General features: G+C 42.5%; 103 protein-coding genes, 1 other RNA gene and 1 pseudogene (1 of these 105 running past the window's edge). 48 read left to right on the top strand and 57 right to left on the bottom strand.

The features are described from left to right. Positions 1-115, top strand: the 3' end of a protein-coding gene (locus V7L29_RS20280; protein WP_334689653.1) for a right-handed parallel beta-helix repeat-containing protein. It extends 1,301 nt beyond the left edge of the window; the window shows 115 of its 1,416 coding nt (coding positions 1,302-1,416); its start codon lies off the left edge, out of view; it ends in the stop codon at positions 113-115. Positions 116-321: 206 nt separating this feature from the next. Here the strand turns inward: V7L29_RS20280 and V7L29_RS20275 are convergent, their stop codons facing one another. Together V7L29_RS20275 and dapB are read right to left on the bottom strand one after the other, a co-directional pair. Beyond that, positions 322-1,005 carry a phosphate ABC transporter permease gene (locus V7L29_RS20275; RefSeq protein ID WP_334736616.1) on the bottom strand — a complete coding sequence of 228 codons (684 nt, stop codon included), beginning with the start codon at positions 1,003-1,005 and terminating at the stop codon, positions 322-324. A 32-nt stretch (positions 1,006-1,037) separates the two neighbouring features. Further along, positions 1,038-1,874 carry a 4-hydroxy-tetrahydrodipicolinate reductase gene (gene dapB / locus V7L29_RS20270; RefSeq protein ID WP_334736615.1) on the bottom strand — a complete coding sequence of 279 codons (837 nt, stop codon included), beginning with the start codon at positions 1,872-1,874 and terminating at the stop codon, positions 1,038-1,040. Between the two features lie 1,331 nt (positions 1,875-3,205). Between dapB and V7L29_RS20265 the strand changes: the two genes are divergently transcribed. The 7 genes from V7L29_RS20265 to V7L29_RS20235 all read left to right on the top strand — a co-directional run bounded on the left by V7L29_RS20265 (position 3,206) and on the right by V7L29_RS20235 (position 10,755). Beyond that, the gene (locus V7L29_RS20265; RefSeq protein WP_334689656.1) at positions 3,206-3,526 is read left to right on the top strand and encodes an antibiotic biosynthesis monooxygenase family protein; all 321 of its coding nucleotides are present in this window, start codon (positions 3,206-3,208) and stop codon (positions 3,524-3,526) included. A 399-nt stretch (positions 3,527-3,925) separates the two neighbouring features. Beyond that, positions 3,926-4,471, top strand: coding sequence for a photosystem II reaction center PsbP (gene psbP, locus V7L29_RS20260; RefSeq protein WP_334689657.1), 546 nt, complete (start codon positions 3,926-3,928; stop codon positions 4,469-4,471). An 88-nt stretch (positions 4,472-4,559) separates the two neighbouring features. Next, positions 4,560-5,153: a Maf family protein gene (locus V7L29_RS20255; protein ID WP_334689658.1), complete on the top strand. Its 594-nt coding sequence runs from the start codon at positions 4,560-4,562 to the stop codon at positions 5,151-5,153. 201 nt (positions 5,154-5,354) lie between these two features. Beyond that, complete coding sequence (locus V7L29_RS20250; RefSeq protein ID WP_334689659.1) at positions 5,355-6,092, top strand: phycocyanobilin:ferredoxin oxidoreductase; 738 nt, start codon at positions 5,355-5,357, stop codon at positions 6,090-6,092. A gap of 952 nt (positions 6,093-7,044) precedes the next feature. Further along, complete coding sequence (locus tag V7L29_RS20245) at positions 7,045-8,469, top strand: HlyD family efflux transporter periplasmic adaptor subunit (protein ID WP_334736614.1); 1,425 nt, start codon at positions 7,045-7,047, stop codon at positions 8,467-8,469. A 297-nt stretch (positions 8,470-8,766) separates the two neighbouring features. Continuing rightward, positions 8,767-9,921 carry an ABC transporter permease DevC gene (gene devC, locus V7L29_RS20240; RefSeq protein WP_334691225.1) on the top strand — a complete coding sequence of 385 codons (1,155 nt, stop codon included), beginning with the start codon at positions 8,767-8,769 and terminating at the stop codon, positions 9,919-9,921. Positions 9,922-10,047: 126 nt separating this feature from the next. Further along, positions 10,048-10,755, top strand: a complete 708-nt coding sequence (locus V7L29_RS20235; RefSeq protein WP_334736613.1) for a DevA family ABC transporter ATP-binding protein — start codon at positions 10,048-10,050, stop codon at positions 10,753-10,755. Between the two features lie 88 nt (positions 10,756-10,843). On the opposite strand, the gene V7L29_RS20230 is transcribed toward V7L29_RS20235, so the two are convergent. Together V7L29_RS20230 and V7L29_RS20225 are read right to left on the bottom strand one after the other, a co-directional pair. Next, complete coding sequence (locus V7L29_RS20230; protein WP_334736612.1) at positions 10,844-11,149, bottom strand: hypothetical protein; 306 nt, start codon at positions 11,147-11,149, stop codon at positions 10,844-10,846. 449 nt (positions 11,150-11,598) lie between these two features. Next, a complete protein-coding gene (locus V7L29_RS20225) occupies positions 11,599-12,420 on the bottom strand; it encodes a hypothetical protein (RefSeq protein WP_334736641.1) in 822 nt (273 codons plus the stop codon). Between the two features lie 104 nt (positions 12,421-12,524). Between V7L29_RS20225 and V7L29_RS20220 the strand changes: the two genes are divergently transcribed. The 7 genes from V7L29_RS20220 (at position 12,525) to V7L29_RS20190 (ending at position 20,594) form a co-directional block, all read left to right on the top strand. Continuing rightward, positions 12,525-13,322 carry an HAD family hydrolase gene (locus V7L29_RS20220; RefSeq protein ID WP_334736611.1) on the top strand — a complete coding sequence of 266 codons (798 nt, stop codon included), beginning with the start codon at positions 12,525-12,527 and terminating at the stop codon, positions 13,320-13,322. Between the two features lie 50 nt (positions 13,323-13,372). After that, a complete protein-coding gene (locus V7L29_RS20215) occupies positions 13,373-14,113 on the top strand; it encodes a Uma2 family endonuclease (protein WP_334736610.1) in 741 nt (246 codons plus the stop codon). A gap of 266 nt (positions 14,114-14,379) precedes the next feature. Continuing rightward, positions 14,380-15,174, top strand: a complete 795-nt coding sequence (gene rpsB / locus V7L29_RS20210) for a 30S ribosomal protein S2 (RefSeq protein ID WP_334691230.1) — start codon at positions 14,380-14,382, stop codon at positions 15,172-15,174. Positions 15,175-15,398: 224 nt separating this feature from the next. Beyond that, positions 15,399-16,343 carry a translation elongation factor Ts gene (tsf, locus tag V7L29_RS20205; RefSeq protein WP_334691217.1) on the top strand — a complete coding sequence of 315 codons (945 nt, stop codon included), beginning with the start codon at positions 15,399-15,401 and terminating at the stop codon, positions 16,341-16,343. Between the two features lie 186 nt (positions 16,344-16,529). Next, complete coding sequence (locus tag V7L29_RS20200) at positions 16,530-17,393, top strand: hypothetical protein (RefSeq protein WP_334691216.1); 864 nt, start codon at positions 16,530-16,532, stop codon at positions 17,391-17,393. A gap of 112 nt (positions 17,394-17,505) precedes the next feature. Then, positions 17,506-19,980, top strand: coding sequence for an ATP-dependent DNA helicase RecG (gene recG / locus V7L29_RS20195; RefSeq protein WP_334736609.1), 2,475 nt, complete (start codon positions 17,506-17,508; stop codon positions 19,978-19,980). A 266-nt stretch (positions 19,981-20,246) separates the two neighbouring features. Beyond that, positions 20,247-20,594, top strand: a complete 348-nt coding sequence (locus V7L29_RS20190) for a hypothetical protein (protein ID WP_323202785.1) — start codon at positions 20,247-20,249, stop codon at positions 20,592-20,594. Between the two features lie 154 nt (positions 20,595-20,748). Here V7L29_RS20190 and V7L29_RS20185 read toward each other — a convergent pair whose 3' ends face one another. Next, positions 20,749-21,690 (bottom strand): glycosyltransferase family 2 protein, encoded by a 942-nt coding sequence (locus V7L29_RS20185; RefSeq protein ID WP_334736640.1) that lies wholly within the window; start codon positions 21,688-21,690, stop codon positions 20,749-20,751. Positions 21,691-22,207: 517 nt separating this feature from the next. Between V7L29_RS20185 and V7L29_RS20180 the strand changes: the two genes are divergently transcribed. From V7L29_RS20180 to V7L29_RS20170, 3 genes are all read left to right on the top strand, one after another. Continuing rightward, positions 22,208-24,526 (top strand): PhoX family protein, encoded by a 2,319-nt coding sequence (locus V7L29_RS20180; protein ID WP_334736608.1) that lies wholly within the window; start codon positions 22,208-22,210, stop codon positions 24,524-24,526. 550 nt (positions 24,527-25,076) lie between these two features. After that, positions 25,077-26,543, top strand: a complete 1,467-nt coding sequence (locus V7L29_RS20175; protein WP_334691212.1) for an APC family permease — start codon at positions 25,077-25,079, stop codon at positions 26,541-26,543. A 474-nt stretch (positions 26,544-27,017) separates the two neighbouring features. Then, positions 27,018-28,220 (top strand): argininosuccinate synthase, encoded by a 1,203-nt coding sequence (locus tag V7L29_RS20170; protein WP_334736607.1) that lies wholly within the window; start codon positions 27,018-27,020, stop codon positions 28,218-28,220. 100 nt (positions 28,221-28,320) lie between these two features. Here the strand turns inward: V7L29_RS20170 and V7L29_RS20165 are convergent, their stop codons facing one another. Then, on the bottom strand, positions 28,321-28,953 hold the full coding sequence (locus V7L29_RS20165; RefSeq protein ID WP_334691210.1) for a DedA family protein: 633 nt from the start codon (positions 28,951-28,953) through the stop codon (positions 28,321-28,323). Between the two features lie 744 nt (positions 28,954-29,697). On the opposite strand from V7L29_RS20165, the gene V7L29_RS20160 reads away from it, so the two are divergent. Continuing rightward, complete coding sequence (locus V7L29_RS20160; RefSeq protein WP_334691209.1) at positions 29,698-30,051, top strand: STAS domain-containing protein; 354 nt, start codon at positions 29,698-29,700, stop codon at positions 30,049-30,051. Positions 30,052-30,657: 606 nt separating this feature from the next. Here the strand turns inward: V7L29_RS20160 and V7L29_RS20155 are convergent. Both V7L29_RS20155 and V7L29_RS20150 read right to left on the bottom strand, forming a co-directional pair. Beyond that, a complete protein-coding gene (locus V7L29_RS20155; RefSeq protein WP_334691229.1) occupies positions 30,658-32,370 on the bottom strand; it encodes a diflavin flavoprotein in 1,713 nt (570 codons plus the stop codon). 308 nt (positions 32,371-32,678) lie between these two features. Beyond that, positions 32,679-34,418 carry a diflavin flavoprotein gene (locus V7L29_RS20150; RefSeq protein WP_334691207.1) on the bottom strand — a complete coding sequence of 580 codons (1,740 nt, stop codon included), beginning with the start codon at positions 34,416-34,418 and terminating at the stop codon, positions 32,679-32,681. Positions 34,419-35,598: 1,180 nt separating this feature from the next. On the opposite strand from V7L29_RS20150, the gene V7L29_RS20145 reads away from it, so the two are divergent. Then, entirely contained in the window at positions 35,599-36,054 is a 456-nt protein-coding gene (locus V7L29_RS20145; RefSeq protein WP_334691206.1) for a helix-turn-helix domain-containing protein, read from the top strand. Positions 36,055-36,647: 593 nt separating this feature from the next. Here V7L29_RS20145 and ssrA read toward each other — a convergent pair. From ssrA to V7L29_RS20085, 12 genes are all read right to left on the bottom strand, one after another. Further along, positions 36,648-37,037, bottom strand: a transfer-messenger RNA (tmRNA) gene (gene ssrA / locus V7L29_RS20140). A 170-nt stretch (positions 37,038-37,207) separates the two neighbouring features. After that, positions 37,208-38,155, bottom strand: a complete 948-nt coding sequence (locus V7L29_RS20135; RefSeq protein ID WP_334691205.1) for a F0F1 ATP synthase subunit gamma — start codon at positions 38,153-38,155, stop codon at positions 37,208-37,210. Between the two features lie 96 nt (positions 38,156-38,251). After that, the gene (gene atpA, locus V7L29_RS20130; RefSeq protein ID WP_334691204.1) at positions 38,252-39,772 is read right to left on the bottom strand and encodes a F0F1 ATP synthase subunit alpha; all 1,521 of its coding nucleotides are present in this window, start codon (positions 39,770-39,772) and stop codon (positions 38,252-38,254) included. A gap of 141 nt (positions 39,773-39,913) precedes the next feature. Continuing rightward, positions 39,914-40,468: an ATP synthase F1 subunit delta gene (atpH, locus tag V7L29_RS20125; protein WP_334691203.1), complete on the bottom strand. Its 555-nt coding sequence runs from the start codon at positions 40,466-40,468 to the stop codon at positions 39,914-39,916. Further along, positions 40,465-41,037, bottom strand: coding sequence for a F0F1 ATP synthase subunit B (locus V7L29_RS20120; RefSeq protein ID WP_334736606.1), 573 nt, complete (start codon positions 41,035-41,037; stop codon positions 40,465-40,467). The genes atpH and V7L29_RS20120 overlap by 4 nt, the downstream gene beginning before the upstream one ends. 160 nt (positions 41,038-41,197) lie before the next feature. Continuing rightward, positions 41,198-41,629: a F0F1 ATP synthase subunit B' gene (locus tag V7L29_RS20115; protein ID WP_334691201.1), complete on the bottom strand. Its 432-nt coding sequence runs from the start codon at positions 41,627-41,629 to the stop codon at positions 41,198-41,200. A gap of 180 nt (positions 41,630-41,809) precedes the next feature. Continuing rightward, complete coding sequence (gene atpE / locus V7L29_RS20110; protein ID WP_073640718.1) at positions 41,810-42,058, bottom strand: ATP synthase F0 subunit C; 249 nt, start codon at positions 42,056-42,058, stop codon at positions 41,810-41,812. Between the two features lie 148 nt (positions 42,059-42,206). Then, the gene (gene atpB, locus V7L29_RS20105) at positions 42,207-42,968 is read right to left on the bottom strand and encodes a F0F1 ATP synthase subunit A (protein WP_012411161.1); all 762 of its coding nucleotides are present in this window, start codon (positions 42,966-42,968) and stop codon (positions 42,207-42,209) included. A 60-nt stretch (positions 42,969-43,028) separates the two neighbouring features. Beyond that, the gene (locus V7L29_RS20100; RefSeq protein WP_334691228.1) at positions 43,029-43,469 is read right to left on the bottom strand and encodes an ATP synthase subunit I; all 441 of its coding nucleotides are present in this window, start codon (positions 43,467-43,469) and stop codon (positions 43,029-43,031) included. A 550-nt stretch (positions 43,470-44,019) separates the two neighbouring features. After that, on the bottom strand, positions 44,020-45,201 hold the full coding sequence (locus tag V7L29_RS20095) for a class I SAM-dependent methyltransferase (RefSeq protein WP_334736605.1): 1,182 nt from the start codon (positions 45,199-45,201) through the stop codon (positions 44,020-44,022). 82 nt (positions 45,202-45,283) lie between these two features. Beyond that, positions 45,284-45,526 (bottom strand): XisI protein, encoded by a 243-nt coding sequence (locus V7L29_RS20090; RefSeq protein WP_334736604.1) that lies wholly within the window; start codon positions 45,524-45,526, stop codon positions 45,284-45,286. A gap of 62 nt (positions 45,527-45,588) precedes the next feature. Next, complete coding sequence (locus V7L29_RS20085) at positions 45,589-45,825, bottom strand: element excision factor XisH family protein (RefSeq protein WP_334736603.1); 237 nt, start codon at positions 45,823-45,825, stop codon at positions 45,589-45,591. A 647-nt stretch (positions 45,826-46,472) separates the two neighbouring features. Here V7L29_RS20085 and V7L29_RS20080 point away from each other — a divergent pair. After that, complete coding sequence (locus V7L29_RS20080; RefSeq protein ID WP_334736602.1) at positions 46,473-47,237, top strand: 2-phosphosulfolactate phosphatase; 765 nt, start codon at positions 46,473-46,475, stop codon at positions 47,235-47,237. 60 nt (positions 47,238-47,297) lie between these two features. Here the strand turns inward: V7L29_RS20080 and V7L29_RS20075 are convergent, their stop codons facing one another. Further along, a complete protein-coding gene (locus V7L29_RS20075; RefSeq protein ID WP_334691197.1) occupies positions 47,298-47,828 on the bottom strand; it encodes a hypothetical protein in 531 nt (176 codons plus the stop codon). A gap of 538 nt (positions 47,829-48,366) precedes the next feature. On the opposite strand from V7L29_RS20075, the pseudogene V7L29_RS20070 reads away from it, so the two are divergent. The 4 genes and pseudogenes from V7L29_RS20070 to V7L29_RS20055 all read left to right on the top strand — a co-directional run. Next, positions 48,367-51,675 (top strand): annotated as a pseudogene (locus tag V7L29_RS20070) (phycobilisome rod-core linker polypeptide); the annotation flags it as partial. 366 nt (positions 51,676-52,041) lie between these two features. Continuing rightward, on the top strand, positions 52,042-52,527 hold the full coding sequence (apcA, locus tag V7L29_RS20065) for an allophycocyanin subunit alpha (RefSeq protein ID WP_334691196.1): 486 nt from the start codon (positions 52,042-52,044) through the stop codon (positions 52,525-52,527). 65 nt (positions 52,528-52,592) lie between these two features. Next, the gene (gene apcB, locus V7L29_RS20060; protein ID WP_334691195.1) at positions 52,593-53,081 is read left to right on the top strand and encodes an allophycocyanin subunit beta; all 489 of its coding nucleotides are present in this window, start codon (positions 52,593-52,595) and stop codon (positions 53,079-53,081) included. Between the two features lie 223 nt (positions 53,082-53,304). Then, entirely contained in the window at positions 53,305-53,511 is a 207-nt protein-coding gene (locus tag V7L29_RS20055) for a phycobilisome linker polypeptide (RefSeq protein WP_334691194.1), read from the top strand. Positions 53,512-53,709: 198 nt separating this feature from the next. On the opposite strand, the gene V7L29_RS20050 is transcribed toward V7L29_RS20055, so the two are convergent. After that, positions 53,710-56,097, bottom strand: coding sequence for an EAL domain-containing protein (locus tag V7L29_RS20050; RefSeq protein ID WP_334736601.1), 2,388 nt, complete (start codon positions 56,095-56,097; stop codon positions 53,710-53,712). Between the two features lie 307 nt (positions 56,098-56,404). Next, the gene (locus V7L29_RS20045) at positions 56,405-57,115 is read right to left on the bottom strand and encodes a hypothetical protein (RefSeq protein ID WP_334691192.1); all 711 of its coding nucleotides are present in this window, start codon (positions 57,113-57,115) and stop codon (positions 56,405-56,407) included. 414 nt (positions 57,116-57,529) lie between these two features. Here V7L29_RS20045 and V7L29_RS20040 point away from each other — a divergent pair, with 414 nt between their 5' ends. After that, positions 57,530-58,732 (top strand): FtsW/RodA/SpoVE family cell cycle protein, encoded by a 1,203-nt coding sequence (locus tag V7L29_RS20040; protein ID WP_334691191.1) that lies wholly within the window; start codon positions 57,530-57,532, stop codon positions 58,730-58,732. A 134-nt stretch (positions 58,733-58,866) separates the two neighbouring features. Here V7L29_RS20040 and V7L29_RS20035 read toward each other — a convergent pair whose 3' ends face one another. The 3 genes from V7L29_RS20035 to V7L29_RS20025 form a co-directional block, all read right to left on the bottom strand. Continuing rightward, positions 58,867-59,466: a DUF1003 domain-containing protein gene (locus tag V7L29_RS20035; protein WP_334691190.1), complete on the bottom strand. Its 600-nt coding sequence runs from the start codon at positions 59,464-59,466 to the stop codon at positions 58,867-58,869. Between the two features lie 600 nt (positions 59,467-60,066). Beyond that, the gene (gene rpiA, locus V7L29_RS20030; RefSeq protein WP_334691227.1) at positions 60,067-60,777 is read right to left on the bottom strand and encodes a ribose-5-phosphate isomerase RpiA; all 711 of its coding nucleotides are present in this window, start codon (positions 60,775-60,777) and stop codon (positions 60,067-60,069) included. 328 nt (positions 60,778-61,105) lie between these two features. After that, on the bottom strand, positions 61,106-61,465 hold the full coding sequence (locus tag V7L29_RS20025) for a hypothetical protein (RefSeq protein ID WP_334736600.1): 360 nt from the start codon (positions 61,463-61,465) through the stop codon (positions 61,106-61,108). Between the two features lie 256 nt (positions 61,466-61,721). On the opposite strand from V7L29_RS20025, the gene V7L29_RS20020 reads away from it, so the two are divergent. The 3 genes from V7L29_RS20020 (at position 61,722) to V7L29_RS20010 (ending at position 64,738) form a co-directional block, all read left to right on the top strand. After that, the gene (locus V7L29_RS20020) at positions 61,722-62,303 is read left to right on the top strand and encodes a restriction endonuclease subunit S (protein ID WP_334736599.1); all 582 of its coding nucleotides are present in this window, start codon (positions 61,722-61,724) and stop codon (positions 62,301-62,303) included. Beyond that, entirely contained in the window at positions 62,300-63,766 is a 1,467-nt protein-coding gene (locus V7L29_RS20015; RefSeq protein WP_334736598.1) for an N-6 DNA methylase, read from the top strand. The genes V7L29_RS20020 and V7L29_RS20015 overlap by 4 nt, the downstream gene beginning before the upstream one ends. A gap of 288 nt (positions 63,767-64,054) precedes the next feature. Further along, on the top strand, positions 64,055-64,738 hold the full coding sequence (locus V7L29_RS20010; RefSeq protein ID WP_334736597.1) for an S-layer homology domain-containing protein: 684 nt from the start codon (positions 64,055-64,057) through the stop codon (positions 64,736-64,738). A 34-nt stretch (positions 64,739-64,772) separates the two neighbouring features. On the opposite strand, the gene V7L29_RS20005 is transcribed toward V7L29_RS20010, so the two are convergent. Continuing rightward, positions 64,773-66,065 (bottom strand): hypothetical protein, encoded by a 1,293-nt coding sequence (locus tag V7L29_RS20005; RefSeq protein WP_334736596.1) that lies wholly within the window; start codon positions 66,063-66,065, stop codon positions 64,773-64,775. A 426-nt stretch (positions 66,066-66,491) separates the two neighbouring features. Between V7L29_RS20005 and V7L29_RS20000 the strand changes: the two genes are divergently transcribed. Beyond that, positions 66,492-67,112, top strand: coding sequence for a CP12 domain-containing protein (locus V7L29_RS20000; RefSeq protein WP_334691226.1), 621 nt, complete (start codon positions 66,492-66,494; stop codon positions 67,110-67,112). A 269-nt stretch (positions 67,113-67,381) separates the two neighbouring features. Here the strand turns inward: V7L29_RS20000 and V7L29_RS19995 are convergent, their stop codons facing one another. From V7L29_RS19995 to V7L29_RS19970, 6 genes are all read right to left on the bottom strand, one after another. Continuing rightward, the gene (locus V7L29_RS19995; protein WP_442944225.1) at positions 67,382-68,497 is read right to left on the bottom strand and encodes an LptF/LptG family permease; all 1,116 of its coding nucleotides are present in this window, start codon (positions 68,495-68,497) and stop codon (positions 67,382-67,384) included. Positions 68,498-69,073: 576 nt separating this feature from the next. Next, positions 69,074-69,802 carry an LPS export ABC transporter ATP-binding protein gene (lptB, locus tag V7L29_RS19990; RefSeq protein WP_334691183.1) on the bottom strand — a complete coding sequence of 243 codons (729 nt, stop codon included), beginning with the start codon at positions 69,800-69,802 and terminating at the stop codon, positions 69,074-69,076. A gap of 28 nt (positions 69,803-69,830) precedes the next feature. Next, entirely contained in the window at positions 69,831-70,328 is a 498-nt protein-coding gene (locus tag V7L29_RS19985; RefSeq protein WP_334691182.1) for an LptA/OstA family protein, read from the bottom strand. A 494-nt stretch (positions 70,329-70,822) separates the two neighbouring features. Beyond that, positions 70,823-71,035, bottom strand: a complete 213-nt coding sequence (locus tag V7L29_RS19980) for a hypothetical protein (RefSeq protein WP_334736595.1) — start codon at positions 71,033-71,035, stop codon at positions 70,823-70,825. A gap of 34 nt (positions 71,036-71,069) precedes the next feature. Next, positions 71,070-71,462 carry a DUF309 domain-containing protein gene (locus V7L29_RS19975; RefSeq protein ID WP_334691181.1) on the bottom strand — a complete coding sequence of 131 codons (393 nt, stop codon included), beginning with the start codon at positions 71,460-71,462 and terminating at the stop codon, positions 71,070-71,072. Continuing rightward, positions 71,459-71,824 carry a ferredoxin thioredoxin reductase catalytic beta subunit gene (locus tag V7L29_RS19970; RefSeq protein WP_334691180.1) on the bottom strand — a complete coding sequence of 122 codons (366 nt, stop codon included), beginning with the start codon at positions 71,822-71,824 and terminating at the stop codon, positions 71,459-71,461. The genes V7L29_RS19975 and V7L29_RS19970 overlap by 4 nt, the downstream gene beginning before the upstream one ends. Before the next feature lie 474 nt (positions 71,825-72,298). Here V7L29_RS19970 and V7L29_RS19965 point away from each other — a divergent pair, with 474 nt between their 5' ends. Further along, positions 72,299-72,454 carry a hypothetical protein gene (locus V7L29_RS19965; RefSeq protein WP_334736594.1) on the top strand — a complete coding sequence of 52 codons (156 nt, stop codon included), beginning with the start codon at positions 72,299-72,301 and terminating at the stop codon, positions 72,452-72,454. Between the two features lie 65 nt (positions 72,455-72,519). Here the strand turns inward: V7L29_RS19965 and V7L29_RS19960 are convergent, their stop codons facing one another. The 14 genes from V7L29_RS19960 to V7L29_RS19895 all read right to left on the bottom strand — a co-directional run bounded on the left by V7L29_RS19960 (position 72,520) and on the right by V7L29_RS19895 (position 86,149). Then, on the bottom strand, positions 72,520-73,683 hold the full coding sequence (locus V7L29_RS19960) for a DUF58 domain-containing protein (protein ID WP_334736593.1): 1,164 nt from the start codon (positions 73,681-73,683) through the stop codon (positions 72,520-72,522). Positions 73,684-73,747: 64 nt separating this feature from the next. Continuing rightward, positions 73,748-74,047, bottom strand: a complete 300-nt coding sequence (locus tag V7L29_RS19955; RefSeq protein ID WP_334691178.1) for a type II toxin-antitoxin system RelE/ParE family toxin — start codon at positions 74,045-74,047, stop codon at positions 73,748-73,750. Then, on the bottom strand, positions 74,044-74,310 hold the full coding sequence (locus V7L29_RS19950) for a ribbon-helix-helix domain-containing protein (RefSeq protein ID WP_334736592.1): 267 nt from the start codon (positions 74,308-74,310) through the stop codon (positions 74,044-74,046). The genes V7L29_RS19955 and V7L29_RS19950 overlap by 4 nt, the downstream gene beginning before the upstream one ends. Positions 74,311-74,792: 482 nt before the next feature. After that, a complete protein-coding gene (locus V7L29_RS19945; protein ID WP_334736591.1) occupies positions 74,793-75,125 on the bottom strand; it encodes a hypothetical protein in 333 nt (110 codons plus the stop codon). Between the two features lie 27 nt (positions 75,126-75,152). Beyond that, complete coding sequence (locus V7L29_RS19940) at positions 75,153-75,620, bottom strand: hypothetical protein (RefSeq protein WP_334736590.1); 468 nt, start codon at positions 75,618-75,620, stop codon at positions 75,153-75,155. Positions 75,621-75,783: 163 nt separating this feature from the next. Further along, on the bottom strand, positions 75,784-77,574 hold the full coding sequence (gene typA / locus V7L29_RS19935; RefSeq protein WP_334736589.1) for a translational GTPase TypA: 1,791 nt from the start codon (positions 77,572-77,574) through the stop codon (positions 75,784-75,786). An 831-nt stretch (positions 77,575-78,405) separates the two neighbouring features. Next, complete coding sequence (locus V7L29_RS19930; protein ID WP_334736588.1) at positions 78,406-79,590, bottom strand: M20 family metallopeptidase; 1,185 nt, start codon at positions 79,588-79,590, stop codon at positions 78,406-78,408. A 153-nt stretch (positions 79,591-79,743) separates the two neighbouring features. Continuing rightward, positions 79,744-80,307, bottom strand: a complete 564-nt coding sequence (locus V7L29_RS19925; RefSeq protein ID WP_334692943.1) for a pentapeptide repeat-containing protein — start codon at positions 80,305-80,307, stop codon at positions 79,744-79,746. Positions 80,308-80,637: 330 nt separating this feature from the next. After that, the gene (locus tag V7L29_RS19920) at positions 80,638-82,386 is read right to left on the bottom strand and encodes a serine/threonine protein kinase (RefSeq protein WP_334692944.1); all 1,749 of its coding nucleotides are present in this window, start codon (positions 82,384-82,386) and stop codon (positions 80,638-80,640) included. 141 nt (positions 82,387-82,527) lie between these two features. After that, positions 82,528-82,716 (bottom strand): 30S ribosomal protein S21, encoded by a 189-nt coding sequence (gene rpsU / locus V7L29_RS19915; RefSeq protein WP_012407716.1) that lies wholly within the window; start codon positions 82,714-82,716, stop codon positions 82,528-82,530. Between the two features lie 115 nt (positions 82,717-82,831). Then, the gene (locus V7L29_RS19910; RefSeq protein ID WP_334692945.1) at positions 82,832-83,149 is read right to left on the bottom strand and encodes an RNA recognition motif domain-containing protein; all 318 of its coding nucleotides are present in this window, start codon (positions 83,147-83,149) and stop codon (positions 82,832-82,834) included. A 164-nt stretch (positions 83,150-83,313) separates the two neighbouring features. Then, positions 83,314-83,439 carry a hypothetical protein gene (locus V7L29_RS19905; protein WP_334736587.1) on the bottom strand — a complete coding sequence of 42 codons (126 nt, stop codon included), beginning with the start codon at positions 83,437-83,439 and terminating at the stop codon, positions 83,314-83,316. A 355-nt stretch (positions 83,440-83,794) separates the two neighbouring features. Continuing rightward, positions 83,795-85,423, bottom strand: a complete 1,629-nt coding sequence (locus V7L29_RS19900) for a tetratricopeptide repeat protein (RefSeq protein ID WP_334736586.1) — start codon at positions 85,421-85,423, stop codon at positions 83,795-83,797. A 102-nt stretch (positions 85,424-85,525) separates the two neighbouring features. After that, positions 85,526-86,149, bottom strand: a complete 624-nt coding sequence (locus V7L29_RS19895) for an SMI1/KNR4 family protein (protein WP_334736585.1) — start codon at positions 86,147-86,149, stop codon at positions 85,526-85,528. 652 nt (positions 86,150-86,801) lie between these two features. Here V7L29_RS19895 and V7L29_RS19890 point away from each other — a divergent pair. Then, positions 86,802-87,329 carry a DUF4198 domain-containing protein gene (locus V7L29_RS19890; RefSeq protein ID WP_334692949.1) on the top strand — a complete coding sequence of 176 codons (528 nt, stop codon included), beginning with the start codon at positions 86,802-86,804 and terminating at the stop codon, positions 87,327-87,329. Between the two features lie 89 nt (positions 87,330-87,418). On the opposite strand, the gene V7L29_RS19885 is transcribed toward V7L29_RS19890, so the two are convergent. Next, positions 87,419-88,513: a hybrid sensor histidine kinase/response regulator gene (locus V7L29_RS19885; protein WP_334692950.1), complete on the bottom strand. Its 1,095-nt coding sequence runs from the start codon at positions 88,511-88,513 to the stop codon at positions 87,419-87,421. A gap of 734 nt (positions 88,514-89,247) precedes the next feature. On the opposite strand from V7L29_RS19885, the gene V7L29_RS19880 reads away from it, so the two are divergent. Next, positions 89,248-89,967 (top strand): response regulator transcription factor, encoded by a 720-nt coding sequence (locus tag V7L29_RS19880; RefSeq protein ID WP_334692951.1) that lies wholly within the window; start codon positions 89,248-89,250, stop codon positions 89,965-89,967. 249 nt (positions 89,968-90,216) lie between these two features. Here the strand turns inward: V7L29_RS19880 and V7L29_RS19875 are convergent, their stop codons facing one another. Beyond that, entirely contained in the window at positions 90,217-90,432 is a 216-nt protein-coding gene (locus tag V7L29_RS19875) for a hypothetical protein (protein WP_334736642.1), read from the bottom strand. On the opposite strand from V7L29_RS19875, the gene thrB reads away from it, so the two are divergent. Together thrB and V7L29_RS19865 are read left to right on the top strand one after the other, a co-directional pair. Next, positions 90,432-91,343, top strand: coding sequence for a homoserine kinase (thrB, locus tag V7L29_RS19870; protein WP_334736584.1), 912 nt, complete (start codon positions 90,432-90,434; stop codon positions 91,341-91,343). The two genes, V7L29_RS19875 and thrB, sit on opposite strands and share 1 nt — an antisense overlap. Before the next feature lie 42 nt (positions 91,344-91,385). Further along, the gene (locus tag V7L29_RS19865; protein ID WP_334692953.1) at positions 91,386-91,895 is read left to right on the top strand and encodes a hypothetical protein; all 510 of its coding nucleotides are present in this window, start codon (positions 91,386-91,388) and stop codon (positions 91,893-91,895) included. A 131-nt stretch (positions 91,896-92,026) separates the two neighbouring features. Here the strand turns inward: V7L29_RS19865 and V7L29_RS19860 are convergent, their stop codons facing one another. The 5 genes from V7L29_RS19860 to V7L29_RS19840 form a co-directional block, all read right to left on the bottom strand. After that, a complete protein-coding gene (locus V7L29_RS19860) occupies positions 92,027-92,161 on the bottom strand; it encodes a hypothetical protein (protein WP_334691805.1) in 135 nt (44 codons plus the stop codon). 249 nt (positions 92,162-92,410) lie between these two features. Next, positions 92,411-92,761: a DUF1257 domain-containing protein gene (locus V7L29_RS19855; RefSeq protein WP_017655886.1), complete on the bottom strand. Its 351-nt coding sequence runs from the start codon at positions 92,759-92,761 to the stop codon at positions 92,411-92,413. A 142-nt stretch (positions 92,762-92,903) separates the two neighbouring features. Continuing rightward, positions 92,904-94,415 carry a stress-responsive protein Ycf46 gene (gene ycf46, locus V7L29_RS19850; RefSeq protein WP_334691804.1) on the bottom strand — a complete coding sequence of 504 codons (1,512 nt, stop codon included), beginning with the start codon at positions 94,413-94,415 and terminating at the stop codon, positions 92,904-92,906. Between the two features lie 96 nt (positions 94,416-94,511). Further along, complete coding sequence (locus V7L29_RS19845; RefSeq protein ID WP_334691803.1) at positions 94,512-94,865, bottom strand: hypothetical protein; 354 nt, start codon at positions 94,863-94,865, stop codon at positions 94,512-94,514. Positions 94,866-95,064: 199 nt separating this feature from the next. After that, the gene (locus V7L29_RS19840) at positions 95,065-95,856 is read right to left on the bottom strand and encodes an FHA domain-containing protein (protein ID WP_334736583.1); all 792 of its coding nucleotides are present in this window, start codon (positions 95,854-95,856) and stop codon (positions 95,065-95,067) included. Between the two features lie 220 nt (positions 95,857-96,076). Between V7L29_RS19840 and V7L29_RS19835 the strand changes: the two genes are divergently transcribed. From V7L29_RS19835 to V7L29_RS19810, 6 genes are all read left to right on the top strand, one after another. Then, positions 96,077-96,607, top strand: a complete 531-nt coding sequence (locus tag V7L29_RS19835) for a hypothetical protein (RefSeq protein WP_334736582.1) — start codon at positions 96,077-96,079, stop codon at positions 96,605-96,607. 185 nt (positions 96,608-96,792) lie between these two features. After that, positions 96,793-97,947 carry an NAD-dependent epimerase/dehydratase family protein gene (locus tag V7L29_RS19830; protein WP_334693997.1) on the top strand — a complete coding sequence of 385 codons (1,155 nt, stop codon included), beginning with the start codon at positions 96,793-96,795 and terminating at the stop codon, positions 97,945-97,947. 12 nt (positions 97,948-97,959) lie between these two features. Beyond that, a complete protein-coding gene (locus V7L29_RS19825) occupies positions 97,960-98,604 on the top strand; it encodes a DUF4291 domain-containing protein (protein WP_334736581.1) in 645 nt (214 codons plus the stop codon). A gap of 6 nt (positions 98,605-98,610) precedes the next feature. After that, a complete protein-coding gene (locus V7L29_RS19820) occupies positions 98,611-99,741 on the top strand; it encodes a glycosyltransferase family 4 protein (protein ID WP_334693999.1) in 1,131 nt (376 codons plus the stop codon). Between the two features lie 192 nt (positions 99,742-99,933). Continuing rightward, positions 99,934-100,086 carry a hypothetical protein gene (locus V7L29_RS19815; protein ID WP_334736580.1) on the top strand — a complete coding sequence of 51 codons (153 nt, stop codon included), beginning with the start codon at positions 99,934-99,936 and terminating at the stop codon, positions 100,084-100,086. Positions 100,087-100,194: 108 nt separating this feature from the next. Further along, positions 100,195-102,375, top strand: a complete 2,181-nt coding sequence (locus V7L29_RS19810) for a GAF domain-containing protein (RefSeq protein WP_334736579.1) — start codon at positions 100,195-100,197, stop codon at positions 102,373-102,375. Positions 102,376-102,550: 175 nt separating this feature from the next. On the opposite strand, the gene V7L29_RS19805 is transcribed toward V7L29_RS19810, so the two are convergent. Continuing rightward, a complete protein-coding gene (locus tag V7L29_RS19805; protein WP_334694058.1) occupies positions 102,551-102,814 on the bottom strand; it encodes a DUF7219 family protein in 264 nt (87 codons plus the stop codon). A gap of 681 nt (positions 102,815-103,495) precedes the next feature. Between V7L29_RS19805 and purC the strand changes: the two genes are divergently transcribed. The 7 genes from purC to V7L29_RS19770 all read left to right on the top strand — a co-directional run bounded on the left by purC (position 103,496) and on the right by V7L29_RS19770 (position 112,875). Continuing rightward, the gene (gene purC, locus V7L29_RS19800; RefSeq protein WP_334694001.1) at positions 103,496-104,233 is read left to right on the top strand and encodes a phosphoribosylaminoimidazolesuccinocarboxamide synthase; all 738 of its coding nucleotides are present in this window, start codon (positions 103,496-103,498) and stop codon (positions 104,231-104,233) included. Between the two features lie 176 nt (positions 104,234-104,409). Continuing rightward, complete coding sequence (locus V7L29_RS19795) at positions 104,410-107,070, top strand: BamA/TamA family outer membrane protein (protein ID WP_334736578.1); 2,661 nt, start codon at positions 104,410-104,412, stop codon at positions 107,068-107,070. Positions 107,071-107,273: 203 nt separating this feature from the next. Continuing rightward, positions 107,274-108,149: a UDP-3-O-acyl-N-acetylglucosamine deacetylase gene (gene lpxC / locus V7L29_RS19790; RefSeq protein ID WP_334736577.1), complete on the top strand. Its 876-nt coding sequence runs from the start codon at positions 107,274-107,276 to the stop codon at positions 108,147-108,149. Positions 108,150-108,547: 398 nt separating this feature from the next. Next, a complete protein-coding gene (gene fabZ, locus V7L29_RS19785) occupies positions 108,548-109,078 on the top strand; it encodes a 3-hydroxyacyl-ACP dehydratase FabZ (RefSeq protein WP_334736576.1) in 531 nt (176 codons plus the stop codon). A 312-nt stretch (positions 109,079-109,390) separates the two neighbouring features. After that, entirely contained in the window at positions 109,391-110,209 is an 819-nt protein-coding gene (gene lpxA, locus V7L29_RS19780; RefSeq protein WP_334736575.1) for an acyl-ACP--UDP-N-acetylglucosamine O-acyltransferase, read from the top strand. A gap of 114 nt (positions 110,210-110,323) precedes the next feature. Beyond that, positions 110,324-111,490 (top strand): lipid-A-disaccharide synthase, encoded by a 1,167-nt coding sequence (gene lpxB / locus V7L29_RS19775; RefSeq protein WP_334736574.1) that lies wholly within the window; start codon positions 110,324-110,326, stop codon positions 111,488-111,490. 116 nt (positions 111,491-111,606) lie between these two features. Continuing rightward, positions 111,607-112,875, top strand: coding sequence for a DNA cytosine methyltransferase (locus V7L29_RS19770; protein WP_334736573.1), 1,269 nt, complete (start codon positions 111,607-111,609; stop codon positions 112,873-112,875). 31 nt (positions 112,876-112,906) lie between these two features. On the opposite strand, the gene V7L29_RS19765 is transcribed toward V7L29_RS19770, so the two are convergent. Both V7L29_RS19765 and V7L29_RS19760 read right to left on the bottom strand, forming a co-directional pair. Then, positions 112,907-113,872 carry an aldo/keto reductase gene (locus V7L29_RS19765; protein WP_334736572.1) on the bottom strand — a complete coding sequence of 322 codons (966 nt, stop codon included), beginning with the start codon at positions 113,870-113,872 and terminating at the stop codon, positions 112,907-112,909. Positions 113,873-114,593: 721 nt separating this feature from the next. Continuing rightward, on the bottom strand, positions 114,594-115,343 hold a 750-nt coding region (locus tag V7L29_RS19760; RefSeq protein ID WP_334736571.1), incomplete at its 5' end, for a TonB family protein.

Below are 115,343 nucleotides of genomic sequence, written 5' to 3'. Positions count from 1 at the left end.
TAAACAAAATCCGCCAACACGGACTTATGTAGAGTCTAAGTCGGCAGGTTTTGTTTGTGGACAAGTGACCTATCGTTTGAAAGGGAAACTTATCAAAGTGGGATGCTCCCGTTAGCAAGAAGGCCGAAGCTACAGGGCAGAAAAATTTATCTCGAATTCAAATGCCCGAACCTCTTGAGCGACCATTGGGAAGCTTTACGGTTGAGAGCAAACTACCAAAATCTCTGCAATAGGTGGCCGGTAATTAGTGTAGGTCTATCCCTTGCACGTCTTTGAAAAAGATGCCTATACTGATTACATCCTCCTGTCTGCTTTAGTTCTTCAATCCTCTACTCTACGCCGCCGACGCGGCTTTTGTTGTTGGTCTTCACGCAAGCGGCGACCGACTTCGTTAAAGAAATCCCGCCGCAGATAAGGATAATCGCTAACCCACAGGTCACGATTGGGAAAGTATATATCGCTGAATTCTTCAATACTGCTCAAATCTGAACGATTTGACATCACTACCATTTCTACAATTTGACCGCGAGTAATAACTTTGTGGGCAGGACGCAATGGTGCTACAAACTCAATGCTAAATCCTGTATCATCACCTATGTCTAAATTTATCTGTTTTTCTCGATTTTCTACAATCACCAATTCGCCTTTGTTGTTGACTGTTTCGGTTTTACCGATCAATTCGTCTGTAATCCACCAATCTAGGACTCGGCCACGGAAAAAGCCGCCGTACTTGTAACGGCGGCATTGAATATTCCGCATACTTGCTTGAAACACTGGATACCACAACCAAAAAAAAGCGCCAATTACCCCGAACACAAATACTATTGAAGCAAACTCAAGCTTGAAAATAACTGTTACAAGCAAAATAACAACTACCGCAACTACAGAAATTAACAGCCGTTGCAAAAAATTTGAGAACTTCCCCCAGTAGTACTTGTACTGCAAACCAGTGGCAATTAGGGGGACAACTTGTTCAAATTTCTGGCGAGTCAGTGGTACTAACATGAGTCCTAAGTAATGAATGCCCAATAGTGTGTTTAAAGTATCTTTTCTAATCCATATACTAACGACTTTAGCGTTAAGACTTTGCGAATCGCTAGTAGCACTCCTGGCATATAACAAGCGCGATCGCTCGTATCATGTCGTAAAGTATAAATCTGTCCTGCTGCGCCAAAAATAACTTCCTGATGGGCAATCAATCCCGGCAAGCGGACGCTATGAATTCTAATCCCTTCATCTGCGATACTGCCCCTCGCTCCTGGTAATTTCTCCGTTTCTTCTACAAGAGCAGGGTTAAAAGTTTTACCCAATTCTCCTAATAACTGCGCCGTTTGAATGGCAGTACCACTGGGAGCATCAGCTTTTTGGTTGTGATGCAGTTCGATAATTTCCACATGCTCAAAATATTTGGAAGCTGCGATCGCGGCTTGTTGCAACAGTATCATCCCAATGGAAAAATTAGGAATAATTAGACAACCAGTGCTAGCTTTGTCGGCAAAATCTGCTAAGTCTTGAATTTGTTCTGGACTTAACCCAGTGGTGCCGACTACAGGACGAATACCGTAGGCGATCGCACTACGAATATTGTCATAAACTGAATCGGGATGGGTAAAGTCTACAATCACCCCTGGCGGCCCTTGTCTCTCGCCAGCCACATACCCCAACATCGGTTCTAATTGATTGGTAATCGGCACTTCCAGGGGTTCGCTTAAACCCGCCAATTCTCCAGCGTCTTTATCTTGATGTTCCAAACTGTGGTCAATTGCACCCACTAGGTTTAAGTCAGGCGCTTGCGCCACCGCCTTAATCACCTCACGTCCCATTTTACCAGCAGCACCGTTGACAATAACCGGGATAGGAGCTTGATTCGTCATAGGTCGAGAAATACTTTTTGAGTCAACAAGGGAATTGTAAAGACTTTGGTGATCTAGTAGCTAGCTTCTCAAATCTCTGGCTTAATTGCGACTCCCCTGATTTGTGCAGCTAATCGCTGAGTTTTTCTATTCCCCAAAGCGGATGGGTTCTCACTTTCATCCCACTATCTTAGCCAGTAACCCGTTTTATTTTCCCTACTTCATTTACCACACCTCCAAAAACAATCCTATACTGTCCCTGATAAGTAGCTTTTATAAAATTCATCAGTCTTCTTTTATCAAGTCCAATTGACTATTTGTAATATATTTGTTAAATTTATTTACATAACTTAGCAAAGCTCAAACTTAACTACCTAATAACTGGTGTTAGCTAAGAAAAGCAGATTTTGGTATCGCTATATCTCATCGACATTTGGACTTCTCCCATCGACCTCGGCTATCAAGTCGGGGTTTTTTATGTTCTCGATTAACTTTTCTTTAGTAGTTACTATTGATTTAGTCATCTTTGAGATGACTTTCGCTATTAACCGTAGGTTTCTAAGCGATGGCGGGTGATGCTTTACTGTTATCGCCAAATGTTGGACTCACCAACAAACTTTGGTCATTAATGTTATAAGGTTGACTCTTAAAGTTATAATATTGAGCCTTGAAGTTATAACATTAACCCTTAAAGCTAGAACCTTAAGCCTTAAGGTTACAACACTAAGCCTTAAAGTTACAACATTAAGCCTTAAAGTTAAAGCGATCGCTCATAGCAGTTCTCAATTGCATGGAATACAGACCATTTATAGGGGCACAGCATTTAACATTGGTGTCAATTTAAGACCAAACCCCTTTTAAACCTCGTTAAGAGCCAGAGGCTGGAAATGCTCTTTCATAGCGGCTCTGCCGCTAGTCTTGAGGCGGAGCCTCTTACTAGGCATTCCCAGTCAGAGACTGGGAACGAGACATCAAGTCGGGGTTTTTTATGTTCTCGATTAACTTTTCTTTAGTAGTTACTATTGATTTAGTCATCTTTGAGAAGACTTTCGCTATTAGCCGTAGATTTCTAACCTATGGTGGGTAATGGTTCAGGCGCGAGATTGGAAATTACGTATTTGGGAACACCGTGCCAATTTAGGAATTTTATACGCTCAGACCAAAAGCTTTTTCAGATAAGGTTTGTAGAAGATACATTGAGTAGCTATACGTACACTTACACTAGTAACAAATATTCTCTCATTAGGTCAGGAGCTTGACCTGTTTTTGATTGTCTATTACCGATGCAGTTAAGATTTTCAATCTGTTTTGATAGATGTAATCAGCAGTCCACGATTGAATAATTCAGCAAGATGATTACATTTATTGATGTTTTTACGATTCTCCCTGACAAACAACAAGATTTACTTCAAGCCATCCAGGATATATATCGAACTGTTGTGAAATATCAACCTGGATATATTTCTGCTCGGTTATTAAAAAGTGATGATGGTGCTAAAGTCACTGCTATTTCGCTTTGGGAAACTCAAGAACAGTTTATTGGCATTAAGGAAATTAAAGGTGTTCAGGATTTGTACAATTCCGAATTGTTTGCAGCAGTTATTTCCAATGATTCTCATGCATATAGCGCTTTTGTCGAAGTTCCAGGCACTTCACACAAACATAGAAAGTAATGAATTAGTGGCTGTCGCTCTTTTGTCACCCAAATAAGATGATAGTAAAGTCCCTACAGAGCCATGTACCTGCTGTTTTTGATGGAATTTACTGTGTCTTATTCCCGCAATAGTTAAAAATCTTCCAGTCAGCTTGAGCTACTAGCCTTGGAATTCATTCCGAGGCGGATAAGGCTTAAACTGGTAAAATTTGAGGTAAGCGATGTCTACGACGAGCTACTCTGACGCATTTCACACCGCTTCATCAGTAAGACGAGACACCAGCGAGTATTTGCTGACATTTGGGCATTGATTCCTCCCTATCTAATGTGTCATCCGAAGCGTCCCGGTTGGTGGGAGAATAAAAACGAGAAATGATCCAAGTCTGGTGTTGTCTCCAGCCCAAAGGAATCTGTAGAAATGTGGAAACGAATTGTATTAATTTTGCTATTGTTGTTGAGCTTCAGCCTGAGTAATTCTGGTGTAGCGGTTGCGGCTGGACTCAAAAGCTTTGTAGACACTAGTGATGGCTATCAGTTTTTATATCCTAACGGCTGGCTGCAAGTTAAAGTTGCCAACGGGCCAGATGTGGTTTTCCACGATTTGATTGAGGTGTCTGAAAATGTTTCAGTTGTGATTAGCCCAGTTCCAGAAGGCAAAACTTTGTCAGAATTGGGAACCCCAACAGAAGTAGGATATAAATTAGGAAAAGCTGCTCTGGCGCCTCCTGACTCTGGTCGTTCAGCTGAATTAGTCAATGCGGCACAGCGAGAAGTAGACGGTAAAACATACTACCTTTTAGAGTATGAGGTTAAACTCCCCAATCAACAGGAACGGCACAACGTCGCCAGCGTCGCTGTTAGCCGTGGTAAACTTTTTACCCTCAACGCCTCAATTCCTGAAAAACGCTGGCAAAGAGTTAAACGAATGATTGATGAGATTGTCAATTCTTTTTCTGTCTATTAATTGGGAATCGAGAATAGGGGATAGGGCATAGAGAAGAAACTTAATCACCAATGCCCAATGCCCAATTACTAATTTAGTCAGAAATATCATGAAAATTCCACCTTTTGTACTTGCCTCAGCTTCTCCAGCCCGACGCCGCTTGCTGCAAACTGTTGGTATTGAACCGATAGTTCAACCTAGTGACTTTGATGAGTCGCAAATTGAACTAAGTGAACCAGCACAATTGGTCAAAACTCTTGCTCAGTACAAGGCGGAAACTGTAGCCCCGCAGTATGAATCTGCTTTGATTATGGGTTGTGATTCAGTTTTGTCCATCAATGGTGAAATTTACGGCAAACCAGCAGACTTCTCTGAAGCGATCGCTCGTTGGCAGATAATGCAAGGTAACTTTGGCGACTTGTATACAGGTCATGCCTTAATTGACCTTGACCAAAACCGCACTTTAGTAAAGTCTCAAGTCACAAGAGTTTACTTTGCTCAAATGAGCGAGCGCGCAATTAAAGCCTATGTTGCCACAGGTGAACCCCTCAAATGTGCTGGTGCCTTTGCCATTGAAGGTTTTGGTAGTTTCTTCGTGGAAAAAATCGCAGGCTGTCACAGCAATGTAATTGGACTGAGTTTACCCCTGCTGCGGCACATGCTAGAGGAACTAGGATACGATGTCACTGATTTCTGGCAATAGTCTTTTGGCTTTTGTTCAAAGTGAATAACCAATGCCCAATGACGCCAGTTGCTTCTCCTGTCGGAGACGCTCCTACGTCGCTAACGCTTTGCTATCGAGCGTCGGGAACCTCCGCAACGCACTGGCTCCCTAATGCCCTGTTTGGCCAATGCGCTACCACAGGTTGTAGACTGGCCACTAGATTGCATTCCCAACTAGAATATGTCATTTACTTCTATACCCTCGCTGCGTGAGCAACAACATCCCCTAATTCGTCAGCTAGCTGATTGTATTGAGGCAGCTTGGCATCAGCACCTGGATCTATCGCCTTACCATTTGCCTGATGAGTTGGGGTATGTGGAAGGTAGACTAGAAGGCGAAAAACTGACGATTGAAAATCGCTGCTATCAAACGCCCCAGTTTCGGAAAATGCACTTGGAACTGGCAAAAATTGGAAATATGCTGGATATTTTGCACTGCGTCATGTTTCCCCGTCCAGAATACAACCTGCCGATGTTTGGTTGCGATTTAGTTGGGGGTAGAGGTCAAATTAGTGCAGCGATCGCCGACCTTTCTCCTATCCAATTAGAGCGCACCTTACCAGAATCTTATACTTCTGCACTGACACAGCTAACAGTGCTTAACTTTTCCCAACCCCGTGAATTACCTGAATGGGGAAATATTTTTTCAGATTTTTGTATCTTTGTGCGCCCCAGTTCCCCAGAAGAAGAAACAATGTTTCTCTCACGTGTGCGAGAATTTTTAGACATTCATTGCACCCAAGCGATCGCCTCTAGCCCAGTTTCAGTTGAACAAGTCACACAAAATATCGCTGGACAACACAACTACTGCACCAAACAGCAGCAAAACGATAAAACCCGCCGCGTACTAGAAAAAGCCTTTGGCCCAGCTTGGGCAGAACATTACATGACCACAGTTCTATTCGACCTCCCAAATTAATTATCCCGGCGTTGCTCCCGTTGCGGAATGATTTAACAACTTCCTTTTATTCTACCCCTGCATCATATGCTTTCCCTACCCAACAACAGCTTGCCCCAATTCATCCTACTGTTATGCAACACCATTATCCCTTCATCTTTTCCATCCCCTGTCTCCCTCCAGACTTACAGTTTCCTATCTGTAAGCTCTGTTACGTTTTCACGTAACGGATAAATGTAGAATTCATTCAACAAGAGTTTAATGGAGTTCCAAAATAGCAGCAGGGAAAGTAGTAAGGTTTTTAAAGCGAATATCACAAGATGGTTTGTTGTTTTGGTAGGTGCAAGCAACTAGCCCTGCTAACTCATTTATTAGAAAGTTAAGGAAACTCTGATGTTAAGAATGCTCAAGTTGACAAATATTTTTTAGTTAATTAATCGTTGATTGACTTAAGGAAGACTCACTTTTGTAGCAAGATTGTATCCCGCAAAGGCAACAGTCTATTTTTGATGTTTCTTTTCAATTTTGTAGCTAACTGTAGTTGATACTTTTTCGCTAACTTTTATTAGTATTCTTGCCATTGTTAATTAACCACCTCTGATCAAGCTGTGGCAATGGATGCTAATAACTTTATCTTTGTGATAGCGAATGTAGCAATATAGTACCGCATCATATCAATTTTGGATGTTTAGAGAAGTGATATATTGCGTCTCTACATCTGAATTCATACTGCTTGTGAATTCAGCTAACTCCCATCGCACTCATGTCTCAATAATACTCAGAGTTATTGAATAGCCAGCTACTAGAAAACACCATTTTGCAAAGCCATAGTGTTGAGTGTTGATCACACAATGGATTTTAAGCTATACCCAGCTTTAAACCACTGTTGTTTGTCCTAAGCGGCTGGCTGTTGATTAAAAACCCTTTTATTTTTACTTCCATCAGCACAATTCAGGTAAACGGGCAACATACTATGTCAAGGGTGACTGAAAAGCCAAAGCCAAGTGAGCAGGCACTTAATCGTGAACAAGCTAAGATTTGGTGGGGTATCGCTGTAGCAGTGCCAATAGTAATCGCCGCTGGGATACTAGGTACAGCCAAAATCGAGCAGCTCAGGAGACTAACTACATCCGCACCCATAATGCCATCTACCAATAGCATTAGTGCTGTAGGACGTTTGGAACCGCGAGGCGAAGTTGTTAAATTGTCCGCCCCATCCTCAGGATTAGCACCATCGTCACGAATTCAGCAACTTTTAGTCAGAGAAGGTGAACAGGTAAAGCAAGGTCAAATTCTGGCAATTTTGGACAACCGCGATACCCAAATAGCCGGACTACAAGAGGCAAAAGCCAAAGTGCAAGAAGCCCGTGCGAATTTAGCACAAGTTAGAGCCGGATCTCCAAGAGATATTCAAGCCCAAAGAGCAGTTGTTGCTCGCCTACAAGCGCAGTTTGTTGGGGAAAGGGATGCTCAACAAGCAACTATCGCCCGGATTGCAGCTCAGTTAAGTGGGGGTAAACTCGTCCAACAAGCAACCGTGAATCGCCTAGAAGCTGAACTTAGTGGGCAAAGAGATGTCCTAAGAGCGACAATCAGACGTGTCCAAGCCGAACAGCGCAATGCCCAAGTTGATGCCGGACGCTATGATTTTTTATACCGAGAAGGTGCGATTTCTCAGCAAGAGCGGGACAGAAGACGCTTGAGTGCAGTAACTTCTAATCAACAGGTGACCGAAAGCCAAGCTACCTTGAAGCAGACATTAGCAACCCTACGACAGCAACTTGCCGAAGCTAGAGCTAACCAAATCCAAAATTTAGCAACTTTGCAACAGCAGCTAATCGAAGCCAAAGTTAACCGTGACAAAACTTTAGCAACTTTGCAAAGACAAATCGATGAAGAAAAGGCCAAACTGAGCAGGATTTTAGATGTTAGTCCTACCGATGTTGAAGTAGCGCAAGCCCAAGTTAGTAATGCGATCGCAAATGTCAGAAAAGCCGAAGCAGAACTAAGATTGAGCTACGTTCAAGCACCAATCGCGGGAGAGATTTTAAAGGTTTACACCAAGTCAGGCGAAGCCATCGGTGCAAATGGCATTGCTGAAATTGGCCAAACCAGTCAAATGTTTGTGATTGCTGAAGTCCCCGAAGACAGTATTGGTAAAGTGCGTATTGGTCAAAACGCCACTATCACCAGCGATAATGGAGCATTTAGCGACGAATTAAAAGGAACTGTCACTGAAATTGGCAGAAAAATTGGTAAAAAAGATGTGCTGAATACAGATCCAGCAGCAGATGTGGATGCCAGAGTCGTAGAAGTGAAAATTGCTCTGCCTCCAGCAGATAGTCATAAAGTTTCTGGTTTAACTTACGCTAAAGTTATTGTCGAAATTAATAACTAATCAAGTCATAAATGAGCATTAATAAAATTTATTATTTTATATTTTTGATTGATAATCTTCTTAATTAAGCTGCCTCATAAATTTTCAAATTTGTGTAAATCATGTCTAATAAAATACAGCATTTTGCAATTAATTAAGGTACAAAATACAGATATAAAGCCAGACTGTTTTACTCCTAACTGCTGTACAGACGCGATTAATCGCATCTCTACTCCTAACTCCTGTACAGACGCGATTAATCGCGTCTCTACTCCTGACTTCTGCCGTAACTGCTAACTGTGCGTGGATGCCTAGAAAATGAATCAAAAAATACCTCTGTCGTGGCTACAACTGACAAGGGAAAAAACTCGCCTAGCTGTGGCTTTGGCAGGAATTGCTTTCGCTGATATCTTAATGTTTATGCAACTCGGCTTCCGAGATGCTCTGTATTATAGTAACGTTCGATTCCATAACAGCTTGCAGGGCGATATTGTTTTAATCAATAGTCAATCTAGCGCTGTTCTGGCAATGAGGAGCTTTTCTCAACGGCGATTATATAAAGCTTTAGATTTACCCGCAGTACAATCAGTACATCCGATATATTTGGACTATACAATCTGGAAAAATCCTGTAACAGGTCGTCCTCGTAGTATCCTTGTTTTTGGAATGAACCCAGAAAATAATCTGTTTAACTTGCCCGGAGTTCAGGAGAATTTAGATAAACTTAAACTACCTGATATAGTTTTATTTGACCGTTCTTCTCGGCTGGAATATGGCCCAATTGCTGCTGATTATGAACAAGGAAAGACTGTAACAGCAGAAGTGCGAAGGCGGCGAGTTAAAGTAGGGGGACTATTTACATTAGGTGCATCATTTGGCGCCGATGGTAATTTAATTACGAGTGATATTAACTTTATGCGGATATTTCCTAATCGTCAGCAAGGATTAATTGATATTGGGCTGATTAGATTAAAACCGGGAGCAGATGCTAAAGTTGTTGTCCAAGAATTACGAAAGTATTTACCTAAAGAGGTAAATGTTTTAACTAAGCAAGAATTTATTGATTTTGAGCGAAATTATTGGGCAAATAGTACAGCTATTGGGTTTATTTTCACATTAGGAACTATCATGGGTTTCATTGTAGGAATTGTGATTGTTTATCAAATTCTTTATACAGAAGTTGCAGATCACTTAGCTGAGTATGCTACCCTCAAGGCAATAGGATATACACAAAAATATTTATTGACCGTCATTCTTCAAGAAGCTTTGCTGTTAGCATTTTTAGGATATTTACCTGGAATTGTTTTTGCTTTATTTATGTATAAAACCGCTAGAGAAGTAACTCTTTTACCAGTTTTTATGAGTTTTGCTCGTGCCGTGATGGTGTTGCTTTTAACTATGATTATGTGCATTATCTCTGGTGCGATCGCAGTCCGAAAATTACGTTCTGCCGATCCAGCAGATATATTTTAATTAATTTACTATTAATTAAAAGAGATTGTTGAGCCACTTAGACTATAATTAATAATTAAGAAATATTAATTTCTGACAGGCACTACATCTACGTCTTGTAACTGCTAATTGATAGCTAAGAAAACTATGATGAAAGAACCTGTAATTGCCATTAAAAGTCTCAATCACTACTATGGCAAAGGCGCATTGAGAAAACAGATATTATTTGATATTAACCTAGAAATTTATTCTGGTGAAATTGTAATTATGACCGGACCATCAGGTTCGGGTAAAACAACATTACTGAGCTTGATTGGTGGTTTGCGGTCTATACAAGAGGGAAGTTTAAAATTTTTAGGTGAAGAACTATTTGGCGTCAATCAAAACAAACTGGTGCAGATGCGACGCAACATTGGTTATATTTTCCAAGCTCACAATTTGCTAGGGTTCTTGACAGCGAAGCAAAATGTGCAAATGGCGGTAGAATTGAATGATAATATTTCTCAAACAGAAGCAGTGGCTAAATCAAAAGCCATCCTGGGGTCTGTTGGTCTAGAAGAAAGAATTGATTATTACCCAGACAATCTTTCTGGTGGACAAAAACAAAGAATTGCGATCGCCCGCGCCTTAGTGAATCGTCCCCCACTAGTGCTAGCAGACGAACCAACAGCTGCATTAGACAAGCAATCTGGACGCGATGTTGTAGAAATAATGCAGAGCCTGGCCAAAAATCAGGGAACTACTATCTTGTTAGTGACACACGACAACCGCATTTTAGACATAGCTGATCGCATCATAGAAATGGAAGATGGTCTTTTAACCCGTAATTTCCCTAATACAGTTATTGGGTCATGATTGGAAAGTGAGAAATCACAACTCATAACTAAGCTCAGACAATAAACATAGGAGTAAAGATGACGTAGGCACAATTCATAAATTGTGCCTACCGGGGACTGTTGAGACTTGGGGACAAGGCGATCGAAGTCTCAACAGTCCCCTTGGGGCAAAAACGCTCAAGGGTTTCAAGCCCCCACCAAGTAGCGCGACTCAATCCCACTTCGCCCAATTTGCTATCGCTGGTGTAAATGCCGTCATCGAGGATTTCAAAGCCGTACTTTTCACATTCGTTGAAAATCTGCACCATGATTTCATTACTAGTAGTGGCAGGTATTTCTGTTTGGGCAGGTGCGGTGGGTTCGTTGAGTGTTCCGTCTTGGTGATGCCAACTGATGTAGTGATTGCATCTCATCCATCTGTTTGCGCGGAATTTCTCTGTGCCGTTCACCATCACTAGCCCAGTTGGGTTGAATCATCGTCGTGAGTGATGGTGACTATCAGTTCTTTACCCGCGTAGATTTCATGATCGTAAAACGAGATTTCTACTGTTGTCAGTGGTTCACGCGAACTAGATGAATGATTAATCTTGTTTATAGTTTTCCATTCGTGAAAGATTAAGGTTATATCTCATTTGTCAAGCTTCAGACAAAGGTTTGATATTGAACATATGCCAAAACGGTTCAGACGCTATGTACAATACTGATGATTTCATCTTTTGTCAGCCAGAAAGCAAAATATAATTTTTATTTATGAATACACGACTTTTAGTACTTGTGTTCGCCTTCGGAACAGTTGGCGATCGCACTTCTGGAAAAAACTTTGTGATCTACTGAATATAGATAGATCTGCACTCTGAAGCTATTATTGTCTAGCCGAGCCTGATTTTTTCATTCCAGTTGACTTTGGCTGAGTTGGGGCATTTGGTTGGCGACTAGTGCGAAAAGTCACATTTACGCCTTCATTCGATTGCTCCAGCACCAGTAGAGGCGTAGGTTTAGCCTTTTGATCCCAATGCATGGTAGCAATCCGACCTTGAATTATTGGTTGCCAGCTATCCTCGTCTTCTATGGGGCTTAGGTAAGTTTCTATACAGTCAATAATTTGACTAATAGTAGCAGAACTTGCTTGCGTCGGTAACTTCATTAACCGGATTTGAATGCGAAACAGCACTCGCTTGGCAGAGTTCCCTGGACTACCAGTCTCATACTCTACATCAAAAATTTCATCTACTTGCCGTCCTGTGCTATTAGCAATTCCGACTGAACCAAGTTGTGCTTGATTTGGACGCAGGGCTTGAGAAACTTTATCTTTAATCTGAATCTTCACTTGATTAAGGATTGCAAAATGAAACACCTCCTCTGACATCCGCATTCGCAGATAATCCAGGTTAAAGTCCCGTGAGTTCACCAAATCAGGATTAGTTTCCATTTTGCGAATTGTTTCCAGCGCCAGCTTAAATTTTTTCTCTAGTTCTCGTGCCCGGAATTGTTCAAACTTAAGTTTTTTCTCCAGCTTATTCATCTGGAGCTTACTATACACAATTAAAGCAATCATCGCTAAAGCCAGTCCTCCAGAAGTTACCACCAACAAAGGTAGTATTTGAGGATTACTTGCTGGCACTTCCTGGGATGCCTTTTTAGTCTTTGTCCCGGAGGATTGGGCAAGAAACATCGAAGTGGACATGGTTGAAAACTGAAAAACTTGACTCCTAATGTTTAGGATGCCCAAATCTTCAATGCCATCTTGCTGTATCATTAATATTTTTTACAGCTTTTTACAAACCGCATATGTCCAGACATTTGAGCCTCCTTACCCTGTCTGAGGTTTCATCTACTTGCCTGAGCAATATTCGTCTGATAGCCACAGATATGGATGGCACCCTGACTAGACGAGGAAAATTTACTTCCGCACTACTGCAAGCTTTAGAGGATTTAGCAGCAGCTGACATTAAGGTGCTGATTGTCACAGGACGTTCTGCTGGGTGGGTGAATGGATTGAATAGCTTGATGCCAGTGGCAGGTGCTATGGCAGAAAATGGTGGTTTGTACTTTCCGCCTGGGAACCAGAAACCAGTAGTCTTAACACCCATTCCCGATTTAGCTAAACATCGCCAGCACTTGGCTACAACTTTTGAGAATTTACAAACTAAATTTCCCCAAATCCAAGAATCTGTTGATAATCGCTTTCGCGTCACCGACTGGACTTTTGATGTAGCTGGTTTGCGTCAAGACGAACTACAAACCCTAGACAATCTCTGTGAACAAATGGGTTGGGGATTTACCTATAGCAATGTGCAGTGTCACATTAAACCTCAAGGACAAGATAAAGCTGTGGGATTGTTACAAGTATTGCGCGAATATTTGCCTGATTATTCACCAGAACAAATTGTTACTGTGGGCGATAGTCCTAATGATGAAAGTTTATTTGATCGGCGTTATTTTCCTGTTTCTGTAGGCGTGACAAACGTGCTGGAATATGTGAATCAGTTGAAATATCACCCTGCTTACATTACTACTGCTGCCGAAGGGGAAGGATTTTGTGAGTTATCTAGTTATATTTTGAAAAGCTTGCACATCTCAAGTTAGGGAGAAATAGAGTTGTTCTACAATAATCTCGTAGCACTGATTTTACAACCATGACGGCTACTCTAAGAGTTGGTATCGAATCAGAAATCTTCTATCCCAGTGCTGATGGTCAACCAGTGGCAGAAACCTATGACCACCTTTATGCCTTACTAACTACTTTGGAAGTTCTGAAACAGTATTTGGCAAATCGTCAGGCAACAGTATTGGGAAATCAATTTCTTTATTATGCACAGGGCTTTCCCAAGTTGCGCGTAGCCCCAGATGTGATGGTGATTTTTGATGTTGCACCTGGTGGTCGGGACAACTATAAAATCTGGGAAGAGGGTCAAGTACCCATAGTTATTTTTGAAATGACATCCTTTGGTACTAAGGGACAAGATGAAATCTTCAAAAAGACTCTCTATGAGCAGCTAGGTGTCAAGGAATACTGGCTATTTGACCCTAAAGGCGAGTGGGTGGAACAACAGTTACGTGGCTATCGCCTGCGGGGAGAAATCTACGAACCCATACAGGATGGACGCAGTGAACTGCTACAACTACGCTTGGTGATTGAGGGAAGGTTAATTGGGTTTTATCGAGAGGATACAGGGGAAAAATTACTCATCCCTGATGAACTGCTACAGGTTTTACAGCAGGAAGTTTTAGCAAGACAACAAGCAGAAGCACTGGCAGAACAAGAACGCCAAAGAGCAGAACAAGAACGCCAACGAGCAGAACAGGCAGAATTGCAGATAGAACAGTTAAAGGCAAGGTTGCGATCGCTCAATATAGATCCCGATACTATTCAGTAACACGCAGGGTGTAATTCCAGAAGTTGCTATAGCTCAGAATAATTGCTCTCATTAGTGGCGTGGCTTGGTGGACATTTTGCAGGTTTTTGGTTATATCTCAGCTCAATGCCAGGGAACCCGCTCACACCACTAAAAACCGCTATAACTCTTCGGAATATGCTAACCTAGTATGGTTAACTAATCTCGCACATCTAAGAATTCGGGTGTTTCTCAGTTGGGAAATACGCTTGGATGGAGGTTTAACCCGAATCGGAGTTAGAAAATATATGCCAGTCGTTTCATTGGCTCAAATGATGGAGTCAGGGGTTCACTTTGGGCATCAAACCCGGCGTTGGAACCCAAAAATGTCTCCTTACATTTACACTTCCCGCAATGGTGTACACATCATTGACTTGGTGCAAACTGCCCAGTTGATGGATAATGCTTACAACTATATGCGATCGCACGCAGAACAAGGGAAGAAATTTCTTTTTGTCGGCACCAAGCGGCAAGCAGCTGGAATTATTGCCCAAGAAGCCAGCCGTTGTGGTTCCCACTATATTAACCAACGCTGGTTGGGCGGAATGTTGACCAACTGGGCAACCATCAAAACACGGGTAGACCGTCTGAAAGATTTAGAACGCCGTGAGGAAACTGGCGCACTAGATTTATTACCGAAAAAAGAAGCATCAATGCTGCGTCGGGAAATGACGAAGCTTCAGAAATACTTGGGCGGCATTAAAACAATGCGGAAAGTGCCCGATATCGTGGTCATTGTAGACCAACGCCGGGAATATAACGCAGTTCAAGAATGCCAAAAGCTGAATATTCCTATTGTGTCTATGCTAGATACAAACTGTGACCCAGATGTAGTAGATATCCCCATCCCAGCAAACGACGATGCTATCAGGTCAATTAAGCTGATAGTCGGAAAATTGGCGGATGCCATTTATGAAGGTCGTCACGGTCAGCTGGATGTTGAAGAGGATTACGAAGATTACGATGGCAGTGAGTATGACGAAGACTACGAAGAGGGCGAGTACACTGATGCCTTAATTCCTGATGAGGAAGAAGAGGAATAAGTAAAGCCGGGGTGAAGTAAGTGTCCGACGGAGGGCGGTGGCTGGCAGAGTAGCAGTAAGCCGCCCTAGCCTGCGACAAATCGTAGGCAAAGGTGGAGGCGAAAAAACTTATGTCTCATACTTTTGTACTTGATTATTTTTTCTCCCCCAGCCCTGAGTAAGATAGAAATACTCAACACCCGTGAGCGATTACAACTCGAGGTCAAGTTAGGAATTGAGGCAACATGGCGGAAATATCTGCAAAACTCGTCCAAGAGCTACGCCAAAAAACTGGTGCTGGCATGATGGACTGCAAAAAGGCCCTGAAAGAGACTGATGGTAACATAGAAGAAGCTGTAGACTGGCTACGGAAAAAGGGCATCGCTTCGGCGGGAAAAAAAAGCGATCGCATTGCGGCAGAAGGCCTAGTAGACACTTACATTCAGCCTGGTGGCCGGGTGGGTGTACTCATAGAAGTCAACTGCCAAACCGACTTTGTTGCTCGTAACGAGGCTTTTAAAGCTTTAGTTAAGAACCTAGCAAAGCAAGCAGCGACTGTTGATAGTGTTGAGTCTTTGTTGGCTCAACCTTATATTGATAATGAAAGCGTGACTGTAGAAGAATTCATCAAGCAAACCATTGCTACGCTCGGTGAAAATATCCAAGTGCGTCGCTTCATCAATTTTGTATTAGCAGAAGGCGCCCAAGGTGTAGTAGACAGCTACATTCACACTGGCGGTCGAGTTGGTGTATTGGTAGAACTGGGTTCCCAAACTGAGGGGGTGGCAGCTAATCAAGAGTTCCAAAGTTTGGCACGAAACACTGCAATGCAAGTTGCGGCTTGCCCAAATGTAGAGTATGTGAGCGTAGACCAAATCCCTAGCGAAATTGCCCAAAAGGAAAAAGACATTGAAATGGGCAAAGATGATTTGGCGAACAAGCCAGATAACATCAAAGAAAAGATTGTTCAGGGACGGATTGAAAAACGCCTGAAAGAATTAGCTTTGCTCGATCAGCCTTACATTCGCGATCAGAGTATTTCCGTGGAAGACTTGGTGAAGCAAGTGAAAGCGCAATTAGGCGAAGAGATTCAAGTGAGTCGGTTTGTCCGCTATATATTGGGCGAAGGCATTGAAAAGCAAGAAAGTAACTTTGCTGAGGAAGTCGCTGCACAAATTGGCAGCAAGTAATATTAGTTAGGAGTAGTCCTAACTGCTTAAAGGACAGGTCAAGCAAATAGCCTGACCTGTATTTTCTTATTAGAGACACGAAATATCGCATTTAATTTAAAATTTAAAATCCTCTGGAAAGTTATCCTCAAATAAATTCGTACATTTGTACTATGTAATAGTTCACATGGGCAAGAACGAAAAGATATGGCAAGAGCAATCGAGCGAATTGAACGGGATATTGCAGCACTGAAAGAAGCGATTCGGGCGATCGCAGTAGAACTACAAAGCGCTTATGCTAGTTATCTAAACACCTTGGGGCTAGCTGTACGAAAACAGTTGATTCTGGCCAGTTACCACCTTTGTACTCAGGGGTATCCCGAAAACTTTCTACATTTATCATTGAATCAGCGCCAACAATTACAACAAGCCATCCGCAAGTTGGGTCTACTGGCATCTGAGCAATTGCTCACTTGTATAAAAAGTGAGGAAGCAGGGGGAAATGAAACAAAAAGAACAGATGAAGGAGAAGGGCAAGATGGGGGAGATGAGGAAGTAACATCCTCCTCATCTCCTCTGATACTGGGCACACCTACCTCTGAGCCTCTTATCCTTGACAGTTCTAGTCCTATAGAACTGGTAAAATGGCAACAGAACTTAGAAGAGGTCACGCAAGAGATACTGAAAAAACTTTCGCATGATGCTAATCTTTTATTACAAAAAACTGAGATATTACCCAAGAAATTACCAGAACCAATTTTAGCAGCAGCAGCAGCGGCAGCATCAGAAGCATCTGCCGAGGTAATGCCAGGGCCACCCAACTTATTAAACTTGGTAATTGAAATTGAAAATGAGCAGCAGTCAGAAGATTCTGGACTGACGCAAATTATGGCTATTAACCTGCGGTTAGGAGAAATTGAATTTGCTGATGTAACACTCTCGTCTGAGCGCAGGCAAATCCGCAGTATCTTAGTTCAGCTAAACAAGCTAGGACGAGAGTATCAAAAAAAACATCGAGAACGAGCAATCGCTGAAGCTGAAGCTGCATGGCGTGCTAGTTGGTTTGAATAAAGTTATGAGTTATGAATTATGAGTTATCAGTTGTGAGTAATTTATTCCTAACTCTTAACTTTTGACTCCTAACTCTTCACTCCTCACTCCTAACTCCTAACTCTGCTGACCAATGACTAATGAAAAACCAGACTGGATACGATTGCACAAAGCTTTAGCAATAGAAGCCGAACATGGCTTTACAGACTTGGTGGGCAAACAGTACCGCTTCAGTGAATTTCTTAGCCTGACTTTGGGCAAATTCCCAGCAGGCTTGCCGCAAACTGAACGCCGCCGTTGGCAAGGACTAGCAGTGCAATTTGCTAGTTATCCACATTTAGGACTGGAAGAAAGACAACACTTAGTAGCAGAAACTCGGAGGTATCTCTCCCAACTACAGCAGGGGGAGCAGGGGGAGCAGAGGAGCAGAGGAGCAGAAGAGCAGAGCAAAAAAATCCAAAATCCAAAATCTCCAATTGTTGCTGAGGTGAGTCGGAGGCTTGCCCCGAAAATTGAGCAAAAACTTCGTGATTTACCAGAAATAGGCTTCAAAAAAGCTGATAATTTGGCACGGCTTGGTTTACATACCGTCCGCGACCTGCTTTTCTACTATCCCCGTGACCATATTGATTATGCGCGTCAGGTGAATATCCGCGAGTTACAGGCGGGTGAGACGGTGACAATAGTGGCTACAGTGAAGCGTTGCAACTGCTTTACTAGCCCCAAGAATCAGAAATTATCAATTTTAGAACTGATCGTAAAAGATAACAGCGGTCAAATCAAAATTGGTCGTTTTTACGCAGGTACGCGCTTTAGCAGTCGCGCTTGGCAAGAAAGTTTAAAACGCCGTTATCCAGTAGGTAGTATTTTGGCGGCGTGTGGGTTGGTGAAAGAAAGTAAATACGGCTTGACACTGGATAATCCAGAACTAGAGGTTTTAGCAAATCCGGGAGATACGATTGAGTCGCTGAATATTGGGCGGGTGGTGCCAATTTATGGACTGACTGAGGGCGTGATGGCGAATACAGTGCGACAGGCGGTAATTGCTGCTTTGCCCGCTGCAACTCACCTGAAAGACCCTCTGCCAAGTGGTTTGCGACAAAAGTATGGTTTGATGGAATTGAAAGATGCGATCGCTAATATCCATTTTCCCAGTGATAGCGCCGCCCTACAAGTTGCCCGTCGTCGCCTAGTCTTTGATGAATTTTTCTACCTACAACTTGGTTTACTGCAACGTCAACAGCAAGCAAGAGCGATTCAAACCAGCGCCATCCTCGTCCCACGAGGTCAACTTGTGGAGAAATTCCACGAAATACTGCCTTTTCAACTCACTGGCGCACAGCAACGAGTTCTCAACGATATCCTCAACGACTTGCAGAAACCTGTACCAATGAATCGTCTGGTGCAAGGTGATGTCGGTTCTGGTAAAACGGTCGTCGCTGTGCTGGCTATCCTCGCAGCAATTCAATCTGGCTACCAAGCGGCGCTGATGGCTCCTACAGAAGTTTTGGCAGAACAACATTATCGCAAGTTAGTTAGCTGGTTTAACCTGCTGCATTTACCAGTGGAATTACTGACAGGTTCCACTAAAACTGCTAAACGAAGACAAATACATTCTCAGCTAGGAACTGGTGAATTACCTTTATTAGTGGGAACCCATGCCTTGATTCAAGACCCCGTAAACTTCCAACAACTAGGATTAGTGGTGATTGATGAGCAGCATCGTTTTGGGGTAGAACAACGGGCGCGTTTGCAGCAAAAAGGTGAGCAACCCCATGTATTAACTATGACAGCTACCCCAATTCCCAGAACCTTAGCACTAACGATACACGGGGATTTGGATGTGAGCCAAATTGATGAGTTACCACCAGGACGGCAAAAAATTCAGACAACAGTATTGTCAGGTCAGCAACGCAACCATGCTTACGACCTCATTCGCCGAGAAATTGCCCAAGGTAGACAAGTTTACGTGGTTTTGCCGTTAGTGGAAGAATCAGAAAAACTGGATTTGCGATCGGCTGTTGACGAGCATCAAAAATTACAAGAAAGCGTTTTTCCCGACTTTCAAGTAGGGCTGCTGCATGGTCGTATGAGTTCAGCCGAAAAGGATGAAGCAATAACCAAATTCCGCGATAATCAAACGCAAATTTTAGTTTCTACTACCGTTGTTGAGGTCGGTGTAGACGTACCTAATGCTACAGTAATGCTCATTGAAAATGCAGAGCGATTTGGCTTATCACAACTGCACCAACTGCGAGGGCGTGTCGGTCGAGGCGCGGCTCAGTCTTATTGTCTGTTGATGAGCAGTTCTAGGAGCCCTGATGCTCAACAACGGTTGAAGGTATTGGAACAATCTCAGGATGGCTTTTTCATCTCCGAAATGGATATGCGTTTTCGTGGCCCAGGGCAAGTACTGGGAACTCGTCAATCTGGAGTGCCAGATTTTACCTTAGCGAGTTTGGTTGACGATGAGGAAGTTTTATTTTTAGCGCGGCAAGCAGCGGAAAAAATTATAGAGATGGATGTTACTTTAGAGCGTTGGTATTTGATGAAAGAAGAATTGAAGTATCGGTATGAGCGGTTAATGGGTGGGGCGATTTTGACATAATATTATAATAATTCTGAAGTAGAGGACTAACCCGCCTTAACCATCCCTTAACCCGCATAACCCTTTGATTCCCTGTAGCGATCGCTTTGGGGAATTGTGATTTAGTGGGGTTATCTCAGTAGAAAATCGCGTTATTTGTATCAGGTTTGTAGTGCTAGCGATAAAATAATTTAACTATCACGCCGCCCTAAAAACAATATTTATCGGTGTTTGAGGATATTGAATTAAAGGAGAAAGTAAAATTGTAGGAGTTCAACACAAGGAAAATGACTGATACACCTGAATATTTCCCTAATCGAATAGACCGTATTGAACAAATAATCTTGGGGTTGGCTGAAAGACAAACTAGTACACAAGAACAATTAGACAATTTAACCATTAGACAAGCTAACACACAGGCACAACTGGATGAACTAAGCCAAGAAATGAGAGAGCTAACCAGTAACGTTGACCGTGTTTTGGGTCGTAGTGCGATTTTGGATGATGTGTTACTTGAATTACGTGATAGCCATGAACAACATCAACGTAATTTTGAAGAACATCAGCGCACCACAAACGCTGCATTACAAAGTCTTGAGTCAATATTGTTGCAGTTGATCAGAAATAATTCTTGAGATGCGATGGTAAGAGTTAACGACCGCAGGTAGCGTGTAAGACAGGGTTAGCGCGTCTCAAAGCCTATTGACAAGCGGACTTGCTTGATCTAGCAATCAGCTTGGAAACAAAGTGGCACTATCCGAGCTAGGCTCTGCACTCCTCACTATTCAATCATGATACTTGCTGCATTTCGGCATAAGCTTGATAAACACCCTTCACGTTGTACCAGTTGAGAAAAATTCGAGCAATTTCTAAAGCCAATTGCGGTTTACCTAAGTTAATTAGCCATTGCAATAACGGAGCCATTGTCCGTTCATTTAGCGTGCCATTGAGTGAAAGAATACCCCAAAGTAAGCGATGCAACCAAGTCATTTGAATCATCATTCGCACTTCCCATATAGGATGCTTTTGATAAAACAAAACTCCCATACGTCCGCGTTGAATTTCTTGGTCAATCAATCGTGGAACTTGCTCTAAGTTAAATGGTGGATGCCAGTGATAGCCGACTGCTCCTGGACATTTAATTAGTGTCAAACCTAGTTTTTTCAGCCGCACACCTAATTCTAAATCTTCCCAGCCATAGAGTTGGAAACTGGTGTCAAAAAGTCCAGCTTTCTCTAGCCAATGTTTAGGGATTGCTACATTTCCAGTAGCAAAAAAAGCTGCTGAAAAATCTGTTACTTTGTAAGGTTCAGCCGTTGGATTATCGAAATTACAAGTATTAATAACTGCACCGTAAGTGAAAAAGCGATCACTCCTTAATTTCTCCTGTCCCTGCATTAGTGCATCCGCATGAGCTTGCAGGAAATTTTCCAACACCACTAAATCGCTATCAATAAAGATAATTGTATCTCCCAGCGCCTGTTCTACCCCCAAATTCCGAGCTGCCGCTGGGCCAGCATGGTCTTGCTGAAACCATTGCACATGGGGAAACTCTTCTTTGTGTTCTGCCAACCACTCCAATGTGGCATCAGTAGAACCATCATCCACCAAGACAATCTCGTAATCAGTAACCGAACTTGGCTTACTCAACTCTTGCACCTCCAAAGCACGGAGGCACTTTTCTAAAATCGGTTGGCGATTATAAGTCGGTATCACAACGCTGAAAAACACAGTCTCACCCACAACACTATTTACCCATCTCCAGGATAGGACAGATGCGACGCTGACACTGTTCCTTACTTAATTCTGGTTACGGAAATGGTGAATCTGCCGATAATGCAAGATTTCTTGGGCACTGAAGAATAGGTATATAAATTTACTATGTTAAAATCTTAAAAATATAGATTTTTGTATATCTGTTAAAGATTATTTTGCTTCGACAGTTACAAGTATTTATGCTTAAAGCCATATTACTTTTTTCAAGACTCTTTTTTCGTAAAGAATAACAGTTGATAAATTCTAATTAATCAGGATATAACCTGTTGTTAAATTTTATTGATTATATTTTAGAATGAACTTAGTAAATTTCATGCATTTAAATAACTTAGATAGCAAATAATCTATTTTTCATAGCAAGTTATCTAATATTCAAAACGTCAAAAATTTCACGTAAATACTAATGGCTTTTTCTATTAATAACTAAAGTTTGTCTGTACTAAATTTTTCTGATAAAAATAGAGGAAGTTTGATGTCTACATTGAGCCGGAGACAACTTTTAATGTTTTTTGCAGGCAGTGCTGGTGCTGCTGTATTGGGAGACAAAATTTTAGATGGTGTTACCAGCATTGCAGAAGCAAAAACTAAGCTACTAAGCTTTACACCAGTGCGCTTACCTCATCCCCTACCAATTTATAAATACCAAAAGAATTTCTTGCCAACAGGAATCGGTCAGGGAAAACTAGAAAATGCATCTGCGGATGTTAAGTTAAGTAGCTACAACGTCATTGATGATCTGGTAGTGCCGCCGGAGTACGAACGTTATGTAATTGCAAGTTGGGGCGATCGCGTGTTTCCCAACAAAGATGATTATTTCGGCTACAACTGCGATTACACCGGTTTTGTTCCCATTGGTAGAACCAACGATGTCGGCTATTTGTGGGTTAATCACGAATATGTTAGTTTCCCTTTTTCTGTCTTAGCACCAGGAACTCCCTCTGATGTAAAAGCATCACCTGATGCATTCCAGCAGGTGATTGGGTGGGCTTTACCCTCCACTAAAAATATTGAAGTAGAAGGGGAATTTTTATATAACCAAGGCGGATCAATCATTCGCGTCTCTCGCCGTAACGCCAAGAAGCATTTTGCTGTGGTCAGCAATGATCCGAAAAATCGCCGCATTCATGGTCTTTCTGGATTGAAAATTAATAGCCAACGGAATGATGGCTACAAAAACATTACTTCTTGGGGAAGTCGCAGCCATCAGCAAGGTGACCAAAACTATTTAATCAGTACAGGCCCAGCTGCAACTGAAGTATTTAACCTTAGTTCCGATAAACTTGGTAACAAAATCATTGGTACTGCCTACAACTGTTCTGGTGGTACAACTCCTTGGGGAACTATTTTATCTGCTGAAGAAAACTTTCAAAGTAGTGTCACAGAAACAGTTAAACCTGATGGAACTCAGACAGATTACACGAAAGATACTATAGGTAAGACTTTTGGTTTAGTTGGCGAAAAATACGGCTGGATTGTCGAAATTGACCTCGTAAATCCGAATTGCCGCCCTCGCAAGCACACTTGGTTGGGTCGTTTCCGCCATGAAAATGTCGCCATCCGCGCTAAAGCAGGCAAGAAATTAGTCGCCTATATGGGTGATGACAGACGTGGCGGACATACCTGGAAATTCGTCAGTAAAGGTACTATTTCCTCACTAACTAGTAAAGCTAACAGCAGTTTGTGGGAAAGTGGTACTTTGTATGTTGCCCGTTACAACGCAGACAAAACAGGTAGATGGATACCGTTACTTTTAACTACTGCTACCAATCCAATTCCACCATCGGTTATTTCTTCTCAAGAAGGTAACGTCTTGGAGAAAAAAGTGAAATTTTTACCACTACCGAGACGCAATGGCGTTGCAGGTCAAACAGAAGACGGCGGTATCTTTAAATGCGATCGCACCAACGAAGCAAAAACACTGCCTGATTATAAAAATAAGAAGCTATCTGACTTCTACCCCACCCAAGGCGCTGTTCTCAGTGATGCTTTCTTAGCAGCAAACTTGGCCGGAGGAACACCTACAGCCCGTCCAGAAGATTTAGAAGTGCATCCCTTCACCAAAGAAGTGTTCATCTCCTATACCGATGGTGCGCCAGGAAGCGACGGTTATCCAGATTCGCGGATTTTCCAAGTTGCTAAGGTAAGTACTGATGTCAATGCCACACAGCAGTCAGGCGGACTATACAAAATTATTGAAGATAGTGCCGATGGTACAGGTTTAAGCTTCCGTTGGGAAAGATTTGCCCAAGGTGGAGAAGCCGGATCGGTTGATGGTGCTGGTTTTGCTAATGTCGATAACCAAGTGTTCGACAATCAAGGTAATGTTTGGGGTGTGACAGATATGGCTACCAACACTCACAACGGTTTTGACATTGGTGCAGCTGGTACTCCAACCACCATAGATCACAAAATTAATGGTGATGTTTCTAAGTTTACAGGAGTTTTTGGTAATAACTGGCTGTTCTTTATCCCCACCAGTGGCGCAAATGCGGGACATGTAGTGCCGTTTGCCTGTGGGCCAGTGCGTTGCGAGATGACTGGACCAACTTTTGTGGAAGATACGTTGATTCTTTCAGTACAGCATCCTGGTGAAGATTGTCCGATTAATGATGGCACAATTCTGAGTCGCGACATTGAATTACTGAATTTAAATGGTACAACATTCAATCAGGTTCGCACTGTACCTCGTGGCAGTAGTTGGCCTAGTAACATCAATGGTCAACCTACAGGTGTCCCCCGTCCATCTGTAATTGCTATCCAGCGGAAAAATCGGACTGGCAGTTTTGTTTAGCATTTTCTATGCGTGTAAAGAAGTTAGATGACAACTTCTTTACATTGAAATTATCGCAAAAATAGGTGCTTTAGAATTTAAAATCACCAAGCTAAACCGTTTAGTTGAAAGCTTGTTACAATTTTAAAGACTGACTCACTACAGCATTTCATTAATTCATAGCAAATTAAAGAAAGGCAATACCTTGCAATGCCAATGCATCCCTCTGCAATGTTAATGCATCTGCTGCATTGTTAATGCCTCCCCCTGCAATGCCAATGCATCCCGATACAATGTTAATGCGTGCCCCTGCAATGCCAATGCATTCCCTCCATTAAAAACGCTACGCTTTTACGGAAAACTGTACTTAGTACAGCATTTCATTTTTTCTTGGGTTTAAGGTATAACTGCATAACAGCAGCGATCGCTGTACCACCAAAAGTTATAGGTTATGGTACAGGCTGACCCTGAGAGTAACTTACTGTACCCACCTCTGTTGCAGACAATAAATTGCGCTAATTTTTCCATTGATGGATGATAAGCAGTATCAGCAAATAAACCACCCTTGGATATGACACCTGCTACAAATTCTTCAAAGGAACCCCCAAAGCTGCAACGCAATACGCTGCAATTGCGCCATGCGGTCGTCATGGCTGTCGCTGCGGTGTCTCCGGTGGGAGCCATCTTTTTTAATACCATTCCACAAGCGGGACTCGTCGGTGCAGCGATGCCGTTGTGCTACATCATAGGTTTTGGGGTGGCTCTGCTAGTTGCTGATCAAATCAGCATACTTGCAGCCGAGTTCCCCGCGAGTGGCTCATTGTATACCTTTGTGACTCAAGGATTAGGAGTGCGCTGGGGCTTTCTCGCTGGCTGGTTGAGTTTAATTTCTTTTGGTGCGGCTATTGCCTTTGTCTTTCTAGTAATGAGTGCAAATTTTCAAGAACTGTTGCTGCACTGGTTTGGCGTACACCTAAACTGGAAATTATGGTATTGCTTGTTCGCTTTGATCGTGGGGGCAGTATGTTATCGCGGCATTCGTTTCTCGCTGCAATTGGATCTAACGCTATTGATATTTGAACTCGGCGTTTGTCTATTGCTTGCGCTTATCGTGTTAATCCAAGCTGGCAAAACCGGACAACTGACGCTAGTACCCTTCACGCTGACAGAGCTACCACAGCACAGCAATCTGGTTGTCGGTGTCATTTTGTCCATCCTCAGTTTCGTCGGGTTTGAATCCGCAACTACGTTGGGTGAAGAAGTTCAAAACCCCCGACAGTCAATTCCGAAAGCGACGCTGATCACCCTAGTTTTAGTTGGCGTGTTCTATGTGCTAATGTCATATGTGGCAACGCTGGGATATGGCATCCATAACATGGCAGCCTTTGCCCAAGATGCTGCTCCCTTCGATACGATCGCACGTCACGTTTGGGGCAATGGGTTCGCCTTATTGATTGATTTTGCTGGAATTATGGCAGGATATGCCTGTGCCGTTGCCTTTCTCAATGGTGCTGCTCGGATTGTTTATGCCATCAGTCGAGAAGAACTGTTTCCCCGTTGGTTGGGCCACATTCATCCCACCTATCGCACACCGACAAATGCCATTTTCGGGTTGAGTGGCAGTTCTGCGTTTGTGGGGCTGGGGTTGGGAATGCTGTGGACACCGATTCAGGCGTTTGCCTTTCTGGGAACAGTTATAGCGCTGGCTGCCCTAGCGATCTATGGATTGACTAGTTTGGCGTGTTTTCGATATTTATCAACAAAACGCCGCACTCAGTTGGAGCAAAACTCTACGAATCGCTTTGGTTGGTTACGTTATGCTCTGCTACCTTGGCTGTCGATAATCGCGATTATTGGTGTTCTAGTTGGCAACCTTTATCCCCCTCCACCAGCACCGCTTCATTTAGCACCAGTTGTCGTCTTGATTTGGTTATTGCTAGGCATCGGAGTCTTAAGGTTCTTGCAAATTCACAAACCCGAAGCTATTCGTCGAGCAGGTAGATTATTTGTCGTTGATGAAACTGAAACCCTCAGTTAGAACAATGTAGTACAGCGCCTTAATAGAAAGTAGGGACTTTGCCGCATGATCAACTTTTTGTCAATGCGTAAGTCCTAGATATATTGCATCTTGAGATGAATCCTTTGGCATTGAAAATATTGATATGTTCAAAACCAGATCAAGAATATTTATATACCAATACGCTTGGGTTAAGGCTAAAACTCTTTCTTCAAGTCAATTTTTTTAACGAACCGCCATCGTGCAGCGTCTCGCAGAGAAGGACGCAAAGGACGCAAAGAGAAGGAAGAAATTCTTAACCCAAGCGTATTGATTTATATACAAGCGATCGCTCTGTTTACAAACTTCAATTAGAGTTAACCACAAATTAGCCTACACAGATTGTACTATCTGGATTTGCTGACAATCTGCCTGGTTGTTGCATCAATAAAATATACATGCATTAGTTTAGATATAATAATGACTCATTGTTTGTTTTCCTAACTGGAGAAATTAATGGGTCGCGCCAAAAAGGTTGTCCTGGCATATTCTGGCGGAGTCGATACCTCAGTTTGCATCCCCTACCTCAAACAGGAGTGGGGTGTGGAAGAGGTGATTACCCTAGCAGCAGATTTAGGTCAGGGAGATGAATTAGAGCCAATTCGAGAAAAAGCTCTCAAATCCGGTGCAAGTGAATCCCTAGTGGCGGATGTCAAAGACAGCTTCGTTAAAGATTACGCCTTTGGGGCGATTCAAGCCAACGCCCTTTATGAAAATCGTTATCCTCTAGGAACTGCCCTTGCCCGTCCCCTGATTGCCAAGGTATTAGTAGAAACAGCCGAAAAATATGGTGCTGATGCGATCGCTCATGGTTGCACCGGCAAAGGTAACGATCAGGTTCGCTTTGATGTCTCAGTTACCGCCCTAAACCCCAACCTAAAGATCCTCGCACCAGCCAGAGAATGGGGGATGAGCCGCGAAGAAACCATTGCCTATGGTGAAAAGTTTGGTATTCCCTCACCAGTCAAAAAATCCTCTCCTTACAGCATTGACAAGAATTTGCTCGGTCGTAGCATTGAAGCTGGTTTACTCGAAGATCCGTCATTTGAGCCACCAGAAGAAATTTATGAGATGACCAAAGCGATCGCTAACACTCCCAACGAGCCAGAATACATCGAAATTGGTTTCCACGGTGGTATTCCCACAACTCTCAACGGCCTAGCCAAAAAACCAGTTGAGCTAATTGAAGAACTCAATCAGGTGGTAGGAAATCACGGCATTGGACGGATCGATATGATAGAAAACCGTCTGGTGGGGATCAAATCACGGGAAATTTACGAATCACCTGCGATGTTAGTCATAATTCAAGCACATAGGGATTTAGAAAGCTTGACTTTAACGGCAGATGTCACCCATTACAAACGTGGTATTGAAGAAACTTACAGCCAAATCGTTTACAACGGTCTGTGGTACAGTCCACTCAAAGTTGCACTGGATGCCTTTATTCAAAAGACACAAGAGCGAGTCTCTGGAAGTGTGCGAGTAAAGTTGTTCAAGGGCAACTCTACGATAGTTGGGCGTTCCAGCGATAATTCCCTCTATACTCCCGATTTGGCAACCTACGGAGCCGAAGATCAATTTGACCACAAAGCTGCTGAAGGCTTTATCTACGTTTGGGGACTACCAACTCGCATTTGGTCGCAGCAAACTAAAAGTTAGGAATAGAGACGCGATTAATCGCGTCTGTACAGGAGTTAGGAGTTAAAAATGCAAAATACAACAAGTGAAAGTTAAAAGAAATAACTTTTCACTTTATTCCTCACTCCTCACTCCTCACTTCCTTGACTTGACGAGACTCCAGCCACAGAGGGACAAAAATTAAGGCAGCGAGGATCAGTAACGCTGCGATCGCAAATTGACCCACCCAAGCAACCAATTGTTCTAAAGAGATAATTTTGCCAGCAAAAAAAGCTAATGTCACCATCAAACTAGCCCAAGCAACTGCTCCTAACAAGTTGTATAAAAAAAATTTTCCAAAGGGCATTTCGGCTATACCCGCTAGTGGTGCAGCAAAAACTCGTAACAAAGCCAGAAAACGTCCAAAAAATACCGCTTTAGCAGAATTTTGACTAAATTGAGCTTTAATAGTTAGCAGCCGCACTTCCGAAATCCGAAGTATGCTACCAACTTTTACCAGAAAAGGCCAACCACTAACTCTACCAATCCAATAGCCACAAGTGCCGCCAATTACAGCACCCATAATTGCGTCACTGAGAACCAGCCAGAAATTTAGTTCATCGCTGCCAGCTAGAAACCCGCCTACTAAGGTCACGGTTTCACCAGGAAGGGGAATGCCTAAATTTTCTAGCAAAATTCCCAAGAAAATTGCCCAATACCCGTATGTGTGGGCGACTTCCTGGATATTTTCTAGTGAAATCAGCTCTAAAGACATCCCATACCGCCGTCTTTACATATTTTTACTTTTACTATATTTTTGCTTGTTTCTGCACGGGGTGTCAATCAAATCACTATATTCAGTCATTAAGTCATTACTCCCGGTTCGCCCATTTTCTAGAGGGTTAGGAAAAATGTGGAACGAAAAAACAAAGGTTTCAGCGTTTGCTTAAGATTGCGATGGTGCTTTGCACCCGCTGTAGGCGATCGGATAATGACTTATAGCTGATCGCTTCTGGATAATTAAATTATGCTTTGAGAAGTTGCGATCAAAAATATCATTTCTCCCAAACTCTGATTCTTACGTTAATTATCTATTTCTCTAACTTCACAAAAAATGGGCGAACCATGCGTCATTAGTTTAATTCTAAAGAAATCATACCTTTTAGTCTATGGTGACTATTAATTTTTGATTATTAACTATCCATTTTTTGAGTTTCTTACCACAATTTCATATTTTTTAAAAATAAATTAAAATATTTATAAAAAATTTATAAATATCCAGTTAAATGATGAAAATCTTGTAAAAGATACGGTTGATACCGAAATTGTTAGGCGCTTATGCCTATATTGATAAAAGTTATCACAAATTATACGACATAAATACTGAAATAATCATTCTCAACTGCACAACTGCAATTGCCCAAATATCTTAAGACAGTCAATTTGCTGTTAAAAGAGAAGAGGTATTGATGTATTTTTTCAATTTTTTGTCAAGTGTTCCAACTACCCTGTTAAATTTATGACTCTCACACAAGAACTTCAAGTGATTTTGTTTAAACCCCAAGGAAGCATAGATTTGGAAGGCGGTAAGGCTTTGAGTGAACAAATGGCTGGAGTAGTGCCCCAAGCTCATCAACTCTGGGTTATCGACCTGACAGAAGTTAATTTCATGGATAGTTCTGGGTTAGTCCCTTTAGTAAAAGGGTTAAAAGCTGCACGTCGAAGTGGTTGCCGCTTGGTTTTATGCAACGTGCAAGCTCCTGTACGGTTAATTTTAGAACTTACGCAACTAGATTCAGTGTTTGAAATTTTTCACACTTATGAAGATATTTTTACTACCGTCAAAGATAACAGTCTGGTGTTAGCTGGCTAGCTAATAAATCTACCTATAGCAAGGATGGTGGAGTCAATCAATATTTGCATTTTTTCACATTCTCCAATATATCCTCAGATTGTCAAAGATAACAGTCTGGTGCTAGCAGGCTGATTTTCTATTTTGTTTAGAGAAGAATGTTGAGAACAACTCATGGCTTTAAGCTAGGTAATATCAATGGCAAATGAATGAATCTACTTGTTGTCAGCCAATCTATCTAAGCCAATAAAGTAGTAACCAAAGTTGCAGGTTATTTAATTCTGGGTGCTTGTTAACCGCTAATTCAGGCGATGTCTGCGGTAGAGCCTAGCCTACGCGCACGACAAGTTAGCGTAATGCTAGGCTCTACTGGGACTTAAACTCAATCAAAAGTACAAACCTTAAATAAATTACAAGTATTAAATTAAACACAGTAGATGTTCTTCCTTATAATTGCAACTTGGGTTAGTAGATAACTAAAATTTACTTGGGCGTACTCAGCATCTCGACCAAAAAACTGGGATGGTCATCTTGTCCATCCCACAACAAAAAAGAGAATTTTTGTTATAAAACGCCTTGGCTATATTTGAGCTAAAGCGGTTTCGTTAGCTTAAATTTCTCACTATATTAATAATGAGTGCCAGTTTTACGATGGTTGATGGCAGTAACGGCATCAGGCTTAAGTAATTTACCTTCATCCACAGTTGCATACACAACCCAATGATCGCCACATTCCAGACGTTGCTTGACTGAGCATTCCAAATATGCTAGAGCGTCGGTAAGGACGGTACAGCCGTTATCCGCAACTGCTGTACTAAAGTTAGCAAATCGGTCTTCCCCAGGCGCGAAAGATTTACGGAAATGCTTCATGTAATCTTGATGATTGCCTTCAGGTAAGATATTTAAGGCAAACTTACCGCCTGGATACATCAAAGATTCGATCGCTCGGTCTTTGGCAATAGCAACGGTGAGTCCGGGTGGGTTGAAGGTGGCTTGAGAAACCCAAGCGCCTAACATTGCGGTAGACACTTCTCCAAGTTTCGCTGTAACCACGCAAACGGAACCAACAATCCGACCGACAGCCTGTTCCACTGGAGTAGCAGCTTGTTGTGGTAGGCGTACCTTTTTAGCCTTTTTCAGTGCTTGGGCAAAGTCTGTACCTAGTTCTTCACAGAACTTGAGAGTAACATCATCAGGTTTAAACTTGACCTTCAGGGTATCAAAGCCAAAGCGATATCCAGCATCCCGGAGTTTACCTTCTATTAGGTCAAATGCTTCGCCACTCCAGCCATAAGAACCAAATACCCCAGCGAGTTTGCTGTTGTCACCGCTTGATAACACAATACCTAAAGCAGTATGAATGGGAGTTGGTGCATGACCACCAATGGTAGGAGAACCAATGATAAAACCGTCTGATTGTGCTAGGTTAGTCCGAATTTCATCAGGGGTCGCAAATTCGCAGTTAATCGATCTTACTGCGACTCCACCTTTGGTGAGTCCCAGAGCGATCGCTTGTGCTAAAGTCGCCGTATTCCCGTAAGCTGAAGCATATAGTAGGGCAACGGAAATCTCGCGATCGTTGTGAGCACGACTCCATTCTCCATAAGCTTTGGTGAGTTCGATTAAGCCGGTGCGTACCAAGGGACCGTGACCCACAGCATACATTCTCACCTGCAAATCTGATATTTTCTCCAAGGCTGATTCCACATGAGGAGCTTGGGGAGCCATCAGGCAGTTAAAGTAGTAACGCTGGTCTTCTTTGAGCGCTTCCCAGTTATCATCAAACACTTCATCGGCACAGAGATGAGTTGCAAATAACTTATCTGTGTAGAGAATTTGGGTTTGCTGATCGTAGGTACAAAGTCCTTCCGGCCAACGCGGACTGGGAATAGGGAAGAATTTTAAAATATGACCCTTGCCTAAATCCAGAGTTTCTTTCCCCCGCATCACCAAGACTTTTAAATCATGGTCTAAGAAAGCAGCACGCAAATTGTTCGCACCCGGAAGAGAACAGACAAAGGTTACCTGTGGTGCCAGTTGTAATATTGCTTTGAGGGTTGCAACTCGGTTGGGATTAAAATGACCCAGGATTATATAATCCAAACGTCGCAAATCTAAAGTCTGCTGCAATGCCTCTAAATAAATTTCGGTGAAGCTTTCTGGGGGTGGATCAATAAGTGCGGTTTTATCAGCTTCAATTAAATAGCAATTGGAGGTAGTACCTCTTTCAAGTGCGTATTCAATTTCAAACCGCAGACGTGACCAACTACGTGCTCTGATAGCTTTAGTATTTGTAGCAATTGGTAGAATTTGTACGTCGCGTGGCTTGGAATTGGTCATAGCTGTTGGATAAAGTTGGGGAAATATCTGGAAAAACCAGGCAAATGTTGCCCAGTTTTTAACGCGTTCAAGGAAGCGGCTTAGAGAATTTGGGACTCTCATCTAAATTGTGGGGATGGGGGAGATGGGAAAGTTGGGGGAGTTGGGGGAGTTGGGGGAGTTTGAGGTTCTGAGGTTGAAACTTGAGCCTTTGAACCTCAACGTTGAAGCTTTGAGGCTGAAACTTGAGCCTTTGAACCTCAACGTTGAAGCTTTGAGGCTGAAACTTTAAGTTCCAACTCTCCCCCTCATCCCTTTCATCTTCTCCATTAGTAGTAATTACCTACTTTCCGATGGCGAACGGCTGTCAATCCATCATTTTTGGAGACACGACCTTCTTGGACGGTGCAGTATAAAATCCAGTGGTCGCTGCATTCCATGCTGGTCTGTATTTCACATTCCATATATGCCAGAGCATCAGTTAGAATCGGAGAACCGTTTTTCGCGGTTTGAGTTTTCACTCCAGCAAATCGGTCAGCACCAGGATGCAAGCGCTTGAGAAAGTGCTTTTTCAGTTCTTGATAATTGCCTTCTTCCAAAACGTTGAGGACGAAGCGATCGCCTACTTGCATTAAGGAATCAATGGCGCGGTCTTTAGCAACGGCAATTGTGAATCCTAAGGGTTGCAAACTTGCTTGGGTTACCCAGGACGCTAGCATTGCACTTGACACATTTCCTTTTTTCGTGGTGACTATATATAGTCCACTACTAATCCGACCCAGCGCCTTTTCCATGTCGACGTCGAGGGACTTGATTTGCTTGATGTTGCGCTCGCGCACTAGCAATTGTCCCAAGTCTTTACCCGCTTCTTCACACAACTGGAATGTTGATGCGGTGGGAGCGTCTTTAATCCGAATAGCTGGGAAAGCTTCTTTGATGCCAGAGTCGAGAAATTTTCTGCGGAGTGTATCAATGGGTTCATCATCCCCACCGTAACATTCAAACAGCCCAACCATTTGCTTGTTCTTGGCGACAGCTAGCAGCGAACTGATACTAGCTTGGGCGGCGGCGCTTGTAGTCGGGGGCATACCAATAATAATACTAACTGCTCTCCCGGCTAGTTCTTGGATTTCTTGGCTCTGGGCAGTACTTAGATCCAGGACTTCCACTCCAACCCCAGTTTTCTGTATACCTTCGGCAATTGCATGACCAAGGCGCTCACTATACCCGTAATCTGAGACAAAAAACATGCCAACGGTGGTTTCTGCTTTGGCTTGTTTTTGGCTCCAATTTTCGTAGCACCCGGTCAGAACATCTAGATGGTGGTGTAATAATGGCCCGTGACCGTTGGCGATTATATTAATCTTCCCTAATTCGCTCATCCGCTTCATAGCATTCACCAAAGAACGAGCGTTAGGGCCCATCAAGCAGTCGTAGTAAAATCTAAAGTCAGCTTCGATCGCTTCTAAATCTTCGTCGAAGGTGCGATCGTCACAAAAATGCATCCCAAAAGCATCACAGGTGTAAAGGGTTTGGGTTTTGCGGTCAAAGCTAAAGATTGTATCCGGCCAGTGCAGGTTAGGCGCACTCACGAATTCGATTTCATGTCCTTTGCCGATATCTATGCGATCGCCAGTTTTCACAACCCGCTTGGAAAAAGGATCGTGAACTAACCCTTCTAAAAACTGAAGCGCAACTTTTGAGGCTAAAACGGTGGCTCTAGGAGCTAACTGGAGAACATCTTCTACTAAGCCGCTATGGTCTGGCTCTGTATGGCTGACAATTATGTAATCAATTGTTTTGGGGTTAACAAGACCTTTTAGAGTCTCTAAATACAGCTGACGAAACTTCTGGTGAGAAGTATCAATCAAAACTGTTTGTTCACCCCTAATTAGATATGAATTATAGGTTGTACCGTTTTGCAGTCCAAATTCGATATCGAAGCGATCGCGGTCCCAATCAAGAGAGCGAATCGCCGTTGTATTAGGGGCAATTTCTACAGTTTGTATAGTTAACCGATGTTGAACGTTCTCTGCGTGGGCCTTGCCGGTCGTAGACATCGCTACCATTATTCGTCTCCGAGCGCAAATTAACAGGTTTTTCTTCTGCCCCCATTGTCCCTATTATTCTTTTTTTAAGTTGTAATGAATATCATTTTTTGAAAAATTTAACTTGTATCAATTATTGCTGTTTATTAGCAAACAATATGACTTAAGAAATATCCTAAATATTAATTTCTTCTTAACAACTTACTAAAGATTTAATTTTGCTATTTTTCTGGTTTTATCCTAATTCAAAAATATCATCTTCTTCATATTATTTGACAATAAAAACTGAAAAAATTAAATATTAAAAAAATATCACACATCCAGGACTGTTATAGTCACCTTTCTTTTTCAGAATTATGAATGCTAAGGACATACCAGGATTTACAAAGAGACTTTGTGGTGCAGAATGTTGTGCGATCGCAAAATAAATGTCTTAAGAGAATAGATTTAAATATCAATCATAAAAAGTTAGTTTTTTTTTAAGATACTCTCTTCTGACTAAGTATAAAGGTAGGAAAGGCAGGAAAGGTAGGAAAGGGAAGACAAATTTTCTCTCCGTTTTCAATCTGTATCAAATAAGCTGTTAACACTGTTTTTCCAATGGGTATTGAATATATTTTTGTTTCAACCAAAAATCTTATTACGTCAAATATAAACTTTATGTAAAGTTGAGAAAATAGATATTTTTTTGGATAGAATGAAAACAAATTTCCAGAGACGAGTCGAATAAAAAGGAACTAGGCTTGTATATGTTTTTCTGCTCATCCAAATGGGAACTAGCGTAAAAATGATTTTTAAAGTTTCGGTAAATCTCCGTAACTATACGAATAATCTAAGAAATTTAATGATACAGTCCTTTATTATCGACTTTAGACATTAATCAGGACAACGCCAACAAATTCTTATTGTCATAGCTATAAGCTACAGCTTCTGGCTATCGAATAAATTTGCCTATACAGGCGAATGGTGTCATTTCTGATATGCCTAACTTTTTATAAAAATCCATTGTCGATGATAAATTGCAAACTTTCATAGTGTTCTCAAGCCAATACTTCTCGCGTAGCAGCCTTCTAAACGCAGGCATCCTTAATACTTATAGTTCAGCTTTTCTAGTGTGCTATTAAATACGTAGAAAATTAAGTATAGAGGCGTGAATAGACATAAAAATGGCAAAAATTGACTGTGTAAAAGGTTATTGTTTATGGGATGCCGATTAAAAGTCTTTCTAACTGAGCAAGAAAAGCTGACTTTAGAAGAGTTAAGAAAAGCCAAAGATATTCCTCAACGTACGAAGGATCGCGCTCAAGTTTTACTGCTGAATGCTCGCGGCTTAAAAAATGAGCAGATTGCTAAAGGCTTAAACTGGGCGATTTCAACAGTACGTCAAACCCTTCATCGCTGGGAAAAGATGGGTTTAGCAGGTCTGTGGGATGCTCCTGGGCGAGGAGGAAAACCCCGATATTCGGAATCAGATTTGGTTTATTTAGAAAATTGTTTAGCTCAAGAGTCAGAGACTTATAACTCTAAACAATTAGCAAAAAAACTGGCATCTGAGCGTCAAGTAAACTTGAGTGCAGATCGATTACGACGGGTACTTAAAAAAAGGGGAAGGAGGTTTGGAAGCGCACGCACACAACCTCAGAAACAGAATAGTTAAAGCCCACATCTATCCCAAAACTTATCCCACCTATACGAATGTTAGCGTAGGATAAATTTTGTAGACATTTTCCGTCGTTTTTACCGACTGGCTATCTGCGGTAAGCGAAGCCATGCCGTTAGGCTTATCGCAGCACCAGGTTGAGAGTTTCTACCTTCTTTTTGGCGCACCTTTGAACGTAAGCTACCTTGTATTTGTTTTTATTTTTACTTTATAAATGACCTCTAAACCTTAGCGCTGACTGAGATTAGAACTGAAAAACTTCAGCGACAAAAGACTTTTTATTAACTTAAAAATGAGTTGAAATATTAATAAGCTAAACCACATCTAGTTTGCATAATCTGAAATTGTACATTTCTTGTGGGGTGGGCATCTCGCCCACCCAATATAGCAAAAGCCTTGGTGGTTAGGACATTAACATATGATAAAACTTAGACACAAAAAGGCTTTTCACCCAGTCCCCAGTACCTAGTCCCCAGTCCCTTGCTATATATGCAACTTTTATGTGTAACAGCTTATGTAGTTGTGTTCAGACAGCAAAAAACAAAATCCACCTTGATATCAAATTACCAGGTGGACTTGTTACTTATTCTTAGTGGATCCGAGCAGAGTCGAACTGCTGTCCAAATTGGGTATTGACCCCCCGCTCATTCACAGGTTTAGCCTTTCTGACCCTCAAGGCGGGAATCGTTCATTATCCCGAACGTAGGATGCTCTGATTTAATCTTAGCTAGCAAGCCAACCAGAGAACGCTTACTAGAGCATCCGTTGGGGTTTTGTCTTCAGTCCTTAACGGAGTCAAACTAAAGACGCTCGAACCTGTAAGAGGTATTTTAGGCTGCTACTAGAGCTTCCCGACGAGCAAATTTAACGATGTTATTCGCATTTACTTTTTTTCGAGCCTTTGATTTCCGAGAGACGACTCACTCTCGACCTGAATCACAGAGTAGCGTTCGCCAACCTGTCGAAACCGTGACGGACCCATGCGCTTCATACTTCAATTATAATACGCAGTTATGGAAATGTGTTGTTGACAAAAAATTTTTGGTTCATGCCAGTATTGCTGAGAAACACAGGGTATCTTATAGCCAATTGCTAATTTCAAAACGAACTAGCAATTAGCTATTTATCACAACTAACAATTAGCTATACCCTAAGTTAATGCTTCAGCACCGCCCACAACTTCAAGGAGTTCTTGGGTAATTGCGGCTTGTCGGGCTTTGTTGTAAGACAGCGTGAGAGTATTAATCAGTTCACCGGCGTTCTCACTGGCATTACTCATAGCTGTCATCCGCGCTGCTAGTTCACTAGCCGCCGATTCTTGCAGCGCCCGTAATAACTGGTTACTCAGATACAGGGGCAACAAAGAATCGAGAATCTGCACTGGATCTTGCTCGAAAATCATGTCAGGAGCCAACGAGCGGACTTGGCTAGTCACTTTCTCCCGTTCGACTTGAAATTGACCACCACGGGTTGTCAAGCGGAAGATTTCGTCATCGCCTGCTTCTAAACCTTGTGGATCGAGGGGCAGTAAAGTTTGCACCACAGGACGGGAGCTAACCAAGGAGACGAATCTGGTATAAATTAATTCGATGCGGTCTACTTCTTCCGAAAGGAACAAGGAAAGTAGTTGGTCGGCAATCTGATTGGCTTCCGCTGCGGTGGGGATTTGCTCTAAGCCGCTGTAAGTAGCATCAATGGGCTGATTGCGGCGTTGAAAGTACTGTGTAGCTTTGCGCCCGACGATCACAAATTGATAGTCTAGACCTTCTGCCTTGATTTCCTTGGCGCGGTTTTCTGCACGACGAATAACGTTACTATTGTAGCCGCCACACAAACCGCGATCGCCTGAGATTACTAAAAGCCCTACTGACTTAACTTGGCGTTTTTTCAGTAGTGGTAGGTTTGCTTCTTCAAAGCGCAGACGGCTTTGCAAACCATATAATACTTGTGCCAAGCGATCAGCAAAGGGGCGAGTCGCTAGCACTTGTTCTTGCGCTCGACGCACTCTAGCTGCTGCAACTAGACGCATGGCTTCTGTGATTTTTTTGGTGTTTTTGACCGACTGAATGCGATCGCGTATTGCTTTTAAATTAGCCATATTCTTGAGTTAGGAGTTAGGAGTTAGGAGTTAGGAGTTAAGAGCTAGGAGTGTTTCATTAACTTTTAACTCTTAACTCTTCACTCCTAACTTTAATTACGCTGTTGCTTTGAAGGTCTTCTTGTATTCAGTAAGTGCTTCCTTCAAGGCCGCTTCTTCATCGGCATCCAGTACTTTCTTGGTTTGTACTGCTTGGGCGTATTGGGGTTTACCACTTTTTAAGTATTCCCGCAGACCTTGAGTAAAGCTGGTGACTTTATCTACAGCCACATCGTCTAAGTAGCCGTTGATCCCAGCGTAGAGAATTGCCACTTGCTCATATACCGAAAGAGGTGCGTTTTGTGGCTGCTTGAGGAGTTCACGCAACCGTTGACCTCGTGCCAACTGGTCTTGAGTGGCTTTATCCAAGTCGGAAGCAAATTGAGCAAAGGCTTGCAGGTCGTCAAATTGCGCCAATTCCAATTTAATCTTACCGGCAACTTTTTTCATTGCTTTGGTTTGAGCCGCAGAACCGACGCGGGATACAGAAATACCGGGGTTTACAGCGGGACGGATACCAGCGTTAAACAGGTCAGAAGACAGGAATATCTGACCATCAGTAATGGAAATTACGTTTGTGGGGATGTACGCCGAAACGTCACCAGCTTGGGTTTCGATAATTGGCAGGGCGGTCATACTGCCTTTACCTAATTCGTCACTCAGCTTTGCTGCCCGTTCTAACAAGCGGGAGTGGATGTAGAATACATCTCCAGGGTAAGCTTCGCGTCCGGGTGGACGACGTAGCAATAGGGACATTTGCCGATAAGCTTGGGCTTGCTTGGAGAGGTCATCATAAATTACTAAGGTAGCTTTGCCTTTGTACATAAAGTACTCAGCAATTGTTGCGCCTGTATAGGGAGCTAGGAATTGCAAGGTTGCTGGGTCACTGGCGTTAGCGGCGACGACGACGGTGTAATCCATCGCGCCTTTTTCTTGCAATGTCTGCACCACGTTCGCTACGGTGGAAGCTTTTTGACCGATCGCAACGTAGACACAAACGACATCTTCTTCTTTTTGGTTGATGATTGTGTCAATGGCGATCGCAGTTTTGCCAGTTTGACGGTCACCAATAATCAATTCCCGTTGACCACGACCGATGGGAATCATGGAGTCAATAGCTGTGATACCCGTTTGCAGGGGTTCGTGTACAGACCGACGAGCAATGATACCGGGTGCTGGAGATTCAATCAAACGGCTTTCTGGGGACTTGATGTCTCCCTTGCCATCGATGGGGCGACCCAAGGCGTCTACAACTCGTCCAATTAAGACTTCTCCTACGGGCACTTGGGCAATTCTACCAGTAGCAGTTACAGAACTACCTTCTTGAATTTCTATTCCTTCACCCATGAGCACCGCGCCCACGTTGTCTTCTTCTAAGTTCTGGGCGATGCCAACTGTACCGTCTTCAAATTCTAAGAGTTCCCCAGCCATAGCCTTTTCCAGACCATATATCCGGGCAATACCGTCACCTACTTGTAAGACGGTACCAACGTTAGCAACTTTGACTTCTTGGTCGTATTGCTCGATTTGTTGTTGGATTATGCTGCTAATTTCGTCAGGTCTAATTGATATGCTCATGTGTCTATCTTTTTTGCTTTCGAGACGGAAAAATTAATTCAGTTAGGAGTGATGAGTTAAAAATGCAAAAATTACAAGTTAAAAGTCAAAATAATTACCTTTTACTTAACTCCTAACTCCTAATTCCTAACTCCTAACTTCTTAGCTATTAGTTAAGCGCAATGAAAGGCGACGCAACTGACCCCGTAAACTGGCATCAATTACCTGTGAACCTACTTTAATGATCACACCACCAATTAACTCACTGTCTACCCTGGTTTCTAGTTCTACCTGGCGAGCATTCGTGATGGCAATGACCTTTTGGATAATTGCTTGCTGTTGAGCTTCTGTGAGGGGAATGGCTGAAATTACTTCCGCTAATACGGTTTGATTCAGCTGCCGCAACAGCGCCAGATACTGTTGAAAAATTGATTCCAAGAACGCAATGCGCCGTTTATCTACCAGTACCAGCAAGAAATTGCGTAAGTAGGGATTAGCGCCTTCACCAAGTATTTGTTTGATCAGAGCTTTTTTGTTCTCAGACTGAATAAACGGGTTGCCAAAGAAGTTTTGGAGCTGTTTGTCTGCTTTTAGCAGGCTCAGGAGAGTACGCGCATCTTCCCCGAACTCTTCTGTCAAATTTTTCGATTGTGCTATTGATAAAAGTGCCTGTGCATAGGGCTGGGCTACTTCGGCTGTCGCTACCTGACTTGTCATACATTGCCTCCGAGTTGTGCGATGCTGCGGTCAATTAAACTTTGTTGAGCATCGTCGGCAATCCCGCCTTTGAGTTGCGATTCGACTTTTTGCAATGCTAGAGTCGCTACCCGCTGCCGCAGTTGAGCGATCGCTCGGTCTGTTTCGGTGTTTAAATCCGCTGCTGCTGTTTGTTTCAAGCGTTCTACGTCTTGCACTGCTTTCGCTAACAGGGTTTCTTTAGCCTTGATGGCGTTTTCTTCGGCAGATTTGCGGATGCGTTGTGCCTCTGCCTGAGCTTGGGTCAACTGCTCTTGCGCTTGGGATAGCGCCTTCTGTGCCTCTTTTAAGCGCCCTTCTGCTTCCTGAATTGCGGTGGCAATATTGGATTGTCGCTCGTTCAGGATATTGCTTAAAACTTTACGTCCGAAGTAGAATAATATGCCAACCAGAATCGCTAGATTAATCAGATTGGTTTCAAAAATGTCTAAGTTTAGACCGAAACCACCTTCTGCTGCGCCTTCTGCCAATTCAGAGTGAACAGCGTTCGCTTCTGCGGCAAGTAATAAGAATGTCCCCATGATACTCATCTACAAGTGCGCTGCTCGCCTGCTAATACGTTGTATTTTCCCTTAGGGAAATAAAGTATCTTTCCCTGAAGGGAAAAAAGTGCCTTTTGACACTTAATTAAGCGCTCTGGGACTAACGCCCTGTTGCGCGTATGCTTTCACAGAACCAGGAAAAGTTAGTTTATCTAACTGGAGTTGGTCCCAATAGTTTTTCTAGAATCTGCCTGCTTAGAGCATCAACTTGTTGCTCTAAGGTACGCATAGCTTCCTGCTTTTGTTGCTCTATTTCAACAGAAGCTTGTTCTCGTTGAGACTGAGCTTCTTGTTGCGCCTCCGCGATTTTTTGGGCAGTAATTTTCTTAGCTTCAACCTGAGCTGCTTCTACAGTAGCTTGCGATTGTCTGCGAGCTTCTGCGAGCTGCTGCTCATATTCAGTGGCTAAACGTTCAGCTTTCGCCAAGCGTTCCCGCGCGTCAAGGGTATTAGTTCGGATATAATTATCGCGATCGTCTAGTACCTTAGTCAGTGGCTTATAGAAAATTGCATTCAACAAAGCTGCCAATAGCAGGAATTGCAATGCCATGAAGGGCAAGGTAGCATCGAAATCAAACATTTCTCTCCTCTTTGGCTGGAGTAGCAGTTTTCATGGCTAGCAACATCATCCAACCTTTCATATTTTAGAGACCCATAGCCAACAAGGGTCAACTACATCACAAAGACATTAATGCCCAAAATATTTTGATGGTAGAGGCGTGATCGTTCACGTCTCCACACTCACCAAAACTTTTAGGTCTTATCCCGCGAAGGGGTTAGCAAATAGCAGCACCAAGGCAATAACTAGACCATAAATAGTCAGGGATTCCATGAAAGCCAAGGTTAATAGCAGAGTACCGCGAATTTTTCCTTCTGCTTCTGGTTGACGGGCAATACCTTCTACTGCTTGTCCAGCAGCATTTCCTTGACCAATACCAGGCCCAATTGCAGCTAAACCAATTGCTAGAGCAGCAGCCAGAACTGAAGCAGCAGAAACTAATGGATCCATTTTGATTTTCCTTGGTTTGATTACAGAATTAAACAAATGTACGTTAACTAGAAACGTGCTTTTCACGCTGCACCGAGTTCTTACTAATCGCTGTTGCGACGTTTTGAGCGCATACCGCTCGTTGGAACTGTGCTATCAACTGAGAAGCTTAATGCTCCTCATGCTCTTCTCCACCATGTCCCTCCATTGCCTCATGAATGTATGCTCCGGCTAGGGTAGCAAAAACCAGGGCTTGAATGGCACTGGTGAACAAACCCAACGCCATTACGGGTAGAGGTACAAATAGAGGAACTAGCAGCACCAGCACCGCTACTACCAATTCATCCGCCAATATATTGCCAAATAGACGGAAGCTTAGGGAGAGAGGCTTGGTGAAATCTTCGAGAATTGCGATCGGCAATAGAACAGGTGTTGGCTCTATATATTTCTTAAAGTAGCCCAAACCCCGTTTGCTAAAACCTGCGTAAAAGTACGCTAAAGAGGTCAGCAGTGCCAATGCAACAGTCGTATTGATGTCATTGGTAGGAGCCGCCAATTCACCCGAAGGTAGCTTGATGAGCTTCCAGGGAATTAAAGCACCCGACCAGTTCGATACGAAAATAAACAAGAACAATGTGCCAATAAATGGCACCCAAGGGCGGTACTCTTTCTCACCAAGTTGGTTTTTTGCCAAATCTCGGATAAATTCTAGAGCATATTCCATCAAATTTTGGATGCCCTTGGGAATTCTTTGTGCGTTGCGAGTAGCAGCTATTGAAGCCACTACTAAAATGCTAATCACAAACCATGAGGTAAGAAAAACTTGCCCATGAATTTTAAGATTGCCCAACTGCCAGTAGAAATGATGACCTACTTCTAATTCGGCGAGGGGAAAAGAATTAAAGGCGTTTAAGACACTAAGCATTTGCATTCTTCAAGCATTTTCCCCAACGAGCGAGGATGGGATTACTATCTTTGTGAGCCTGACTTTTTAAGAATCAGGAATGAACGCAATTTGCACCATATAGACGAGGAGCGTGGCTTTGTAAGTTAGAAATCCCAGAAAAATTGGGAGAATCTGTAGCTCACGCCATTGACTTGCCACGATTATGACTCCCATAAATAAAGCAAAACGAGTTTTGCTCAAACTGGTTTTTTCACTACCGAGCTGCTCAACGTCTCTAGCCAGCATTTTTAAGTAAACCACACCTGTACACGCCCCAATTAAATAATTAAGAGCAATGTTCAAGGAATAAAAAATCCACACAGAGATAAAAATAACCCCCGTCAAGACAAGCGTGATTACTAACAACCGCTGGAAGAGTTCATAGAACTCTTGCATGGAGTTATCTGATTCTGTATCTTCAGAAACAGTTTTAGCATCTTGTTGCGTTGTCGGAGTGGGCGCAATTGATTCGTCTGACAAGCTCACGAGACTTGAAACCAGTACAGCTAAAGATGATGACTGCACATTCAGTCAGCTGAATCATATCACGATCCGGTAACAATACTTTAGAAAAAAACAATTAACTTCTTGTCAACGTTAGACACTCAGTAAAATTGCGCCCCCAGAAGCGAAAGAGCGGCTGATGATGTGAGTGAGTCAGGGGGTGAATAATCAATAATCGCTGCTTGGGAATTTCAAATTTCTTTTAATTCCAGCTTTTGTGAGTGGATAATTGTCCTCTTAAGTCGTTACATAGCATCTTGGTGTTTGAATTAAGTCGGTGTCAATAAAATCAACTGGTGCTTGAGGAGTGTATGGGCCTACCGCAAATCAGAAATCGTAGAGTAGCGGCTTGTCATTAAACATCGCACCACTGCTGAATTCCAAAAAACTCCAACTTTTGGGATGTACAATACCCCGTTTCTTGGACACTTTCCTAATTTACATTAATTTGCCAAAAGTGGTGATCGGCGATCGCTGTTCACCACGAGTATAAAACCATGAATGTGAAGTTCAGTATGAGAATACAATACAATTAAGCAGGTGTCAATAAAATCAGCTGCTGCTGAAGAAGTTTTCTTACCTCATCTAATCCCAGTTGCACACCTGTTAAAATCTCTGCAACTGTTGAATTAGCATCACATCTTTGCATAAACTCAAACTCTGCAACTGATAAATTAACTATCTGGTAATCGTAATTAAAGAAACATTGACTGGGAAATCCTTCAATACAAGGATTAAGTTTGGGAGTCGCTGCCAATAGGGCGTTATCGTCTGACCAGTCGGCTTTGATTAAGGGAGGACGACCGAGGAAAAACTCGTAATGAGTTACTTCTGGGTCTAGTAATTCTATCAGGCGGTAAAGCTGGCGATCGCTCAACTCTTTTGCCCGTTCTACTAACTCTGGTGCTTTGCCCAAAAGTCTCTCTAAATCCCAAAAACTCGGATTCGAGAAACCAATAAATTCCAATCCCGAAGCATCTATTAATTCAAACAGCGTCTCAATGTTGTAGTCAATTTCCTGGGGGTGAACGTACATATCGGCAAAGTATTCATCCTTGTTGTTTTCTAGTGACCAACGCTGCTTATCGTATTTGACAATTCGGTTATTTTCTGGTAGCGAAGCGAATACTTTTCGTCCGACTTGGACACCATCGCGGTAGTCGCCTCTTTTGTCACCTTGAAGAAGTGCGATCGCTTTTTGCATGAGTTGAATTTCCCAACGTCCCAACTCTCCATAGACAAAAATGTGCATCAAGCCGCCTGGAGCTAACTTTTTCGCCAAAGCTTGAATACCGCGAATTGGATCGGAGGTATGATGCAAAACACCAACACAGTTAATTAAATCAAACTCACCCGGCAACTGTTCGACATTAAACAAACTAAGGTGATGAAATTCAACGCGGGTAGCCCCAGAACGCTGACAACGCTCTTTTGCTACAGCCAAAGCACTAGTACTGAGGTCAATTCCGACAACAGAAGCCTGGGGATTGAGGTGAACCAGGTACTCTGTACTCACACCAGTACCGCAACCTGCATCTAAAATCCGAATATCTTGCCTTTGAGGTTTTTGACCCGTGCAGAAGTTATGAGCAGCTAGCCAATTCCAACGCCAGTTGTAGCCTGGAGGTGGTTCATCCAACAGGGCTTCCGGCGGAAAGGGGTAAGTATTGTAGAGTTTGGCAACAGCAGCACTAACAGTTTGAGAATCGGACATGATGAGGAATAACGCAGCATTTCTGAGTTTAGCTGATAGTGGCTGATGAGAGCAAAGATTACTATTGCTTATTTACTGCTACTTATCCAACAGCAAAGTCAGTAAATTCGCGTTTATAAGGAGCTAGAAATCCTAATACAATATTTTTTTTCGGTACTCCAGCAGCAATTAATTCATTAGCGATACCAATTTCTGTACCATCTCTTTGTATCCAAATCTTTTTGTCTTTTATCTCAACATGAATGATAACTCCATAAATTCTCCGTTGTTCTTTCCAGCCAATATTTAAGACTTGATAATGATGACGTTCTGCGTCAAATAACAATTAAACTTCTGTGCCATTAGCACAATGGTTGTTTAAAATATCTTGAATAATTTGAGAATAATTTATTCCTTCCATAAAACAATGTCCTGACTTAAGGAATTAAATGTTAAAAGTTTAAGTTGATATTCTTTTAAAGAATCTTGAATAAATTGACGTGAAAAAAAGTTTTGGTATGTGTCTTGGCTAATAGCTAGATATCGAATACGTTCTGGTTCTTCTTTTTTTAATGCTAGCCGATAATTCAAGGTTTGACCTAAAGCGAGATGAAATTCCGTTACTTCAGATGCACCTACAAACAATTTAATTTCTCCAGCTATTTTTTGACCTTGTTTTTGTGCTGCTAATAGTCTTTCTGCTTGCTCCTAAATCCACAAAAAATTCAATGTCATCAACTTTCAGATGCAGTGGATCATGGGTAATCATTCAACCATCTTTTTCTAAAGCAGTGCGGACGGATTGATGGAATATATTTCAAAAACTTTTAAATCCCGTTAACTAATTCAGCATAAACATTACAAGCTTTAGTATCAAATTCAAGTTACTTGATATTTTTGAAATATTTTATTTCATCCCATAATCTCTTGTATCCCCATATTAATTTGTCGTATTTAGAAGCTTGATTGTTATATTTATTTATAATATTCAGCCATCCTTTAACTTTCTGCTCGAATGTAATCACTGTTATGGCTAAATTTTCAGTATTCTGCTGACTTATCCGTTGCGTGACTAGTGGATGACTATTTTGAAATAACAAAAGATGGTCTGTATCTAATATCCACATAATATTAGCTATTATATTGATTAAAACTGCTGACCTACTTACTGCTAACTTTTAGTTTGTACGTGTTAGCGTAGCGTTTCGTTGAGAAGCTGAAGTTCTCAAATTAGCACATTTTATGTTGACTAAAAACCTTTAATAATTTACACTGCCTTACTTATCTATGGTTTGATTTTTCTAATATTGTCTTTTGCGATCGCTCTTATGATTTACAACCAATCAGAGTTTGATTTGCGCTGTGAATGGGGGCCACAAGGAGTTGCTCAACTCGCTCCCATCAGTGATGTAATTGTGATAGTTGATGTTCTCTCTTTTTCTACCTGTGTAGAAATTGCCACTAACAACGGCGCAAGAATTTTTCCCTACGCAATGAGAGATAAATCTGTTATAGATTATGCCAAATCAGTACAAGCAGAGTTAGCAAGTCATAGACAACTTTGGACTATAACTGGATATTCCCTCTCGCCAAAATCAGTGACTCAGATTCCTGCTGGAACTAGACTAGTTTTACCCTCACCTAATGGTTCTTTTCTGACTTTACATACAGGGAATACACCAACTTTGGCTGGTTGCTTGCGAAATTGCCAAGCTGTAGCGCAGTTTGCTCAAAAGTATGGTGATAAAATCGCTGTGATTCCTGCTGGTGAGAGGTGGAAAGATGATGGTAGCCTAAGACCTGCATTTGAAGATTTAATTGGTGCTGGGGCAATTCTCAGTTATTTACATGGCAGTTTATCACCAGAAGCTGAAGTGGCTGTGGCAACATTTCAAGCTTTCCAGCAGGATTTACTGGGGTACTTGAAAAAATGCAGTTCGGGTAAAGAGTTGATTGAAAAAGGTTTTGAGTCAGATGTTGAACTGTCCGCCGCCTACAACATTAGTGGTTGCGTGCCTTTGTTTACTGATAATGCTTATGTAAATTCCAGTTTATAGAATTAATTAACAAAAAAATAACTCCCCGATTAATTGATTCTAAATTCTGAATTCTAATTTTTAAAGGTCACACTGATTAGTTTGGCAATATTTTGCATTGTCGATAAATTCTTGCAAATTGCTTAAAGGAATTACCTGAAATGATGACCCACCCTGCACCTCAGCAGTGATATAAGCAAACTTTTGGCCGCGATAAAACTGATCACGTCCAATTTTGGTGACATACCGAGACTTCTGGAAGTCATTGGCAATGTTGAATTTATAAATATTTTGTAACAATTTCACTGCTTCGGCATTTTTTGTAGTGAATTTAATGCTTGAGTCTCCACTTACAGTTATTCCTTCTTTAGTGACTGTCCCATTTTGAGAAGTGACATCAGCATAAAAGTATAACTTTTCCTTTGTACCCTCGTAGCCGTGGGCTTCGCTGTTGTATCTTAGAGTTGGTAGTTGAGGTCTGGTCTTTGCCCACTTCACAACGGTGTTGATGTTTTGTTCTGGAAGCGCATTTGCAGGAGTGACAGCCAAAATAACTGCGATCGCCGACAAGGTAGCATTGAATAAATAGTTGAATTTAGAACTTTTGAGCATAGTATTTTTTTGTTAAAGAATGCTAATAGCTAAACTAAAACCACCACAATTTGACAATTATTTCCAGAATGGCATTATTTTTTAAGATTAAGTTCTTAGTAGCAAAAATAACTTAATATTCAATAATGACTACTGTCCACTGACGTTGCTAAAGGCAATTTGGTTTCAACTGAAGATTTTACACAAATTGCAATAATCGTAGGGTGGACACTGCCACAAACATCAAAATCGAGGTTTTCGGCATCGGTAGACCGTGCCTACCCTACTACTGAGTTATAAAACTTAGATTTTATCTCAGTAAATAAGAGGATCTATTTTTGAGATTGGATTGATAAAAGCTACAGGTTCTACACACTTCTTAATAAACCCGCCTTGAGAACGCAAAACGTTTTAATCTAAAAGCTAACTGGGTTAATTTACTGGCAGTTTTGCAGGCAGTACTCTCAAGCTCATAAAGCACAGACACAGCGATGTGTCAAGCCTCAAAGCGACCCAGACTTAACACATAAACGATTATGATGGGAGTTTTACAAATCCGATGAGTGTTAAGGCGAGTGGTGGAAGCTCAGTTGCGCGTCCGCAACTATATCAAACCCTAGCTGTAGCGACAATTACCCAAGCCGAGCAGCAAGACCGCTTTTTGGGAAGTGGTGAACTAAATGAACTGGCAAGCTATTTTGCATCTGGTGCAAAGCGTCTAGAAATTTCCCAGAGGCTCACGGAAAATGCCGAGATTATCGTATCTCGAGCTGCCAACCGGATTTTTGTCGGTGGTTCGCCAATGGCTTTTTTAGAAAAGCCCAGAGAAGTAGAAATAGTACCTGTTAGTGCTGGTGCTAATGTTCAACAAGGGATGCAACTGGGAACTGTAACCTACGTTGAAAGTCGTGGTGGGTTCCTAGAAAATTTACGCTCAATATTTAACTCATCCCCCAGTGGTCCGACACCTCCAGGGTTCAGACCAATTAACATTGCCCGTTATGGTCCGAGCAACATGGCCAAAAGCTTGCGGGATTTATCCTGGTTCTTGCGCTACGCTACTTATGCGATCGTTGCTGGCGACCCCAACATCATAGCGGTGAATACACGGGGTCTGCGGGAAATAATTGAAAATGCCTGCTCTGGTGAAGCAACGCTAGTAGCTTTGCAGGAAATCAAAGCCGGGTCACTCTCCTTTTTCCGTAATGATGCTGAGGCTACAGATATTGTGTCTCAGTACATGGATGTTTTGCTAACAGAATTCAAAGCAGCCACACCTTCAAATAAACTGCGCCAACGTCCCTCTAGTGACCAGCAAGGGTTGGAACTGCCGCAAATATACTTTAATGCGGCAGAACGACGTCCCAAGTTTGTGATGAAGACTGGGTTATCAGCTAGCGAAAAAAATGAGGTAGTTAAAGCGGCCTATCGGCAAATCTTTGAGCGCGACATTAGCCGTGCTTATAGCTTGTCGATATCTGACCTAGAATCCAAGGTAAAAAATGGCGACATTTCCATGAAGGAGTTTGTCCGTCGTTTAGCTAAATCTCCCCTTTACCAAAAACAGTTTTACCAGCCTTTTATTAACAGCCGAGTCATCGAACTAGCTTTCCGTCACATTCTGGGACGGGGCCCAAGTAGTCGCGAAGAAGTACAAAAATACTTCTCGATTATTTCTAACGGTGGTCTACCAGCCTTGGTAGATGCCTTAGTCGATTCTGCTGAATACGGCGACTATTTTGGCGAAGAAACAGTACCCTACCTGCGGGGTCTGGGTCAAGAAGCACAAGAATGTCGCAACTGGGGACCGCAGCAAGACCTGTTGAACTACAGTGCGCCTTTCCGCAAGATACCTCAGTTCATCACCACATTCGCTGCTTACGAACAACCGCTACCAGATCAACATCCTTACGGTTCTGGTAATGACCCCTTGGAAATTCAGTTTGGGGCGATTTTCCCGAAAGAAACTCGCAACCCCAGTACCAGTCCAGCTCCTTTTGGCAAGGATACCAAGCGCATCCTGATTCACCAAGGGGCAGGGATTAATAATCAAAATAGCAATCCTTTGGCACGAGGTGAAGCTCCTGGTACTCTTGGACGCAAGGTGTTCAAGTTGGATCAACTGCCTGGGACTGTTGGCAGAAAGGCAGCCAAAAATTCTAGCGTTAGATTCTCTGAAAGCTCAACCCAAGCAGTGATTAGAGCTGCTTACCTGCAAGTTTTCGGTCGCGATGTTTACGAAGGTCAGCGTCCGAAGGTATTGGAAATCAAGCTGGAAAACGGCGACATCTCCGTGCGGGAGTTTATCCGTGCTTTGGCTAAGTCGGATGTATTCCGCAATCTGTACTGGTCATCGCTGTATGTTTGTAAAGCGATCGAGTATATTCATCGGCGCTTATTGGGTCGTCCGACCTATGGTCGTCAAGAAATCAACAAGTACTTTGACATCGCTGCCAAACAGGGCTTTTACGCGGTGGTTGATGCCATTATTAACAGCGTAGAATACAGCGAAGCATTTGGTGAAGATACAATTCCTTACGAACGGTATCTAACTCCTGGTGGTGTAGCAGGACGACAATTGCGCGTTGGTAGCATTCGTGATGATGTTGCTGCGAAACTCCAGAAGGAAGTAACACCGAGCTTTGTGACACTGGGTATAGTAACAGAAAAACGGTCAGAACCAGATATTCAGTTCCGTATTAACCAAGGTGTCAGCAAGCAACGGGAACAGACCAAAATCTTCAAGCTGGTGGCCAATACCAGTGACAAAGTTGCAGTAAAAACTTTGATAAGCGCTGCCTATCGTCAGATATTTGAGCGGGATATTGCACCCTACATCGCCAAAAACGAATTTACAAAATGGGAAAGCAAGCTAGGGAATGGCGAAATCAGCGTCAAGGAATTTATTGAAGGTTTGGGTTACTCTAACCTCTACTTGAAAGAGTTCTACACACCTTACCCCAACACTAAAGTGATTGAGTTGGGAACCAAACACTTCTTAGGACGTGCGCCACTAGACCAAGCAGAAATCCGCAAGTATAACCAGATTTTGGCTACTCAAGGTATTCGTGCCTTTATTGGTGCCCTGGTAGATAGTGTGGAATATAACCAGGTGTTTGGTGAGGATACGGTGCCTTACCGTCGCTTCCCGACCCTACCTGCGGCAAACTTTCCGAATACGGAGAAGCTGTACAACCAGCTTACCAAGCAAAACGATGACGTGGTTGTACCGAGCTTTAAGCCAGTGCAAGCCCGCGCTGGATCTAGCGATACACCGCTTTTGGCGCAAGCGCTCGCAGATATAGCAGCGCAAACAAATGGTATAAACCAGAGCAATCCCTCATTTGCCGAACTGGGTCGTTCCTACAATGATGGTAGCGGACAATCCGTAGAACTAGGTGTGCGTAAACATGCACGCATTTACCGTCTGACGGAGAGCACCAACCAAGCCGAAAGACAACAGGCAATCAACGCCATTTACCGTCAAGTGTTGGATGTATTTAGCAATGAAGTGCCTGACAATTTCCGCCGTACTGACCTAGACAGCAAACTTCAAAATGGTGAAATTTCCGTCCGGGAGTTTGTGCGTGAACTAGCCAGTTCCCAAATCTATCGCCAGCGCTTCTTGTCACCTTATCCTCATGCCAAGGTGGTTGAGTTCCTCTTCCGTCACCTGTTGGGGCGTACACCCGCAACTCAGGAAGAAATTCGCCAATATAACAAGCTGCTAGCCGATAGCGGTTTGTCAGCTGCCGTAGAAGCAATAGTCGAAAGCCCTGAATATAGACGCTACTTCGGCGAAGATGTTGTGCCTTACAATCGCTTCCCATCACTGATGGCAGGTAACTACCTCGGCAGTGTACAAGCGGTTGATTAGGGAATAGGGAATAGGGAATAGGATAAAGATTATTTCCTGTCCCCTATCCCCTTCGTAACCTTTCGTAATACTGCTCTCAGTTTGCAGCTAAAACAGTAAATTCTGAAAAGCAATATTACAAAGTATTAAGAGCAGTCATAAATGCTCAACAGAATGCCGGAAAATGTTTTGCGGAAGGTAACTGAGTTTAAAAGCTTGTGTACTTATGTTGACTCAAGCAAACTCGTAATTTATTAGCCGTAGCAGTTATTAAACTGTTGTGTCTAAAATGACGAGAAAACAAACTCAGTGAACCAAATTTAAAGTCGCACCAGTTTAATCAAATCCTGGTTTCATTCGTACTGGAGGAATCCATTAATGAGTATCGTCACGAAAGCCATCGTGAATGCTGACGCAGAAGCCCGCTATCTCAGCCCTGGCGAATTGGATCGGATCAAATCCTTTGTTGCAAGTGGTGAGCGCCGTGTGCGGATTGCTCAAATTTTGACAGAAAATCGCGAACGGGTGGTTAAGCAAGCTGGCGATCAACTGTTCCAAAAGCGTCCTGATGTCGTGTCTCCAGGTGGTAACGCCTACGGTCAAGAATTGACTGCTACTTGTCTGCGTGACCTAGATTACTACCTCCGCCTCGTTACCTACGGTATCGTTGCTGGTGATGTTACCCCCATCGAAGAAATTGGCGTTATCGGTGCCCGTGAACTGTACAAGTCCTTGGGAACTCCTATCGATGGTGTCGCTGAAGGTATCCGTGGGTTGAAGAATGTCTCTGCTAGCCTGCTGTCTGGTGAAGACGCTGCTGAAGCTGGTAACTACTTCGACTACCTAGTTGGCGCCCTACTGTAGGGTGAAGCTGTTTACCTACTTAAACAGAAGTATTGCAATACGGTTGGAAATAAGGAATTATCAACATGGCTCAAGACGCAATTACCGCTGTCATCAACTCCGCAGACGTTCAAGGTAAGTATCTAGACTCTTCTGCTTTAGAGAAGCTAAAAAGCTATTTCTCCACTGGCGAACTGCGGGTACGTGCTGCTAGCACCATCAGCGCCAACGCTGCTGCGATCGTCAAAGAAGCTGTAGCAAAATCTTTGCTATACTCTGACATCACCCGTCCCGGCGGTAACATGTATACTACCCGCCGTTATGCTGCTTGCATCCGTGACTTGGACTACTACCTCCGCTATGCCACCTACGCTATGTTGGCTGGCGATCCTTCGATCTTAGATGAGCGTGTACTAAATGGCTTGAAGGAAACCTACAACTCTTTAGGTGTTCCCGTTGGTGCTACCGTGCAAGCTATCCAAGCAATCAAGGAAGTAACCGCCAGTTTGGTAGGTTCTGACGCAGGTAAGGAAATGGGCGTTTACTTAGACTATATCTCCTCTGGATTAAGCTAAGAACTAGTTTGCACTTAAGAATTTAGGTGCGGCTTTATTAAGGTCTGGAAATCAATCGTGAGTGCTAGAACGTTATATTGCTTATCTTGGTAAATTATCAGTGATGAGTGTTGGTGGTCTAGTATTGATGTTTGATTTCCAGCCTTTGAATGATTAAAAGATTTGCACTCAAGATTTTGAGATAAAAAAAGTTTTCACAAAGTATACAGGAGATTTTCAGAATATGTCCCGTTTGTTTAAAATTACTGCTTTAGTTCCCAGCCAAAGCCGAGTTCGTACCCAACGCGAACTACAAAATACTTACTTTACTAAGCTAGTTCCCTATGAGAATTGGTTCCGCGAACAGCAACGCATTCAAAAAGCAGGCGGCAAAATCATCAAGGTGGAACTGGCAACTGGTAAGCAAGGTGCTAATACTGGCTTGTCGTAATTCTGTAAATAGAAGGTTATTTTAGGGAATTGTTAAGAGGTCAAAAAAGACCTCTTTTTTGTTGCTTAGATTTTTGAAAGTTAAAAAATGCGATCGCTCACTGGTGATTCTGCTAACAATCCTTGTATCATCATATCTCCTAAAAGCCAAGCAGTTAATCGGATTAAGTCATTGAGTTATGGTAAAAAATTGCCATAATCACCACTGATGATTAGCCACGATTAAAGCCTCTGCTGTTGAACTGTCTAAGGGCTTCGAGAAAAAATTTCCCTGGCCATATTCACATTTCATTGCTCTCAGGAGTGCTAATTGTTCTGCCGTTTCCAAGCCTTCTGCTGTGACAGTTACACCTATTTTTTTACACAGGGTGACAATTGTCTCAACAATATCTAAATTTCCTTCACCAACACTCCTTCCACTAATGAAGGAGCGGTCAATCTTCAACTCATGAATCGGAAAGTGATGAAGGCGACCTAATGAAGAATAGCCTGTACCAAAGTCATCAATTGCCAACTTAATTCCTAAATTTCTTAGTAGATTTAACGTGGTGGTGACATTCTCGCCGTTTTCCATAATTACGCTTTCTGTGATCTCCAATTTCAAACTCTGTATATCTAAACTAGTCTCCTGTAAGACTTGATTGATGTGCAGCAGTGGCTTTTGTTGATTGAACCAAGAACTACAAAGATTGACGCTAATGGTCAAGGCTTGCTCACCCAACTTCCCTGATTTTGGAGGGAATCGGTCTTGCCACTGCTGTGTCTGGCGGCATGCTTCACGCATCACCCACTCATCAATTAAAATACTCAGCCCAGTTTCTTGAGCAGTTGGCAGGAAATCTTCTGGAAAAATAATACCCCGTTCTGGATGCTGCCACCGCACCAGTGCTTCAAAACCAGTTATCCTCCCGGTAGTGAGTGACACAATTGGTTGATAATGAATCCGAAACTCCTGACGTTCAATAGCTCGTCGCAGAGCCGTCTCCAACTGCAAGTGTGCCATTACCTGAATATGCATATCAGTATTAAACATCTGGTAGCGCACCTTGTTTTGTGCCTTAGCTCGGTACATTGCAATGTCGGCGTTACGCAGAAGGTCTTCTGGTTGGTTATAATCTGTCATGCTCATGGCAATACCAATACTGACTGTGGTAAACACTTCTTGCCCATCTAAAACTACAGGAATTGCCAGTTTTTCTTGTATCTGTTCAGTCATGCGTACTACGTAGTTGACATCCTGAATTCCTTCTAACAGGATTGTGAACTCGTCTCCTCCCACCCTTGCAGCTACATCTATAGAGCGCAAGCATTCCTTCAGCCTTTGAGCAATAGTCAGCAGTACTTGGTCACCAAATGTGTGTCCAAAGCTGTCGTTAATAAATTTGAAGCGATCTAAGTCTAGAAATAGCACGGCAAATAAATAATCTGAATGCCGCTTTGAATAATCGATCGCATTTCTGAGGCTATTCATAAAGAAAGTGCGGTTTGGCAACCCCGTTAATGCATCGTGAAATGCCAAATGTAGCAGTTGTGATTCTGCTCGCTTACGCTCTGTAACTTCAATTAGCAATTCCTGATTTATTTTTGCTAGTTCTGCTGTTCGTTCTCTGACACGAGTTTCTAGCTGATCATGAGCTATTCGTAACGCCTCTTCTGCTTGCTCTAGTTTCTGATTCTTTTGTGAAAGTTTTTGAATGTAAGTTGCGATCGTTTGGATAAGGTTGTTGAAGGATATTGACAATAGACCGATTTCATCTGATGTGGTGACCGGAACTCGCAAAGTAAAATCTGATGAAGAACTAACAAGTTGAGCAACCTGAGTCACAGCTTCTATCGGACGGGCGATCGCTCGACTGGTAGAGAAGGCTAAGACAGCAGCGAACAAGACTGAGAGTACCATACCGATAGCAATAATCTGGTTTCGCAAGTCCTCTGCTTTTGTCAAGGCGTCCTTTGCTTTTTCCTCTTGCTCTCCAGCGCTTTTAATAAAAGTTGTGAGATCGTAAGCAGAGCTAACAATTGCACCAAATTCGGGGCCACCTGTAAAGTCTGTGATTTGTTTCTTAGCTGCACCACTTGATTGTGGTTGTAACATCTGCGGCTTTATCTGGTTGAGCAAGACTTCAAGCTGTTGGTAGAATTTTTCCGTCGCCCGATAATCTTTGGACAACAAACGATCCAAGTCTTTTGTAGCCGTGGTTTGTGGTGATCGCTGGAGTTCGTTGATCAGCTGCTTAATTTTTTCTGCTCGCTCAGACAATTCCGACTTGTGTTGCTCAAACTCTTTCGGCTTTTTGAGTAAAGGTACAAACTCTCTGGTAGGTAGAGTCCGAAGCATGGCTACTTGCAAGTCACTCAACAGATCACCTTGTTGATTAGCACTGTCTTGACTGTTAATCGCTTGTTGCTGGTAGTAATTGCCAAGGGTCAATCCAGCGATCGTTCCTCCTACAGCAATGCTCAGAGCTACAGCATAGCCGCCAATAATTTTATTTCTCAAACTCAAACGACGCAGGATGTCTGATATCCTGTTTGAATGAGTTTCTAATGGGATAAATCGACAGATGAGATTGGGTTGACTCTTCACAAGATTCTAGCTTTAGAGTAAAGAATTCTGCTACAGTTATATAAATCAAAGGAAGTAGCCTTCATTCTTGTACTCTAACCCGTACAGCAGGGCGCAAATAAACCAACCATTTAAAATGAGTGAAAACCTTATTTGGTAAGCTTTCTTAATTTTAAATTCTACGTAGCGGTACTACGGTTAGGTGTTCTATCAAGCCCTTCGGAAGAGTCTAAAAGTTGATTGCAGCAAAGGTTTTAGATTAGCTGACATTTTATAAGAGCTACTCTAAATATTACTTACTACCACTACAGTGATGAAACAGAGCTAATTAACTTTCAACAGTGTTGATAACAGAAGGCAGTAGAAGTTCTGGTGAACTCATCCACCAGCGAATAATTCTTTCTTCTTTAACGCTGCACTGTACGGCACCCCCCACTGCTGTTAGATATGTAATAACCTCTGGCAAAAGCTGACGAATTATTTTGCGTGTTCCTTGGGCAGTAAAGATTTCTACTTCCCCAAAGATTTTTTTCATATAGACTGAATAGAATCCCATATCTCGTAAGGAATTAATTAATCTTGGGTCTGACTGCTCCCGCGATAAAGTAATGTGCAGCTCATCTTGACGAAATGTTCCAGGTACTAAAGATGCCAACTTAAGCTTAAAAGGAATTTCGATTTCTGGATTGAAAGATTTTTCCTCAATTTCTACGTCAACGGGAATATATTCTGCCTCAATGTACCCTTCTATAGCTTCAGAATTATTTTCTAAGTAGCGGAGAATACTAGCAAACTTTTCTCTAATCTGTGACGCACATTTACTTTTTATTGTCAAGTGCTTTTTTGGAGGACGATGAGCAAGTCCTTCGGGATGACCTGAGAAGTCGGAATTCCAAAAGTTCTGAGTGTCGAGCAAAAATTTTTCAAAAGGAGTTGAAAGCGTCTGAGCATCTATATGAATATGAAACTCACCTACTAATGCTGGACGAGTAGATTTACGCACAATTGTGTTTGTGTGGGCTTTGCTGTTATGCGTCATATTTACGCAAGCTTTTTAAACAAGTTCAATTAACCATAGCCCTATAAAAAGTTAAGCCACTACCGTAATATTACTGAAACTTTATCTGGGCTTTTTCTAAGAAACTTTCTGGATGCGTGATAAATTAAAAGTTTTTCTGTTTGTTAAAAGTCAAATCAAGGAAAGCAAAAAGTATTATGTTGTCAAATTTGGTAGTGGTATGAGAAAAATATCCTTTGTATCAATTAGCGCTCGCTAGAACCACCCCAGTCAAGGCGACTAAGAATTAGATTAACAGTTGCTAGCTAAGTGTATTCAAGTTGACCATTATCAAATGCATCGTTGTCAAAGCTACTTAAGAGTTATAAGTTATAAGTTATGATTTATGAGTTTTATTGCTAACTCTTAATTCTTAACTTTTTACCTGTACTGATCGTGAATCTACGCCGCCTGATTCCAATTTTTGATAGTTCAGTCTCTAACTGGGCATTAGAAGCGCGGTTATTGCGCTGGTTAACGTTGATTTGGCTGTTTGTCGGCTTGATCATGCTATTTTCAGCATCCTATCCCGTCGCTGATGCCCGTCATAATGATGGATTGTACTACTTTAAACGTCAACTGCTTTGGGTCTTAGTTTCCTTAATCGGATTCAATATTATTGTTAATTTGCCGTTGCAGAAAATTTTGGGACTATCCCATTGGTTTTTGTTACTGTTTTTGGCGTTAATTTTCGTCACACTGATCCCAGGATTGGGAAAGAAGGCTTTTGATGCAGCGCGTTGGATTGCGATCGGGCCAGTTCCGATTCAACCTTCAGAATTAATTAAACCCTTTTTGGTGCTGCAAAGTGCGCGGCTTTTTGGTCAATGGGAACGAATTAGTTGGCGGGTTCGCTTGGCTTGGTTGGGTATTTTCGGTCTGGTACTTTTAGGAATTCTTGCCCAGCCTAACTTGAGTACAACAGCACTTTGCGGCATGACTATCTGGTTAATTGCTCTAGCAGCTGGGTTACCTTACAAGTACCTGGGAGGAACAGCAATTGGCGGAGTGATGTTGGCGATACTCAGTATTAGTATTAAAGAGTATCAGCGTAAGCGGGTGATGTCATTCCTCAATCCGTGGGCAGATGCTACAGGAGATGGCTACCAGTTGGTGCAAAGTCTACTAGCCGTAGGTTCTGGTAGAACTTGGGGTTCTGGATTTGGGCTTTCTCAACAAAAGCTGTTTTATTTACCAATTCAGGATACCGATTTTATTTTTGCGGTGTTCGCTGAAGAGTTTGGCTTTGTTGGCAGTATGGTGTTGTTGGCGCTTTTAGCTACATTCGCCACTCTCGGATTAATCGTGGCGCTGAAGGCGAAAAATATAGTGCATCGATTGGTAGCGATCGGCGTGACGATTTTGATGGTAGGACAATCATTGCTCCACATCGGTGTTGCTACAGGTTCTCTACCGACTACTGGCTTACCTTTGCCCATGTTTAGTTATGGTGGTAATTCCATGATTGCCAGCTTAATAGCTGCTGGGTTGCTAATTCGGGTAGCACGCGAAAGTAATGAAGCTGAGGTAGTACCGTTGCGAAAACCCCTGTTTGAAAATGGGCGCAGACGTCGAGCTTTTCAGAAAAATAGGAATTGAGCTAGTACGCTCTTTGCACGACCAAATTGAATAGATTATGGAAGACCTAAAACAAACAATAATCAGTTACTCCAGCGCAAACCTCGAACAGTGCAAAAATTGGTATTCTTCAGCAACATACGCCATCGCAGTCATTATCTTTGGTTACGATTTCTGAATTTTTTCCTTTTAAGCGCCATCTGTTGGAGCCGTTCAATTTCACTTAGAACATCTTCGGGCTTGGTTTCCATTTCTAAGTCTGCAAGGTCACTATCTTTATCATTTTCAATGCCCATTTGCTCTTGAATAGCATCGAGCATTTGTAATACTCGTGTAACTTCATGCTCAGTCAGTAGTCCAATTTGTAAATTTAAGTTGGTGCGATACTCACTTTCTTCACTCAGTTGGTTCTGGCTAATCAACACAAATGTTGAGAGAAAAATTGCTTCTAGAGATACAATCATTGTCAACAATCCATATGGAAATGGATCAAAAGGATGCACACCTAATTTGCCAGTGTTCACAATAATCCAACCACCAAACCAGACGATATGAACATAAACAAAAACTATATGCCCAGAAAAAGAGGTAATAGCGTCGGCAATTCGGTCTTGCAAGTTTCGCTTATTAGCAGCCTTGACCCGAAGGCGGATGATAGTGCGAATGTTCCGTTCTATGACTTTAGATAATAACGGGTTGTGTTCTTCATCGTCTAAATATTCTTTCTCCTCTTCATTCATGCCGCCTGGCTGCATAATTTTGATGTCCTGTTGTTAATAGCACCTTAAAAAAATTAGGTCAACTAGCATATTTTGCTTGGTTAAACTCAAAATGCAAGAAGTCGGTTTGTATTATAAACTCAAAGTTTGAAATCACTGTGCCAAAGCTATTGCATTCTTGTACCAAGAAGTAAACACCCTTGTTGGTAGTAGAAACTCAATCAACGACAACAGAAAACTTCTACAGAAGTTATCGGTATGTAGATTATCTGATCCAAAGCGTATTGGTGGATACTGCCCAAATTTATCTTGTGAAAATAACACGCGCAGTAGATTCAATGGAGACAGCAAATTATGACGAAAGACGACTCCCAAATCACCTCAGGTAAAATTAGCTTTTTGAAGAATCGGGAGAAACTTCACAATTCCTTAACGCAGAGTTAGACGAAAAGGGCGATTTAATAATTATTGGGCCTAGACGTAGGCAAAGTAGTGATGCCTACGGCGGTAAACTACGCACATTAGGGCGATGAAGACTATAAATTTTAGTTAAATTGGTGTTTTGATGAACAGGAGCTATTGCTTAATTTTGGATTTTAGATTTCAGAGACATCTAAAATCCAAAATCTATAACTCTTACAGTTGCCGCACTAATGGCTGACCATCTTTGACTTCACCAATTAAAACTAAATCGACACAGTTAACGAAGATACCATTTTCCAGGACGCCGGGAATGTTATTCAATGTCTTTTCTAGGCTGACTGGATCTTCAATAGAGTCAAATCTGACATCTAAGACAAAATTGCCTTGATCAGTGATCACTGGGCCAGCTTTTTTTACACCCATGCGGAGTTCTGGTTTGCCACCAAGTTTTTTGATGGCATTAGTCACAGGAGTAATTGCCATTGGAATCACTTCCACGGGCACAGCGAAAGTAGAACCTAAGCGGTCTACTAACTTACCACTATCTACCACGACAATAAACTGTTCTGCCAGGTAGTCTACGACTTTTTCGCGGGTATGTGCTGCACCACCGCCTTTAATCAAATTTTTCTGCGGATCGACTTCATCTGCTCCATCAATGGCAATATCGATGTGGTCAATAGCATCCAAGGTGGCAAGAGGGACACCGTACTGCTTCGCCAGCACTTCTGACTGAAACGAGGTAGGTATACCAATGATATCTTTGAGTTCACCAGACTTGAGGCGATCGCCCAAAAACTGAATCGTATATGCTGTAGTTGACCCCGTACCCAACCCCACAATGGAACCCGACTTTACCAGGGCGGCGGCGGCTTTGCCAACTTCTTGCTTCATCGACGTTACGGGATCTGGTGCTGCGGTCATTGCCAAAACTGCTCCATAAAACTTATATAAAATGAACATAACCTAAGTTACACACCTTTTACTGTTTATTTCCAGCTTCATAAAAGACTGTCAGCGACATTTTATCGACAGGTGTTTTCGGTCGAGCCAAGCGAAAGAAAGATACTTTTTCAAGTTTAAACATACATTGAAATTTCTATCTTTAATCAGACTAGAGGTTTTACACTCAAAAGCTTGTGAATAATTTTTGCTGGTGAAAATGGAACACCAAGGTATCATTTGTGAGACATCTTGGTGTTCATAGTGAAAATTATGAAACGTTAAGCAAGAAATAGCGGGATACGATTACTCAGTTCTGGAAAACGCTGTTTAACGTAAGCACAAAGCTGGTTATAGCTTTTGCTTTGGAGTTTGTCCAAATCTTTTTATAAGGGTCAAGTCCCTGACTCTTGGCGTGTTCTATGGTTATTGCCATGAGGATTTTACAAGCCTTAGCCTCAGTTTCAATCTTTTGGTGTGCCTCAGCCTTTTTTTGGCGTAGAGACTCAGCCTGATCTTGCTGGATATAGCTAATCCGCGCGAGAAATTCGACGGATTTGTTGAGAAACTCGTACCCGTCTTCTCGATTAATCACCATAGATAAAAATGCCAAAGGGTCTAGTTGAGGCTGAGGTTCATCTGAGTTAGGATTATTCGGTGGAGAGATCATAAAAGTTTTTTCCTCAAATTAAATTGACGGTCAATAGGCAGTGCGCCTGACCGTTAATGGATGGACAACCAAATTACAAACGTTTGAAATAAGACAACGCTGCTGGACTGGTACTCCGGTTGCGTTTTTTTCATGGTTTTACAATCTGGTTGCGGATATTCTAGCAAGCTCTATGCTAGGCTACAATACAGTAAGTATATTACTTCAATTGCAATAACTAACTTACTGTTAATATAATAGATATTTTAGCAGATTTATGTCTCATTCAGTTCTGCCTCTTCAGAAGATAGGGGAAATATTCCAAGGAATTACACTTAGCCGTTATGCAGACGATAACGGTAGACCAGAGCGCGTTGTTAGCTTGTCTGATCTTGAGTACCTATACATTGAACGTAACCCAAGTGTGGTTCAGTTACGCGTATCTGACCTTGAGCGGTATCGAATAAAAACTGGTGATGTAGTAATTTCCAACCGAGGTACGCTCCTGAAAGCATCAGTAGTTACAGATAAATTAGAAGGTAGCTTGGCGAGCAATAACGTGGCTGTTATCCGCCCCATAGTACAAATTGATCCTGTGTATTTGGCAGTTTTGATGCGTTCAAAATGGCTAGAACAGCAACTAGCCACTTTATACTTGCAATCTTCCACAATTCAGTTGATTCCAATTTCTCAATTACGCAGTCTCAAGATTCCATTACCTCATTTGGAGACTCAAAATAAATTAGCTCAACTCTTTTTAGCTACTGAACGAGCTAACCGCATTACCTTGGAAATTTTAGACGCACGAAATAATTTATCAGAATCTACTCTTTTTCAAACTTTGGAAAGACAGCAATGATTACTTTAGAATACTTAGAAAATAGACTTTGGACTGCTGCAAGTATCCTACGGGGGGTTTCTAGCGGTAATGATTATATTAACTATTTGTTCAGGCTTCTGCTTTTAAAGCGATTGTCTGATTTATTTGAGGAAGAATCTTATAAAGCCAAACCACGCTTTTTTATTCCTGTAATTTCGCAGTGGAATTATTTACTGCAAATACCTGAAAATATTGGTCAGGCACTTAATGAAGCTGGTAGAGCTATTGAAACTCGTAACCCAGGTATCAGAGAATTACAAGGAATTTTCATAAATTATAATTTTGAACATAACCACAGTCAAGTTGATATTAAAAAGCAAGATCAAGTACTACGCCAATTGATTTGGCATCTCTCAGAGATTAAACTCCAGAATAAATACTTTGCTGAACCAGACTTATTAGGAAAAGCTTGTGAATACTTCATGGCACAATTTACAGCTAATCTTGGTAAAATGTCTGGAGAGTTTTTTACTCCGCAGAAGGTAGCAGAACTGTTAGTACGTCTGCTTGAACCACAACCAGGAATGAGTATTTGTGACCCTTTTTGTGGATTGGGAGGTATTTTGACTGAATGTATCAAACAAATTAAACATTTGGGAAATAAGCAAAATGATTTACTGCTTTATGGACAAGAGATAAACCAAAATACTTTTAGCCTTGCCAAAATTAATTTACTTTTGCACGACAATTTTGATTTTGACATCCGCTTGGGAGATACTATCCGTGAACCACAACTAGTTGAAAACGGTAAATTAATGCTTTTTGACAGGGTAATTTCTAATCCCCCATTTAACGTTCGTAATTGGAGCTATGAGTTATCTAAATTTGATATGTATGACCGCTTCCGCTATGGAATTCCACCTAAAGTTGGTGGTAATTTTGCTTTCATTCAGCACATACTAACCACACTCACAAATACTGGTAAAGCTGGGGTATTAGTGCCACTTGGGGTCTTATTTCGTGGAGCCTCTGAGGGTATTATTCGCAGGAGAATTATTGAATCTGACTTAATTGAAGCAGTAATTGGTCTTGCATCCAACCTACTTTCTGGTACAGGTATTCCTACGGCTATTTTAATTTTTAATCGGGATAAGCAAGAAAACCGTAGAAATAAAATTTTGTTCATTGACGCTAGTAATGAATATCAAAAGAGCCGTAATCAAAATTACCTGCGTGAAGAAGATATCACTCATATCATCACAGCTTACCAAGCCTTTGAAGATGAAGAGGGATATGCTAAAGTCGTGGCTCTGGAAGAACTAGCTGCTAATGAATATATTCTCAATATCAACCGCTATGTCCTAACCCCCAAGGATGAAAATGACAAAATTGATATTGAGGCGGAAATTATCAAGCTGCGCGAATTAGAGGCTCAACGTGCTGAAGCCGAGATGAGTATGAATAAATACTTGCGGGAATTAGGAATAGAATTAACAGACTAACTACAAGCGATCGCAAAATAAATTAGCTTGAAAAATAAGGGTTTCACCATACTTGCACCCACCTTAAAAGGGCTAGGCTGCACACCCTACTAAAAACTTTTTCAAGTCAGCCTCACGCTTCACTTGATACTGGCAGTTTAAATATATAACCCACAACAAGCAGATATGCAACATTGCCCAGCCGAAGTTCGTCACTAACTAAGTTACAGGTTATTAGGAATACCACATTTTGCCTTAACCTCAGTAACGTAGTTTTTTAAATTCATTTAGCAGCTAAAAGTGGTTATCATGATACGTCAGTTTTCAATTACTTTATCTTTAGTAGCATTACTACAAAATTTACCAGCAATTGCTCAGGCTTCAGTGCCAGAACCAACTTCTGCAATTCCATCTGATTCCATTCAGCAGGTAACTGCTGTCAAATGGATGACAAACTTTTCCGATGGCAAGTTTTATCCAGAAAGGTTACTGAGTCGGGCAGAATTAGCGTCAATTATGGTCAAAGCATTTCGGCTAGATAAAAGACAAGCTGTTAGCAAAGAAAATTTAGCTATTCCAGATGTTCCTCGTTCTCATTGGGCATTTAATGATATACAGACAGTCTTAAAAACTGACATAATGAAAGGCTATCGGGGCAATGAATTTTTCCCTAACCAAAAAGTGACAAGGGCAGAAGCTCTTGCTATTTTCGCCCAGGCTTATGGTGTATTTCAGTTTTCCGATGACGCTGTTAATGAGACTCTTGCTTCATATCCAGATGAAAAGTCTATCCCAGCTTGGGCTAGAAAAGCGATCGCTACAGTAGCTACTGAAGGATTTCTGAACACAGATGTTCAAGGCAATATTTCTCCATTAAAACCCATGACCCGTGGGGATATGGCTTATGTATTGAGTAAATATTTGCAACGACAACAGCAACAACCCGAAACACCAGAGGTTCCGATTATTCCTAATAGCCCACAATCACCTTAGCTGAATTTTATTCAGTTAAGCGACGTGCTTAAAATCAGTTTTGACCCGGACTTCTATATTTGTCTCGAATCTGGCGAAGATATAAGGAATTAGACTGTGTTGGTTGCTGCAACACATAATTCCCATAATTAGATTGTGGTGGTTGCGTCGGTTGCTGCAACCCATAATTCCCATAATTAGATTGTGGTAGTTGCGTCGGTTGCTGCAACCCATAATTCCCATAAGTAGATTGTGGTAGTTGCGTCGGCTGCTGCAAGCCATAATTCCCATATCCTACAGGGTTTGTCGGGGTGACAACGTTTTGACTAGAGTAAGGTGCAATATTACTTGGTGCGGCAGAGGTGACTGGGGGCGTCACTGGTGCTACATTAGGCAATACCTGACCACTATTTAAATTATTGTAGGGATTTTGCGTTGTACCGGTTGACGTATAACCTGTACCAGTAGTTAATCCATTACTAGGCAATACCTGACGGTTATTTAAATTACTGTAGGAATTTTGCGGTAAATTTGTATCGGTTGACGTATAGCCTGTCCCAGCAGTTAACCCAGTACTTGGTAGAGAATTCTGACTGGGTAAGCTGTTGAGCGGTGGCGTTAGCGTTGCTCCTGGGTCAGAGACGCGCCCTAAGGCATTTGTCTGAGTTGCAGTACCATTGAAGCTAGACAATTTCTGGTTTGTCGATTGGTTGAGCGTCCCTTGCACAGGGCTGATAGAGAGAGAATTTTGATTCTTGTTGGTTTGATTAGTTGATCCAATACCCAGGCTAGAGGATGTTTGTTCCCCCTCTGTTGGTTCAGACGCCGTATTTAAAGTCTTGAGACCAAGAAACGGATTATTATTATCAACCGTCCCAGTCCGCAATAAATTTTCTGTTTGTACAACAAAAGGATTTTTCACAGCTAGGGAGGTGTCGCCATTAACACCTAAACTAGGATTTGATTTGGGATCATTAGCAGACTTTTGTTTGTTAATTGCATCTTCTAATAAGCCTTTGCTGTTTTTTCCCTTAGTGTTTTCCTTAGGGGTATTTGCTGTTGATGAGACAGTTCCTTGCTCAAAATCATTAAATAAAACTGGCAAGTTATCGATATCCGCTGCAATAGCTCTGTTTTCTTCTGACAGGTCGGAATCAGCAGGCTTTTGTGAAGCCACTTGGTTTTTTTGCTTATAAACGAAAATATCTGGGTTTGACCAGTATTCCCAGGTTACTAGCCCTACTACAGATAAAAAAATTGCAGTTACCCAAAAACCAGGTCGCCCTAGATTCCATAACCTGGCTCTGAGATAGCGTAAGTAGGCGGGAGGATAATGACGATTTGGCATGGGATTAGTAATTGAAATTTACTCGAAATCGGGAAAACTTGAGGGAAGCTGAAGGCGTTGCTGTTTAATGCTTTTGCTTTCCTCAACCGGAAATATCTTAACTGAAGTTTGAATGATGATTTTATCCTAACTTCTCCATCAGTTATTAGTCATTACCAATAGACATGTAGTAGTAAAAAATTTACTTTTTAGTGGCTGGAGTCCTTTGGGAAGATTTTCTAGAAAGTGATGGGAATTTATGGTTAGTTTTTGGGTATCGGTCACATTGGATAACATCAGGAGTTGACAACTGGTCTAATTTATTGTTGTGGCTGGACAAAAGTTCAACTTTTTTACTTTCTAGTTAGCAAACTGTATGGTGCAATGCTTCGATACGCCTCTGAGGGCGCTGTACTGCACCGTACTATTAACCAGGAGACTACAGCAATGATGAAAGCTGAAGATATCATGATCAAAGACGTAGTTACCATTCGCGGTTCAGCGACTGTTGCTGAAGCTGTGGGGGTGATGAAGGAAAAAGGATTGCGGGCCCTGGTTGTGGATCGTCGCTATGACAATGATGCTTATGGCATTGTCACAGAAACGGATATTGTCTATAAAGTAACAGCCTACGGTAAAGACCCAAAGCAAGTGCGGGTTTATGAAATTATGAGCAAGCCTTGTATTGTGGTCAATCCTGATTTGGGTGTGGAATATGTAGCGCGGTTATTTGCTAATACTGGTATTCATCGAGCACCTGTGATTAAAGGTAAGCTGTTGGGCATCATCTCAATTACTGACATTTTGACCAAAAGCGACTTTGTGGAAGCGCCAAAAGCGCTACTGCTGGAGGAGAGAATTCAAAAAGCAATTGAGCAGGCTCGTGCTATTTGCACTGAACAAGGTGCTTATTCTAAAGGCTGTGCAGCTGCCTGGGATGAGGTAGAAGAACTTCAGGCAGAAGCAGCTCATCAGAAAGCTGAGGGTATGGTATCAGCCAAAGTCTCTTTTGAAGAATATTGTAAGGAAAATCCAGCTGCACCGGAATGTCGAAATTATCACCCGTAATTGAAGTGTAGGGATGAAGAGGAAGGGGAGGCAGGAGAGAATGATTTATAACTCTAATTTTGTGTAAATTACAGCATTTTTCAGGTATTTAGACCACAACTGAGACGGGGAGTAGGAAGTAGGGAGTGGTTTAGTTCAATTACTTGAAAAGCGCTGTAAAATTCGTTTTTTATTCGTGAACGAGTCTTTTTTACTCGTGAATGAGTCTTTGATACTCACTTCCCCTGCTCCCCCTGCCTCCCCTGCTCTCCTGCTCCCACTTCCTCAATTTACCGTTTGGCAACTCGGATCAATAAGAATAGACCTATTCCCAAAAAAAGAAAGTTGGGCAACCAAGCTCCCATAAAGGGAGAGAGGACACCTGCTTGCGCGATCGCACCACTAATAAAGAAAATTAAGTAGTATGAAAAAATTACTACAACACTAATACCAAAGCTGGTGCCTCTTCCAGTTCGCTGAGGTATGCTTCCCATCGCTGCACCTACCAAACCAAAAACTACACATACAAAAGGTAAAGAGATTTTTTGTTGAATCCGCACTTCGAGTTTACGAATTTTTTGGCGATCGCCACCGAGAAGTTCCACTTCTAATTGATTTAGTGCTTCGGCAATATTCATCTCACCATAGTCCCGGCTTTTTTCTGCCAGACTTAATGGCGTGCGCGGTAGTTGCAGTTGTTGGTGTTCAAATCTAACGATGTTGCGATAGGAGCGATCGGCAGCGACAAAATAGATCGTGCCGTTGTAAAAATCCCAGACATTTTGAGAAGGATTCCACTGGGCGGATTCTGATACCACAATTTGATTCAGACCTTTTGTTGAGCGGTCTATAATCGTCAAACCTTTCATCCGCTTACCATCAAACTGGTCGGCGTAAAACAAGCGTGTCAATATCTTATTCTTAGAGCCATCCGGCTGGAGAGCATCTTGGTATTCAGGATAGAAAATATTTTGTTGTTTAAAAGTTGGTTTGTCTGATTTGAGGGCTTTATCCAGAGTCATCGCCGCTTGATAATTTGCTGCTGGTGCAATTTCTTCGTTAAATACAAATGTCATTCCTGTAACCACAAGACTCAACATCACAGCAGTTAGCACCATACGATAGACACTCACCCCACAACCGCGCAGGGCAATTAGTTCGCTCTCGCTAGAAAGACGACTATAGGTCATCAAAGTAGCCAGCAGCGTAGACATGGGGAAGGCTAAAACGATAAAGTTGGGAAATTTTAACAAAAAAACTTGAATAGCAATGTCTATAGGTAGCCCAGAGTCTACGATTTTTCTGACGAGATCAAATACAGCATCAATGGTGACGCCAATTGATGAAAAAGCTCCTACACCAAAGAAAAACGGCGCTAACAATTCGCTGCCAAGATAGCGATCCATGATTGTAAAAGGCAGCAGCGAATGGAGACTGTAGAAAGATGTGAGCTTCTTTGATATCATAAGCAACTTTAAAGGATGTTTTAAAAGTATTAAGCGAATATAATTTCCTACTACACAAGCAAAGTCTATCTTCCTGGACTCATACAAAATCAACGGTTTGCTAACCTGCAAAGGCACAGAGAAGTCTGAGCGGAGGCTTCCGACGCTCTCTACGAGACGCTGCGCTATCCGTTAGCGCAGCCGGCCGCAGCGAAAAGTCGGAGCGGCGGCTTCCGCCGTTAGCGCAGCGGTAGCGAGTCCGCGAGCGTCTCTGAACTTTTCAAGACAGGCATCAGAACTTCGGAGTTTTGTCTCTATAGCCGCGACTTCTAGTCGCCCATGTGAGTAATAAATTAGACTTGATAAACATCCTCTTAAAAGTTAAAAATGAGCAACCCTAGTAAAGCAAAGTATATGTTTAATATCAAAATTAAATTCTCAATAGTTGAGAAAGCAAAATGAAATTAATTAAGAAATTTATGCTTAAAAATAAACAACAAAATAGCCTTTGAAATTATTAACTAAATAATTGTTAATTTAGACTTGAAAATTATCCCCTAAATAATATTGCCGTACAAGGGAGTTGCTGTAGAGTTCGTCAGCAGCACCAAAAGCGAGAATTTGTCCCTCGCGCATGATGTAGGCGCGATCGGTAATGGCGAGGGTTTCGCGGACATTATGATCTGTAATTAAGATTCCCATGCCGCGATCGCGCAGTTGTGCCACAATTTGCTGAATTTCTGAGACTGCTATAGGATCAACTCCAGCAAATGGTTCATCCAAAAGTAAAAATTTTGGCCCTTCTTGTCCAGCAGCTAAAGACCTTGCTAATTCCGTCCGTCGTCGCTCACCACCAGAAAGTTGAATTCCTTTGCTATTAGCTAATTTTTCCAACCGAAACTCCCGTAGTAAAGTTATGAGTCGCCTTGACCACTCCCATCGTGGCACATTAGTTTGCTCTAGCACCAACAGAATATTATCCTCTACAGAGAGTTGGCGAAAAACACTTGCTTCTTGTGCTAGATAACCAATACCCAGTCGTGCCCTTTGATGCATTGGCATTCCTGTAATATCCAGATTACCTAGCCAGACTTTTCCTAGATTGGGTTTTTCTAAACCTGTGGCAATGTAAAAGGTCGTCGTTTTACCAGCTCCATTGGGGCCAAGTAAACCAACGACTTCGCCCTGAGCAACAGAAAGATTGACACGATTGACAATTACTCGCTTGCCGTAAGATTTGTGAATATTTTCTAAAACAATTTTCATTGTTCGCGCCCTTTGTTGATGGTAGATACTAATTAGAACGCTTAAATGCTGGTGTCTGTGGAGCAGGTTTGGCAGTTTGTCCATCATTATCTGATTCCTGCACCATGTAGATAGACTCTACCTGATGGTTGGATTGAGGTAAGGCAACAAATCGCCCTTCGTCAATTAAATAGGTTACTTTCTCCGCTCGGATACTGTTACCGCCCTGCTGCAAAATATAGACATTGCCACTGAAATCAATTCGGCGTTCTTTACTAAAGTACTGTGCTTGGGCAGATGTTGCCTGAATCTGGCGAGCAGGATACAACATTTGCACGTTACCGCGAGCGGTGATTACTTGATTTTTCGCGTCATATTCTTGCACATCAGCGCGGATAGTGAGGGGGCGATTGTCTCTAGATGTTTGTGCAGTAGCGGTTTGCAGTTGGGCAGGGAAGACAAAAGCGCCCAAGAGTGCAACTGGCAGCATTAAAGCTAATCCAAAGCGACGCATCTGTGATAAGGGTAATTGATAGCAGGGCATCATAGCAATTTGGGATTCACGATTTCAGCTTGCATTCTAATTATCTCAACTACTTGATCCAGATATGAAATATACAATCTGGAGTGATTTACGATAACTACTGGCTGAAATAGTGACGCTAGCCCCAACCTCAAGGTTTCAGGAAATTTTAGATGAAATCCACTACAGCTTAATATAACGGTCTTAACTTTTTTCGCTACACCCAACACTTTATTGGTGTCAACTTTAGCCAAAATCTTAATAAAATTTCGTTTGTAGATCTAGTAAGACTTACGCAAAAAACCTCTCAAACTCTTATTCCTCCGTGTCGCGCCAGTTGCTTCTCCTGTGGTCGCTGCTGCGCGTAGCTTGCTTCCCTGTAAGGGTACAAGTCGGGGAACCCGCCCAACGCACTGGCTTCTCTGCGTCCTTTGTGGTTCGATTTTCCGTTGCTTGTGCGTAAGTCCTATATGCAGACAAAGCAGCTCTCTCTGCCCCTAATAGGCAAGCAGCAACCCTTAGGGCAAGCATTCCCAATCGCAAACTGGAATTTGAGCCTCTGAACTCGGAATTTGAGCCTCTGAACTCCGAACTTCAGCTTCTGAACTCAGAACTTCAGCCTCTGAACTCGGAATTTCAAGCTTAAAACTTGGAATATCGAGATTTACACTCAAACATTCAATTTCAAAATAAGGAACAAAAGGAGACAAGGAAGCAATTTTTCTCTTCAATCTTCCTTGTCTGGCTTCACTTGCTTAAACTTTACTAATCGCTAACTAGCACAATTTGAGGTAAAGATAAGGCTTCATTTTCACTCAAATCACCAGCTGTAATCTTGTCTGGCCCTATTTGTTGTAATGTCGTCAACAACACTGCGCTCTGACTCAATAGCTCATCTACATCAACGCCGCCGTAACTAGATGGGTAACGCCGCAAGCGATTACTGCCTTCTCCTAGTAGAATAACTGCACCTCGCCAGTTCCGATTCTCCAAATGATACAGTGCTACAGCAATTTGAAGAATGCCTTGATAAAAGGTTTTTTCCGGTTCGCCTGCTTCAATCCACAAAGCTTCTAAAGTGTCATGACAGGCGTAGAACTGACCAGAATTGAACTGTTCTACACCTTGCCAAAACTCTTGGGGGATGGTTTCGCTCATCCCATGCTGTCTCGTACTTCTTTTATTGTTTCGAGAGAGATTTCTTGTTTTTCTCCAGCAAACTCGTTGTCAGTGGTGAGGAACAACATGCAATGGCACTCTTTGCGTTCTCTCATTGGCACACAGGGACAGTTCCAATATGTGGCGTGAACCTCAGCCTCTTTATCTTCGTAATGGCGACAGGGACATAAAGGCGCACCTAGTTCGTCTTTATGTTTGGCTAATCCTTCAATCACAACTGCGGTGACAGAAGGTTCAGAACAGAAGTATGTTCCAGTCCGCTTGGCGTATTGTTCGGAAAAATGCCGCATTGCCTCTAGGCTTTTATCGCTGGATTTTGTGTTAGCTTCTGATGAGATCATGTGGATCGGCGACTCATAATTTAAATATTTCTTTGCATTGTACCTCAGCCTCAGTAGGTGATTACTGGGTGTGTTTCCCCAACCTTAGCTGCTCAAATTGTTTTACCTTTGCTCAAAGGCTGATATGTCCGGTGTGCTGGGATCAGAGAAAATCTCAGAAATCGCAGAAGCTTAACTTCTAAGCTAATCAAAATTCAAGTTGCATCTTGAAGCAGAATTTAAAAGTCAAAAGGTTGATTTATTCTCATCAAAAAAAGGACGCTGTGACACGTCTAAGGGAAGACGCCAAGCGCGATCCTTTTATCAGACTTATCTCAGGCTTTATCTATTTATACATTATTGTATTGAATTCTCTTCATCATAACTTTATAAGACTTCAGGGATCTATTAAATATTATTACTTAATATTTTACATTTAGTGTATATTCTAAAACGTGTAAGCACAAAATTATCAAGAGTTACAACTACTACTAGATGAGTATTTCAACTGTTGCGAGAAAGTTCTCGACTGCTGCTATCAGAGTAACAGTCATTGTTTTGGGATTAGGAGCAGTAGCACAAGCAACTGTTTTAACATTTGATAGCCTGGGGCAAGCCGCTGTGCATCTACGTTCAAAAAATAGACTTTGATAAAGAGTTTTAGCCTTAACTGAACCGTATTGTTCTAGGGTGTAGTTTTTTGGCGAAAATATTGATTAATATGAACCTAATGTTTTTTGCAGTTGGGGTTGCAGAGCGCGATCGCTTTGCAAAACTATACCAGGGTGTTCCCAATTGATTACCTCTTGTTCTGCTGGTGAGGAAATATTTGGCCACAAAACCCAGCGACTGCCTTGAGGAAGAGTAGCAAGACTCAGGGGGTTTTGAGTCAGCCAAATCAAAGGGTAGCTTTTAGGAACTACTGAACTGACATCTTCTAAGGCTGTGGTTGCTGCTAAAGTTTCTAAAACAAAACGTTCACCTTTAATTAAACTTGTTGATGCTGTCCATAGTTGTACCTGTAATTGCTGTTGTTGTGCGTAAAAGTACAGCGAGGCTGCGGCAATTACTGCTTGTTCAAAGTTTTCTTCTTCCCAATTGCTAGCACTGTCAAGGGCAATAACTATTTCTTGTCCACCTGTCACCATTTCTAACTCCCGCACCCTTAATTCGCCATAGCGGGCGCTAGTTCGCCAGTGAATCAGACGGGTGGGATCTCCGATGCGGTAGGGACGGAGTGATCGCACCAGCCCCGTTGTCGCTGTCTGCAATGGTCTACCACGAGGATCGCCCCTTTTGCTCTCTTCTTGCCCCATTTCATCTACTAGGGGGCAGGTAGCCAAAGGTAACACTGTCGGATAGACGATCGCCATTGCAGCACAATCACGCTGACGGCGACACCAAAACAATCCCAAAGGCGCACCAGAAGCTAGTTCGACTGTGTGCCAGCGATAAACGCCCCGGCGCTGGGTAGAGTGGTAATATACCCAACGGTAACTACCTTGGCTAGGAATTGTCTCTATTGCCTTTTGTACTGGTTTCCCTAAGACAAAGGGCAGCATATCCTTGACTTCCAACAAGCTTACAGGCTGCTGTGTCTGATTGCGGATTTCTAATTCCACCGTCAGATCATCGCCGGCTGACACAGGTTGGATGGGACGACGGGTGATGGATAGACCTGTGAGCGATCGCGCCGGTAAGATGGCTGCTACACCCAAAAGGGCAAAACTGATGCCGCTAATGGCGTACAGCCAACCAGCCATCGTATTGATACCTGCGCCAAAAAAACAAATAGCCGTTGCTGCTAGTACCCAACCGCCGTATGCAGGGGCACAAGCGCGAGTTTCTAACCAATTGGTGATGGGTTTGATGATTTTCATGTTTCTTTTTTAACCCAACACCACCTGAAATTCACAGTATCTCAGGGGTTTGCCAAAAAAGCTTTTAGTTGGATTCCTCAAAAAGAGATGGAAAGTTACGACGACCACTTATAACCCGTAGAATTTCGATACCATCATCTAGCACTTTGTAGAAAACGATATAACCTTGCAAGGATAAACCTCGGAGGTCTGGACGAATTTTTGCGTAACTTTTACCACTGTTTGGAAAGGCAACAAGTTGTTGGCACTTGCGGTTGAATTCACTGAAAAATCGCTCTCCTGCTTCAACGCTAGTTTGAGCAAAGTAGTCGGCAATTTCATTGATATCTCGGCTGGCAAGAATGTTGATGACGTAGCGACTCATGCTTGCGCCTGATGTCCTTGTCGAAACCGCTCTAGAATTTGGTTTACGAATGTCTCTCCATCAATAGGTGGCGTTTGGTCTGAAGCTAAAATCGCCGCATCAATTTTCTCTCGCACATCCTCGACCCATTCAGCATCAGCGCGATCGTATTCATCAAGCAACCGTAAGGCAATTTCAAGGGCTTCTTCTGCGGAGCGATATTTCCCAGACTGGAGCTTAATTTGAATAAAGCGTTCTTGATCGGGTGTGAGACTGATGCTCATAGAAAACCTCTATTCAGATTATTCACCATTTTAAGTTAAAAAACGCACCCTGCTTTTTCGTTCAGTTAAAGTTTATTAAAGAAACAAGGAATCCACAGCCTCAAACCATTGTGACCATTTTTCCACGGGTGATTCATCAGGCTGACTGTCAGCAATTTTAACTTAATGTTTGTGGAGAACAAAATCAATGAAATCAGTCACTTCTTGTAGGAGTGGTTCGGAAAGTTGCTGCAATTTTGCGTTAGCGAAGCTCGCCGAAGGCATCGCAGTTTCACGAATAGTCATGGGAATAATCCTTTTTCAGTCCTCTTCATTTTTACTCAAGGATTTGACTAAATGTACGGCAAGGGCGATCGCTTTCTGTAAGAATCTCTGATTTTTAAAATTATCGTCTGCCAAGAATCGCAACATATCAGTTTACATTTTTAGGTTGCGTCTGACTAATAAGTGATCGCGCATTCCAACAGGGTTAATAACTTGAGTCATAAGCTCACTTTCAACTTATCCATACACTGTTGACCCATTGTTCGGATTGTCTCAATAACAAAAATCTCAGCAGTACAGTAATCACTGAGAAGCATTGTAACATTTGCACGTCCATGTGCAATGGAATTGCGTTTTTCATAGAGTTCATTTCGATACTTATTGATAGCAGATTTAGCTAAACCATTAAACTCCTCTGGTGTACTTTCAATTCCATAAACCCGTTTGAAAATAGTCTTCCGTTCTACGTTATTCTCAGCTGTTTTCTTAATCCACGTCCAGATCGATGGTTTGGAGTAAGCGCCGGATTCATCAGGTTCTTCTGTTAACACGTCAGGACTTACTGTAACTACATCACACTAATCTAATAGTTCAGCTTTTCCGGCAGGTCTATGGTGTAGAAGAGATTTGAGAACGTCTAACTCAAATTGCTCAGAGGCTCCTAATAACCGAACGAAAGCAGAGGTAATGACAAAATTTGGCAGACTATACCACCCCACACCACTACGATGAACTCCAAAATCAAAACCACCGTATCTTATGTAACATGTTTCGTATTTTACAGCTTCTGCATAAGGATAACGATCCTTAAGAAATTCCTTCATTGATATAAGAAGATTTACCTCTTTCTCTCCTATTTCTTGATCTGTTTCAAAATCCTTGTGAGTCAAAATTACAGGAGTAACACCTTGCTCACTGACCCACTGAGCAAGTCCTTCGAGGTCTAGCTTCTTATACCTTTGGATAGCTCCATCTTCCAACGTGAATGCAACAGATTCACGGAGTGCCTCTATTTGACGAAGTGCAGCCCAAATAGCAACTCCCATACTTTCCTTTCAATTACTTAGATAAATTAACAACAACTGATAGAGTTTGGAATTGACAAATAATCCTTCAATTTTAGCGATGTGCTTATCCTATTGACAGCTGTAACTAACAAAATAAAAAGCCCACATCTGCGGGCTTTCTAAATCGATTAAGTAATTTTACTTAGCGTTTTGCCAACTTCTTCGACATCTTCCGCAGACGAATCGATTGGGGTGTAACTTCCACCAATTCATCGGGGCCGATGTATTCCAAAGCACGCTCTAAGCTCATGTCTATTGGTGCTTGCAGTTGCACCAATTCATCGCCACCAGCAGCGCGGTGGTTAGTTAACTGCTTGGTTTTACAGATATTTAGTTCCAAATCTTGCGGACGATTGTGTTCGCCTACAATCATGCCTCTATAAACCTTTGTACCAGGAACAATAAAGAATGCTCCTCTATCTTCAGCATTCCTCATGGCGTAGAAGGTAGAAACACCTTCTTCAAAGGAGATTAAAACACCTTTGTTACGGGCTTCAATGTCGCCACTAAGTTGACGGTAGTCTAAGAAACTGTGGTTCATGATGCCTTCGCCACGAGTCATCCGCATGAATTCACCCCGGAAACCAATCAATCCACGAGCGGGAATGACAAACTCTAGCTGGGTGCGATCGCCATTACCTGGTTGCATATCTTGCATTTCGCCTTTGCGTTGTCCCAAGCGTTCAATACAGCTACCCACAGCATCAATAGGAATATCTAACACCAAGAGTTCGTAAGGTTCGCAAGGTTGTCCGTTGACTTCGCGGTAAATAACCTGTGGTTGAGATACCTGAAACTCGAAGCCTTCCCGGCGCATGGTTTCAATTAAGATACCCAAGTGGAGTTCGCCACGACCGGAAACGAGGAATTTATCGGGAGAATCGGTTTCTTCGACACGCAAAGCCACGTTGGTTTCAAGTTCGCGGAATAGGCGATCGCGCACTTGTCTTGATGTCACCAACTTGCCTTCTTGACCAGCAAAGGGCGAATCATTCACACAGAAGGTCATTTGCAAGGTTGGTTCATCCACTTTAATTAGTGGTAAAGCTTGCGGTTCATTGGGGTCAGTAATCGTTTCCCCAATATAAGCATCAGCGAAACCAGCCACCGCGACAATATAACCTGCGGTTGCTTCTTCCAGGTCTACGCGCTTCAACCCTTCAAAGCCCATCAGCTTGCTAATTTTACCCTTGACAATGGTGCCATCTTCTGTAACTAAAGCGGCTTGCTGTCCTGAGCGGATAGTACCGTTGTGAATTCTGCCAATAACAATCCGTCCCAGATATTCAGAATAATCTAGGGTTGTGACTTGCAATTGCAGAGGCTTATTGCTGTCGCCCACTGGTGAGGGAACGTGTTGCACAATTGCGTTAAAAAGAGGTTGCATATCTACCGATTCTGCTTCCAAGCTTTCCTTAGCAAAACCTGCCATACCGGAGGCAAACAGATAGGTAAAATCACACTGGTCTTCATCTGCCCCTAATTCCAAGAACAGATCCAATACTTTATCGACAGCAACGTGGGGGTCAGCTTGACCACGGTCGATTTTGTTGATCACAACAATGGGGCGCAGCCCCTTTTCCAAAGCTTTTTTAAGGACAAAGCGTGTTTGAGGCATGGGGCCTTCGTTAGCATCGACAATCAGAAGACATCCGTCAACCATGCCGAGTACCCGTTCAACTTCGCCACCAAAGTCAGCGTGTCCAGGAGTATCAACAATATTTATTAGTGTTTCTTTATAGCGAACCGCCGTATTTTTAGACAGGATAGTAATACCCCGTTCCCGTTCTAGGGCGTTGGAGTCCATAACGCAATCCGGAACGTCTTCGCCTTCGCGGAAAATGCCGGATTGTTTGAGGAGTGCGTCAACCAGGGTTGTTTTACCGTGGTCAACGTGGGCGATAATGGCGACGTTGCGAATTGGGAGCGTCATAGAAACTTTTAGTGAAGTCTAGAGGGGGTTTTGAGATTTACATTTGAATGCTAGGCTTTTGTAACAGAATTAGGTATCATTAACAAAACTCTGTAAAGAACCTTTAACAATTCTAGCGTAATCGTCACAATTGCGGCGAGGTTTGTCAAAGCTGCTGAGACGGAAAGTTAGGCAGGCTGAATCATGTACTTAACGTTGAATTATTTACCCGATCTTGACTGAGGTAGTTGAAGAGTGGATAAATATATGGTTAAAACTTCTAACTACATAATTTTGTAAATTCATAGCGAATCCTCTTGAAAAAACTCTGCCTACCTCTGCGTTTTCCTCAACGTCCCTGTGCGTTTAAAACCGCTATTAATTAATGCAAAGCTGTACTAGTACTCAACCAACCCAAAATTGCTGGGTGAGGGAGGGGAGTTGGGAGTAGGGAGTGGGGAAAAGTTTTTTCATTTTGTCAAATTTTTGAATACCAATATTTAAGGAATGATCCGATAGTAGCTCGTATAAAACTAGCATTGAAATCTATATTTAATCTGAGGAGAGAATATAGATTTAAATATTATCTATCTAAAAATAGAAGAACACAAGTTGTGACAAAAAGTTTTGTTTTTCTACCCAGAGTTATGAGAGCGATCGCTCAAAATAAAGAAGAATATCTCCGAACAAAGTGAACAACTGGTTACTGAATTTAAAGCCGTTCAGACCCAAATTCAAAAGCTAGGTGTTATTAATGAAGCGAATATATATGATGCTTTTGAGCTTTCTATATCCGCTAAAAAAGATTAGTTAAAGAAAAACTCCCAGCGCTGATGTACTGGGAGTTTTTCTTTAAGAATTTTGCTGACAGTATTTGTAAGCCGCATAAGCCATAGTTACAACCCCAGTAACAATCGCAGATTCATCGACTTCAAATTGGGGATGGTGTAATGGGTAGTTAATGATTCTTTCTTTGTAGCCTACACCCAAGCGAAACATGGAACCGGGGACATGTTCCAAATACATAGAAAAATCTTCAGATCCAAGGGAGGGTTCGGGTAATACTTGGACGTGATCGCTACTCCAAGCTTCTTCTCCGGCTGATTGCAACAATTGCGTCAGGGCGTAATCATTTTGAACGCTAGGTACGCCCTGGCGATAATTGACTTGATACTTTGCCCCGTAGGTATGACAGACATTAGATACAATGTTTTCAATCCAGTTCGGGAGATAGGCACGGGTTTCGGGATGGAGCGATCGCACGGTTCCCAATAACTGCACTTTATCTGCAATCACATTCGGCGCTTTGCCACCATCAATTTTCCCTATGCTCAATACTACAGGACGCAAGGCATTTTGTGTCCGGCTGATAGCTTGTTGCAGTGCAGTAACGATTTGGCAAGCAATCCAAATCGCATCAATCGCCTCATGGGGACGCGCCCCATGCCCAGATTCTCCCATAATCAAAATCTCTAAATTATCAGAGGCGGCTGTTAATGCCCCGTAACGCACGCCAATAGATCCTGCGGGTATAGAAGGGAAAACATGAATTCCTAATAAAGCCGAGACGTTTTCCATCGCTCCATCTTTCACCATCCAGCTTGCCCCTTGGGCAATTTCCTCGGCTGGCTGAAATAAAAACCGCACTTTACCACCCAACTCCTCTGCCACTTGGGACAGCACCATTGCTGTTCCTAACCCTACTGTGGTGTGGACATCATGACCGCAAGCGTGCATAATACCCTCTGTACGAGAGGCATATTCTAAATTGGTGCATTCTTGAATTGGCAAGGCATCCATATCAGTGCGAATTGCCAATAAACGGTCATTTTGGCTAGTGCTTTGCAGTTCTCCAATGACGCCGATTTTGCCAACTCCCTCTTGTACGTGCAGACCACTGGAAGACAAAACACCAGCTACGAAGGCTGCTGTTTGGTACTCCTGACCACTGAGTTCTGGGTGAGAGTGGATGTGGCGGCGAATTTCAATTAAGCGGGGCGCTAGTTTTGCTGCTAAGTCTTTAATACGGGTAAGCATCGATTTAATTAATCTATAGGCTTTTTTCCCATGATAAAGAAATGTTAACAAACAAAATGCTCTTTGCCATACAAGGATCGGTCAAGCCAGAGGCAGGGGAGCAGGGGAGCAGGGGAAGAATAACTAATGCCCAATGTCCCAATTCAAAACTGGTTATTTTGAATAACAGGTTGTGCCTCGCGTATTTTCGGGTTTAAACTCGTTACATTCTCTGGAATTTTGACGCTCTAACGACCAGCCATAAGGCTTGTCGGAGGTGACGACACCATTGGATAGAGTTGTTAGTCGGAAGTTAGCCCCCCGAAAATTGGTAAACTGCAATTTGGCATTTTTAAAGTTTGCTGCTTCCAAATTGGCGCTGATGAAACCGGCATAAGACAGATCGGCATTTTCTAAAGATGCTGATTTCAAATTTGCTCCTGTTAAGGAAGCACCACTGAGAATCGCCGAATTCAGAATCGCACCTTCTAAATTTGCACCGGTGAGATCGGCATTCGTGAGATTAGCTTGAGATAATGTAGCGCTGCTCAAGTCAGCCCCTCGCAAATTTGCTCCAGTTAGATTCAGTTGAGTTAGGTCAGCACCACTCAAATTACATCGAGGACAGGCACTTGTTGCCTTCAACTGATCCAGGTCTAGCTGATTTGATGCAAGGCTCTGCTCTGCAAACCCGAAACAAGCTAACAAGACGACGGTAGCAACAATCTTAAGTTTCATATTTTATACAGATATTTACCAGGATAACAAATGACGCACATTGCCTACTGCCATACTTACATATACCACTTGCTTAAGGAAGAACCGGGATAAAGCATTGATTAAGAAGCTGTAAAAATACGATGAATTATAATGGTAAGACTACTCAAACTGAAATAGAAGCTATAGAATCGAGTCGTAAGCAACTATACCGAACCTCTTATAGACTACCACATATGTGATCCCCCTAGCTCGATAAAAAACGACTAGGGGGATCTTGTTTTTGGGCACTTGATTAATTACTAATTCATAATACTCGCCTTTTGCAAGTATTATGAATTACGAATTATTTTAACGCCACCCCAAAAGGCGCAATCCAGGGACAATTAGGTAGTAACTCACTCCTAACCAGAAGCTAATAAAGAAGCCTACAAAACCAAAAAAAATCAGAGGCTTGTATAACTCCGACCAGCCTGGTTGACTAGAAAATTGCAGGATAGGAGGTGCTAACTTCAAAAGAATCAAAACTGCATAGGCGATCGCACTGCCAAAGGCAGCGAACACAGCGTAGACTATGTGATGGCTGCGAAGTCCTAAGCTCAAGGTGAGTAGGCAAACTGCCACTAAAATTACTGCCACTAAGCCCTCGCCGCTGTCTTTTGGTGTGATTAATTGCAAAATCAACCAGCCGAAGCCATAGCTAATCATGCCCATCACAGACGCCACTAAAAAGCGCCGCCGTTGACCAAAACACCCTGATACTGTCAGTCCCCAAGCGGTTCCCCAGCCTGCTGCAACGAACACCAAAATATCTGTCCCGAAAAGGGGTTGAGTATTTGGCACTAATTCGTTTAGCTGACTCCAAATAAATTCCACAACCCGACGCCCCAAGCTTGTGCGATAGGCCAAAATAAAACCAGCGATCGCCCCAAAACAAGCGCCGATACTACTCAGGATCATTGCCCAAATCGTCGCCAAACAAGCTTGGAAAATTTTGATGATCGCCTTAGCAATGAAAATAATGGTTTTGCCTATAGCTTGGCTAAATTTAGCTAAAGCTTGTTCAATAGCTTGTGTTAGCAGTGTTAATCTCTGGGACGCTTGCTTAATGTTGGCCCGCAGTTGGGAAAACAACCCCGGCGGCGGTAATGGTTGAGAAATTTTCGCCAAACGTTTTTGAATCATAGCTGCATTTGCCGGACGCGATCGCACATCTTCCTGTACCATCTCATCCAGCAAAGAAGCTAGTTGCGGGTTGACATTTACCGCAGTTCGCCAGCGCAATTTCCCAGTTTGCTGATCTTCCAACTCTAGCGGGTACTTACCTGTTAGTAGTTCAATCATCGTTCGACCAAGGGCATAAAAATCGGCACTTGGCCCGACAATACCTCCAGTCACTTGTTCTGGTGGACTGTAGCCAGAAGAAAATAATCGAGTGGAACTAGATTGAGAACGCAGTTTAGAGGCGCTAAATTGTTTTGCCCCTCCAAAATCAATTAGTACCAAGCGATCGCCCTCTGTTTCCCCTTCAGGCGGGGTTAGAGTTGGTGAAGAGGTGCCCAGCATTAAATTAGAAGGTTTAATATCTCGGTGAATAATCTGACGTTTATGTAATTCCTGTAAAATCTGTACAGTTTGAGCGAACCAGTTTAAAACCAAATCCTCTGGACACCCTTGAGGAAACTTTTTTAATATCTCCTCTAAAGTCCGCCCATTGATTTTTTCCATTACCAGACAAGGCAGTTGGTGTGGTTTGGGATTGAATAGTTTTACGTGAAAATACCCATCTGCATCAACTGTGGGGACACCTGGATGCTGCAAGCTAGATAAAACCGCCGCCTCTTGGGTAAATAACTCCAGTGCCTTTGGTGAATCTTCTACCAACACCTTCAGCACTTTCTCTGTTTGAGTTTTTTCATCCCAAACCGTGTAAATTTGAGCAAATCCTCCTGACCCCAATGGCTGAAGTGGAACATAGCGGTCTAACAACTCTAGCGGTGCGCCACAGCTGTTGCAAAATTTGTTTCCCCAAGGTTGAGGATAAGGACGTTGACAATCAGGATTTATGCAGTGAACCGCACTCTGAGTGATGTGGGACACAACCGCTACAATACAAAGGCTGACTTGATTTTAGCGTTTATTGAGAAAATACCATTCTGACTTTTTGATTACTCGTGCTGATTCCCATAAAGAAAACCCTCATAGATTTTATGAGGGATTCGTTTATATCTATGTCAGTCCTTAATTACGGAAACTTCTCTTACTCTGCCTGTGCTTGGCAACTTCTTTGCGCTTGCGTTTTTCTAGAGGCGTTTCAAAATGACGATGCTTTCTCATGTCTGGAAAAATTCCAGCCTTGGAAACTTCTCGCTTAAATCGTCGTAAGGCTGACTCAATGTGTTCATTGTCACCTACAATTACTTGGGTCATTATTTCTCCTACTAAGTTGACTTCATCAATGACTATGCAGGCAGTAACATTACAAAAAAAAGACAGACTCCTTGTCTGACCTTAAGACTCTAGGCAAATTTTTTTGTTTCCAAGGTTAGTAGCGGTTGCGTCCGCCGCCACCGCCGTATCCTCCTCGGTTACCACCAAACGAACCTCTATCACCTCTATCTTCCTTGGGTTTAGCCTTATTCACTTTCAGATCACGACCCATCCACTCAGCACCGTCTAGAGCTTCAATGGCAGCTGCTTCTTCAGCTTCAGTTCCCATTTCCACAAAAGCAAAGCCTCGTGGACGACCTGTTTCACGGTCAGTAGGTACTTGAACCCGCTTTACAGTACCATATTCTGCAAAAATACCACTTAAATCCTCTTGTGTAACTTCATAAGAGAGGTTACCTACATAAATTGACATCGATTCTCTCCAAAATCATCACTGTGTAGAGATTTTAATTTCTCTGAGAAGTCTGTAAATACTAAAAGGAAAAAGCCTTTCAATACTAAAACCAAAGACATCACCGAATTAACTCTCCTAATCTAGGATGACATAGGAGCCAACTCTCTGCATCCAGTAGATAGTTAACCAGTGATGCGATCGCGTAGCTGCGATCGCTTGCCCCCACTTACCCTAAGTACAGCCCACCGCAAAAAAGGGTTGGAAATAGAAAAAGATAAATTCTGTAGGGTGATAAAAAAATCAGACATGCAGGGGCGCATCTTTAATATCCGAATTGAACATTTGACTGCATTAACCATGAAGCATTACTTCAAAATTTTAATATGAAAGGCAAAGTCAGGCAACAAATAAAGGCTATGCCGACTTGTACTCCTTTGGAGAACCCCAATGAAAGCAACTGCGATGGCGTACCTGACCTTTTTGGTGGCAAGCGCGCAGCAAGAGCGAGTCTTATCCTTTGGGAAAAGGGGAGCTACTGCGTTGCATATTTTCCCACGGCAGTCGCTCATCGAGGGAACCCTTCCCTTGCGACTGACTCGACTTTGGGCGCTCATTCCCCCTAAAAGATTGCTAAATTCTGAATTCTGGCTTCTAAATTCTTCTTCAATACATTTTGGCTATGTCAAGTTGCTTATTATCACTTTTCCAAGCTGTTTCCAATTCGGCTTTGACAACTTGAGCGACCTGATTTTTGCCCTGTGCCTGTAAAGTTGCTTGCAAGCCAAATAGAGAACGCCCATTATGGGGATACTTTTTTAAATCAGCACGAAAGACTTTCTCAGCCTCTCCATAGTCACCCTTAGCTAAAAGCACACTGCCCAAAGATTCCCGCGTCGGAAAATACCAGTCTGGTGGTTCTAGGTAATCAAGAGCATCTTCTGCTACTACTGCTTTTTCTAGTAATTTGATGGCAGATTCATAATTATGCTTTTCTTTAGCAATTTTGGCGTCTAGAACTTTTGAGGCAATGTCTAAAATGCGACTGGCAAGACTGAATCCAATGGTTGCTTCGGTGGGAATTACCTGTTTGGCAACCAGTAATGCGCGGCTTTCACTTGCTGCATCTTCAAGTTTGCCTGTGGCTGCTTTTGCCATACCGCGAGCAAAATGCCAGAGTGCTGTGGTAGTAGGCAATTTAGCATCGGGGGCAGGAATTTTTAAGATGGCATCCCAGTTACTAAAGCGTGTCTGAATCAGCATTTTGCTGCCCAGAAATCCCTCAAGCATTGGTATATATGGGTCAATAGCAGTAACATTTGCGATTAATTTATCTGCGGATTTAAGAGCATCTTCATATCTTCCTGCCATGCTGCTGGCCACCATAAGGAAATATACGTTGTGGTTATAGTACATCATGGGGTAAGTGCCCTGGACTTGATATTTGTTGATGTAGGCATCATCTTGAGCGATCGCCTGCTTGTTTGCCTGCATTGCCCCTAGATAATCTCCCACACGAAAATAAATATGGGAAGACATATGTACCAAGTGTCCCGCCCCTGGCGCTAGGGTTTGAAGTCGTTTGGCACTCACAAGGGCCCGTTCTGGGGAAGGTGAAGCTTCCAGTGCATGGATATAGTAATGATTAGCTCCCGGATGATTTGGGTTCCGTTTGAGAACTGATTCTAAAACAGCTACAATCTCTTCTGTATCTTCCCGTGGCTTGCCATCTTTAGTCCAGTGCTGCCAAGGATGCAGATCCATCAAGCTTTCAGCGTAAAGCGTCGCCGCATCCAAATCATCAGGATAGCGCTTGACTAGGGTTGCCATTGCTTTTGCATAGTAAAGCGCTAGTTGATACAAGTCTGCATCGGGATCTTGGGAGTAACGTTTTGCCAAGGCAGTAATGTAGTCTTGTTCTTGGGTAGATGCTTGAGTTGAAAGTACCAAAGCTTGCTGTATCGCTTGATAAGCTGCTAATTCCCGGTTGGGGTCTATTTCTAAGTTAATATTGGGCCCCAGAGCCAGAGCAATACCCCAATATGCGATCGCCAAATGCGGATCAAGTTTGGCAGCATATTGAAAAGAACGCACCGCCTCATCATGATTGAAAGCATAAATTAAATTTAATCCCTGATCGAAAAACTCTTGCGCTTGGGGATTAGCAGTGGAAACTGGATGGTGGATTGTGCCAAGTCCAGATATTAAAGTATAGGGCTGTCTTGCTTGAGCTATCGCCGCATTAGGAGCGAGTAAAGAGAGAATAAGCATCCAAACTATAAATAAGTACTTCATTGTCTATATTGTTTTTCTTCAAGCTCTTTTTTTATTAATATTCAAATACTACAGCTTCTCTAAGGAAGCAACTTGTTCTTCCCAGTTTCAGATTCTCTGTAATTAGGAGTTATATTTTAGATATATCTCTTTTTCAAGTTGCAGCTTTTCTTCATCTATTCGGATTATCATGTCATCTTCTTCTCCGTCTTTATCTGGTATAAGTTGATATAAACCAAACTCACAGCACTCCGCAATTACAGATATCATACTGATGAGATTTTTATATATTCTTACTGAATCATCAAGGCAACCAACATCCCAAAGATAAACCGGAGATGGATCGAGATCGCCAACTACATAAAGCATTCTTTTATTTTCATACGCAGCAATAGGAAACCATTTTTGGTTCCAATATGCATCATCATAGTTAGTAGCTTCTCCTATAGTTGTGTAAATATAAACTGAATCTTGTAAAGAACGAAAACAACAAATAACATCGGCTCTTAATTGCTCAGGAAACAAAAAATAGAGTGGGAGATAGCCATTGTTATAACCAAGATCGGCGGTTCCATTGCGCCATTGATAAAGTTCGTATACTTCTTCGGATAACCTGAATGGTAAATCCTTAGTAATTTCGTCAATCTGCTGGCGAGTTAAACCTGGATTGTAGCAGTCAAAAAATTCAAGATTGGTAGATTCTAACCAATTCAAAATATATTGAAGTTCATCCGTAAGTTCAGACATGTGACTAACCTCATTTAGTGATTAAACACGAAAGTATTTTGAACCATCTCGGTAAAGATTCCGATCATGGGAAAATCGCTCAAGCTATTCTTATATAACAGGTTGCAAAAAAATCCGAAACGCAGATTTTTAATAAACCTCTCTTGCTGAAGTGCATCGGGCGCTAATCCCTCAACCATGAAATCATGATAGCGAAGTGCTACGGCGTTTGCAGAGGTCTCGCAGAGAAGCGCCGAACGCACAAATATGCCGCATTACCACCAATCCCATAATCTTAATAAAATCTAAATATTAAAAACTTATCCCTATTGGGGGGATTGCTCAGGAGAAAAAAATGTGGTCTTCTAAAAACGTAAGTAATGAATTAAACTAAGTAATCAGGGGAGTTAAAATGTTTCTGCCAAAAATTAAAACGCTGCTCATAGCAGCTGCTATTTTGCCATGCTTTATCCAACCAGCATCAGCACATATTGTCTGGTTTGATTACAAAAATAGCGAATATAATATTTTGTTTGGACATCCATAAGAGGGGCCATAACCTTATGAAACCTCTAGATTAAAACAAGCAATAGTTTATGATAATGATAAACAAATTCTTCCTTTTAACCTCAATCAAAAACAAGATGCTTTATCTCTAACTGCTGATAATAATGTGGCAGCTATCCAAGGTTTTTTTGATAATGGCTATTTTGCCAGATTATCTAATGATCAATATCTCCGCATCACAGAACAGGAAATTCCTAAGTATAATAATGTCGGTCATTACCTTAAATACACCAAGGCTTTTTATGATTGGTCTGATACTTTAGCCAAACCATTCAATTTGCCATTAGAAATTCTACCTTTACAAAACCCTTTGGCTGTTACTCCAGGTGGAAACTTACTAGTTCGGGTATTATCTGAAGGGAAACCAATTAATGATAATGTTACAGTAGAATATTTTGGTCAAGTAGTAGCAAAAAACTTAGATGGCACTTTTTCCATACCCATTACTCAAAACGGGCTAGAGCAACCTATTGAAGCTAGCTACTCACTTCCATCTAACAGGAATCTGACTATTTCTTATGAAACCAGCTTGACAGCACAAAACATTTCTGTCCCAGAACCTTCAGCTTTGTTAGGATTAGGTTTTGTTGGATTACTAGTTTTATATAAAAAGAAGTTATTGCTGAATAAATAGCACAGTAATTCTAATTATCACAAAAAGTAGATATCTACAGCGGCTTTGTAAGGGTAGCACTATACCAATAATTTTTTGTCTGCCTACTTTTAGTTTTCCTCAGCTACAGGTAGACGTATAGTAAATGTACTACCCTGCCCTGGTTCAGATGTCACATCAATTGTGCCTTGATGTGCTTCGATAATACAGCGAGATAGATATAGTCCCAAACCACTACCAGAACGCTGGTGTTTACCTTGACGAAATCGCTCGAATAATATTGCCTGGTCTTGTTTAGAAATTCCTGGCCCTGTATCTTGGATATCAATAGTCACAGCTACTGGAGTAAGATAGCAGTGAATACCTACAGAACCTTTGTCTGTAAATTTGATAGCATTGCCGATAATATTTGTCAATACCCGCCGCAGTTCTACGCGATCGCCCATGATAGTGCTTGCAGTTTCACCTATATCAATATTTACAGCTAATCCTTTTTCTTCAGCTAAGGGAGTTAATTCCTGGGAAACTTCACTAACTAATTCCTGAATATTGCAGGGAAAAATTTTTAAGGTTTTACAGCCCGCTTCATGGCGATAAACTTCTAGCAAGGTATTTACCATTTCCAGCAGGTCTTGATTACTGCCAATCATGGTATCAATTATTTCTTGCAATTGTGGTGAAACTTCGCAAAACCTGCCTTCCAGCAATAATTTTAATACGCGGTTGGAGGCTACCAGTGGTATGCGTAAATCGTGAGTAAAACGGGAGACAAAATCTGCCCGTAGGTTAGCCATCTGATCTCGTTCGTCGATACTATGTTTGAGGCGCAGGAGCGATCGCACTCGTGCATGTAGTTCATCTGGATCGAATGGTTTACGAATGAAGTCATCTGCACCAGCATCGAGTCCTTCAACAACGCTAGACTCATAGTGAGCCGTGAGCAGCAGAATGGGGATAAATGGCAACGCTTGATTCCGTCGGACACGTCGAGTAAATTCATAGCCATCTATCTCTGGCATCATCACATCTAAGAGAATTAAATCTGGCGGTGACTGCTCAACCATAGCCAGAGCAATTTTGCTATCTTCCACCAAGTCAATCTCATAGTCCTTATCTTCTAGGACTGCTTCTAAGACCAGTAAATTGTCAAAAACATCATCGACAACGAGAATTTTATCTTTTTTGACAGTTTTAGTTAAAGACATGGCTAAATACAAAAAGAAGTGCTTGGCTATTCCTAGCAAATCTAGTAATAGCTTACTTTACCAGCGCTGAGAGTATTAATGAGTCATATTTTCCTTTAAAGTTTACTGAATTAAATATCTTAACTTTTGTAAGTAATTACACTTAATTTATTCAAAAATATCTTAATTAACAATACCTTCGCCAAAATTAGAGGTTTAGAGCTAGACCAAAAAGCTAAATTACTTAGACAGTAAGGGTTTCAGGCTTTTGAATTCAGGTTTCAACCCATAGCCCAAAACCCGCATTCTGCGGGCATTCTAAAAAATTGGCGAAGGTATTGAATTAAATAACATTTTTTCAACTATCTTAGCCGTCTGATTATCCAACCAATATCTATATTTGGGTGCTAGGGTGAGGTAGTTTAATCCATTTTGTGTAGATCATCCTAGCTACTACGAAGGCAACTATTTAATAGTCACCCACTTTTGCTTGCTAGCGGATTTTGAACGAAAAATTTTTACCATAAAACATCTATCCTCAGGTGAATGTATAAAAATATTTTTTGATTGAATTATATTGTCATATCGAAACTATTGCTTTAGAAAAACTTATAATATCAGGTTATTTATGTCTAATGGTGGATGAAGTTCAAGCAACAATACCAAATACATTGTTTTTTGTATAAGATACCGAATACAAGAACGAGATTATTTTAATCTGTACTTTAGATAGATAACAGTAAAGTTAAGCAACTATGAGTGAAATCAAGATCCTCGTGATTGAAGATCACAACCTTACGAGAATCGGTTTACGGGCTGCCTTGCAAACCCAGCCAGATTTAAACATTGTTGGTGAAGCAGCCAATGCAGCCGACGGCATCAAGCTTCTGAAAACCCTCAAGCCTGATGTTGCTACTATTGACATTGGTTTGCCTGACATGGATGGTATTGAGCTAACACGCACATTTAGGCAATATCAAGCAGAGAATGAAGATTATACTACAAAGCTGCTAATTTTAACGATGCAGAATAGTGAACAGGCAGTTTTAGCAGCTTTTGCAGCAGGTGCAGATTCTTATTGCATGAAGGATATCGAAACTGAGAAACTAGTGGAGGCTGTGCGAACGACCTATGCAGGTAGTTCATGGATCGATCCAGCGATCGCAGACCTTATACTACAGCAAATACGTCAAGATTTCCCTGATGGTAGCAGAGGGGCATCTGGAAAAAGAGTCTTGATTGAAGGTATTGACCCAGATGTTGAGAAAAGTATAGTCAGCTATCCTTTAACTCAACGGGAGATGGATGTTTTAGAATTGATTGTCGCTGGGTGTGACAATGCAGAAATTGCTAAAAGACTCTATCTAACAGTCGGTACTGTAAAAACTCATGTTCGAGGTATTCTCAATAAACTCTGTGTTGCTGACCGTACACAGGCTGCTGTCCGTGCTTTGCGTGCTGGATTAGTACCGTGAGTGAGTAGTTCACCTACTCACATTGCAATTTCCACAGTAATTTTTAATTCTTTGAAAGCAGGTACTGAACTATCCACCTCAAAACTGCAACTTTTTAAATCGATGCTGCGCTAACGAAGTGCTTGTTCATAATTGTTTTTTGATCAAAGCGGTTATCTGAGAGAACATTTTATGAATAAATCGTTACAAACTTTAGTAGAATGACATAATTGGCAAATAAGTATTTTTTCTCATATATATGATAGCGGATCAATTTCCCTGGCTTACTGCGATTGTTTTGCTGCCATTCGTTGCTGCCTTGCTCATCCCTGTGCTGCCTGATAAAAATGGCAAGCACTGAAACTCAAGGTTCGGAGGATGGATTAAGGAACAGTAAATCAAAGTATCCCCAGCAGCGCTCAAAAACTCGCCCCAAACTGCTACCAATACATGGGATGCTGGTTGATGATTAGTAAGTTTTGCCAATGTCTGTTGTTTCTGGTGTCACTGTTACCGTTCCGGCCACAACTGCTAATTTGGGGCCTGGTTTTGATTGCATCGGTGTAGCATTAAAACTGTACAACGAGTTCAAGTTCACTCGCCAAGAAGGTGGGCTAACTATTCATGTCACTGGTACGGAAGCCCAACGAGTCCAAACTGATGAAAGTAATCTCCTCTATCAAGCGTTTGTCAAGTTCTATCAACATATAGAGCAGACACCGCCGACTGTGAAAATAGAGATTAAATTAGGTGTCCCGTTGGCGAGGGGTTTGGGTAGTTCGGCGACAGCAATTGTTGGTGGCTTGGTTGCTGCTAATCAACTTGAGGGTGCGCCTATAAGTCAGTCACAGGTAATGGAGTTAGCGATCGCAATCGAAGGACATCCTGATAATGTAGTTCCAGCTTTGTTAGGAGGATGTCGTCTCGCTGCTACCAGTGGCGCAGGTTGGGAAATTTGTGATGTTCCCTGGCATAAAGATGTTGTACCAATTGTGGCTATTCCTAATTTTGAACTTTCCACCAAGGAAGCGCGGGGCGTTCTTCCAACTCAGGTGAGTCGCGCCGATGCGATTTTCAATACAGCACATTTGGGGTTATTGTTGCGCGGCTTGGAAACTGGTAACGGACAATGGTTAAAGACAGCTTTGCAAGATAAGTTGCATCAGCCCTATCGCAAAGCTTTGATTCGTGGTTATGATGTTGTCAACATCGCAGCTGTTAGTGCTGGTGCTTATGGTATGGTGATTAGTGGTGCAGGACCGACACTGTTAGCTTTGGCGGATAAGTTACACTCAAAGGCTGTGGAGGCGGCGATGTTAGCTGCTTGGCAAGAAGAAGGAATTACAGCCTATGTGCGATCACTTTCTCTCGATACCCAAGGTGCAAAAAGCTTTTAACAAATCAGATCACTATTTTACTCAGCACTTAAAACTCGATTTATGGAGCAAATTCAGGCTGAAATGGCGGCGCTTAACTCTCAAATTCAGATTCTCCTAGAAGAACGCGCTGCACTCACTATTAATAATGTAATCTCTGCTGATAATGATTCACCCCAGGCAATGGTTGAAGCGTACCGCCGTCAAGCCAGGGAAAATGCCCAATTATCAGTTGAACTCCAGGGCATAGATGCGGCGATCGCAGCCTTAGAAGTCCAGATAAAACAAAAACAAGGTAAGTTAGTGCGTTGGCAAGTTGAATCAAAACAACTTACCCAACAGCAGCAGCTAGAGGAAGCTAAAGAAGTCGCTCAGGTTCATGCTCAACGCATTAATCAGCTGGCTGGGGAATTGGCGGCAGAAGTCCGTTTCCTGAAGGCTTGTGCCAATGAACTGAGTCCAATGTATTGGCGAATTTATTACAAGCCCTTCATTACTGGGTTCAAGACAATCTCCGTTCCTTATGTCCGATCAGATGGGGAAGTGTGGACAATTGTCAATCGGATTGTTTAATACCAGTATTTCTAAACTAGAAATACTTTACTAAGTAGTTAGACAAAATTAATTACACAGTGTCATTGCGAATGAAGCGTACTCCTACGGAGTACGCTCGGCTGGCAATGACTGTAAATATTTTTGTCCAGCTACTTAACATTGACTTTTTCAAGAACTATTTGATATGAACCAACAGATTTACCAATTGCAGCCCCTGTCATTGCACTAGTGCAGGCTGCGATCGCAATTCCTGCAACGCCCAAATCTCCAAATATAAGAAACAATAAACTTTCGCATCTCTGCAAAAAACAGTCCTTGCGCTAGGCATTGCATAACCGTACAGGCAAGCCACAGATTCTCCTCATCGTCAGTACCACCTGCTGCCTCTTACTAGCAGATAGTATATTCAAAACTGGACTAGCTTAATAAAAAAAATCGGGACTGAGATTTATTTCTCAGTCCCGATAAAAAAGCGGGTTAACCGCTATTTATATGGTTAACCCGTGCAGCTTTGGGAACGCGCAGAGAAATTGTTATTGCAATACCAACTTCACATTGGCGTTTTGCAGACCGCGTTGTTTTACTTCAGCCAAAGTTTTGTTAACGGCATACTTTTGGTTGATGGAGTTGATCAACTCGGTTTGGTTGTGCTTCTTAGCAACTCCCCACAGGTCAGCGATTAGGTCAAAAGAACCATCGCTGTTGCGAGACCAGCCGAGGTCATATTCACCTTCCAACATAGCAACGATGTCGGAACGGACACGCTGACCGTTATAACCACGGACATCAGCTTCAGTCTTTACGCTGATACCGAGGTCGCGCAAGGAAGCCTTGAGGATTTCGGCATCGGTGATTTTGGTACGCAGGGTGCTAAAGTGAGACATTTGGGGTTTCCTCCAATGAGAAGATTGAGAAAAACGACAACGGTTTGTTTTGAGCGAAGCCGCGCTTAACAGGATGCGGCTTTTCTTATAACTGCTAGCATTAAGAGCTAGCCTTTCCCCCTGGGATGGCAGAGGAAAGCTTTTAGAACTCCATTCGCTGATATTCAGCTACGGAGGATGCTGCAGGGCGGGCGCGCTGTCTGGCCCAATCTCTCAGAGCCGTTACTTGTTCTTGCATCGTTCGAGACAGCGGCAAAGTTGCCTTCAGTGCAGCAATAATATCTAGTTGGGTGAACTCCCGATCTTGGGCAAAAGCTTCATACATTGCCGCAACGATCGCTTGCTCAATTTCTGCCCCAGAAAAGCCATCAGACATCTTGGCTAGTTGCTCAAGATCAAATCGAGAGATGTCTTCACGGCGTTTGGTCAGGTGAATATTAAAAATCTGCTGCCGTTCTTCTGGTGTTGGCAGATCGACAAAGAAAATCTCATCAAAGCGTCCTTTCCTCAAAAACTCGCCAGGTAAGCGTTCTACTCTGTTGGCGGTTGCCATCACAAACACTGGTGATTTCTTATCTTGCATCCATGTGAGGAAAGAACCGAAAATTCTACTTGAAGTCCCCCCATCAGAATCGGAGGAACCTCCACTACCAGCAAAGGATTTATCCAATTCATCGATAAACAAAATCGCCGGGGAAATAGATTCTGCTGTTTTCAGGGCGTTCCGCAGATTTGCCTCACTTCGTCCCACCATTGAGCCGTCGTAGACTCGCCCCATATCCAACCGCAACAGTGGTAAACCCCACAGTCGGGAAGTAGTTTTGGCAATTAATGACTTACCGCAACCGGGAACTCCGAGAATTAACATTCCCTTTGGTTGAGGCAAACCATATTCTCTCGCTCTTTCTGTAAAAGCGTTAGAACGTTGCTTGAGCCATCTTTTTAACTCTTCTAAGCCACCTACAGCATCAATGGTTTCATCTTCTTCAATGTATTCTAAGATCCCATTGCGCCGAATTAGTTGCTTTTTCTCAGATAAAACTATATCTACTTCATCTTCCGTCAAACGCCCTGTAGTTACCTGCGCCTTGCGGTAGACTTTTTCAGCTTCATCTTTAGTTAGACCCAAAGCTGCTCTGAGAAGCTTTTCTCGCGCTTCTGTTGTCAGCCGCCGACCACGATTTTGGTCTATATGATAAGTCAATACTTTATTCAACTCAGCCATATCTGGCAGGCGAAAATCGAGAACTACAACTTCCTTTTCTAGTTCTATAGGTACTTGCTGCATCGGCGACATCAAAACGATATTCTTTTGCGTACCTTTGAAACTAGCGATCGCATCGCGCAACGATCTGTTTGTTGCAGGTGCATCTATAAATGGATGTAAATCTTTAAGAATAAATATACTAGGTTCTTTCTGCCGAATTATCCACTCAATCGCTGCCTCTGGAGACACAGTGTTGTGTTGGGTGACATTCCGGGGTTGACCATATTCCACAATCCCGTGTGTTACTGTCCAAACAAACACCCGACGCTGGGGCTTTAACAACTGAGCGATCGTGGAAACTGCTTGCTCAGCCCGCTCTTCCTCGGAGGTCACAAGGTAGATTAAAGGGTATTGAGCTTGAATTAGGATATTGAGCTCTTCTTTCATACATCGACCTACTTGAGACCTTATAGAGACAGTAGAGACATTGCTTCTGGTAAAGATAACCGAATCATGAATAAATAATTCATAATTCCTATCTATCTAGCAAGGAACTAACTCTTCCTCACCCTTGGGATGGGTTTCATCTTCATCCATTTCATCAATAGAAAGATGCTCTTGACCAACTACTCCTGGTTGATTGCCCAAAGTAACCAGTTCCCCATCACGTAAGACTAGTGAGCTATCACAAGTTGGGCATGAATAAACTCTATGAGTCCGCCCATAAGAAGAATCTTCTACCTCGTCAACCAATTCTGAATTAGACAGGTAAAAAACGAGGGCACGTTCGGCTAGTTCTGACATTGGTTCTGAATCGACTGCTGAACGGATCTTCAATTTTCTGTGCAACTCTGGCGATAAATACAAAGTGACCTTTTGCTTAGTTTGCGTTTGCATATAACTCTTTAACGGTCTTACCCGGGTATGTTTATCAAGTTATCGGTTTCTTTATTGGTTGTCAAGACGGCAAAACGTTTTAACGGCAGTTTCGTTACATTTATTTATATTTCGGACTAGAATGCTGTTGATAACTAGCCATGCCGAGATTTTTACCGGAACGGGAATTAGCGATGAAGCAATGATTGGCTGACTTGGCCTATTTTTTAATTATTTGGAGCGTAAGCGGATTAAAGTTAAACACCTTTCCAGTTGTAAACAACTGATATCCACAGGTGATGGCAGCGAATGACACTAGCATAGAAAAAAGTGACACTGAGCCGATTACAACACCACTGGCAATAAACAGAGCGATTCCTATCCCAATCAACACCCATCCCAGTTTCCGATTATCGCGCCCACCCCAATTTAGAGCTACTACACCTCCCATACACAGCAAAATTCCAGGTGTGCTGCGTAAGTAAAGGCTTACATAAATACTTGTACTTAAAAATGTAATGCCTGCTAGGATTAGTCCTAAACCAATAAGCTTACTGGCAAGGATTACTTGATCTTCATCTTCTTTACTAGTGGTAGGTGCTGTAATTTTTGTTGGTGCAAAGTTTGGTGTAGGATTTTTTGTGGCAGATGCAGAGTGCTGCTGCACCCTAAACATGAAAGTTATTTTGTCTCCCTGTCCAAAGGAAATTCTATCTCCTAGATGCAGTGGAAAAAAAACTTGAGGTTGAAGTTTCGCACCGTTAACATACGTGCCATTAGAACTGCCCAAATCCGTGATATGGTATTCATCCCCATTCACCCAAATTTGCGCGTGGATGCGAGATACCACATCCGAATCTGGTAAGCCAGAAATATCAATATTTGGTGGTTTTTGGTCGTTTGGCTTACCGACGCAAATTACAGAAAGATTTGATGGAGATTGCAAAGATGTGTTGGTTTGGAAGTGAAAAAGCTCCAAACTTACCTTGGCTGTCTGAGATGCACTGTACATAATTTGTGTGATAAAGCACTTTATATAAATTTATCTACTGAGAAATTAAAAGAGAATGGTAAATATCCTGAATATTATTGAATTTTTAATGAGCGCTCTTTTGGTGGAGTTTATTCAGCAGTTTACGGATTCGGGAATAACTCGTAAATTGGCGAAGGTATTGATCTGAGTTTCTAGTATTTCTATAAAATCAGTGACTTTGGCAAAATGTGTAATGTAAATGGGTACTGCTAATAAAACCTGTAGTTTAGAGCAAAGAATTTATCGGTTTGCCGCCAGCGTTAGCGGGATCATTGCCCTGTTAATAATCCTGTGGGGTTGTACTGCAAATAATTTTAACGCCAGAGCGATCGCATGGAAAACTTATAGCAACTCCCGTTATGGCTTTGAATTTCCATACCCCAGTAACTGGACTTCTTTAGTAGCCCCAGAAAATGATGATGGAATTGCGTTTACTTCACCCCAGAACAAAACGGTGGAAATTCGAGGGTGGGCAAGTCAGCAGCTACCAAATTCGATTGTTACAGAGCAAGAGCCAGTAAAAAAGATAAAATCCAACTTTCAGACTGCCCAAGGAGTATCTGGGGTGCTGGTTGTAGAAGTTGATCAACGAGTAGGTTCGATGACACTGACACTAATTCAGAGTCAAGTAAAATACTGCTGGCAGGGACGAAGCAACAGCCAAGAATTTCAAGATTATTATCGTTTGTTTTATTACATTGCCCAGCAGTATCGGATTTCCAAGCCCTGAGTTAGCAGTTAGGAATGAGTAGAGACGCGATTAATCGCGTCTGTACAGAAGTTAGGAGAATACCTCTCATCTTGCCTCATTTCCCGCTGCTTCTTCTCTCTAAATCTACATCTCCCTCAGAATGATGATTGAGAGGGGACACAAACCTGATAGATTTAGCTATCAGCAAGTAAAAACTGGTGAAGATGAAAGTCCTGGTTATTGGTGGTGATGGATATTGCGGTTGGGCAACTGCTCTTTACCTTTCCAATCGAGGTTATGAAGTTGGAATTTTAGATAGTTTGGTGCGGCGGCATTGGGATAATGAACTTGGTGTCGAAACTCTCACTCCGATCGCACTAATTCAGCAACGCCTCCAGCGCTGGCAAGATTTGACTGGTAAATCTATCGACTTGTTCATCGGCGATATTACTAATTACGAGTTTCTCAATAAAACATTACAGCAATTTCAGCCAAATGCCCTGGTGCATTATGGTGAACAACGTTCGGCTCCATTTTCGATGATTGACCGCGAACATGCAGTTCTTACCCAGGTCAATAACGTAGTTGGTACGTTGAATTTACTGTACGCCATGCGGGAAGATTTCCCAGACTGTCATTTGGTCAAACTGGGGACGATGGGTGAATATGGTACACCTAACATCGACATAGAAGAAGGGTACATCACCATTGAACACAATGGACGCAAGGATACCCTACCTTATCCCAAGCAGCCTGGTTCAATGTACCATTTAAGCAAAGTCCATGACAGTCATAACATCCACTTTGCTTGCCGGATTTGGGGATTGCGGGCAACAGATTTAAATCAGGGTGTAGTTTATGGCGTCTTAACCGAAGAAACGGGGATGGACGAACTATTGATTAATCGGCTGGATTACGATGGTGTGTTTGGTACAGCACTGAACCGTTTCTGTATTCAAGCAGCTATTGGACACCCCCTAACCGTCTACGGTAAAGGCGGACAAACTCGCGGATTTTTGGATATTCGGGATACAGTCCGATGTGTGGAATTAGCGATCGCTAACCCTGCTGAGGCTGGTGAATTCCGCGTATTTAACCAATTTACCGAACAATTCAGCGTCGGCGACTTGGCATTGATGGTGAAAAAAGCTGGTAACGCTATGGGATTGAATGTAGATATCAATCACCTAGATAATCCCAGAGTCGAGAAAGAAGAACATTACTTCAACGCTAAAAACACTAAATTGCTCGATTTAGGTTTACAGCCTCACTTGCTCTCTGATTCTCTACTCGATTCTCTGTTAAACTTTGCCATCAAGTATCAAAAACGAGTTGATCACAAACAAATTCTGCCCAAAGTCTCTTGGCACAGAAATTAGGGTAAACCGTGCGTGCGGCTGATCACAGAACCTTATTTAACTCAAGTCAGTAATTGGCCTAAAAATGGTCGTTATATATTAGCACAATATGACGACCATTCAATTGTTGTTTATCAGGCATATCGTCCAGCTATTGGTAACTTTGCTGCCACCTACGGTTATTTTGGTGATGAGTTCAGTTTTGACCGTATGAGTTGGATAAAACCTAACTTCCTCTGGATGATGTATCGTTCTGGATGGGGTGCAAAAAATGGGCAAGAGGTAGTGTTAGCTATTTGGATTAAGCGCTCGGCTTTTGATGAAATTTTAGCGGCGGCTGTTCATTCCACCTATGTTCCAGAACTTTATGCCAATCAAAGTACATGGCAAAGAGCATTGAAGCAATCACAAGTCCGTCTACAATGGGACCCAGACCACCACCCAAATGGGACAAAATTAGAACGACGCGCTATTCAGTTAGGGTTACGTGGTGAAGTGTTAGCTGCTTACGCCAAAGATTGGATTGTGAACATTGAGGACATCTCGGACTTTGTACAAAAACAGCGGCAAAACATTAAATCTGACTGTGCAGAATTGATTACACCACGAGAGACAGTTTACTCTGTGTTTGATACCGAAATACAAAAAAAGCTGAGATTATCTGCCTGGACTGAATAGTTTTATATGAGAATTGCCCTATTCACCGAAACCTTCTTGCCCAAGGTTGACGGCATTGTGACGCGTCTACGCCATACCGTTGACCATCTACAGCGCAATGGTAATCAAGTACTGGTAATTGCCCCTGATGGAGGCATCACTGAATACAAAGGCGCTAAAGTTTACGGCGTTACAGGCTTTCCTCTGCCATTGTATCCAGAATTGAAAATGGCACTTCCCCGCCCAGCCATTGGGTACGCCTTAGAAGAGTTCAAGCCAGATATTATTCATGTCGTGAATCCAGCAGTTTTAGGTTTAGCTGGGATATTTTATAGCAAAATCCTCAAAATACCCTTAGTGGCTTCTTATCATACGCATTTACCCCAATATCTCCAGCATTACGGGTTGGGGATGCTGGAAGGGTTTCTTTGGGAACTGCTCAAAGGCGCTCATAATCAAGCAACTTTAAATCTGTGTACCTCCACAGTGATGATAGAAGAACTCACAGCACATGGTATTGAACGTGTAGATTTATGGCAGCGCGGGGTGGATACGGAATTATTTCACCCCGATTTAGCTAGTGTAGAGATGCGATCGCGCTTATCACAAAATCATCCAGAAAGTCCATTGCTACTTTACGTTGGGCGGCTTTCTGCTGAAAAAGAAATTGAGCGCATTAAACCAATTTTAGAGGCAATTCCCCAAGCGCGATTGGCATTAGTTGGGGATGGTCCCCATCGTCAAGCATTGCAAAAATACTTTGCTGGAACAAACACTTATTTTGTTGGGTATCTCATGGGGCAAGAGTTAGGTTCTGCCTTTGCGAGTGTTGATGCCTTTATCTTTCCTTCCCGTACAGAAACACTAGGCTTAGTACTACTAGAAGCAATGGCAGCTGGCTGTCCGGTGGTGGCAGCCCGTTCGGGGGGGATTCCGGATATTGTCACAGATGGGGTAAATGGATATCTTTTTGAGCCAACAGCAGATGTTCAAGGAGCCATCGCTGCTACTATTCGCCTCTTAGAACAAAAACAACAACGAGACATCATCCGTCAAAATGCTCGCCGGGAAGCAGAAAGTTGGGGTTGGGCAGCTGCCACTAGGCAGTTACAAGATTACTACCAAAAGGTGATATTTTCTGAACAGTTGACAAAATAGGGGACTGGGGACTAGTACCGCAAGGCAAAAGTTAAAAGTCAAAAGTCAAAAGTCAAAAGAATTATATTCCGGGCTTTTGCGCCATTTTAAATGGTTACTTGTCTTGCAAAGTGACGCTCCTGCGTCGCTCTAAGCGAACGCAAGAGCGTCTCGAAGAGAAGCTATGCCGTAGGCTTTACGCTGCGCTAACTGATGCCGAACGCGAGTGCGTTTCGTAGAGAAGGCGGGCTACGCCAGCGGCGGGAACTGCCGCTCAACGCGCCAGTTCCTTTAAGTAGGGGAACCCCACCAACGGACTGGCTTGACTTTGCGCTATTTACGCGCCCGCTGTACAAGGGGAATTAGAGACTTGTTCATCTAGCTCAAAGACTCATTAATGAAGCTCAGAACCTTAAACTTCTCAATCCCTAGTTCCCAATCCCCAAAATCTAAAATCTAAAATCTAAAATTCCCATGACACTCCTTTACCCTGGCAGCGTCTTGGCTACATTAACTGAACTGACTCAAGTTAATCGTACTCACGCCCTACTGCGTCGCGTAAAAGACTTATCTGTTAATGAATTTGTTTGCTTACTCGACTTTATAACTGCTGAGTTCCAGCAATTTCTTAGAGCTATTGAACTAATCAATAATGAAGCTCTAGAAACTATGTTGGAGAAAGTGCTAGAAGCTATCACACTCAAAATTGGTCAAATTCTTCAAGCAGAACACACAGCCATTTTTTTAGTTGATTATGACAAAGGTCAACTGTGGTCAAAAGTTCCTCAAGATAATACTCAAAAATTCTTAGAAATTCGCACTCCCATTACAGTGGGTATCCCCGGTTATGTTGCCAGTACAGGTCAATATCTAAATATATCTGAAACTTATACTCACCCCCTATTTAGCCCAGAACTTGAAAAACAAATGGGCTACAAAATCCATAATATTTTATGTATGCCTGTTATCAGTAGCAAAAACCAGACTGTAGCGGTAGTGCAACTAGCTAATAAAACCGGGAATGTTCCGTTTAATCATGATGATGAAGAACGTTTTCGAGACTTTGCTGCTTCGATTGGTATTATCCTGGAAAGCTGCCAATCTTTTTATGTAGCGGCTCGTAATCAAAGAGGTGCAACGGCTTTGTTGAGGGCAACTCAAACACTGGGGCAAAGTTTAGATTTAGAAGCAACTTTGCAGATAGTCATGGAACAAGCTCGAATTTTAATGCAAGCAGACCGCAGCACACTATTTTTATATCGTAAAGAGCTAAACGAACTCTGGACGAAAGTTGCAGTGGCAGCAGATGGCACAAACTTGATAGAAATTCGCATTCCTGCTAACCGTGGCATTGCTGGATATGTAGCTTCCACTGGTGAAGCCTTAAATATTTCCGATGCTTATAAAGACCCCCGCTTTGACCCGACTACAGATAAAAAAACTGGGTATGTAACTCGCAATATTTTATGTTTGCCAGTATTTAATTCGGCAAATGAATTAATTGGCGTCACGCAATTAATTAATAAGCAACAAAACAGTTTTACTGCTTCTGATGAAGAGTTTATGCGGGCTTTTAATAATCAGGCAGGAATTGCCTTAGAAAATGCTCGGCTATTTGAAAATGTACTGTTAGAAAAACAGTATCAAAAAGATATTTTACAAAGTCTGTCAGATGCTGTGATTTCTACAGATATGGCTGGACAGATTGTCACGATTAATGATGCAGCTCTAGAGTTGCTGGGTTGTCCAATAGGAGACGCTAATAGTAAGAACAACAAGCTTTTGTGGGAACAAAATTTGATTGGTCGTTTAGTTTGGGAAGTTGTGCCAATTGAAAATCTCCAAATGCGACTAGAAGATAGTCTAAAAACTGGAGCTAGACATTATGTGCCAGAGCAAAGTTTGATACTTGGACTTTACCAAGTGCTAAGTGAAAATCAGGACGGGCTAAACGCTCCGCATTTTGAAACAATGGTGGAGGCGGTTTTTAACCACGAAGGTACTCTCGATAAATTTATTGGTGATGCCTTAATGGCGGTATTTGGTGCGCCGCTACCATTGACAGAAAATCATGCTTGGAGGGCTGTGCAGTCAGCGTTAGATATGCGACGCCGCTTAAAAGAATTTAACCAACGACGAATTATCCAGGCGCAGCCACAAATTCGTGTTGGCATTGGAATTAGTTCTGGGGATGTGGTTTCGGCTAATATTGGTTCCCGCAAACGGATGGATTACACCGTAATTGGAGATGGCGTAAATTTGAGTTCGCGCTTGGAAGCGGTAACTAAGGATTATGGTTGTGATATTCTTTTAAGTGAATTTACTTACCAGTTGTGCAGCGATCGCATTTGGGTGCGCCAGTTAGATAAAATTCGCGTCAAAGGCAAACACCAGGCGGTGAATATCTACGAGTTAATTGGCGATCGCACTACTCCCCTAGATGCCAAAACCCAAGAGTTTTTGTTTCACTATCATACTGGACGCGCTGCTTATTTATCGCGCAACTTCTCACAAGCGATCGCCTGTTTTCAAGCCGCCAAATGCATCCAACCCCAAGACCAAGCTGTTGATATCCACCTAGAACGGGCGCGTAATTACAAACAAACGCCGCCCCCAGAGTCTTGGGATGGTGTCTGGGCAATGCTTACTAAGTAGTCATTAGTTACTTGTACTGAGCGAACGCAAGAGCTTCTCTAAGAGTTGCCGTAAAGCCTGCGGCATAGCTACGCTTAGGGCGCAGCCCAAGGTAGAGAAGTTATTAGTCATTGGGCATTGATTATTTCCCCTCTGGTCCCCTACTCCCTCATCCCCGCGTTCCTGCGTCTTTTTTTCAACCTTGAACCTCTCCTTGGTCATCCTGAAATGGGTCTTCACCAATTCTTAGCTCTTTTTTTGAGCGTTTCAACTGTTTCCATAGATCCTTTATTTGTTCGTAAGCTTCATTCGGAGGCACTTTTCCACCTGTTTCTAAGTTGCAAATGTAGCTTACGCGTTGGGCAAATTCCTGTAGATTTGCATTAAAAACCAAGTTTTCTGGCTTGACCTGACCGTAGTAGCGACCACGAGGGTAGAGAAAATCATCCTTATTCAATATTTTGTTCTCCAATTTATTCAACTTTCTTTCTGTTTGAATCTCTGAAGCTGAATCACTAGCTAACCTAATCTTTCTTTGGTCAGACTGGGGGAAATCAAATCATCCAACTCCTTTTCCAATTGGTGATGCAGGAATTGGTTGATTCAGATTTTGAGAATAGAGGATAAAGCTTGCAATCCTTTTGTTGTAACATTTACAAAAAAAGTTTTTGCTGAAGTAACTAGAGAGAATATTTGATTTTCCTCCAGGTTGTCAATTTATCTCATTTTAATTTATGAAGTTTGGATTGTAATTAACTTCAGTTGAAACCCTGAGTTACAAACTATTAAAACATAACCGTATGTATTAGTTAAGTTTGATTCACAAAAATCATTACACAAATCAGGTAAAACTACTTAAGTAAACATACTATGTATTAAAGCCAATTGTCCTCTGTTAAAAGTTAGAGATTCAGTTCTGAATCTTTTGCAACTGGCTACTGAGCAGTGACCAACAAGAGGATATTGGGCATTAATTATTTCTCCCTCATCTTCCTTATGCTCCTCTACCCCTCTGCACAATTATCCATGTCCCCACATCCATTTCAATAATCATCAATGGCTAATAGTTAATAACTAAAGATAAAATGGTGAAGCCTGAAAGGACAACTTTCGTCCATCGCCTAAAACTTTACCTGCCACCATGTCTGTTAATTCCAAGTTATACGAAGGCAAAGCGAAAATTCTCTATACAACAGACGATCCGGAAGTCTTGTTAGCTGATTTTAAGGACGACGCCACGGCGTTTAATGCCCAAAAGCGTGGCAGTATCCAAGATAAAGGAAAAATTAATTGTAGCATTTCCAGCCAGCTTTTTAAACAGTTGCAGGCAAATGGTATAAAGACTCACTTTATTGACAGCCCTGCCCCGAATCAGATGCGGGTGAAGGCAGTAAAGATTTTACCTTTAGAAGTAGTTATCAGAAATATTGCTGCTGGCAGTCTGTGTCAACAAACAGGGTTACCAGTGGGTACAATTCTAAAACAGCCTTTAGTAGAGTTTTATTACAAAAATGACTCATTAGGAGATCCTTTGTTAACACGCGATCGCCTGTACCTGCTAGAACTGGCTACTCCGGAACAAGTAGACGCAATTACCCATCTAGCATTGCAAATCAACGAATTTCTCAGTAACTTTTGGCAGCGGTGCGGCATTACTCTAGTAGATTTCAAGCTAGAGTTTGGTTTGGACTCACAACAGCAGTTGCTCTTGGCAGATGAAATTAGCCCCGACACCTGCCGTTTGTGGGATACCAGAGAAGATGACTCAAACCGCCGGGTAATGGACAAAGATCGCTTTCGCCGGGACTTAGGAAATGTAGAGGATGCCTACCAGGAGGTTTTACAGAGAGTGCTAAAAGCTGTAGAAACTAAAAGTTAAACAGGTAAAAACCAAAAGTTAAGAAGGAATTATATTTAACTTTTGCCTTTTGCCTTTTGCCTTGTAAAGTAAAAAAGCAAAAGAAAAAAATTATGTTTTGAGTTTTACCTTTGGCATAAGGGCATTATTGCCTTGTGATCGTGTGTGTGTGGTTGTGAAGAGGAATCATAAGTAAAATGCGTTTATCTCCCGTATTGCTGGCAGCAGTGGCAATTGCAGTCCCTTTGGGCGGCTCACTGAGTGCAAATGCACAAACCGCCAACAGTTCAAAACAGACAACAGAAGTTTTGACACCAGAAACAAATCAGCAGCCAGAAAAGGACACTGGTCAGGGTAACTCTAGTAAAAGTCTAGAATCTCTACCTAAACTCACAAGGGTTATAGAGGCGGAGCGTCCCCAATCCCGTGTTGTCGCAGTTTACCCTGCCAATCCAGCAGCGATGCCTGCGGCGGGCTACGCCTACGCGACATCAGAGGTAATAGTGCCAACCTCCACAACGCCAAAAACTGCACAAGCCCCTCAAATCAATCCTAACCTTACTCAACAGCCATCTCCCGCCCCGGACATCCCACCCCCAGAAATTCAACAACCAACGCCTTCCCCAACTCCTGAGACAAGTCCAGTTCCAGAAAATGTCAATCCACCGACAACGGAACCTTTATTACCCACAACTCCACAACAACCATCAGCCGCTCCAGACATTCCCCTCCCAGGTAGTCAAAAACCAACGCCTTCCCCAACTCCTGAGACTACTCCAGTCCCAGAAAATGTTAATCCACCGACAACGGAACCTTTATTACCCACAACTCCACAACCATCAGCCGCTCCAGACATTCCCCCCCCAGGTAGTCAACAAAGAACACCTACTCCACGTCCAGGCGCTACTCCAAGTCCACAGAATGTTAACCCCCCGACAACTCCGGGAAATACTCAACCCAACACAGCCCCAGAAGCGAATGACCCTCGCGTACTAGTGTCGGAAGTACTAGTTAGATCACAGGCTGGACAACTATCACCAGAACTGGAAGACCAAGTTTACAGAGTAATTCGTACCCAACCAGGACGAACCACAACTCGTAGCCAACTGCAAGAAGATATTAATGCCATCTTTGGTACTGGCTTTTTCTCCAACGTCCAAGCAACGCCAGAAGATACCCCTTTGGGAGTGCGAGTGAGCTTTGTTGTACAGCCTAACCCCGTCCTCAGCAAGGTACAAGTGCAAGCCAATCCTGGCACTGGTGTTGCTTCCGTACTACCAGCTAATACTGTAGATGAAGTTTTTCGTGAACAGTATGGCAAAATCCTCAACTTGCGTGACTTGCAGGAAGGCATCAAGCAGTTAAACAAGCGGTATCAAGACCAAGGTTACGTGTTAGCCAACGTGATTGGAGCGCCACAAGTCTCTGAAAACGGAGTTGTTACCTTGCAAGTAGCAGAAGGTGTAGTAGAAAACATTAGAGTCCGGTTCCGCAATAAAGATGGTCAAGAGACAGACGAGAAGGGACAACCAATTCGCGGACGGACGCAAGATTACATCATTACACGAGAATTAGAATTAAAACCAGGACAAGTATTCAACCGCAACACGGTGCAAAAAGACCTACAGCGCGTGTATGGACTGGGACTATTTGAAGATGTAAATGTCTCCCTTGACCCTGGTACTGACCCCAGCAAGGTAGATGTAGTAGTGAATGTGGCCGAACACAGCAGCGGTTCTATTGCGGCTGGCGCAGGGATTAGTTCTGCTAGCGGACTTTTTGGAACAGTAAGCTATCAACAGCAAAACCTGAACGGTAGAAACCAAAAACTGGGGGCAGAAGTACAGGTGGGAGAACGGGAACTGCTGTTTGACCTGCGGTTCACAGACCCCTGGATCGCGGGAGATCCCTACCGGACTTCTTACACAACCAATATTTTTCGTCGTAGTTCGATTTCTTTGATTTTTGATGGCAAAGATGAAGATATTAGGACGTTTAACCCAGATAATCCCACTGATAGAGATTCTCAGGATCGCCCCCGGATTCTCCGTATAGGTGGTGGTGTCACCTTTACCCGTCCGCTGTCTGCCAATCCCTACAAAAGTTCCGTCTGGACTGCCTCAGCGGGTATACAGTATCAACGAGTTTCTGCCCGTGATGCTGATGGCAATCTCAGAAGAACAGGAGCACTATTCAATGATGATGGAAATCCTATCGACCAGAATGGAAATGTTGTCCCACAACCAATCACCACTCAATTGACTGAATCTCCAGGAGGTCAAGACGATTTGTTGCTGTTTCAACTCGGCGTACAACGTGATCTCCGTAATAACCCTTTGCAACCCACTAGCGGTTCTTATCTCCGCTTTGGAATCGATCAGTCAGTTCCTATAGGACTAGGCAACATTTTCCTCACCAGATTACGGGGTAGCTACAGCCGATATTTACCCATCAAGCTGATTAAACTGAGTAAAGGGGCACAAACTCTAGCATTTAACTTGCAAGCAGGAACAGTTCTCGGTGACTTGCCTCCCTACGAAGCTTTTACCCTTGGAGGTAGCAATTCCGTCCGGGGTTATGAAGAAGGAGCATTAGGTAGTGGACGCTCTTATGTACAAGCATCAGTTGAGTATCGGTTCCCAGTTTTTTCAGTAGTCAGCGGCGCACTATTTTTTGATGTCGGTAGTGACCTGGGAACTAGTACTCAAGCAGCTGAATTGTTGAACAAAAATGGCAGTGGCTTTGGCTATGGTCTTGGCGTTCGCGTCCAGTCTCCACTGGGGCCAATTCGGATTGATTACGGTATCAACGATGACGGTGATAGCCGAATTAATTTCGGTATTGGCGAAAGATTTTAACCAGTTAGGAGTTAGGAGTTATGAGTTTTAATTCCTCACTCCTCACTCTCAACTCATAACTTTTTGGGATTAGCTTGCTAATTTTTACATTTACCTCAATACTGTTCCGATAAAGGGATTAATGATATTTATAAGGGAATATCAGGGATTTTACCAAAACAGACCATGAACAATACTAAACGAAATATATTGACTTTTCGGCTATGCAACAGCACACTCTAGCAGCCCAAATCACTCAAACTGGAGTGGGACTGCATAGCGGTGTGAATACCCAGGTGCAGATACTACCAGCTGAGGCGGGAAGTGGACGCTACTTTGTGCGGGTGGATTTACCGGATTTGCCGATCATTCCAGCCCAAGTTGCGGCAGTTAGTCACACTGTTCTCTCAACTCAGTTGGGCAAGGGTGAGGTATATGTTCGCACGGTAGAGCATTTGTTAGCAGCACTTTCAGGTATGGGTGTGGATAATGCCCGCATTGAAATTGATGGCCCAGAAGTTCCACTTTTGGATGGTTCAGCAAGTGTATGGATAGCCAACATTGCCCAAGTTGGCTTAGTATCACAACCCGTTAACAACCAAATTCCCTTGGCTGTTACAGAACCAATATGGATCTATCAAGGAGATGCCTTTGTATCTGCCCTCCCAGCATCAGAAACCCGCTTTAGTTACGGTATTGATTTTGACCTGCCCGCCATTGGTAATCAATGGCACAGTTGGTCACTAACCGCTGAACTAGGAAACCCTTCTGCTAGCTTTGCTACGGAAATCGCTCCTGCACGTACTTTTGGGTTACTGCATCAAATTGAACACTTACAAAAAACAGGGTTAATTAAAGGTGGCAGTTTGGATAATGCACTCGTTTGTGGCCCAGAAGGGTGGCTAAATCCACCATTGAGATTTGCAAATGAGCCAGTCCGTCATAAAATCTTGGATTTAGTAGGAGATTTAAGTTTACTAGGAACTTTTCCTAGTGCTCATTTCTTAGCGTATAAAGCAAGTCACAATTTACACATTCAACTGGCTCAAAAAATTTTAGATTTGGGATTTAGCGGAAAGTCTGAGCTAAGGCTTGCTTAGATCAGACGCCACTGGCTTCAAGCCGGGAGACCCGACGCCAGTCGCTCATGGGGGAAACCACGCCAGTTCCTTCAACGGATAGCGTACCCCTACGGGGAAGCAAGCTACGCGCAGCGTCTTGTACAGAAGCTCTCTTCGAGTCATCTCCCTTCGCATAGCGTCTCCAAGAGTTGGGGAGACCATGCCGCGCAACGAGCATCGGGAACCTCCGCAACGGACTGACTCCCCTTGGCGCTAGCCTCTCCCTTTGGGAGAAGACCGCCCTGGCTCTCCAACGCAGTCGCTCAACTTTCCAAGACGGATTTGGGATTGAAAAGTTGAACCGAAAATCTAGGATCATTAAGGCTTTCGATATACGCCTGCCTACTTAATCAGATGAAAAATCAACTACACGGCCAATGTCAATCCTCACTGAAGTGAATACCATCGATACGACTACACCTACATCTACCGAACCACAGGCTATAAATGAGACTAAAATCAGCTCTGAGACTAAAACAACTTTTACATCTGAAGAAATTCAGAAATTGCTACCCCACCGCTACCCATTTTTACTTGTAGATAAAATAATTGACTACGTTCCAGGTAAAAAAGCTGTTGGCGTTAAAAATGTCACTATTAACGAACCCCATTTCCAAGGACATTTCCCTGGACGTCCACTGATGCCAGGGGTTCTAATTGTCGAAGCAATGGCGCAAGTTGGGGGCATTGTCCTGACTCAAATGTCTCCGGAAGAAGACGGACTGTTCGTCTTTGCTGGTATCGATAAAGTCCGCTTTCGCCGCCAGGTTGTACCGGGGGATCAACTAGTAATGACGTTGGAACTGTTATGGGTAAAACAACGTCGTTTCGGTAAGATGCAAGGTCGTGCCGAAGTTGATGGTCAACTTGCTTGTGAAGGGGAATTAATGTTTTCTCTAATTAACTAAAAGTTTGCTTTCGTGGTATGGGCATGGCCGTGAAATGCCCCTACTGAATCCTGAAAAAGGATAACAGTTAAAAAAAATCCACAACAGCATCTGATAATTTCTTGATTTTCGACGCCCTCTCTACGAGACGCACTCGCGAACACACTTAACTTGCTTTGCCCGACACTTTCGTTCACTGAAATACTTCACGCTTAACAATGCCAGTCGCCTCGATGGGACGGCAGTCGGTATAACCCTCTTAACCAGAGTAACGCACTGCCTGAGAAACTCCGTCCGGCGCTGGCTTATCAAGACAGTTCTGGAGATTCACCCTTGAAAACGCTAATTCATCCAACTGCTGTAATTCATCCGAAATCGGAACTCCACCATACAGTGCAAGTCGGTGCCTATGCTGTGATTGGAGAGCATGTCAAAGTGGGCCCTGAAACAATAATCGGCGCTCATGCAGTGCTAGAGGGACCTTGTGAAATTGGGGCGCAAAATCAGATTTTTACAGGTGCAGCCATCGGCATGGAACCCCAGGATCTCAAGTTTGTGGGAGAACCAACCTGGGTCAAAATTGGTGATCACAACTTGATTCGTGAGTACGTTACCATTAACCGCGCTACCGGTGCCGGCGAAGCGACGGTAATTGGTGATGGTAACTTGCTGATGGCTTATGTCCATGTGGCTCATAACTGCGTGATTGAAGACCAAGTAGTGATTGCTAACTCTGTGGCGTTGGCAGGTCATGTTCATATAGAGTCACGCGCTAGGCTGAGTGGGGTTTTAGGTGTCCATCAATTTGTCCATATTGGTAGACAGGCAATGGTGGGAGGCATGGCACGTATTGACCGGGATATCGCCCCATATATGCTGGTAGAGGGAAATCCGGCGCGAGTACGAACCCTCAACCTTGTCGGACTTAAACGGTCTGGTATGGACTCAGCAGATTTGCAAATGCTGAAAAAAGCCTTCCGCATTCTCTACCGTTCTGATTTGTCATTTAAGGATGCCTTGGAACAACTGGAACTGTTAGGCGATAGCGAAGAATTGCAGTATCTGCGCCGCTTTCTGCTACTTTCTCAGATGCCAGGAAGGCGTGGGTTGATTCCCGGTAAGGCGAAAAAAAGCGCGAGTGATGAATCGTGAGATGTGAATTAGGAGTTATGAGTTATCAGTTATGAATTAAATTTTTAACTCCTAACTACTCACTCCTAATTCCTAACTACTCACTTTTAATTTTTACTAATTACCAATTATCAAATGCGGATATTTATTAGCACTGGCGAAGTATCTGGCGATTTGCAAGGGTCGCTGCTAATTACAGCGCTGAAGCGTCAAGCTGTGGCGATTGGGTTGGAATTAGAGATTGTGGCGCTGGGTGGCGAAAAAATGCTCGAGGTTGGGGCAATTCTAGTGGGAAATACCAGTAATATTGGCTCAGTGGGTATTCAGGAAGGGCTACCTTATGTTTTACCGACTCTTCAGGTACAACGTAAAGCGATCGCTTCCCTAAAGCAAAATCCACCTGACTTGGTGGTGTTGATCGATTATATGAGTCCCAATATCGAAATTGGGACTTATCTAAAACAGCATTTGCCAGATGTGCCTGTGGTATATTACATTGCTCCCCAAGAGTGGGCTTGGTCAGTCAATTTCCGTAGGACTAATAAAATTGTTGGTTTTACAGACAAGCTGTTGGCAATCTTCCCACAAGAAGCCCGTTACTTTCGCGAACAAGGGGCAGAAGTTAGTTGGGTAGGGCATCCCTTGGTTGACCGAATGCAAGACGCTCCCAGTCGTCAAGCAGCGCGTGCAACACTGGGGATTGCGCCAGAACAGATTGCGATCGCACTCCTCCCTGCCTCTCGCCACCAAGAACTAAAATATCTTTTACCAATTATTTTTCAAGCTGCCCAAACTATTCAAGCTAAATTACCTAAAGTTCATTTTTGGATTCCCCTATCTTTGGAAGTCTATAGACAGCCAATTGAGGAGGCTATTGAGCGTTACGGTTTGCAGGCTACAGTTGTATCAAGTCAACAAATGGAAGTTTTTGCGGCGGCCGATTTAGCCATTAGCAAATCTGGTACTGTCAACCTGGAACTTGCTCTGTTAAATGTGCCGCAAGTTGTAGTTTACCGCCTAAGTTCCCTGACTGCTTGGATAGCTCGTAAAATCCTCAAAGGTTCCATAACCTTCGCATCGCCACCCAATTTAGTAGTGATGAAGCCGATTGTGCCAGAATTTTTACAAGAGCAAGCCACACCAGAGAATATTATCCAAGCAGCGATGGAACTGCTACTCAATCCCAATTGCAGAGAGCAAACTTTGGTAGATTATCAGGAAATGCGGCGGAGTTTAGGAGAAGTTGGGGTTTGCGACCGCGCTGCTCAAGAAATTTTGCAAATGCGACCAAATAATTCGTAATTCGTAATTCAAGGTAGAGAATTAATTTATTTATGAGTAAAATTAAGTGCGAAGCACCTGTTTTTGCCAGAAGCCGCATTTATCCATAAAGTAATTACGAATTATCTTGAGGTGTCATGGCTTATGAGATGAGAAAACAACGAGCGATCGCAGTTGACTTATTCGCCGGTGCGGGCGGTATGACTCTTGGCTTTGAACAAGCTGGCTTTGATGTGCTGGCGTCTGTGGAAATCGACCCGATCCACTGTGCAACACATGAGTTTAACTTCCCTTTTTGCTCAGTGTTATGTAAAAGTGTTGAACAGACAACCGGGGAAGAAATTAGGAATCGGTCTCGTGTTGGCGATCGTGAAATTGATGTGGTAATTTGTGGCTCACCATGTCAAGGATTTTCCCTAATTGGTAAACGGGCTGTTGATGACCCACGAAACTCTTTGGTATTTCACTTTCATCGGCTGGTTTTTGAGCTAAAACCAAAATTCTTTGTGATGGAAAATGTCCGGGGGATCACAGTTGGCGAACATAAACAAATCCTCCAAACCTTAATTAGTGAGTTTAAAATTTATGGCTATAAAGTAGAAGAAAATTACCAAATTCTCAACGCTGCAAATTACGGAGTACCACAGTCCCGTGAGAGATTATTTCTCATAGGTGCAAGAGAGGATGTAGAGTTACCAAAATATCCTCAGCTGATTACTAAACAAGCATTAGTAAATAATTTAAATTTTAACAAAACATCTGATATTCCATTGAGTCCTACAGTATTGGATGCAATTGGAGATTTACCTGAAATAGAAAAATATCCGGAGTTACTAACAAGAAATTGGGTTATAGCAGAATACGGAAAGCCTAGTAACTATGCTCTTGTACTTCGTGGAATAAAATGCCTAGACGATGATTATTCTTACAAACGAGAATATGATTTGCGAATCCTTTCTTCAAGTTTAAGAACAAAACATTCTGCGGAAACTATTAAACGTTTTCAGGAGACTCAACAAGGCGATAGAGAAAAAATTAGTCGTTTTTATAAGCTGCATCCGGCTGGTGTCTGTAATACTTTAAGAGCCGGAACAGACAAGTATAGAGGTTCTTTCACATCTCCTAGACCGATTCATCCATTTACGCCCCGCTGTATCACAGTTAGGGAAGCAGCGAGATTGCATTCTTACCCAGATTGGTTTAGATTTCATGTAACCAAATGGCACGGATTTCGGCAAGTCGGTAACTCTGTACCACCGCTACTAGCAAAAGCTGTGGCGGCAGAAATTATTCGCAGTTTGAATGTTTCGCCTTTTAAACCGAGTCTCCAATATAAGTTGGGAGAAGAGAAGCTACTACAATTTAATATGTCGCAAGCGGTACAACATTATCAGCGTGACTGGTAAGAATACACTCTGTAATATGTGCAAGGTTGGGCTAAGTCCAAGCACGGAAGAATGTACTATCTTCCCAGATATTAGCAGTCCGCCCTGCGATCGCTGTCAATTCTTGCTCCTTGAGGGGGACAAAAGCCCGCGCTATCTTGACATTATTCTCTAATTGTGCGACTGTCTCTGCCGCAATCACGCAACAATCAACTCCAGGCTGAGACATTGTGTAACCTAAAGCTTGCTTCATACCTGTCAACCCACCTGATTTAAACAGCCGACCATAAGCCGGGACTTTCATCGCAATCACACCGACATTTTTTTCTTGAGCAACTGGTAAAACTACTGGGATAAATGGATGTGGGTGGTGTTTGTCAGCGGCATTCACCGGAATCAGTGTAGTATGGAAAGGATAGCGACGCAACCCTTCGGCAATTACTTGAGGGTCGTGATGTCCGGTAATACCCGCGAAGCGCACCAATTTTTGTTGTATGGCTTCTTCTAAAGCTTTAATTGCACCTGATGGACTAAAGATAGTGTCGAGTTCTTCCGAAAAAGAGACGTGATGCAACTGCCACAAATCGAGATAATCTGTATTCAGACGTTTAAGCGATCGCTCCAATTCTCGCCATGCACCATCCCGATCTCTTTGATCAGTCTTGCTTGCTAGAAACACCTTTGAGCGATGGGGTGGTAGCACTTTGCCTAAATAATCTTCACTCGGTCCATAACTAGCCGCTGTATCAAAGTAGCGAATGCCAAGTTCCAGCGCTCTTTGAATTATTGCCGCAGCATCATCCTCTTTTCCTTCCCAGGATAGCGGCGTTTGTCCTGCTCCTCCTAACCCAAAGATAGGTAGATTTACTTCCGTGCGTCCCAGCACTCGTTCTGGCATAGTTGCTGGCGGTGTTGTGGTGTTGGTAGTATTTTCCTGTAAAACATTAGTTGCCACAATACCTCCTGTCACAGCAATGCTGGTAATTAGGAAATTACGCCGCGTCTTTCCTTCTGTCATAATTGGCTTTGGGGGCGATATTACTTTTATTCTAATATCTTAACTAGGGGAATTTAATCTGAGAAAGCAAAATTACTGATAGAGTAGGAACACTCCGAAAGCGTTGATCATTGGTTAGAAAATTAAAGCATATTGTACTATTTCAGTCGGCAGCAGGTAAAGCGATTGATCTGTTCCTCGTGAATGAGATGCTTTTTCATTGCGTGAACCTCAAGCTCACTTTAATTATTAAGAAAGTAAATTTTCACTCATATTAAATTAGGAGAATATTGCTACTCTTCTTTTGTCTTTGCTTAAATCTGCTCAAATTAATGCCCAAATAATAGTCTGTTTGAAACTAAAAATTCCGATTCAGGTCGCTATTTAACGTTAAGGTCAAGTCGGTATAATACATAATTGAATTAATTGCTTACCTATTGTTAGCGCTCTTTCATCACTTTCACTAAAGTAAAAACATATAATCTTTGTTAAGCAAGAGTTTCAGGCACAATACATGATTTTTACCATAATGTTAGAAAATAAAGCGACAAACCCAAGTGCTGTATGAGGTTTAAAAGTTGCGTGAGATTTTTATTTCACCAGAGTGATGGAAGAGGGTTAGGGACTTCCAGAAAATAAATTATCCAATTTACTCAGATAATATTTTTCTTTCTCCCCCTGCGCCCTGCGCCCTGCTCCCCTGCCTACACAGCGATAGGATATTTTTTTAGTTGGAAGTCCCTTAGCCACCGTTCCCCGATAAATCTAGCTGCCCATAGACATTGATATTAAATATAAATTGAATATTGATGTGGTTACTGGTATATCCTGTGGGCAAAGGTGCAAAGGGTGCAGATCGTTGTATAGCGTTGAGCGCCGCTTGATCAGTGAGGCTGAATCCAGAGGTTTGTGCAAGTTGGAGATTGCTTAGTTGCCCGGAACGATTAATAGTGAAGTGAAGTACTGTTCGCCGAGAAGACTCGGTTACTTCTGGTAACCACTGCTGCTCGACTTGTTGCTTTAGTTGGTTATAGTAAGAGGTCATATCTATATCTTGACTGCTGGCATCAATACCAGAAGGAGCTTGATTATCTCGGTTGGAATTAGGTAAGGCTGCCAGAAAATTACCGTTAAAATTCCGACTAGATACACTGACAGTACCACCCAGCAAGCTCGCTGCACCTGTTTTCAGAGATGACTGAGCTACAGGTGTTCGCCTACTTGAAAGTCTTCCCGACTGGCTTAACTTCTTAGGATTGGGTACTGGTGATTTAATAGCAGGTGCAAGCGCTGTTTTTCGGGGTAAGGCTGACGATGGTGTAGTATTAGGCGCTATTGCTATTTTTTTAGGTTTAGCTACTAATGGTATAGTTCGTCTTGCGATCGCAGTTGGTTGTGGTTTAGCTACTAATGGTATAGTTCGTCTTGCGATCGCAGTTGGTTGTGGTTTAGCTACTAATGGTATAGTTCGTCTTGCGATCGCAGTTGGTTG

This window comes from Nostoc sp., from assembly GCF_036916575.1.
Classification (GTDB): domain Bacteria; phylum Cyanobacteriota; class Cyanobacteriia; order Cyanobacteriales; family Nostocaceae; genus Nostoc.
The sequence above is the reverse complement of the archived record's forward strand: the minus strand, read 5'-3'. Positions and strand labels throughout refer to the sequence as shown.

Coding starts and splice junctions, on each gene's coding strand:
- V7L29_RS20275 (WP_334736616.1), bottom strand. CDS start 1,005: ATGTTAGTACCACTGACTCGCCAGAAATTTGAACAAGTTGTCCCCCTA.
- dapB (WP_334736615.1), bottom strand. CDS start 1,874: ATGACGAATCAAGCTCCTATCCCGGTTATTGTCAACGGTGCTGCTGGT.
- V7L29_RS20265 (WP_334689656.1), top strand. CDS start 3,206: ATGATTACATTTATTGATGTTTTTACGATTCTCCCTGACAAACAACAA.
- psbP (WP_334689657.1), top strand. CDS start 3,926: ATGTGGAAACGAATTGTATTAATTTTGCTATTGTTGTTGAGCTTCAGC.
- V7L29_RS20255 (WP_334689658.1), top strand. CDS start 4,560: ATGAAAATTCCACCTTTTGTACTTGCCTCAGCTTCTCCAGCCCGACGC.
- V7L29_RS20250 (WP_334689659.1), top strand. CDS start 5,355: ATGTCATTTACTTCTATACCCTCGCTGCGTGAGCAACAACATCCCCTA.
- V7L29_RS20245 (WP_334736614.1), top strand. CDS start 7,045: ATGTCAAGGGTGACTGAAAAGCCAAAGCCAAGTGAGCAGGCACTTAAT.
- devC (WP_334691225.1), top strand. CDS start 8,767: ATGAATCAAAAAATACCTCTGTCGTGGCTACAACTGACAAGGGAAAAA.
- V7L29_RS20235 (WP_334736613.1), top strand. CDS start 10,048: ATGATGAAAGAACCTGTAATTGCCATTAAAAGTCTCAATCACTACTAT.
- V7L29_RS20230 (WP_334736612.1), bottom strand. CDS start 11,149: ATGAGATGCAATCACTACATCAGTTGGCATCACCAAGACGGAACACTC.
- V7L29_RS20225 (WP_334736641.1), bottom strand. CDS start 12,420: ATGTCCACTTCGATGTTTCTTGCCCAATCCTCCGGGACAAAGACTAAA.
- V7L29_RS20220 (WP_334736611.1), top strand. CDS start 12,525: ATGTCCAGACATTTGAGCCTCCTTACCCTGTCTGAGGTTTCATCTACT.
- V7L29_RS20215 (WP_334736610.1), top strand. CDS start 13,373: ATGACGGCTACTCTAAGAGTTGGTATCGAATCAGAAATCTTCTATCCC.
- rpsB (WP_334691230.1), top strand. CDS start 14,380: ATGCCAGTCGTTTCATTGGCTCAAATGATGGAGTCAGGGGTTCACTTT.
- tsf (WP_334691217.1), top strand. CDS start 15,399: ATGGCGGAAATATCTGCAAAACTCGTCCAAGAGCTACGCCAAAAAACT.
- V7L29_RS20200 (WP_334691216.1), top strand. CDS start 16,530: ATGGCAAGAGCAATCGAGCGAATTGAACGGGATATTGCAGCACTGAAA.
- recG (WP_334736609.1), top strand. CDS start 17,506: ATGACTAATGAAAAACCAGACTGGATACGATTGCACAAAGCTTTAGCA.
- V7L29_RS20190 (WP_323202785.1), top strand. CDS start 20,247: ATGACTGATACACCTGAATATTTCCCTAATCGAATAGACCGTATTGAA.
- V7L29_RS20180 (WP_334736608.1), top strand. CDS start 22,208: ATGTCTACATTGAGCCGGAGACAACTTTTAATGTTTTTTGCAGGCAGT.
- V7L29_RS20175 (WP_334691212.1), top strand. CDS start 25,077: ATGACACCTGCTACAAATTCTTCAAAGGAACCCCCAAAGCTGCAACGC.
- V7L29_RS20170 (WP_334736607.1), top strand. CDS start 27,018: ATGGGTCGCGCCAAAAAGGTTGTCCTGGCATATTCTGGCGGAGTCGAT.
- V7L29_RS20165 (WP_334691210.1), bottom strand. CDS start 28,953: ATGTCTTTAGAGCTGATTTCACTAGAAAATATCCAGGAAGTCGCCCAC.
- V7L29_RS20160 (WP_334691209.1), top strand. CDS start 29,698: ATGACTCTCACACAAGAACTTCAAGTGATTTTGTTTAAACCCCAAGGA.
- V7L29_RS20155 (WP_334691229.1), bottom strand. CDS start 32,370: ATGACCAATTCCAAGCCACGCGACGTACAAATTCTACCAATTGCTACA.
- V7L29_RS20150 (WP_334691207.1), bottom strand. CDS start 34,418: ATGGTAGCGATGTCTACGACCGGCAAGGCCCACGCAGAGAACGTTCAA.
- V7L29_RS20145 (WP_334691206.1), top strand. CDS start 35,599: ATGGGATGCCGATTAAAAGTCTTTCTAACTGAGCAAGAAAAGCTGACT.
- V7L29_RS20135 (WP_334691205.1), bottom strand. CDS start 38,155: ATGGCTAATTTAAAAGCAATACGCGATCGCATTCAGTCGGTCAAAAAC.
- atpA (WP_334691204.1), bottom strand. CDS start 39,772: ATGAGCATATCAATTAGACCTGACGAAATTAGCAGCATAATCCAACAA.
- atpH (WP_334691203.1), bottom strand. CDS start 40,468: ATGACAAGTCAGGTAGCGACAGCCGAAGTAGCCCAGCCCTATGCACAG.
- V7L29_RS20120 (WP_334736606.1), bottom strand. CDS start 41,037: ATGAGTATCATGGGGACATTCTTATTACTTGCCGCAGAAGCGAACGCT.
- V7L29_RS20115 (WP_334691201.1), bottom strand. CDS start 41,629: ATGTTTGATTTCGATGCTACCTTGCCCTTCATGGCATTGCAATTCCTG.
- atpE (WP_073640718.1), bottom strand. CDS start 42,058: ATGGATCCATTAGTTTCTGCTGCTTCAGTTCTGGCTGCTGCTCTAGCA.
- atpB (WP_012411161.1), bottom strand. CDS start 42,968: ATGCAAATGCTTAGTGTCTTAAACGCCTTTAATTCTTTTCCCCTCGCC.
- V7L29_RS20095 (WP_334736605.1), bottom strand. CDS start 45,201: ATGTCCGATTCTCAAACTGTTAGTGCTGCTGTTGCCAAACTCTACAAT.
- V7L29_RS20075 (WP_334691197.1), bottom strand. CDS start 47,828: ATGCTCAAAAGTTCTAAATTCAACTATTTATTCAATGCTACCTTGTCG.
- apcA (WP_334691196.1), top strand. CDS start 52,042: ATGAGTATCGTCACGAAAGCCATCGTGAATGCTGACGCAGAAGCCCGC.
- apcB (WP_334691195.1), top strand. CDS start 52,593: ATGGCTCAAGACGCAATTACCGCTGTCATCAACTCCGCAGACGTTCAA.
- V7L29_RS20055 (WP_334691194.1), top strand. CDS start 53,305: ATGTCCCGTTTGTTTAAAATTACTGCTTTAGTTCCCAGCCAAAGCCGA.
- V7L29_RS20045 (WP_334691192.1), bottom strand. CDS start 57,115: ATGACGCATAACAGCAAAGCCCACACAAACACAATTGTGCGTAAATCT.
- V7L29_RS20035 (WP_334691190.1), bottom strand. CDS start 59,466: ATGCAGCCAGGCGGCATGAATGAAGAGGAGAAAGAATATTTAGACGAT.
- rpiA (WP_334691227.1), bottom strand. CDS start 60,777: ATGACCGCAGCACCAGATCCCGTAACGTCGATGAAGCAAGAAGTTGGC.
- V7L29_RS20025 (WP_334736600.1), bottom strand. CDS start 61,465: ATGATCTCTCCACCGAATAATCCTAACTCAGATGAACCTCAGCCTCAA.
- V7L29_RS20020 (WP_334736599.1), top strand. CDS start 61,722: ATGTCTCATTCAGTTCTGCCTCTTCAGAAGATAGGGGAAATATTCCAA.
- V7L29_RS20015 (WP_334736598.1), top strand. CDS start 62,300: ATGATTACTTTAGAATACTTAGAAAATAGACTTTGGACTGCTGCAAGT.
- V7L29_RS20010 (WP_334736597.1), top strand. CDS start 64,055: ATGATACGTCAGTTTTCAATTACTTTATCTTTAGTAGCATTACTACAA.
- V7L29_RS20005 (WP_334736596.1), bottom strand. CDS start 66,065: ATGCCAAATCGTCATTATCCTCCCGCCTACTTACGCTATCTCAGAGCC.
- V7L29_RS20000 (WP_334691226.1), top strand. CDS start 66,492: ATGATGAAAGCTGAAGATATCATGATCAAAGACGTAGTTACCATTCGC.
- V7L29_RS19995 (WP_442944225.1), bottom strand. CDS start 68,497: ATGGATCGCTATCTTGGCAGCGAATTGTTAGCGCCGTTTTTCTTTGGT.
- lptB (WP_334691183.1), bottom strand. CDS start 69,802: ATGAAAATTGTTTTAGAAAATATTCACAAATCTTACGGCAAGCGAGTA.
- V7L29_RS19985 (WP_334691182.1), bottom strand. CDS start 70,328: ATGATGCCCTGCTATCAATTACCCTTATCACAGATGCGTCGCTTTGGA.
- V7L29_RS19975 (WP_334691181.1), bottom strand. CDS start 71,462: ATGAGCGAAACCATCCCCCAAGAGTTTTGGCAAGGTGTAGAACAGTTC.
- V7L29_RS19970 (WP_334691180.1), bottom strand. CDS start 71,824: ATGATCTCATCAGAAGCTAACACAAAATCCAGCGATAAAAGCCTAGAG.
- V7L29_RS19965 (WP_334736594.1), top strand. CDS start 72,299: ATGAGTATTTCAACTGTTGCGAGAAAGTTCTCGACTGCTGCTATCAGA.
- V7L29_RS19960 (WP_334736593.1), bottom strand. CDS start 73,683: ATGAAAATCATCAAACCCATCACCAATTGGTTAGAAACTCGCGCTTGT.
- V7L29_RS19955 (WP_334691178.1), bottom strand. CDS start 74,047: ATGAGTCGCTACGTCATCAACATTCTTGCCAGCCGAGATATCAATGAA.
- V7L29_RS19950 (WP_334736592.1), bottom strand. CDS start 74,310: ATGAGCATCAGTCTCACACCCGATCAAGAACGCTTTATTCAAATTAAG.
- V7L29_RS19940 (WP_334736590.1), bottom strand. CDS start 75,620: ATGGGAGTTGCTATTTGGGCTGCACTTCGTCAAATAGAGGCACTCCGT.
- typA (WP_334736589.1), bottom strand. CDS start 77,574: ATGACGCTCCCAATTCGCAACGTCGCCATTATCGCCCACGTTGACCAC.
- V7L29_RS19930 (WP_334736588.1), bottom strand. CDS start 79,590: ATGCTTACCCGTATTAAAGACTTAGCAGCAAAACTAGCGCCCCGCTTA.
- V7L29_RS19925 (WP_334692943.1), bottom strand. CDS start 80,307: ATGAAACTTAAGATTGTTGCTACCGTCGTCTTGTTAGCTTGTTTCGGG.
- rpsU (WP_012407716.1), bottom strand. CDS start 82,716: ATGACCCAAGTAATTGTAGGTGACAATGAACACATTGAGTCAGCCTTA.
- V7L29_RS19910 (WP_334692945.1), bottom strand. CDS start 83,149: ATGTCAATTTATGTAGGTAACCTCTCTTATGAAGTTACACAAGAGGAT.
- V7L29_RS19905 (WP_334736587.1), bottom strand. CDS start 83,439: ATGTCTGATTTTTTTATCACCCTACAGAATTTATCTTTTTCTATTTCC.
- V7L29_RS19900 (WP_334736586.1), bottom strand. CDS start 85,423: ATGAAGTACTTATTTATAGTTTGGATGCTTATTCTCTCTTTACTCGCT.
- V7L29_RS19895 (WP_334736585.1), bottom strand. CDS start 86,149: ATGTCTGAACTTACGGATGAACTTCAATATATTTTGAATTGGTTAGAA.
- V7L29_RS19885 (WP_334692950.1), bottom strand. CDS start 88,513: ATGTCTTTAACTAAAACTGTCAAAAAAGATAAAATTCTCGTTGTCGAT.
- V7L29_RS19880 (WP_334692951.1), top strand. CDS start 89,248: ATGAGTGAAATCAAGATCCTCGTGATTGAAGATCACAACCTTACGAGA.
- thrB (WP_334736584.1), top strand. CDS start 90,432: ATGTCTGTTGTTTCTGGTGTCACTGTTACCGTTCCGGCCACAACTGCT.
- V7L29_RS19865 (WP_334692953.1), top strand. CDS start 91,386: ATGGAGCAAATTCAGGCTGAAATGGCGGCGCTTAACTCTCAAATTCAG.
- V7L29_RS19855 (WP_017655886.1), bottom strand. CDS start 92,761: ATGTCTCACTTTAGCACCCTGCGTACCAAAATCACCGATGCCGAAATC.
- ycf46 (WP_334691804.1), bottom strand. CDS start 94,415: ATGAAAGAAGAGCTCAATATCCTAATTCAAGCTCAATACCCTTTAATC.
- V7L29_RS19845 (WP_334691803.1), bottom strand. CDS start 94,865: ATGCAAACGCAAACTAAGCAAAAGGTCACTTTGTATTTATCGCCAGAG.
- V7L29_RS19840 (WP_334736583.1), bottom strand. CDS start 95,856: ATGTACAGTGCATCTCAGACAGCCAAGGTAAGTTTGGAGCTTTTTCAC.
- V7L29_RS19835 (WP_334736582.1), top strand. CDS start 96,077: ATGGGTACTGCTAATAAAACCTGTAGTTTAGAGCAAAGAATTTATCGG.
- V7L29_RS19830 (WP_334693997.1), top strand. CDS start 96,793: ATGAAAGTCCTGGTTATTGGTGGTGATGGATATTGCGGTTGGGCAACT.
- V7L29_RS19820 (WP_334693999.1), top strand. CDS start 98,611: ATGAGAATTGCCCTATTCACCGAAACCTTCTTGCCCAAGGTTGACGGC.
- V7L29_RS19815 (WP_334736580.1), top strand. CDS start 99,934: ATGCCGAACGCGAGTGCGTTTCGTAGAGAAGGCGGGCTACGCCAGCGG.
- V7L29_RS19810 (WP_334736579.1), top strand. CDS start 100,195: ATGACACTCCTTTACCCTGGCAGCGTCTTGGCTACATTAACTGAACTG.
- purC (WP_334694001.1), top strand. CDS start 103,496: ATGTCTGTTAATTCCAAGTTATACGAAGGCAAAGCGAAAATTCTCTAT.
- V7L29_RS19795 (WP_334736578.1), top strand. CDS start 104,410: ATGCGTTTATCTCCCGTATTGCTGGCAGCAGTGGCAATTGCAGTCCCT.
- lpxC (WP_334736577.1), top strand. CDS start 107,274: ATGCAACAGCACACTCTAGCAGCCCAAATCACTCAAACTGGAGTGGGA.
- fabZ (WP_334736576.1), top strand. CDS start 108,548: ATGTCAATCCTCACTGAAGTGAATACCATCGATACGACTACACCTACA.
- lpxB (WP_334736574.1), top strand. CDS start 110,324: ATGCGGATATTTATTAGCACTGGCGAAGTATCTGGCGATTTGCAAGGG.
- V7L29_RS19770 (WP_334736573.1), top strand. CDS start 111,607: ATGGCTTATGAGATGAGAAAACAACGAGCGATCGCAGTTGACTTATTC.
- V7L29_RS19765 (WP_334736572.1), bottom strand. CDS start 113,872: ATGACAGAAGGAAAGACGCGGCGTAATTTCCTAATTACCAGCATTGCT.